The organism is Pseudomonas sp. GW823-FHT06B06, from assembly GCF_058795195.1.
The window spans coordinates 30,332-144,694 of sequence record NZ_JBXAHO010000013.1 but is presented as its reverse complement, the minus strand read 5'-3'; the positions used below and the strand labels follow the sequence as shown (position 1 = coordinate 144,694).

99 protein-coding genes and 1 pseudogene (1 of these 100 running past the window's edge) are annotated in these 114,363 nt (G+C 59.9%); 39 read left to right on the top strand and 61 right to left on the bottom strand.

The features are described from left to right. The 5 genes from livM to AC1Q8Q_RS14570 all read left to right on the top strand — a co-directional run. Positions 1-783 carry the 3' portion of a high-affinity branched-chain amino acid ABC transporter permease LivM gene (livM, locus tag AC1Q8Q_RS14590; RefSeq protein ID WP_083350062.1) on the top strand. It extends 501 nt beyond the left edge of the window, so only the last 783 of its 1,284 coding nucleotides appear in the window; the start codon falls outside the window, past its left edge; it ends in the stop codon at positions 781-783. Further along, positions 780-1,652, top strand: a complete 873-nt coding sequence (locus AC1Q8Q_RS14585; RefSeq protein ID WP_020797617.1) for an ABC transporter ATP-binding protein — start codon at positions 780-782, stop codon at positions 1,650-1,652. The genes livM and AC1Q8Q_RS14585 overlap by 4 nt, the downstream gene beginning before the upstream one ends. Next, a complete protein-coding gene (locus tag AC1Q8Q_RS14580) occupies positions 1,649-2,365 on the top strand; it encodes an ABC transporter ATP-binding protein (RefSeq protein ID WP_020797616.1) in 717 nt (238 codons plus the stop codon). The genes AC1Q8Q_RS14585 and AC1Q8Q_RS14580 overlap by 4 nt, the downstream gene beginning before the upstream one ends. Positions 2,366-3,201: 836 nt before the next feature. Beyond that, entirely contained in the window at positions 3,202-3,972 is a 771-nt protein-coding gene (locus tag AC1Q8Q_RS14575; RefSeq protein ID WP_033042202.1) for an SDR family oxidoreductase, read from the top strand. 171 nt (positions 3,973-4,143) lie between these two features. After that, entirely contained in the window at positions 4,144-5,049 is a 906-nt protein-coding gene (locus AC1Q8Q_RS14570) for a cation diffusion facilitator family transporter (protein ID WP_020797614.1), read from the top strand. A 74-nt stretch (positions 5,050-5,123) separates the two neighbouring features. On the opposite strand, the gene AC1Q8Q_RS14565 is transcribed toward AC1Q8Q_RS14570, so the two are convergent. The 7 genes from AC1Q8Q_RS14565 to AC1Q8Q_RS14535 form a co-directional block, all read right to left on the bottom strand. Further along, positions 5,124-6,257, bottom strand: a complete 1,134-nt coding sequence (locus AC1Q8Q_RS14565; RefSeq protein ID WP_168757139.1) for an AGE family epimerase/isomerase — start codon at positions 6,255-6,257, stop codon at positions 5,124-5,126. A gap of 173 nt (positions 6,258-6,430) precedes the next feature. Then, positions 6,431-7,003: a HupE/UreJ family protein gene (locus AC1Q8Q_RS14560; RefSeq protein WP_020797612.1), complete on the bottom strand. Its 573-nt coding sequence runs from the start codon at positions 7,001-7,003 to the stop codon at positions 6,431-6,433. 29 nt (positions 7,004-7,032) lie between these two features. After that, positions 7,033-7,647, bottom strand: coding sequence for an urease accessory protein UreG (ureG, locus tag AC1Q8Q_RS14555; RefSeq protein WP_008058937.1), 615 nt, complete (start codon positions 7,645-7,647; stop codon positions 7,033-7,035). A 24-nt stretch (positions 7,648-7,671) separates the two neighbouring features. Then, entirely contained in the window at positions 7,672-8,346 is a 675-nt protein-coding gene (locus AC1Q8Q_RS14550) for an urease accessory protein UreF (RefSeq protein ID WP_168757140.1), read from the bottom strand. Then, positions 8,343-8,843: an urease accessory protein UreE gene (gene ureE, locus AC1Q8Q_RS14545; RefSeq protein ID WP_020797610.1), complete on the bottom strand. Its 501-nt coding sequence runs from the start codon at positions 8,841-8,843 to the stop codon at positions 8,343-8,345. The genes AC1Q8Q_RS14550 and ureE overlap by 4 nt, the downstream gene beginning before the upstream one ends. Before the next feature lie 229 nt (positions 8,844-9,072). Then, entirely contained in the window at positions 9,073-9,705 is a 633-nt protein-coding gene (locus tag AC1Q8Q_RS14540) for a TetR family transcriptional regulator (protein WP_020797609.1), read from the bottom strand. A 172-nt stretch (positions 9,706-9,877) separates the two neighbouring features. Continuing rightward, positions 9,878-10,294: a hypothetical protein gene (locus AC1Q8Q_RS14535; RefSeq protein WP_492615182.1), complete on the bottom strand. Its 417-nt coding sequence runs from the start codon at positions 10,292-10,294 to the stop codon at positions 9,878-9,880. Between the two features lie 382 nt (positions 10,295-10,676). On the opposite strand from AC1Q8Q_RS14535, the gene AC1Q8Q_RS14530 reads away from it, so the two are divergent. Beyond that, positions 10,677-12,746, top strand: coding sequence for an AsmA family protein (locus AC1Q8Q_RS14530; RefSeq protein WP_168757142.1), 2,070 nt, complete (start codon positions 10,677-10,679; stop codon positions 12,744-12,746). A 27-nt stretch (positions 12,747-12,773) separates the two neighbouring features. Here the strand turns inward: AC1Q8Q_RS14530 and AC1Q8Q_RS14525 are convergent, their stop codons facing one another. The 3 genes from AC1Q8Q_RS14525 to AC1Q8Q_RS14515 form a co-directional block, all read right to left on the bottom strand. Then, entirely contained in the window at positions 12,774-13,487 is a 714-nt protein-coding gene (locus AC1Q8Q_RS14525) for a hypothetical protein (protein WP_083350066.1), read from the bottom strand. A 76-nt stretch (positions 13,488-13,563) separates the two neighbouring features. Beyond that, positions 13,564-14,334, bottom strand: coding sequence for a hypothetical protein (locus AC1Q8Q_RS14520; RefSeq protein WP_083350067.1), 771 nt, complete (start codon positions 14,332-14,334; stop codon positions 13,564-13,566). 235 nt (positions 14,335-14,569) lie between these two features. Further along, positions 14,570-15,481: a LysR substrate-binding domain-containing protein gene (locus AC1Q8Q_RS14515; RefSeq protein WP_083350068.1), complete on the bottom strand. Its 912-nt coding sequence runs from the start codon at positions 15,479-15,481 to the stop codon at positions 14,570-14,572. Between the two features lie 120 nt (positions 15,482-15,601). On the opposite strand from AC1Q8Q_RS14515, the gene AC1Q8Q_RS14510 reads away from it, so the two are divergent. The 3 genes from AC1Q8Q_RS14510 (at position 15,602) to AC1Q8Q_RS14500 (ending at position 17,544) form a co-directional block, all read left to right on the top strand. Continuing rightward, positions 15,602-16,240 (top strand): FMN-dependent NADH-azoreductase, encoded by a 639-nt coding sequence (locus AC1Q8Q_RS14510; RefSeq protein ID WP_168757143.1) that lies wholly within the window; start codon positions 15,602-15,604, stop codon positions 16,238-16,240. Continuing rightward, a complete protein-coding gene (locus AC1Q8Q_RS14505) occupies positions 16,241-16,546 on the top strand; it encodes a DMT family transporter (protein ID WP_168757144.1) in 306 nt (101 codons plus the stop codon). 107 nt (positions 16,547-16,653) lie between these two features. Next, positions 16,654-17,544 carry an esterase/lipase family protein gene (locus tag AC1Q8Q_RS14500; protein WP_168757145.1) on the top strand — a complete coding sequence of 297 codons (891 nt, stop codon included), beginning with the start codon at positions 16,654-16,656 and terminating at the stop codon, positions 17,542-17,544. A 12-nt stretch (positions 17,545-17,556) separates the two neighbouring features. On the opposite strand, the gene AC1Q8Q_RS14495 is transcribed toward AC1Q8Q_RS14500, so the two are convergent. Further along, complete coding sequence (locus AC1Q8Q_RS14495; RefSeq protein ID WP_168757146.1) at positions 17,557-18,444, bottom strand: DMT family transporter; 888 nt, start codon at positions 18,442-18,444, stop codon at positions 17,557-17,559. Between the two features lie 95 nt (positions 18,445-18,539). Here AC1Q8Q_RS14495 and AC1Q8Q_RS14490 point away from each other — a divergent pair, with 95 nt between their 5' ends. From AC1Q8Q_RS14490 to AC1Q8Q_RS14475, 4 genes are all read left to right on the top strand, one after another. Further along, positions 18,540-19,322: an AraC family transcriptional regulator gene (locus AC1Q8Q_RS14490; RefSeq protein ID WP_179057317.1), complete on the top strand. Its 783-nt coding sequence runs from the start codon at positions 18,540-18,542 to the stop codon at positions 19,320-19,322. 204 nt (positions 19,323-19,526) lie between these two features. After that, positions 19,527-23,954, top strand: a complete 4,428-nt coding sequence (locus tag AC1Q8Q_RS14485; RefSeq protein WP_492615181.1) for a dermonecrotic toxin domain-containing protein — start codon at positions 19,527-19,529, stop codon at positions 23,952-23,954. Positions 23,955-24,039: 85 nt separating this feature from the next. After that, on the top strand, positions 24,040-24,348 hold the full coding sequence (locus AC1Q8Q_RS14480) for a PsiF family protein (protein ID WP_020797597.1): 309 nt from the start codon (positions 24,040-24,042) through the stop codon (positions 24,346-24,348). Positions 24,349-24,536: 188 nt separating this feature from the next. After that, the gene (locus AC1Q8Q_RS14475; RefSeq protein WP_020797596.1) at positions 24,537-25,550 is read left to right on the top strand and encodes an AI-2E family transporter; all 1,014 of its coding nucleotides are present in this window, start codon (positions 24,537-24,539) and stop codon (positions 25,548-25,550) included. Positions 25,551-25,673: 123 nt separating this feature from the next. Here AC1Q8Q_RS14475 and AC1Q8Q_RS14470 read toward each other — a convergent pair whose 3' ends face one another. After that, the gene (locus tag AC1Q8Q_RS14470) at positions 25,674-26,948 is read right to left on the bottom strand and encodes an Hsp70 family protein (protein WP_020797595.1); all 1,275 of its coding nucleotides are present in this window, start codon (positions 26,946-26,948) and stop codon (positions 25,674-25,676) included. A gap of 296 nt (positions 26,949-27,244) precedes the next feature. Between AC1Q8Q_RS14470 and AC1Q8Q_RS14465 the strand changes: the two genes are divergently transcribed. Both AC1Q8Q_RS14465 and AC1Q8Q_RS14460 read left to right on the top strand, forming a co-directional pair. Next, entirely contained in the window at positions 27,245-28,189 is a 945-nt protein-coding gene (locus tag AC1Q8Q_RS14465) for a DnaJ C-terminal domain-containing protein (protein WP_033040324.1), read from the top strand. A 23-nt stretch (positions 28,190-28,212) separates the two neighbouring features. Then, positions 28,213-28,518 (top strand): chaperone modulator CbpM, encoded by a 306-nt coding sequence (locus tag AC1Q8Q_RS14460; RefSeq protein WP_020797593.1) that lies wholly within the window; start codon positions 28,213-28,215, stop codon positions 28,516-28,518. A 67-nt stretch (positions 28,519-28,585) separates the two neighbouring features. Here the strand turns inward: AC1Q8Q_RS14460 and AC1Q8Q_RS14455 are convergent, their stop codons facing one another. Beyond that, complete coding sequence (locus tag AC1Q8Q_RS14455) at positions 28,586-29,716, bottom strand: sensor histidine kinase (protein WP_020797592.1); 1,131 nt, start codon at positions 29,714-29,716, stop codon at positions 28,586-28,588. A gap of 241 nt (positions 29,717-29,957) precedes the next feature. On the opposite strand from AC1Q8Q_RS14455, the gene AC1Q8Q_RS14450 reads away from it, so the two are divergent. Next, a complete protein-coding gene (locus tag AC1Q8Q_RS14450) occupies positions 29,958-35,234 on the top strand; it encodes an NEL-type E3 ubiquitin ligase domain-containing protein (RefSeq protein WP_492615180.1) in 5,277 nt (1,758 codons plus the stop codon). Between the two features lie 47 nt (positions 35,235-35,281). Here the strand turns inward: AC1Q8Q_RS14450 and ureC are convergent, their stop codons facing one another. The 11 genes from ureC to urtA form a co-directional block, all read right to left on the bottom strand. Then, positions 35,282-36,982: an urease subunit alpha gene (gene ureC, locus AC1Q8Q_RS14445; protein ID WP_168757151.1), complete on the bottom strand. Its 1,701-nt coding sequence runs from the start codon at positions 36,980-36,982 to the stop codon at positions 35,282-35,284. A gap of 130 nt (positions 36,983-37,112) precedes the next feature. After that, the gene (locus AC1Q8Q_RS14440) at positions 37,113-37,421 is read right to left on the bottom strand and encodes an urease subunit beta (protein ID WP_033041282.1); all 309 of its coding nucleotides are present in this window, start codon (positions 37,419-37,421) and stop codon (positions 37,113-37,115) included. Then, the gene (locus AC1Q8Q_RS14435; RefSeq protein ID WP_168757152.1) at positions 37,421-37,954 is read right to left on the bottom strand and encodes a GNAT family N-acetyltransferase; all 534 of its coding nucleotides are present in this window, start codon (positions 37,952-37,954) and stop codon (positions 37,421-37,423) included. The genes AC1Q8Q_RS14440 and AC1Q8Q_RS14435 overlap by 1 nt, the downstream gene beginning before the upstream one ends. Before the next feature lie 6 nt (positions 37,955-37,960). Further along, the gene (locus tag AC1Q8Q_RS14430) at positions 37,961-38,494 is read right to left on the bottom strand and encodes a GNAT family N-acetyltransferase (RefSeq protein WP_168757153.1); all 534 of its coding nucleotides are present in this window, start codon (positions 38,492-38,494) and stop codon (positions 37,961-37,963) included. Between the two features lie 9 nt (positions 38,495-38,503). Beyond that, a complete protein-coding gene (ureA, locus tag AC1Q8Q_RS14425) occupies positions 38,504-38,806 on the bottom strand; it encodes an urease subunit gamma (protein ID WP_492615179.1) in 303 nt (100 codons plus the stop codon). Between the two features lie 49 nt (positions 38,807-38,855). Further along, positions 38,856-39,695, bottom strand: a complete 840-nt coding sequence (locus AC1Q8Q_RS14420; protein ID WP_168757154.1) for an urease accessory protein UreD — start codon at positions 39,693-39,695, stop codon at positions 38,856-38,858. Between the two features lie 30 nt (positions 39,696-39,725). Next, positions 39,726-40,424, bottom strand: a complete 699-nt coding sequence (urtE, locus tag AC1Q8Q_RS14415; protein WP_110753270.1) for an urea ABC transporter ATP-binding subunit UrtE — start codon at positions 40,422-40,424, stop codon at positions 39,726-39,728. A 156-nt stretch (positions 40,425-40,580) separates the two neighbouring features. Further along, positions 40,581-41,453 carry an urea ABC transporter ATP-binding protein UrtD gene (gene urtD, locus AC1Q8Q_RS14410; protein WP_168757155.1) on the bottom strand — a complete coding sequence of 291 codons (873 nt, stop codon included), beginning with the start codon at positions 41,451-41,453 and terminating at the stop codon, positions 40,581-40,583. Continuing rightward, the gene (urtC, locus tag AC1Q8Q_RS14405) at positions 41,450-42,529 is read right to left on the bottom strand and encodes an urea ABC transporter permease subunit UrtC (protein WP_168757156.1); all 1,080 of its coding nucleotides are present in this window, start codon (positions 42,527-42,529) and stop codon (positions 41,450-41,452) included. The genes urtD and urtC overlap by 4 nt, the downstream gene beginning before the upstream one ends. Then, complete coding sequence (urtB, locus tag AC1Q8Q_RS14400) at positions 42,529-44,031, bottom strand: urea ABC transporter permease subunit UrtB (RefSeq protein WP_168757157.1); 1,503 nt, start codon at positions 44,029-44,031, stop codon at positions 42,529-42,531. The genes urtC and urtB overlap by 1 nt, the downstream gene beginning before the upstream one ends. 162 nt (positions 44,032-44,193) lie before the next feature. After that, positions 44,194-45,459 (bottom strand): urea ABC transporter substrate-binding protein, encoded by a 1,266-nt coding sequence (urtA, locus tag AC1Q8Q_RS14395; RefSeq protein WP_020797581.1) that lies wholly within the window; start codon positions 45,457-45,459, stop codon positions 44,194-44,196. A 285-nt stretch (positions 45,460-45,744) separates the two neighbouring features. Between urtA and AC1Q8Q_RS14390 the strand changes: the two genes are divergently transcribed. Next, positions 45,745-49,047 (top strand): hypothetical protein, encoded by a 3,303-nt coding sequence (locus AC1Q8Q_RS14390; RefSeq protein ID WP_492615178.1) that lies wholly within the window; start codon positions 45,745-45,747, stop codon positions 49,045-49,047. A gap of 86 nt (positions 49,048-49,133) precedes the next feature. On the opposite strand, the gene AC1Q8Q_RS14385 is transcribed toward AC1Q8Q_RS14390, so the two are convergent. The 9 genes from AC1Q8Q_RS14385 to AC1Q8Q_RS14345 all read right to left on the bottom strand — a co-directional run bounded on the left by AC1Q8Q_RS14385 (position 49,134) and on the right by AC1Q8Q_RS14345 (position 58,409). Then, the gene (locus AC1Q8Q_RS14385) at positions 49,134-50,513 is read right to left on the bottom strand and encodes a PepSY-associated TM helix domain-containing protein (RefSeq protein WP_168757160.1); all 1,380 of its coding nucleotides are present in this window, start codon (positions 50,511-50,513) and stop codon (positions 49,134-49,136) included. Between the two features lie 100 nt (positions 50,514-50,613). Next, a complete protein-coding gene (locus tag AC1Q8Q_RS14380; protein WP_492615177.1) occupies positions 50,614-52,731 on the bottom strand; it encodes a TonB-dependent copper receptor in 2,118 nt (705 codons plus the stop codon). Between the two features lie 73 nt (positions 52,732-52,804). Further along, complete coding sequence (locus AC1Q8Q_RS14375) at positions 52,805-53,263, bottom strand: DUF2946 domain-containing protein (RefSeq protein WP_168757162.1); 459 nt, start codon at positions 53,261-53,263, stop codon at positions 52,805-52,807. Positions 53,264-53,284: 21 nt separating this feature from the next. Further along, positions 53,285-53,764, bottom strand: coding sequence for a copper chaperone PCu(A)C (locus AC1Q8Q_RS14370; protein WP_168757163.1), 480 nt, complete (start codon positions 53,762-53,764; stop codon positions 53,285-53,287). 47 nt (positions 53,765-53,811) lie between these two features. Next, complete coding sequence (locus AC1Q8Q_RS14365) at positions 53,812-54,210, bottom strand: DUF2946 domain-containing protein (protein ID WP_168757164.1); 399 nt, start codon at positions 54,208-54,210, stop codon at positions 53,812-53,814. A 349-nt stretch (positions 54,211-54,559) separates the two neighbouring features. Then, a complete protein-coding gene (locus tag AC1Q8Q_RS14360) occupies positions 54,560-55,288 on the bottom strand; it encodes a cobalt-precorrin-6A reductase (protein ID WP_168757165.1) in 729 nt (242 codons plus the stop codon). Further along, a complete protein-coding gene (locus AC1Q8Q_RS14355) occupies positions 55,285-56,382 on the bottom strand; it encodes a cobalt-precorrin-5B (C(1))-methyltransferase (protein WP_492615176.1) in 1,098 nt (365 codons plus the stop codon). Before AC1Q8Q_RS14355 ends, AC1Q8Q_RS14360 begins: the two co-directional genes overlap by 4 nt. Beyond that, positions 56,375-57,586: a precorrin-6y C5,15-methyltransferase (decarboxylating) subunit CbiE gene (gene cbiE / locus AC1Q8Q_RS14350; RefSeq protein WP_492615175.1), complete on the bottom strand. Its 1,212-nt coding sequence runs from the start codon at positions 57,584-57,586 to the stop codon at positions 56,375-56,377. The genes AC1Q8Q_RS14355 and cbiE overlap by 8 nt, the downstream gene beginning before the upstream one ends. Before the next feature lie 160 nt (positions 57,587-57,746). Further along, positions 57,747-58,409 (bottom strand): hypothetical protein, encoded by a 663-nt coding sequence (locus tag AC1Q8Q_RS14345; RefSeq protein ID WP_492615174.1) that lies wholly within the window; start codon positions 58,407-58,409, stop codon positions 57,747-57,749. A gap of 255 nt (positions 58,410-58,664) precedes the next feature. Between AC1Q8Q_RS14345 and cobG the strand changes: the two genes are divergently transcribed. From cobG to AC1Q8Q_RS14315, 6 genes are all read left to right on the top strand, one after another. Further along, positions 58,665-60,020 carry a precorrin-3B synthase gene (gene cobG / locus AC1Q8Q_RS14340; RefSeq protein ID WP_492615173.1) on the top strand — a complete coding sequence of 452 codons (1,356 nt, stop codon included), beginning with the start codon at positions 58,665-58,667 and terminating at the stop codon, positions 60,018-60,020. Beyond that, positions 60,013-60,639, top strand: a complete 627-nt coding sequence (locus AC1Q8Q_RS14335) for a precorrin-8X methylmutase (RefSeq protein ID WP_168757169.1) — start codon at positions 60,013-60,015, stop codon at positions 60,637-60,639. Before cobG ends, AC1Q8Q_RS14335 begins: the two co-directional genes overlap by 8 nt. Beyond that, positions 60,639-61,370: a precorrin-2 C(20)-methyltransferase gene (locus tag AC1Q8Q_RS14330; RefSeq protein ID WP_033043996.1), complete on the top strand. Its 732-nt coding sequence runs from the start codon at positions 60,639-60,641 to the stop codon at positions 61,368-61,370. Before AC1Q8Q_RS14335 ends, AC1Q8Q_RS14330 begins: the two co-directional genes overlap by 1 nt. Beyond that, positions 61,370-63,079, top strand: a complete 1,710-nt coding sequence (gene cobJ / locus AC1Q8Q_RS14325) for a precorrin-3B C(17)-methyltransferase (RefSeq protein ID WP_492615172.1) — start codon at positions 61,370-61,372, stop codon at positions 63,077-63,079. Before AC1Q8Q_RS14330 ends, cobJ begins: the two co-directional genes overlap by 1 nt. 184 nt (positions 63,080-63,263) lie before the next feature. Next, positions 63,264-64,091: a hypothetical protein gene (locus tag AC1Q8Q_RS14320; RefSeq protein WP_168757171.1), complete on the top strand. Its 828-nt coding sequence runs from the start codon at positions 63,264-63,266 to the stop codon at positions 64,089-64,091. 59 nt (positions 64,092-64,150) lie between these two features. Continuing rightward, the gene (locus AC1Q8Q_RS14315) at positions 64,151-64,828 is read left to right on the top strand and encodes a hypothetical protein (protein ID WP_168757172.1); all 678 of its coding nucleotides are present in this window, start codon (positions 64,151-64,153) and stop codon (positions 64,826-64,828) included. A gap of 26 nt (positions 64,829-64,854) precedes the next feature. On the opposite strand, the gene AC1Q8Q_RS14310 is transcribed toward AC1Q8Q_RS14315, so the two are convergent. The 14 genes and pseudogenes from AC1Q8Q_RS14310 to AC1Q8Q_RS14245 form a co-directional block, all read right to left on the bottom strand. Continuing rightward, the gene (locus AC1Q8Q_RS14310; RefSeq protein ID WP_008058841.1) at positions 64,855-65,451 is read right to left on the bottom strand and encodes a MarC family protein; all 597 of its coding nucleotides are present in this window, start codon (positions 65,449-65,451) and stop codon (positions 64,855-64,857) included. A gap of 63 nt (positions 65,452-65,514) precedes the next feature. Then, complete coding sequence (locus tag AC1Q8Q_RS14305) at positions 65,515-68,292, bottom strand: hybrid sensor histidine kinase/response regulator (protein WP_492615171.1); 2,778 nt, start codon at positions 68,290-68,292, stop codon at positions 65,515-65,517. 99 nt (positions 68,293-68,391) lie between these two features. Further along, positions 68,392-69,684: a phosphoribosylamine--glycine ligase gene (purD, locus tag AC1Q8Q_RS14300; protein ID WP_020797562.1), complete on the bottom strand. Its 1,293-nt coding sequence runs from the start codon at positions 69,682-69,684 to the stop codon at positions 68,392-68,394. A gap of 151 nt (positions 69,685-69,835) precedes the next feature. Further along, positions 69,836-71,443: a bifunctional phosphoribosylaminoimidazolecarboxamide formyltransferase/IMP cyclohydrolase gene (gene purH / locus AC1Q8Q_RS14295; RefSeq protein ID WP_020797561.1), complete on the bottom strand. Its 1,608-nt coding sequence runs from the start codon at positions 71,441-71,443 to the stop codon at positions 69,836-69,838. An 81-nt stretch (positions 71,444-71,524) separates the two neighbouring features. Then, on the bottom strand, positions 71,525-71,845 hold the full coding sequence (gene fis, locus AC1Q8Q_RS14290) for a DNA-binding transcriptional regulator Fis (protein ID WP_015093301.1): 321 nt from the start codon (positions 71,843-71,845) through the stop codon (positions 71,525-71,527). Then, on the bottom strand, positions 71,842-72,852 hold the full coding sequence (gene dusB / locus AC1Q8Q_RS14285) for a tRNA dihydrouridine synthase DusB (RefSeq protein ID WP_020797560.1): 1,011 nt from the start codon (positions 72,850-72,852) through the stop codon (positions 71,842-71,844). Before dusB ends, fis begins: the two co-directional genes overlap by 4 nt. 185 nt (positions 72,853-73,037) lie before the next feature. Further along, complete coding sequence (locus tag AC1Q8Q_RS14280) at positions 73,038-74,270, bottom strand: DUF3426 domain-containing protein (protein WP_020797559.1); 1,233 nt, start codon at positions 74,268-74,270, stop codon at positions 73,038-73,040. A 30-nt stretch (positions 74,271-74,300) separates the two neighbouring features. After that, the gene (prmA, locus tag AC1Q8Q_RS14275; RefSeq protein WP_020797558.1) at positions 74,301-75,179 is read right to left on the bottom strand and encodes a 50S ribosomal protein L11 methyltransferase; all 879 of its coding nucleotides are present in this window, start codon (positions 75,177-75,179) and stop codon (positions 74,301-74,303) included. 286 nt (positions 75,180-75,465) lie between these two features. Next, the gene (gene accC, locus AC1Q8Q_RS14270; RefSeq protein ID WP_020797557.1) at positions 75,466-76,824 is read right to left on the bottom strand and encodes an acetyl-CoA carboxylase biotin carboxylase subunit; all 1,359 of its coding nucleotides are present in this window, start codon (positions 76,822-76,824) and stop codon (positions 75,466-75,468) included. Positions 76,825-76,841: 17 nt separating this feature from the next. Then, the gene (gene accB / locus AC1Q8Q_RS14265; RefSeq protein WP_007971363.1) at positions 76,842-77,306 is read right to left on the bottom strand and encodes an acetyl-CoA carboxylase biotin carboxyl carrier protein; all 465 of its coding nucleotides are present in this window, start codon (positions 77,304-77,306) and stop codon (positions 76,842-76,844) included. Positions 77,307-77,354: 48 nt separating this feature from the next. Then, complete coding sequence (aroQ, locus tag AC1Q8Q_RS14260) at positions 77,355-77,807, bottom strand: type II 3-dehydroquinate dehydratase (protein ID WP_020797556.1); 453 nt, start codon at positions 77,805-77,807, stop codon at positions 77,355-77,357. A 132-nt stretch (positions 77,808-77,939) separates the two neighbouring features. Further along, positions 77,940-79,682 carry a protein-disulfide reductase DsbD gene (locus AC1Q8Q_RS14255; protein WP_020797555.1) on the bottom strand — a complete coding sequence of 581 codons (1,743 nt, stop codon included), beginning with the start codon at positions 79,680-79,682 and terminating at the stop codon, positions 77,940-77,942. A 98-nt stretch (positions 79,683-79,780) separates the two neighbouring features. After that, a pseudogene (locus tag AC1Q8Q_RS14250) lies at positions 79,781-80,287 on the bottom strand (methyl-accepting chemotaxis protein); the annotation flags it as partial. A 1,491-nt stretch (positions 80,288-81,778) separates the two neighbouring features. Beyond that, positions 81,779-83,449, bottom strand: a complete 1,671-nt coding sequence (locus AC1Q8Q_RS14245; RefSeq protein ID WP_492615170.1) for a diguanylate cyclase — start codon at positions 83,447-83,449, stop codon at positions 81,779-81,781. 411 nt (positions 83,450-83,860) lie between these two features. Between AC1Q8Q_RS14245 and AC1Q8Q_RS14240 the strand changes: the two genes are divergently transcribed. The 6 genes from AC1Q8Q_RS14240 to AC1Q8Q_RS14215 all read left to right on the top strand — a co-directional run bounded on the left by AC1Q8Q_RS14240 (position 83,861) and on the right by AC1Q8Q_RS14215 (position 90,643). Further along, positions 83,861-84,928, top strand: coding sequence for a DUF2333 family protein (locus AC1Q8Q_RS14240; protein WP_020797552.1), 1,068 nt, complete (start codon positions 83,861-83,863; stop codon positions 84,926-84,928). A gap of 3 nt (positions 84,929-84,931) precedes the next feature. Next, positions 84,932-85,501 carry an NUDIX hydrolase gene (locus AC1Q8Q_RS14235; protein WP_020797550.1) on the top strand — a complete coding sequence of 190 codons (570 nt, stop codon included), beginning with the start codon at positions 84,932-84,934 and terminating at the stop codon, positions 85,499-85,501. 283 nt (positions 85,502-85,784) lie between these two features. After that, a complete protein-coding gene (locus AC1Q8Q_RS14230) occupies positions 85,785-86,156 on the top strand; it encodes a translation initiation factor Sui1 (RefSeq protein WP_007914613.1) in 372 nt (123 codons plus the stop codon). A 219-nt stretch (positions 86,157-86,375) separates the two neighbouring features. Next, entirely contained in the window at positions 86,376-88,289 is a 1,914-nt protein-coding gene (speA, locus tag AC1Q8Q_RS14225; protein ID WP_020797549.1) for an arginine decarboxylase, read from the top strand. Positions 88,290-88,520: 231 nt separating this feature from the next. Next, the gene (locus tag AC1Q8Q_RS14220) at positions 88,521-89,849 is read left to right on the top strand and encodes a type VI secretion system Vgr family protein (protein ID WP_020797548.1); all 1,329 of its coding nucleotides are present in this window, start codon (positions 88,521-88,523) and stop codon (positions 89,847-89,849) included. Further along, a complete protein-coding gene (locus AC1Q8Q_RS14215; RefSeq protein WP_020797547.1) occupies positions 89,846-90,643 on the top strand; it encodes a DUF4123 domain-containing protein in 798 nt (265 codons plus the stop codon). Before AC1Q8Q_RS14220 ends, AC1Q8Q_RS14215 begins: the two co-directional genes overlap by 4 nt. A 24-nt stretch (positions 90,644-90,667) precedes the next feature. On the opposite strand, the gene AC1Q8Q_RS14210 is transcribed toward AC1Q8Q_RS14215, so the two are convergent. After that, positions 90,668-92,014, bottom strand: a complete 1,347-nt coding sequence (locus AC1Q8Q_RS14210) for an MATE family efflux transporter (RefSeq protein ID WP_020797546.1) — start codon at positions 92,012-92,014, stop codon at positions 90,668-90,670. A 159-nt stretch (positions 92,015-92,173) separates the two neighbouring features. Further along, complete coding sequence (locus tag AC1Q8Q_RS14205) at positions 92,174-92,467, bottom strand: hypothetical protein (RefSeq protein WP_020797545.1); 294 nt, start codon at positions 92,465-92,467, stop codon at positions 92,174-92,176. Positions 92,468-92,641: 174 nt separating this feature from the next. On the opposite strand from AC1Q8Q_RS14205, the gene AC1Q8Q_RS14200 reads away from it, so the two are divergent. The 5 genes from AC1Q8Q_RS14200 to AC1Q8Q_RS14180 all read left to right on the top strand — a co-directional run bounded on the left by AC1Q8Q_RS14200 (position 92,642) and on the right by AC1Q8Q_RS14180 (position 97,030). Further along, a complete protein-coding gene (locus tag AC1Q8Q_RS14200) occupies positions 92,642-92,944 on the top strand; it encodes a MazG-like family protein (RefSeq protein ID WP_020797544.1) in 303 nt (100 codons plus the stop codon). Further along, positions 92,944-93,693, top strand: coding sequence for a methyltransferase domain-containing protein (locus AC1Q8Q_RS14195; protein WP_020797543.1), 750 nt, complete (start codon positions 92,944-92,946; stop codon positions 93,691-93,693). The genes AC1Q8Q_RS14200 and AC1Q8Q_RS14195 overlap by 1 nt, the downstream gene beginning before the upstream one ends. Before the next feature lie 12 nt (positions 93,694-93,705). After that, positions 93,706-94,323: a DUF4136 domain-containing protein gene (locus AC1Q8Q_RS14190; RefSeq protein WP_033044797.1), complete on the top strand. Its 618-nt coding sequence runs from the start codon at positions 93,706-93,708 to the stop codon at positions 94,321-94,323. 55 nt (positions 94,324-94,378) lie between these two features. Beyond that, positions 94,379-94,939 (top strand): DUF4136 domain-containing protein, encoded by a 561-nt coding sequence (locus tag AC1Q8Q_RS14185; RefSeq protein WP_020797541.1) that lies wholly within the window; start codon positions 94,379-94,381, stop codon positions 94,937-94,939. A gap of 123 nt (positions 94,940-95,062) precedes the next feature. Continuing rightward, entirely contained in the window at positions 95,063-97,030 is a 1,968-nt protein-coding gene (locus AC1Q8Q_RS14180) for a pilus assembly protein TadG-related protein (RefSeq protein WP_168757176.1), read from the top strand. On the opposite strand, the gene AC1Q8Q_RS14175 is transcribed toward AC1Q8Q_RS14180, so the two are convergent. Both AC1Q8Q_RS14175 and AC1Q8Q_RS14170 read right to left on the bottom strand, forming a co-directional pair. Further along, positions 97,000-99,762, bottom strand: coding sequence for a PAS domain-containing sensor histidine kinase (locus AC1Q8Q_RS14175; RefSeq protein WP_492615169.1), 2,763 nt, complete (start codon positions 99,760-99,762; stop codon positions 97,000-97,002). The genes AC1Q8Q_RS14180 and AC1Q8Q_RS14175 overlap by 31 nt on opposite strands. Further along, positions 99,759-100,199: a TadE/TadG family type IV pilus assembly protein gene (locus tag AC1Q8Q_RS14170; RefSeq protein WP_020797537.1), complete on the bottom strand. Its 441-nt coding sequence runs from the start codon at positions 100,197-100,199 to the stop codon at positions 99,759-99,761. Before AC1Q8Q_RS14170 ends, AC1Q8Q_RS14175 begins: the two co-directional genes overlap by 4 nt. A gap of 74 nt (positions 100,200-100,273) precedes the next feature. Between AC1Q8Q_RS14170 and AC1Q8Q_RS14165 the strand changes: the two genes are divergently transcribed. Together AC1Q8Q_RS14165 and AC1Q8Q_RS14160 are read left to right on the top strand one after the other, a co-directional pair. Beyond that, positions 100,274-100,747, top strand: coding sequence for an A24 family peptidase (locus AC1Q8Q_RS14165; RefSeq protein WP_033044794.1), 474 nt, complete (start codon positions 100,274-100,276; stop codon positions 100,745-100,747). A gap of 91 nt (positions 100,748-100,838) precedes the next feature. Then, on the top strand, positions 100,839-101,612 hold the full coding sequence (locus AC1Q8Q_RS14160) for a response regulator transcription factor (protein WP_020797535.1): 774 nt from the start codon (positions 100,839-100,841) through the stop codon (positions 101,610-101,612). A 443-nt stretch (positions 101,613-102,055) separates the two neighbouring features. Here the strand turns inward: AC1Q8Q_RS14160 and AC1Q8Q_RS14155 are convergent, their stop codons facing one another. Genes AC1Q8Q_RS14155 through cpaB form a run of 8 tightly spaced genes read right to left on the bottom strand, consistent with a single transcriptional unit; the run spans position 102,056 to position 109,525 of the window. Continuing rightward, positions 102,056-102,331 (bottom strand): DUF3613 domain-containing protein, encoded by a 276-nt coding sequence (locus tag AC1Q8Q_RS14155; protein ID WP_492615168.1) that lies wholly within the window; start codon positions 102,329-102,331, stop codon positions 102,056-102,058. Positions 102,332-102,341: 10 nt separating this feature from the next. Continuing rightward, the gene (locus AC1Q8Q_RS14150; RefSeq protein WP_492615167.1) at positions 102,342-103,037 is read right to left on the bottom strand and encodes a hypothetical protein; all 696 of its coding nucleotides are present in this window, start codon (positions 103,035-103,037) and stop codon (positions 102,342-102,344) included. Between the two features lie 10 nt (positions 103,038-103,047). Further along, positions 103,048-103,938, bottom strand: a complete 891-nt coding sequence (locus AC1Q8Q_RS14145; RefSeq protein ID WP_033044767.1) for a type II secretion system F family protein — start codon at positions 103,936-103,938, stop codon at positions 103,048-103,050. Beyond that, positions 103,935-104,819, bottom strand: coding sequence for a type II secretion system F family protein (locus tag AC1Q8Q_RS14140; RefSeq protein WP_020799219.1), 885 nt, complete (start codon positions 104,817-104,819; stop codon positions 103,935-103,937). Before AC1Q8Q_RS14140 ends, AC1Q8Q_RS14145 begins: the two co-directional genes overlap by 4 nt. A 10-nt stretch (positions 104,820-104,829) precedes the next feature. Next, positions 104,830-106,110 carry a TadA family conjugal transfer-associated ATPase gene (locus AC1Q8Q_RS14135; RefSeq protein WP_020799218.1) on the bottom strand — a complete coding sequence of 427 codons (1,281 nt, stop codon included), beginning with the start codon at positions 106,108-106,110 and terminating at the stop codon, positions 104,830-104,832. Then, on the bottom strand, positions 106,107-107,294 hold the full coding sequence (locus tag AC1Q8Q_RS14130; protein WP_020799217.1) for a CpaE/TadZ family protein: 1,188 nt from the start codon (positions 107,292-107,294) through the stop codon (positions 106,107-106,109). Before AC1Q8Q_RS14130 ends, AC1Q8Q_RS14135 begins: the two co-directional genes overlap by 4 nt. Further along, positions 107,291-108,553, bottom strand: coding sequence for a type II and III secretion system protein family protein (locus tag AC1Q8Q_RS14125; RefSeq protein WP_168757181.1), 1,263 nt, complete (start codon positions 108,551-108,553; stop codon positions 107,291-107,293). Before AC1Q8Q_RS14125 ends, AC1Q8Q_RS14130 begins: the two co-directional genes overlap by 4 nt. A gap of 21 nt (positions 108,554-108,574) precedes the next feature. Continuing rightward, the gene (gene cpaB / locus AC1Q8Q_RS14120; protein WP_168757182.1) at positions 108,575-109,525 is read right to left on the bottom strand and encodes a Flp pilus assembly protein CpaB; all 951 of its coding nucleotides are present in this window, start codon (positions 109,523-109,525) and stop codon (positions 108,575-108,577) included. A 326-nt stretch (positions 109,526-109,851) separates the two neighbouring features. Between cpaB and AC1Q8Q_RS14115 the strand changes: the two genes are divergently transcribed. Both AC1Q8Q_RS14115 and AC1Q8Q_RS14110 read left to right on the top strand, forming a co-directional pair. Further along, positions 109,852-110,082, top strand: a complete 231-nt coding sequence (locus AC1Q8Q_RS14115) for a Flp family type IVb pilin (RefSeq protein WP_168757183.1) — start codon at positions 109,852-109,854, stop codon at positions 110,080-110,082. Positions 110,083-110,152: 70 nt separating this feature from the next. Beyond that, a complete protein-coding gene (locus AC1Q8Q_RS14110; protein ID WP_033044770.1) occupies positions 110,153-110,566 on the top strand; it encodes a response regulator in 414 nt (137 codons plus the stop codon). A gap of 132 nt (positions 110,567-110,698) precedes the next feature. On the opposite strand, the gene AC1Q8Q_RS14105 is transcribed toward AC1Q8Q_RS14110, so the two are convergent. Together AC1Q8Q_RS14105 and AC1Q8Q_RS14100 are read right to left on the bottom strand one after the other, a co-directional pair. Further along, the gene (locus AC1Q8Q_RS14105) at positions 110,699-111,553 is read right to left on the bottom strand and encodes a MaoC family dehydratase (protein WP_492615166.1); all 855 of its coding nucleotides are present in this window, start codon (positions 111,551-111,553) and stop codon (positions 110,699-110,701) included. Between the two features lie 2 nt (positions 111,554-111,555). Then, positions 111,556-112,908 (bottom strand): 3-oxoacyl-ACP reductase, encoded by a 1,353-nt coding sequence (locus AC1Q8Q_RS14100; RefSeq protein WP_020799210.1) that lies wholly within the window; start codon positions 112,906-112,908, stop codon positions 111,556-111,558. A 119-nt stretch (positions 112,909-113,027) separates the two neighbouring features. On the opposite strand from AC1Q8Q_RS14100, the gene AC1Q8Q_RS14095 reads away from it, so the two are divergent. Beyond that, entirely contained in the window at positions 113,028-114,305 is a 1,278-nt protein-coding gene (locus AC1Q8Q_RS14095; protein ID WP_492615165.1) for an acetyl-CoA C-acetyltransferase, read from the top strand. The last annotated feature ends 58 nt before the right edge of the window (positions 114,306-114,363 follow it).

Here is a 114,363-nt window from a genome sequence, read left to right as displayed (position 1 = left end):
CTGGGGCTGGGCTTCTGGACGGTGCTGCCGCTGGCGGCGATCACCGCCGGGCTGGCCGGTTGCATCCTCGGTTTCCCGGTGCTGCGCCTGCACGGCGACTATCTGGCGATCGTGACCCTGGGCTTCGGTGAAATCATTCGCCTGATCCTCAACAACTGGCTGTCCCTGACCGGTGGTCCGAACGGTATGCCGGCACCACTGCCGACCTTCTTCGGACTGGAATTCGGCAAGCGCGCGAAGGACGGGGGCGTGCCGTTCCATGAGTTCTTCGGCATCGCCTACAACCCGGACGTGAAGTACTACTTCATCTACGCGGTACTGTTCCTGGTGGTACTGGCTGTGTTGTACATCAAGCATCGCCTGACCCGCATGCCCGTTGGCCGTGCCTGGGAAGCGCTGCGCGAGGATGAAATCGCCTGCCGTTCCATGGGCCTGAACCACGTGCTGGTCAAGCTCTCGGCATTCACCATCGGCGCATCGACGGCCGGCCTGGCTGGCGTGTTCTTCGCCACCTACCAGGGCTTCGTCAACCCGACCTCGTTCACCTTCTTCGAATCGGCCCTGATCCTCGCCATCGTGGTGCTCGGCGGCATGGGCTCGACCATCGGCGTGGTGATTGCGGCCTTCGTATTGACCGTTGCTCCGGAACTGCTGCGTGGCTTCGCCGAATACCGCGTTTTGCTGTTCGGCATCCTGATGGTGTTGATGATGATATGGCGACCGCGCGGCCTGATTCGAATCAGCCGTACCGGTGTGACCCCGCGTAAAGGAGTAGCGCCATGAGCGAAGTCGTACTCTCCGTAGAGAAGCTGATGATGCACTTCGGCGGCATCAAGGCGTTGAATGATGTCAGCCTGAAGGTCAAGCGCAACTCGATCTTCGCCCTGATCGGCCCGAACGGCGCCGGCAAGACCACAGTGTTCAACTGCCTGACCGGGTTCTACAAGGCCTCCGGTGGCAAGATCGAACTGAACGTGCGGGGGCAGCGAACCAACGTCATCAAAATGCTCGGCGAACCGTTCAAGCCTACCGATTTCGTCTCGCCAAAAAGCTTTATCAGTCGCCTGCGCTACAAGATGTTCGGCGGCACCCACCTGGTGAACCGCGCCGGGCTGGCGCGGACGTTCCAGAACATTCGCCTGTTCAAGGAAATGTCGGTGCTGGAAAACCTGCTGGTGGCCCAGCACATGTGGGTCAACCGCAATCTGCTGGCGGGCATCCTCAACACCAAGGGCTACCGCAAGGCCGAAAGCGATGCGCTGGACCACGCCTTCTATTGGCTGGAAGTGGTGGACCTGGTGGACTGCGCCAACCGCCTGGCCGGTGAGCTGTCCTACGGCCAGCAACGTCGTCTGGAAATCGCCCGGGCCATGTGCACCCGTCCGCAGATCATCTGCCTCGACGAACCGGCCGCCGGCCTCAACCCTCAGGAAACCGAAGCGCTGAGCGCGATGATCCGGCTGCTGCGCGACGAGCATGATCTGACCGTAGTGCTGATCGAACACGACATGGGCATGGTAATGAGTATTTCCGACCACATTGTGGTGCTGGACCACGGCGTCGTGATCGCCGAGGGCGGTCCCGATGCGATTCGCAACGACCCGAAAGTGATTGCCGCCTACCTGGGTGCCGATGAAGAGGAGGTGGTATGAGCAAACCCATCCTCGAACTCAAGGACCTGGACGTGTTCTACGGGCCCATCCAGGCCCTGAAGAATGTCTCGCTGCACATAAACGAAGGGGAGACCGTCAGCCTGATTGGCTCCAACGGCGCCGGCAAGTCGACCCTGCTGATGTCGATCTTCGGTCAGCCACGCGCGGCGGACGGACAGATCCTTTACCAGGGCGTGGACATCACCCACAAGTCGTCGCACTACATCGCCTCCAACGGCATTGCCCAGTCGCCGGAAGGACGGCGGGTGTTCCCCGACATGACCGTCGAGGAAAACCTGTTGATGGGCACCATCCCCATCGGCGACAAGTACGCCAAGGAAGACATGCAACGCATGTTCAAGCTGTTCCCGCGCCTTGAGGAGCGACGCACCCAGCGGGCGATGACCATGTCGGGTGGCGAGCAGCAGATGCTGGCCATCGCACGAGCCCTGATGAGCCGGCCGAAATTGCTGTTGCTCGATGAGCCGAGCCTTGGGTTGGCGCCCATTGTGGTCAAGCAGATCTTCGCGACGCTGCGGGAGCTGGCCAAGACCGGCATGACCATTTTCCTGGTCGAGCAGAACGCCAACCACGCGCTGCGCCTGTCGGACCGAGCCTATGTGATGGTCAACGGCGAGATTCGCATGAGCGGTACAGGGAAGGAGTTGTTGGTCAACGAGGATGTGCGCAACGCTTATCTTGGCGGGCACTAAACCTTAGCGTCCAATGAAAACGCCCTGACAAAATCAGGGCGTTTTTTTCGCCCATGTAAAAGCTGGTAGGAGCTGTCGAGTGAAACGAGGCTGCGATCTTTTGATCTTGTTTTTTAAGAATCAAGATCAAAAGATCGCAGCCTGCGGCAGCTCCTACAAGAGCGGTGGTGTGAGGTAAAGTGAAATTGTGGAAAACAAAATTGTCGACCTCTGAAAGCGCGACATAAAGCCGCTGCAAATTGTTGTTTTATCATGGTTTTGACTTGTCCCCGTTTGCTGTGGAACTGGCTGTGAATAACGTGGGAGTAGCTGGCTGAGCGCCTTTGAATCCGTGGCTTGCAGCGCGATGGTTGTTTTTTGATCAGGCGCTTTTTCTTGTCTTCAAGGCAGTGTTGTCAACCTTTTTCTTAGCGTACAAAGAGCGCCTGAATGCAGTGAACAAGCCTGTGGATAAGTCTGTGGTTAAACTCTGGAAAGACTTGGCTGAGGGCCGTAGTTACTGGCTTGGCGCCATCGCTGGATTGACCGCGCGGTCGGGAAAATGACCCTGGGCTACACAGCAGGCCGATTGGGGTCAAGCAAAAAAGTTTCAAATCGGCCCGCAAAGCCTTGTGGATAGCGGCTTTCAGCTTTTCCACTTGCCCCCGGAATGTGTGGATGGGGCTGTGGATAAGGTGCGTGCATATGGCTGCAAGCCACGGCCGGCAAGGCGTTGCAAGTTTTGTTCGTTTTTTGTACAGAAAGCGCGCCGGTTGCCGCTGTGCGCAAGGCCGGGCATGCTGCCTGCTGATTTTCTATTCCAATGGCTGCCGATCAGCCGTAGCAAGGAGAACACCATGTCCAACACCCTGTTTATTACCGGCGCGACTTCCGGTTTCGGTGAAGCCTGTGCCCGTCGTTTTGCCGAGGCCGGCTGGAAACTGGTGCTGACAGGGCGTCGTGAAGAGCGCCTTAACGCCCTGTGCGCCGAACTGTCGAAGCAGACCGAGGTGCACGGGCTGGTGCTTGATGTGCGTGACCGCCAGGCCATGGAAGAAGCCATTGCGAACCTGCCGCCATCCTTCGCCAAGCTGCGTGGACTTATCAACAATGCTGGCCTGGCCTTGGGGGTCGATCCGGCGCCCAAATGCGACCTGGACGATTGGGACACCATGGTCGATACCAACGTCAAAGGCCTGATGTACAGCACCCGCCTGCTGCTGCCACGCCTGATCGCTCATGGTCGCGGCGCCGGTATCGTCAACCTCGGCTCCATTGCCGGCAACTACCCCTACCCGGGCAGCCATGTGTATGGCGCGAGCAAGGCGTTCGTCAAACAGTTCTCCCTGAACCTGCGCTGTGACCTCCAGGGCACCGGCGTGCGGGTCAGCAACATCGAACCGGGCCTGTGCGAAAGCGAGTTCTCTCTGGTGCGCTTTGCCGGTGACCAGGAGCGTTACAACGCCACCTATGCGGGTGCCGACCCGATCCAGCCGCAAGACATTGCCGAGACCATTTTCTGGGTCCTCAATGCCCCGGCGCACATCAACATCAACAGCGTCGAGCTGATGCCGGTGAGCCAGACCTGGGCCGGGTTTGCGATTGATCGCAGTGGTGGCAAGGCGTAAGACCGCGTTACGGCCCTTCGCGAGCAGGCTCGCTCCCACAGGGACTTTGGTGAACCTGTGGGAGCGAGCCTGCTCGCGAAGGGGCCGGAACTGACAACGCCGGACATCAGCTAGACTCCTCATCCAACAACCTCGCCGCGCCCTGCGGTTCAAGGTTTTCGAGGAGACCATGTGAGCAATCGAGGCGAGCAGGCGCTGCTCAAGCAATCGACCTTCCTGATGCTGGTGGTGACATTCGCCGGGATCATCACCGGGTTTGCCTCGGGTGCCCAATCCATCCTGTTCGATGGATTCTTTTCGCTGGTTGCAACCTTCATCAAGGTCCTGATGCTGATCACCGCCAGGCTGATCGCCAAGGAAAGCAATCAACGCTTCCAGTTCGGCTCCTGGCACCTGGAACCCATGGTGCTGGTGATCGAAGGCAGTTTCCTGTTGCTGGTGGCCATTTATGCCTTTCTCAACGGAGTGTTCGGCATCATCAGTGGTGGACGCGATGTCGAGCTTGGCTTGGTGATCTTCTACGCGGCGGTATTCACCGTCGTCGAGCTCATTTACTTTTTCTACGTTCGCCATCGAAATCGCACGCTCAAGTCATCGCTGATCCAGTTCGACAACATCAGTTGGCTGGTGGACGCGATGCTCTCGGCCGGCCTGTTGGTGAGCTTTCTTATTGCGCTGTTGCTAAAGACCCAGGGCTACGAAAAATGGGCGTTGTATGTCGACCCGATGATTCTGATTCTGCTGGCCCTGGGCATGCTCCCTCCGGCGTTCAAGATCATCGGCCCGGCGTTACGCGATGTGCTGGGAATCGCCCCGGATCAACTGGACGACAAGGTGCGCCAGGTGATGGAAGAGGCGAAGATCGAGCATGGTTTCGACGACTATATTTCCTACGTGCAGAAGCACGGTCGGGCGTGTTTTATCGAGATTCACATCGTGTTGCCGACAAATTATCCGCTGCGCAGCGTGGTGCAACTGGATGCGCTACGAGAGGAGATCTCCGCGAAGCTCGGCAAACCTGATGCGGCGAGGTGGCTGACCATCAGTTTTACCGGGGACCGCAAGTGGATTGCGTGAAACCTGGTGGATTCCTCGCAATGTAGGCGCGAGCGGTGCGGCGATCCGACTTGCCCGCGACAACGATCGTTCAGTCAACCAAGATACTCAGCCAACCCGCGATAACAGGTCGCCAAGTGATAAGGCGTAGTCGATGGCATGTCCCGCCGGCTCACTTCACCCTGTTCGTCGCGGCATTCATACCAGCCGCCCGCGTGCAGCGAGCGCTGCTGCAACGCCTGCAATTGACGCAGCACCGAAGCCTCACTGCCTGGTCGCAGGGTCAAGGCGCGCAGGTATTCGGCCTGGGCCCAGATCCGTTGAGTCGCGTCCCGTGAGCCGCCATCCGGACCCAGGTCCAGCATGGCCCGCACGGCACCGGTGTGTGGGTCGACGCCCAGTTGTTCGGTGAAGGCAAAAGCGCGCTCCAGCGAAGCATGTAGTGGAGAACCACGCAGCAGGTCGGACGACTCGAGCAGGAAATACCACTCGAACTGATGCCCGGGTTCGAACCAGTTATCCACAGCACCCAGCGGTTTTTCCATCAACACGCCGTGTTGCGGATCGATAAACCGCCGCTGCATCCCTGTGCATAAGTCCACGAGCGCCTGTTGCACAGCGAGGTCTTCACGCACCGACAGCGTGGCAAGGAAGGCTTCAGCCAGGTGCATCAACGGGTTTTGCAGCGGTCCGCTGTTCAACGATGACCAGTCACGATCGAGGCTCGCTTCGTAGAGGCCGTCACCGCTGGCGAAACGTTGCGCGATCACTTCCAGGGCTGCGTTGAGCACCGATTCCACCAGCGGCTCGCGGACTTTGTCCCAGTAGTGGGCGCAGGCGAACAGAATGAATGCGTGGGTGTAGAGATCTTTACGCTGATCCAGTGGCGCGCCCTGCGGGTCGATGCTGTAGAACCAGCCGCCATGCTCGGCATCGTGGAAGTGCCGCTGCAAGGAACGGAACAGCGCTGCCGCGCGCTCTTGAGCGCCTGGCACCTGGCCGATCAGGCTGGCAAACAGATACAGCTGCCGCGCGCAGGCCATGGCCCGGTAGCGTTGTGGAGGCAATGGGTGGTGCTCGGCGTCCAGCGCCTCATAGGGCAGCGCCAACTCGGCATTCCAGCCGGGACCTTGCCAAAGCGGCACGATCACGTCCTGGAAGTGCTGTTGCACCGAGGCAAACAGGGCGGTCAGTTCAGGCTGGGAGGCGGAGCGGGAAACAGGCGGCATTGGCTGGCGTCGTCACGGCAGGGTTGATTGCGCGACATGTTAGCAGGCCTTAGAGCTGTGTTGTCTCTCAGGCCGCTTTCGCGAGCAGGCTCGCTCCCACAATGAAACTGTGTACGCAGGGCAAATGAGGGAGCGAGCCTGCTCGCGAAGACGCCATCACGGGCAATAGAGATTTAGCTTGCCAACAACCACACGCCAGTCGCCGCCGAAGCCGCCCCCGCCAGTCTCACTAAAGGCGCAGCAGCTTGCGGCAACACCCGTACCAACGCATAACCTGCCGCATGCAACACCGCGGTCGCCGCGACAAATCCCGTGGCATATCCCCAAGGGCTCGTCATGTCCGGCAACTCCAGGCCATGCGCCACGCCATGGAACAGCGCAAACAACGCCGTTGCGGCCATTGCCAGGCTCAACGGTGGACGCACCGCCAAGGCCACCGCCAGGCCCAGCGCCAACACAGACGCGGCAATGCCACCTTCCAGCGCCGGCAGTTCCAGCCCTGCAAAACCCAGCAGACCGCCGATCAGCAGGGTGACAATGAAGGTGCACGGCAGCGCCCAACGCGCCGCACCTTTGTGCTGAGCCGCCCACAGGCCGACCGCGAGCATTGCCAGCAGATGATCGAGTCCACCGAGCGGGTGGCTGATGCCCGCGACCAAGCCATTGTCCCCGTGCCCTGGGTGGGCCAACGCAATGGTCGGTGTCAACAGCAGGGTCATTGCGCCCAGAATGCGTTTGAGTGTCATCGAGAAGCTTCCTTGTTGATAAGTCTTGATCAGGCTGCCGTCAGCAGGCCCTGGCGTTCGATGAAGGCGATGATCGCGTCCAGTCCCTGGCCGGTTTTCTGGTTGCTGAACACGAACGGCTTGCCGTTGCGCATACGCGTGGTATCGCTGTCCATCAGCGTCAGCGACGCTCCCACCAGGGGCGCCAGGTCAATTTTGTTGATCACCAGCAGATCGGATTTGCAGATCCCCGGCCCGCCTTTGCGCGGCAACTTGTCGCCAGCGGACACGTCAATCACGTAGATGGTCAGGTCGGACAGTTCCGGGCTGAAGGTGGCCGAGAGATTGTCGCCACCGGATTCCACCAGGATCAGGTCCAGGCCCGGAAAACGGCGGTTTAATTGATCCACGGCTTCAAGATTGATCGAGGCGTCTTCGCGGATCGCCGTGTGCGGGCAGCCGCCGGTCTCCACGCCGATGATGCGTTCCGGCGCCAGCGCTTCGTTGCGCACCAGGAAATCAGCGTCTTCGCGGGTATAGATGTCGTTGGTCACCACTGCCAGGTTGTAGCGTTCGCGCAGGGCCAGGCACAGGGCCAGGGTCAGGGCGGTTTTACCGGAACCGACGGGGCCGCCGATGCCGACGCGCAAGGGTTGTGTGTTCATGTGATTCTCCAGAATAAGGGGTCCTTAGGAACGGAACAGACGGCTGTACTGGCGCTCGTGGGCCATGCACGCCAGGGACAGGCCAAACGCGGCACTGCCAAAGTGTTCGGGGTTGATTCGGGTAGCATCCTGCTGGGCCTGTTGCAGCAGCGGCAGCAGTTCACTGGTCAAGCGCTGCGCAGCCTGTTGGCCCAGTGGCAAGGTTTTCATCAATACCGCCAGTTGGTTTTCCAGCCAGCTCCAGAGCCACGCGGCCAGTGCATCCTGCGGGCTGATCCGCCAGGCGCGAGCGGCCAGCGCCCAGCCCAGGGCCAGGTGTGGTTCTGGTCGTTGTTCAAGGAAGGCGCGGGCCGGTGCATCGAGTTCAGGCAGGCCGTTGAGTAACTGCTGCAAGGAGTAGCCCATTTGCCGGCTCTCCTGATGCTGTTCGCGGGTTTCCCGGCTGGCACGGTGTTCTTCGCAGCGCTGCAGCAGTTCGCTCCAATTCTCCTCGACCGCGGCCACGCAATGGGCGAGCAGTAGCGGCGCCTCGAAGCGGGCGAGATTGAGCAGCAACTGATCGCTGATCCAGCGCCGCGCGCTGTCGGGATTGTGCACTTGGCCGTTGTCCACCGCCATTTCCAGGCCTTGGGAATAGCTGTAGCCGCCAATCGGCAATTGCGGACTGGCCAGGCGCAGCAGGGCCCATGCAGGGTTCATGGGCGCACGCCGAACTGATGCAGTTTTGGCGGATAGTTGAAGTCTTCGTCGCCGTGGCGGGAATGGTGATGGCCGCCGCCGTAGGCGCCGTGTTCAGGTTGAAAGGCCGCTTCGATGGGTTCGGCTTGCGCGCCAAGTTGTTCGAGCATGGCCTTGAGCACGTAGTCGTCGAGCAAGCGCAACCAGCCGTCGCCCACTTGCAGGGCGACATGGCGATTACCCAGGTGATAGGCGGCACGCGTCAATTCGTAGGCATTGGTGCAGGTGACGTGCAGCAATTGTTCGGGACGGGCACAGACGCGTACCACGCGGCCGTCTTCGGCTTGCAGACATTCGCCGTCATACAAGGGTGGTTGACCGCGCTCCAAAAACAAACCGACGTCCTCACCTTCGGCACTGAAACAGCGCAAGCGGCTTTTGCTCCTGGCCTCGAAGGTCAGGTGCAATTCGGCGGCCCAGTCGGGTTGAGGGTCGATTCTGCGATGAATCACCAGCATCGGAAAGCTTCCAGCAATGGACAATGCTCAGGCTAGAGCAAGGGGCTTGCCAATCTGGGGGCGTGTAGGAAATACCTGTAGGCAGCGTAGGAAAAGTTTCGAGGTGCTCAGGATCTTGACTGAAATTGGTGCGCAGATTTTTCAAACTGCACCAATTTGTGGCGAACAGAGATGGCACAGTGGCGCGGCGCAGTGTAGGCGCTGCCCAAGCCTGCGATCTTCTTAAGCGTTACTCGGTACTTCCAAGCCCCTGCCAATGCTTGAGGCCGATAAAGATGAACCGCAGCTGCTGGGTGATCTTTGCTTGCGGCGTCAAGTGTTCAGGCAGCGCGTCGGCTGGCGGGTCGATGATGTCCGGCAAAGTGGCGAACACGCTCTTGACGATCAGATCGGCCATGACGCTCAAGCCGGCCATGTCCAGGTGTTGCAGTTTCGGCATCAAGGACAGGTCGGCAGCCAGGTCCGAACTGATGTTCTCGCGCAAGCGACCAATGGCCAGGCGTACCGGCAACGAACCGCCGTACTGTTCTCTGGCGAGAAACAGGAATTGCGAACGGTTGGCCGACACCACATCGAGAAATATCCGCACGGACGCGTCGATAATGCCGCCCATGACAAACTCGTTGTGCCGCACCAGGCGAATGGTTTCACGGAAGGTCTGGCCGACCTCGCTCACCAACACCAGGCCGAGTTCATCCATGTCGGCGAAATGCCGATAAAAGCCGGTGGGGACGATTCCGGCGGTTTTCGCGACTTCACGCAGGCTCAGGCTGCCAAATCCTCGGCCGCCCTCCATCAAATGGCGGGCAGCGTCCATCAAGGCGTTGCGGGTTTGTTGTTTCTGTTCGGCGCGGGGCAGCATCGCAATGACGTTTTCTGAATAGGACTGCGGCGCACTCTAGCAAATCGGCTTTGCCGGCGTCGAACGACATAGGCGGGATCAGGCGGGGCGGTGCGAATTCTACAAAAGGCAATGACCAGAAAATCAAAAGCCCAATCTGTTGATTGGGCTTTTTTCCAAGGCCACCATGGGCTTAGCTCATAGTGCTGTTGCGTTCGATGACACGGTCACCACCGCCTTCAGCAATGGTTTGACCTGGAGTGCGGTCGGAACCGTCAGCGGCAACCGTTTGACCTTGTGGAGTCTGGTCGTAGCCGTCTTCAGCGATCAGGCCTTTTTCTCTCAGGCGATCGTTACCACCTTCGGCGACGGTTTGCCCTGGGGTGCGGTCGGAGCCATCAGCGGCGATGGTTTGACCCGGAGTGCGGTCGGAGCCATCAGCAGCGACGGTTTGACCTGGGGTACGGTCGGAGCCATCAGCGGCAACGGTTTGGCTGAACACCGAGTGAGTGTCTTTCACTTGCGGAGTGGCCTGGTCAGCGGCCGGCAGCGCAAAAGCGGTGCTGGCGAGCATTGAAAGTGTAAGGCTAAGCAGAAGTTGGCGTTTCATGATGGGGTGCTCCGTAGGAGTGCGATAAATTGGGTACGAAGGCAATGCTACTCTTGATAAGTCGATATAAAAGTTCATAAACGCAATGTTAATAATCAACGGAATTGATTGTTCTCTACAGCCCTTCTAAACCGGGCCTTTGCGGCGCACCGAGGTGGGTATTTTCGACTCAACCGCGCCACGCAAAAGTGCGGCTCCGGTAACGCTGTCCGGGAGGAGGGGCGCCATGTTCAATCGCCAACGGCGGCAAAATCGGATTTTCAATTAAACCTGCGGGCCATTTGCCAGTCGTAGATTCCATGACGGGCCGGTTCTGGCCCTGCGTTTCCACTGAGCATCGCGATCGTGACGCTCAGTCCAGTCGTATCAGGAGCTCTGTGCAATGACGCGCACTCGTAAAATTCTCGCCTGGGTCGTGACCAGCCTTGTTGTCCTGCTGGCCGTGCTGGTGCTGGTCATCGTGTTCTTCGACTGGAACCGGATCAAACCGTCCCTGAACGCCAAAGTATCCGAAGAACTGCACCGTCCATTCGCGATCAACGGCAATCTGGCGGTGGTTTGGCAGCGCGAGCGCGACGAGGGCGGCTGGCGTGCCTGGGTGCCCTGGCCGCATGTGGTGGCCGAGGATCTGAGCCTGGGCAACCCGGACTGGTCGAAGGCGCCGCAGATGGCCAGCCTCAAGCGCGTCGAATTGCGCATTTCACCCCTGGCCTTGTTGGCGCAGCGTGTGGTGATCCCGCGCATCGACCTCACCGAACCCAATGCCGCGTTGCAGCGCCTGGCCGACGGTCGTGCCAACTGGACGTTCAAGTTCGATCCGAAAGACCCGAACGCCGAGCCCTCGTCCTGGGTAGTGGATATCGGGGCGATCGGCTTCGACAAAGGACATGTCACTCTTGACGACCAGAACCTGAAGACTCAACTGGACCTGCTGATCGACCCGCTGGGCAAGCCGATCCCCTTCAGCGAAATCGTTGGCGACAAAGCGGCGAAAACGGCCTCCGGGCAGGGCAGTGCGCCGCAGGATTACGCGTTTGCGCTAAAGGTCAAAGGCCAGTACCACGCTCAGAAACTCACGGGGCAGGGCAAAATCGGTGGGCTGCTGGCGCTGCAGGACGCGGCTCGGCCGTTTCCGCTTCAGGCGCAAGCGAAGATCGGCGATACCAGCATAGAGTTGGCGGGCACGTTGACCGATCCGATGAATCTGGGCGCCCTGGATTTACGCCTGAAACTGGCCGGCACCAGCCTGGGCAATCTTTATCCCCTGACCGGTGTGACCCTGCCGGATACGCCGCCGTATGCCACCGACGGCCATCTGATTGCCAAGCTGCATGAGCCGGGCGGTGCAGTATTTCGTTATGAAGCGTTCAACGGCACGATCGGCTCGAGCGACATCCATGGCAGCCTGGCTTATGTCGCCGGCCAGCCCCGTCCTAAACTCAGCGGCTCGCTGTTATCCAATCAATTGTTGTTCGCCGACCTGGCCCCTTTGATCGGCGCCGATTCCAATGCCAAGCAGAAAGCCCGCGGCGGCGAGAGCAAGCAACCGGCGGACAAGGTGCTGCCGGTCGAGGAGTTCAAGACCGATCGCTGGCGCGACATGGATGCGGATGTCGAATTCACTGGAAAGCGCATCGTCCATAGCGAAAAGTTACCGTTCAACGATCTCTACACGCACTTGGTGCTCACCGATGGCGTGCTCAGTCTTGAGCCGCTGCGATTTGGCGTGGCCGGTGGCAAGCTGGATGCACAGATTCGCCTGAATGGTCACACCGAACCGCTGGAAGGCCGGGCAAAACTGACCGCTCGAGGCTTCAAGCTCAAGCAGTTGTTCCCGACGTTCGAGCCGATGAAAACCAGCTTCGGTGAGCTCAACGGCGATGCGGATATTACCGGGCGCGGCAATTCAGTGGCCAAGTTGCTGGGCAGCGCTAACGGCAAGTTGAAAATGCTGATCAACGATGGCGCTATCAGTCGCGAGCTGATGGAACTGGCGGGTCTGAATGTTGGCAACTATGTGGTCGGCAAGATCTTTGGCGACAAGGAAGTGAAGATCAACTGCGCCGCCGCCGACTTCGACATAAAGGCTGGCCTGGCCACTACGCAGCTGTTCGTCTTCGATACCGAGAACGCAATTATCTACATTGATGGCACGGCAAACATGGCCACAGAGCAGTTGGACCTGACCATCACGCCGGAATCCAAGGGCTGGCGGCTGATCTCGTTGCGTTCGCCGCTGTATGTGCGGGGCAAATTCATCAAGCCCGACGCCGGGGTGAAAGCCGTACCCTTGATGTTGCGAGGGGCTGGAATGGTTGCACTGGGTGTGATCGCCGCACCGGCGGCGGGATTATTGGCCTTGGTGGCGCCGAGCGGCGGAGAACCGAATCAGTGCGCGCCGTTGCTCGAGCAGATGAAGTCGGGTAAGGCGCCTAAAACAGTAAAGAACTGAGCCAAGGCAACTTCAGGCTCGCCTGAATCATTGCAATTCTGGGAGGGCAGAGGGGGTGAGGTGAAGCAAGTCTGTTTGCGGTTTTTTGCCCAGTTTAGTAATAACGGTCTCTCTGATCAGGTCGTATTTAAGTTCGTTCAGTGAGCTGCGTAACAGGCGAATATTGTTTTTTCCATCCTTTATTGTCGTGAGCACAGGTTCATTCAGGATCCCCGGTGTGATCCCTCCCTTGGTCTTGAAGGAGATTTGCAGGGTCAGCAGGGCTTTATCGTTGCGCACGATCGTCAGCACCGTTGCTGTTGAGATCGATTGGTTTTCGGTCCTGGCGCCAGCAATGCCTTCAGCTCCATTGTAAGCATTAGCCTGAAGTCTAGTGATGATTGCCTTGATGGCTGATGAGTCTTCCGGTTGTTTTCTCAGATATGAAAAGACGCTGGATAGTGCTTGCTGTTCCTTCTCCGGGAGGGCGCTTCCCGTACTCTCAATGACGATATTTAGAAGGTGGCTATTATTGAATTCAAGTTGGCGGACCTCCCGGCTGTTTAGAGGGTATTCCATTCTGTTTAGGTTTCGAGTGTAAGTCTGCCACCACAGTTCATGGTCGTTGCTAGTGATTGTCGCTGTGAGATTGGCGTACAAGGTGGAGTGTAATACATCGTTTTTGAAGCAGTCGGTGTGTTTGCCGCAAAATAATATAAGGCTGCCGTTGCTCAGGTAGGCGTCATAGTTGTCTTTGTTCATGTTTTGTTCCGTTTGGGTGGCGTGCGAACAATTATTTAAATCGGCAATTTCTTGCCGATTTAAATGTCATTGATTATTAAAAGTCAGGCAGGTCAATAATGAATTTTTCTGCATCCTTGAGGTACTTTTTATACAGGGTCTCTCTGAGGCCCGAGAAAGTCTTATTGTTCAGGTAAGTGCGCACGGCACCTGATTTTATGGTGGTGGATTGCCTGGTGGTCTTCCAGAACAGGATGCCATGGGTGCTTTCCCGTGCATCCAGGGAAATGCAGTTAAGGATCATGTTCGCCTGCCCGATGTTGTCCATCCAAACCGGCGCAATGTCGAATTTTGCCTGTCCTCCGAGTTTTTTGTTTTTATCAAATATCTCAATTGCCTTGGGGCTTTTCTTTACCTCTTCTATCGCTTTTTTTGCGACGTTTGCCAAGATCCCTGCTGGATTAGGACCAATCAAGCCTGCAACAATCTCCAGGGCAACCTGGTCCATCGTGAGGCCGATTTTAGTGATGCGGACCTCCTGCATGTTTTTGTTTTGAATGACCCAGCCCAGCTTGCTCAGGCCATCCACATAACACTTGTACCACTCGAAAAGCTGTTCTTCTTTGGGGAATAGTTTGTCAGCAGCATTCTGCATGACTAATTTGCAGAGGTTGACGTCGTCGATCATCTGCTCTGACACGCCTGGTAAAAAAGCGTCGATTGTATCAGGCATGACACTGGCGGTTGGTTTGTTTATATCGTGAGGTTGGGCGTTGTACTGCTCAGGAACGTTGGCGAAGGATCGAGTTGTCATAACTGGCAGGGGTGCCAGTGAGTCGATGAATTGGAGTCGCTCTTCAATGTGCATAAGTATTCCTTTACTTTTGGTTATTTGGACAACCGATGGGTTGTGGTTCTTATAATAACTTTGTTCTCGGTGAAGTCTATCGAGTGATTGTAACTTCTGGTTGTTGGTCGATTTCGAAAGAGGGCGGCGTGGTGCGTTCTGAGAATTATCAGTAGGTGTGGGTTAATTGTTTGTATGGAGTTGTTTGCTAAGGAAGCTGCAGAATATCAAGTCGTTGGAATATTGCAGCGCCGTCTCACGTTACTTGCGAGAAGGCAAATCCGGATACTGTTGCCTCTTCCCGCAACCACGCAAAAAAAGCCCGAACCGGCGGATGTCGCTCTCGTCCTGGTACGCACAATGCGCTGTAGCCGGCGCCATCGACCTGGATTTCACCCCGATAGGCCACCAGCAATCCATTGGCGACGCTTTCTGACACCAGGATATTGCTCGCCAGCACCAGGCCCTGGCCGGCAATGGCCGCTTGCAGGGCGTAGTGCTCTTCATCGTATTCGCGCACGGTTGGCTGCCCCTCCAGCCAGGCTTCGCCAGACTGCGCACACCAGGCTTGCCAGCCATGGGCGTAGAGCTTGGAGTTGTGCCAGTGCACGCTGATCAGCGTTGGCGTTTGGCGGGCAGCCAATGCCACTTGCCCGGGCGAGCCGTAAACACCGAACGACTCGTCGAACAGGCAAAGGCCGTACAGGTTCGGATAGTCATCGAGGCTGTAGCGCACTACCAGGTCGACACTGGCGTCCTGATGCAAGTCGATGACCTCGCAATGGGTGTCCAGGCGCAGGCTGATGTTCGGGTGCCGGGCGTAGAAACGGCCCAGACGAGGCACCAGCCACAAGGCCGCAAAGGCGGCGGTGGTGGAGAGGGTCAGATTCGTGCCGCTTCGATGCGGGCGCAGGGTGTCGACGCTTTGCGCCACTTCCAGGAAAGCGCCGTGCAGGCTATGGAACAAGCGCTCGCCGCCTTCGGTCAGGCGTACCTGGCGCGGTAGGCGTTCGAACAACTGCACACCGAGCCAGGTTTCCAGCGAGCGGATCTGGTGGGATACCGCGGTCGGAGTCACCGACAATTCTTCGGCGGCAGCCTTGAAACTCAGCAGTCGAGAGGCAGACTCGAAAGCGCGCAGGGCGGTCAATGGCAACGAAGCAAACATGGAAACTCCATGGATGAAATGGATTCATCCCGACTGATTTTTGTTCAGTTGAAGCGGGGCGGCTGTGAGCGCCAAGCTGCAAGCCACGAGCAGTTTGAGTTTAGTCCCAAGGAGAGTCAGATGAGTACAGTTCTTGCGATTCATGCCAGCCCGCGAGGTGAGCGTTCGCACTCCCGACGTTTGGCGGAAGTCTTTCTGTCGGCCTGGCAGGCCCGTCACCCGCAATCGAAACTGACCCGCCGCGAAGTTGGGCGAGCGCTGATCCCACCGGTCAACGAGGCATTCGTGGCAGCCGCGTTTTATCCCCAGCCCGATGCCCGGCCGCTGTCGATGCAAGCGGACCTGGCGTTCAGCGACACGCTGGTCGACGAGTTGCTCGGGCACGACGTGCTGGTGATTTCCACGCCCATGCACAATTTCAGCGTGCCCAGCGGCCTGAAAGCCTGGATCGACCAGATCGTGCGGCTTGGGCTGACCTTCAATCACACACTGGATAACGGAATCGCGCAGTACGAACCACTGGTGCAGGGCAAAAAGGCCTTGATCGTGACCAGTCGCGGCGGATTTGGCTTCGGCCCGGGCGGCGAGCTGGAGGCGATGAACCATGCAGATACGCTTCTACGCACGGCGTTGGGTTTCATCGGCATCACCGATGTCACCGTGATCGCTGCCGAAGGCGAGGAGTCCGAGGCGCGCACCTTCGAAGTCTCTGCCGCCGAAGCAGAGCAGCGCTTGCTGGCCCTGGCCAGGGAGTTCTAAGTGGCCTGGTTGTTTTTGCTGATCGCCGCCGGGTTCGAAGTCACTTTCGCCATGGGCATGAAGTACGCCGAGGGCTTTACCCGGCTTTGGCCATCGCTGATGACCATCGTGGCGGCAGTGGGCGGGATTTATTTCCTGACCCTGGCCATGCGCGAATTGCCGGTGAGCATCGCCTACCCGATCTGGACCGCCATCGGTTCGCTGGGCACGGTGTTTCTCGGCTTTATCTTGCTCGGTGAAAGCCTGACCATGGTCAAGCTACTGTCGGTCGGGCTGATCGTGGCCGGTGTGGGGGGGCTGAAGTAGGGCGGATGACCTAGACTGGTCGTCGGTTTGTCATGTTCGCTGGAGAGGCTTGGCGGAAGTCTTGCAGTCGCCAGGCGTCACCTCACCGATCACAAGGATGTTCGCCCATGTCGCAAGATTCGGCCACGCGTTACCCGCTAGTGCTGGTCCCGGGAATGCTCGGGTTTATCCGTTTGGTGCTCTATCCGTATTGGTACGGGATCGCCGAGGCGTTACGTCGTGGTGGTGCGATGGTGTTTGCGGTGCAGGTCTCGCCCCTCAACTCCAGCGAAGTGCGCGGCGAGCAACTGTTGGCGCGCATTGAAGAGATTCTGCGTGAGACCGGAACTGAAAAGGTAAATCTGCTAGGTCACAGCCAAGGCTCGTTGACCGCGCGCTACGCGGCAGCCAAACGCCCGGATCTGGTCGCCTCGGTGACCTCGGTGGCGGGGCCTAATCATGGTTCGGAACTGGCCGACTATCTGCACAAACACTATCCCCATGACAGCGTCGGAGGGCGTCTGGTGATCTTTCTAGTACGGTGCGTCGCGACGCTGATGAGCCTGCTGGAGACCGGCTATCGCGGACCGAAGTTGCCGGTGGATATCCTTGCGTCCCATCATTCGCTCACAACTGCAGGCGTGGCACGGTTCAATCAACGTTTTCCACAGGGGCTGCCAGATACCTGGGGCGGGCACGGACCGGAAGAGGTGAACGGTGTGCGTTACTACTCCTGGTCCGGCACTTTGCAGCCGGGCAAGACCAATCGTGGGCTTAACCTGTTCGATGGCACCAACCGCAGTTGCCGGTTGTTTGCCAGAACCTTCGTACGCGAGGCCGGGCATTGCGACGGGATGGTCGGGCGTTACAGCTCGCACCTCGGTACCGTGATTGGCGACGAGTACCCGCTGGACCATTTCGACATCGTCAACCAGTCGTTGGGACTGGTGGGGAAGGGGGCGGAGCCGATCCGGTTGTTTGTCGAACATGCGGCTCGGCTCAAGGCTGCAGGCCTTTAGGCATTTTTTTTGTCAGGCAACACGGACCTTGCGGCCTAATACGGTGGTCCAGCGCTCGGAAAGAATCACCCCGCCCAACGTCAACATACCGCCCACCAAGTGGTACATCGCCAACTGTTCATGCAGCACCACTGCCGCAATCAGCGCGGTAATCAACGGCAACAAATTGAAGAACAGCGTGGTCCGGCTCGGGCCTAAACGCACCACGGCTTGCATCCACGCCAGCGGTGCGACCATCGAGGCCAGCAAGCAGGCGTAAAGCACCAGTGGAATATTGTGCAGGGTCGGGCCGATTTTCGGTGAGGCGAGAAACAGCGGAAACAACACCACCACCGCGACCAGTACCTGCAAATACAGCAACACCAATGGCGGCAAACGCAGCTGCCATTTTTTCAGCAGCGTGCTGTAGATCGCGTAGGCCAGGGTGGCGATCAGCATCATCGCATCCCCCAGGTTCACCCCATGTTCCAGCAGCACACCCAGGCTGCCGGACGAGACGACCACCAACACGCCGGCAAACGACAACACCGCACCCGCCAGTGCGCCGATGGTCAGGCGCTGGCCAAGGCTGATGATCGCCATGGCCAGCGACATCAGAGGCATCAATGACAGGATGATGCCCATGTTGGTCGCGGAGGTCAGGCTCGCGGCGAAGTACGCCAGGCTTTGGTACACAGCCATGCCGAGCACGCCGAGGACAAAGATCTTGCCCAGGTTCGGGCGAATCGACGGCCAGTGGGCAATAGCCGGTTTGAGCATGAAGGGTGTGAACAATAATCCGGCGAGGAGCCAGCGGTAAAAACCGATCTCGGCGGGATAGATCGCCCCGGCCGACATTTTGGTGATCACGGTATTGCCAGCCCAAATGAAAATGGCCAGCAGGGGGTAAGCGTATTGCATGGGAAAAACCAGAACGTTAATGAGGGGTAATTATCCATTGTCTGGATACAGGCCTATACTTCGATCCAGACAACCCGCCCTTCATGACGGACAGCATGACCCGTAAACCCATCGATCTACTGGAGTTCAGTGAGCTGCCTGCCCCGGTGTATTTCCGCTACGCCGACTTTGATGCTCATCGCTATGCCTCGGCTCACCGCCATCCGTGGGGCACGCTGGAGTATTCGGCCCATGGCGTGCTGCACATGGAAATCGGCGGCAGTCGCTTCATGTCACCGCCGCAATACGCGGTATGGGTGCCCCCGCAGACCGAGCACAGCTTCTACAGCCATCAGCCGATCAACTACCGTGCGGTCTGCCTGGCTGCATCGGTGTGTCGTGACCTGCCTGCGCAAGCCTGCACCCTGGCGATCAGCGATATTCTCAAAGCGATCCTCAAGGACTTTGCCGCCCGCGATGTGAAGATCCCTGAGCACGAAGCGGACCAACGTCTGGCCCAGGTCTTGGTGGATCAACTTCGACAGGCGCCGGTGCACGAGCGCTACTTACCCTACGCCAGCAGCCCTGGCTTGCTCGGAATTCTGGAAGCCTTGCAGGCGGGACCGGGGGACAACCGGCCGTTAGCGCATTGGGCCGCGACCATACATGTCAGCGAACGCACCCTGGCGCGGCAATTTATCCGGGAGTTGGGCATGAGTTTTGGCGAGTGGCGCCAGCGGTTGCGATTTCTGGCGTCGATCGAAGCGCTGGACAGCCACCGCAGCATTCAGGAAATCGCATTCGACATGGGTTACAGCACCGGTTCGGCATTTATCGCGATGTTTCAGCGCCAGGCGGGTTGTACTCCGGAACATTATCGCAGACACCGAGGGTTTTGATTGTCTGAGGTATGGTTCTACTTGCAGATTATGTTTGCAAGTTTTTCAGGTGTGTTTGCATGTTCAAGTATTTGTTAGCTTTTAATTGGCATTGACGTTGTTGTGGGGTGTTCTACACGTTTTGTCTGAAATGCGCTCACCGAAGCTTTTAGGCATCGCGGTATTCTCCAGCCTGAATTTACAGGGGCATTGGAGTGATCAGGCATGGAGCATTCAGTTCTGGTTCGCGGACCGGCAGAACCCATCAAACAAGAAAAAAGTATTCATCATGAATTTATAAAGAGGGCTCTGCCAAAATGGCTGGCCGGCGCCCCCTTGAAAAGAGTTGGTGCGCTGAAGATGGGGCTTTCCGGTATTCCTCAGTGGATCAAGGAGGCCCCTGCGGTATTACACACAAGTTTGAAAAAGTCGATGACGACAAGTTGGAACGCGCAAAATGATGTCGACAGAATGCTGGCTGAATTACAGGATGTTTACGACTTTGCCGAACCTTTGCTGATTCAGGCCTTGAAAAGGCAATATGGAATTGATGTCGATGTCAGAGGTACTTATCTGAAGTTGTTCGCTCCGGCAAGTGTGCCCCTGTGGGCCAATAGCATTGTGCGTGGGGCCGGCTCTCGAACAGTCTCAATGCTGGATGCGGCTTTACATAACTTTGCCCGGCATGAAGTGCTTCTTCCTGACTCGCAGTTTATTTCAAAGCCTGATGAACTGGGTCGTTTCGAAATACTCGACATCAGACACCGGATGTCTATTGAGCAGTTCAAGACCCTGTGTCGGGAACTGGATATTGGCGCGCAATACCAAAAACATCTTGAGAATTATTTGCGCCCCAGCGATGGGCTGGCGCAGGGAGTGTTGCAGCACAAAATCACCAAAAGCCAGAAGAGCGCACTGAGCGCCGCCACAGACCTGGCCTTGATGCGCAAAGATATTTCGGCCAACGGCTATCGGGTGGTGATGGGCATGCTTGAAGGGCTTCAAGGCATGAAGCTGCAAGGCCTCCCGGTTCGTTACTATCACCTGACAATACTGGACACCCGAATGTACGGCATCGTGCTGATCGCCGGTGACCTGGATGCCCCGGTTGCCGAGAGGCGACTCATTGCCTATGTGCCTCACGACCCTGTGCATCCCTTGAAAGAATATGCTTCGACCGAAGAGTTCGCGCTCGAACTGACCCGCCAGTTGCGCGACGCTGGCCCCACGTCTACGCCTGAAGGCCTTCCCTCCCGATGCAGTTACCAGCAGTTCTTCAGCCGCTTCGTCGCCCATCAGCAACGCGGGCATTTCTTTGCCGAGCTCAACAGTCGCCTGGTCGAGATCAAGCAGCATGAAAAAGAATGGGGCGTGGATCGGCCTGTCTGGCGTGAAACTCCCGTGGAAAACCCGCGCCTTCATTTTGGCATGCTGAAATTTCAGGAAGATACCGAAACCCGCTTTAATGGCAACCTGTGGGTGTATCTCTACCAGATGCAGCAAAACAAAATCCTCAACGACGCACGGGAGATGGTGATTTCCACTGCCGACGCCGATCGCAAGGAGCGGGGGGCCTGGTTCGATAACCTGACAAAGATGTTGGCTGACATCTTCAATGCCGCGTTGCTGGTGGTAACTCCATTTGTCCCATTTCTGGGCGAAGTCATGATGGCCTACATGGTTTATCAGCTGGCGAGCGAAGTGATCGAAGGCGTCGTCGATCTGGCGGAGGGGATCTATCTGGAAGGTGCCGAGCACCTGATCGGCTTCGTTGAAAGTTTGATTCAGCTGGGTACGTTCGGCGCCGGTATGCAGCTTGTTTCAGGGGTGGTGCTGCCCAAGCTCTCGCCGTTCATCGAGGGGGCTAAACCGGTCACTTTGGCCAACGGGGACAAGCGGCTGTGGGGGCAGAACCTTGGTCCCTATCAGCGCAATCTGGCGCTGGCTGCCGATTCAAAGCCCGATCTATACGGGCTGCATCGGCACGAAGGCAAGCCCATTCTCAATCTTGGTAAGCGCTACTTCGAACTCAAAAAAGACGCGAAAACCGGCAAGCATCGAGTCCAGCATCCAACTCGGCCGGACGCCTATCAACCCGTGGTCGAGAGCAATGGAGAATGTGCCTTCATCGTTGAGGGTGAGCAGCCTCGCTTGTGGGATGACGATACCTTGATGGACCGACTCGGCCAGTCAATGCAAGTGTTAGGGGACGCACACAATGACATTCGCACGGTCAGTCGCAGTGACGTCAATACAATCCGCCGAATGTATGTCGACAAGGAACGCGCTTTACCCTTGTTGAGCGATACCGTGACGCGTTTCCAGATCGACCGTGATATCCAGACATTTATCCAACAAATTGGCAGTGATCACCCGCAGGACTATCTGCGAGCCGACCTTGCCTTTCAGTTTGAGCTGCTGGACGGCGTGTGGCCCGGTCGGGCAATCGAACTGACGGGGACTGATGGCGAGGTACTAAGGGTTATAGGTCGTGCCGATGCTGCACCCCTGCGGATACGAAAAGATCGTTTGATCGAAGGCAATTTGCTCAAAACGCTGTTATCCCATCTTGATCAGGCTGATACAAAATTGCTGATGGGTCAGGCGTCAGGCGCATCGGAAACCACCATCGACGCGAATGCTCGACAGCTGAGGCTCGTACTGGCGAAACGGGCGAAAAACAGGCAAACATCCTTATTCGACACACGATACCGTCAGCTTGAAAATGCCCGAAGCGCCAAGAATGCCTCGGTTCGAAATATCCAGGACCGAGTGCCAGGTCTGCCGGGCACCGTTGCGCAAGAGTTGCTGGCGATTGCCACTCGCTCGGAGTTGCAGGACATCGCGCAAGGCAAGCTGTCCGATAGGCTAAAAAGCCTCGCGCAATGGGCACTTCGGGATGTGCGCAACGCCCGCGCCTATGAAGGGTTGTATCTGGATTCGGTCGACAACCCCGATACCCGCAGGCTGGTCTTGCACTCACTGAAAAACCTGCCCGGCTGGAATCCTGACGTGCGAATCGACGTTTGCCAGTTCGATTTTGGGGGAGCGTTGCTCGACAGCATCGGCAAGGAAGACGCCACGATTCGACGTACCCTCGTTGAACGCGAAGACCTGAGCTTTCAAGCTTATGACGCTGAAGGCAACACCTTGAATTCTGCTTCCGACTTTTATCTGTCGATTCTGCAAGCACTACCGAATGCCGAGCGCAACGCACTGAACATTGGCATCGGAAAAGGGTGGCAACTGAAAGAGGCGATTAGCAACCGGGCGTTGAAGCCGTATCGACTAGGCAAAGTACTTTCAGAACTCCCCGCTCTTGACCCCTTCACTTTCGATCCCCGGGTCATGCGCCTGCGTGGCGGCGCTCCGACTGGCGAAGGCGAGGCCGCCACATTGCAGGGGATCGCGGATCTCTATCCGGACCTCGTTGTGGGAGCATTTCACCCTTCCGTTTCGGCGTACGAAAGGTATGACTACTTGCGTGGTGTGAAGTTGATGAACGACACCTTTCCTGATGAGTACTTTCAATCACTTTGGCAGGCATTATTCGAGGCCAACGCAGCCCGGGACGCACAAGCCAATACCCGCGTCGTGCAGAGCATCGAAGCCTTGCCGGATCTTGAGAAGCTCATGACAGACGAGCAGTTCACGCCATTGATCGAGCAGATGTTCACCAGGGATGGCCTGATCCCGTTGCCAGAAACCAGGCGCAACCTGGCCATGAATGCGAGAAATCTGGAACGCACCGGACGGGCCAATGACTATCAGGCACTGTTGCGTTCGGTTCAGCAAGACGCTGTAACGCTAACCCCGGAACTGGCTGATTTGCGAAGCTATGGCGATCAGCTTTCGAAAAACCTGGTGGCGTCCGATGAGCCTATCCAGGTTTCACCGCGAACCATGGACGACTTGAAATTGGCGCAACAGGCAATCTGCCGCGTCAAGGAGCTCATTCCTCTCTCCGGCAATCAATTGCCGAGCATGTGGGAGAAGGGCGGTTCGGCGATTGCCAAGATCAAGGGACTCAGGGAGATGAACCTGGAGGAAGGCGGTTTTACCGCGAAGCTGACTATCGCTGAAGCGGCGCGTAAAGCCATTGAAATCAAGGGCGGCAACTGCTCGGAAAACTCCAAAGTGACCTTTTCGATACTCGCCAGCCAGCCCCGGACGTCGAGCATTCACATTGTCAAGGCCACCGAGCTTGACCATCAATATGTGGTAATAGGCGATGATTTGAGTAATCCCGAAGGACTGGTCGTCGCCGATTCCTGGCCGGAATTCCCTGCGGCGCATCTGGCCAGCAAAGGCAGCTTCGAGTTTGAAATGCCGCCGGTGCAAACACTGGCGCCAGGTCCGGCCGTCGCCGAATACGCGTTTATCAATGACGTCCCGCCAGGCCCGACGACATTACCCGCTGTTTCCGAGCCGAACACGTTCAGGCAGATAAAAATCAACAAGCTCTACCAGTCAGGAGCGTATGCCCAGTGGACGTCAGTGACGGAGTTGGGTCTAACTTACCGTGTGGAAGGCGGTACTCCGGTTACGTTCGAGCGATTGCCCGCGTCGGTTATTGAAAATCGGGTTGATGCGTATAGCCGCTACTTGAACGCATTTGAAGGTCTTCTGCCTGAGCAGGCGGACGCTGATTGAGCACTGGCGGATGAAGGTGTAACAGCTCTTGTCTACACTGCCCTTGAGGCCGCGCCGCTCGGCGCGGCAACAAGGAGCGAACGCCATGAAGATGTTGCGTGTCCCTTTTTTGATGATCGGTTTGCTGCTGTGTTCCCAAGGCTTCGCCGCCACTGACCAACAGAACAAGATGACCACCTGTAATGCCGACGCTACCGCCAAAAGCCTCAAGGGTGATGAGCGCAAAGCCTTCATGAGCAACTGCCTTAAGGCGACTCCCGCGGCCGATGATGCCGGCAAGGCCTTGACGCCTCAGCAGGAGAAAATGAAAACCTGCAATGCCGATGCCGCGACCAAGGCTCTCAAGGGCGATGAACGTAAGGCGTTCATGAGTGATTGCCTGAAGAAAAAATAGAAACGCCCTGTACGAGCCAGGCTCGCCGGCGAAACGTACAACGTGGTCCGGCAGGCAGGACGCCATCGCCGGCAAACCAGCCCTAAGGTTGCATCTACGCGGGCCATACGGGTATGCACAATCCCTAGTGCTGACACCGGATCGCTGGCAGACTGCCAATCCTTTTACGCCGTTCGTTTTGAGGCTGTATGCCAACGTTTTCTCAGCGTCAAGTTTTGCTGGTCATCAGCTGGGTCATCATTTTCGGCGGACTGCTGTTGGTGATTCCGCTACGGTTGCTGCCCAGCCTGCTGGCCGGGTTGCTGGTGTTCGAACTGGTCAACATGCTCACCCCGCAATTGCAGCGGCTGATCGAAGGGCGACGTGCGCGCTGGCTGGCGGTGGCATTGTTGGGGACTTTGATAGTCAGTGCGTTGGCGCTGATCTTTGCCGGTGCCATCAGCTTTCTGCTGCACGAAGCGGAAAACCCCGGTGCATCCCTCGACAAGTTCATGGGCGTGGTCGACCGCGCTCGCGGTCAGTTGCCACCTTTCATCGATGCTTACCTGCCGGCCAGTGCCGCCGAGTTTCGCGTGGCTATTGGCGAGTGGATCAGTAAACACCTCAGTGACTTGCAACTGGTAGGCAAGGACGCGGCGCACATGTTCGTGACGCTGCTGATCGGCATGGTGCTGGGCGCGATCATCGCCTTGCAGCGAATTCCGGACCTGACCAAACGCAAACCGCTGGCCGCGGCCCTGTTTGACCGCCTGCACTTGCTGGTCCAGGCGTTTCGCAACATCGTGTTCGCCCAAATCAAGATTTCCCTGCTCAACACGTTCTTTACCGGGATATTCCTGGCAGTGGTGCTGCCGATGTTCGGTATCAAGCTGCCCCTGACCAAGACCCTTATCGTGCTGACCTTCCTGCTCGGCCTGTTGCCAGTAATCGGCAACCTGATGTCGAACACCCTGATCACCATTGTCGGCCTGTCGCTGTCGATCTGGGTGGCGATGGCCGCACTGGGCTATCTGATTGTCATCCACAAGCTTGAGTATTTTCTCAACGCGCGGATCGTTGGCGGGCAGATCAGTGCCAAGTCGTGGGAGTTGCTCCTGGCAATGCTGGTGTTCGAAGCCGCGTTCGGCCTGCCGGGGGTGGTGGCAGGGCCGATTTATTACGCGTACCTGAAGAGTGAGTTGAAGCAGGTGGGGATGGTTTGAGCAGATCAAATTGTGGCGAGGGGATTCATCCCCGTTCGGCTGCGTAGCAGTCGCCGCTTTTCTGGTTTTTGGGGGCGCTATGCGCCCCAACGGGGATGAATCCCCTCGCCACAGGTTTTCGGATCAGTCCATCGACCCGTAACGCTTCGCCGCTTCAATCGCCAGACCACTGCCGATGCTGCCAAAGATATTCCCTTCCACATGCCGCGCATTCGGCAACATCGCCGAAACGCTGTTGCGCAGGGCTGGAATACCACTCGAACCCCCTGTGAAGAACACCGTGTCCACCTGATCGACCCGCACGTCGGCCTGGGTCAGCAACTGGGTGACGCTATTGCGCACGCGCTCCAGCAGGTTATCGATGGCCGATTCGAACAGTGCACGGCTCAGCTCCACGCTCAAGCCGGCTTCGATACGGTCCAGCGGCACGTGGCGGTGGTCGGCGTGGGTCAATTGGATCTTGGTTTCTTCAACCTCCATGGCCAGCCAGTGCCCGGCGCGCTGTTCGATCAGCTTGAACAGGCGGTCGATACCACCGGTGTCCTCGATGTCGTAGCGCATGCTGCCCAGGGCCAGTTGCGACTTCTGCGAATACACCGAGTTGATGGTGTGCCAGGTCGCCAGGTTCATGTGATGGCTGGTCGGCATGTAGGCGCCGCTCTTCATCCGGCTGCCATAGCCGAACAGCGGCATCAGGCCCTGCAAGCTCAACTGCTTGTCGAAGTCGGTCCCGCCGATGTGCACGCCGCCCGTGGCGAGAATGTCATCCTGGCGGTTATCCACACCCCGACGCTGCGGTGACAGGCGCACCAGCGAGAAGTCGGAGGTACCACCGCCGATGTCGACGATCAGTACCAGCTCTTCCTTTTCGATGGTCGACTCGTAGTCGAACGCGGCGGCAATCGGTTCAAACTGGAACGAGACTTCCTTAAAGCCGATCTTGCGCGCCACATCCACCAGGGTGTCTTCGGCCTCTTTGTCGGCCATCGGGTCATCATCGACAAAAAACACCGGACGGCCCAGCACCACTTCTTCGAATTCCCGACCGGCGGCGGCTTCGGCACGGCTCTTGAGCTGACCGATGAACAGGCCCAGCAGGTCCTTGAACGGCATCGCCGTGCCAAGGACACTGGTGTCGTGCTTGATCAGCTTGGAGCCCAGCAGGCTCTTGAGCGAGCGCATCAACCGGCCTTCGTAACCTTCCAGGTACTCGTGCAGCGCCAACCGGCCGTACACCGGGCGACGCTCTTCGATGTTGAAGAAGACCACTGAGGGCAAGGTGATCTTGTCATCCTCCAGCGCAATCAGCGTTTCCATGCCGGGGCGCAGCCAACCGACGGTGGAGTTGGACGTGCCAAAGTCGATGCCCACGGCACGGGCTGGAGATGCGTTGTTCATGTCTTTGCGGTTCCGGTTAAAAAACGGCCGCGCAGTGTATGTCAGTGCGCGACAGATTCGAAGGCCGACTATCTGCTAATTCCTGGAAACAATGTCTTGAAAGATGGCCCGTGACCCCCAAACTACCCTGCATCAAGCCGGTAGCCGCGTAGCGCTCGAAAGTCGCACCGCCTGCTGCCGATAAACTTCTTACGCGCTGCCCGGTCACAACCTTGAGATCGGTCAACGTCTATGCTGCAAACAGGCGCATGCTGTGGCAGGTGGCGCGATTTCGATAACGGATGGTGATTCCCGCGATGGACTTCAAAGACTATTACAAGATTCTCGGTGTGGAGCCGACGGCAGACGACAAGGCGATCAAGGCCGCCTATCGCAAGCTGGCGCGCAAATACCACCCTGACGTCAGCAAGGAAAAGGACGCCGAGGCCAAGTTCAAGGACGCCTCTGAAGCCTATGAAGCACTGAAAAGTGCTGACAAACGCGCCGAATACGACGAATTGCGCCGTTATGGCCAGCATGGCCAACCATTCCAGGGACCACCGGGCTGGCAGAGCCGTGGCGGCTTTGGCGGTGGCCAGGACACTGGCGATTTCTCGGACTTCTTCAGTTCGATCTTCGGTAATCGCGGCCCCGGTTTCGGCGGTGGCGAACATTCGCGTCGCAGCACCGGACGTCGAGGGCAAGACGTGGAAATGGAACTGGGAGTTTTTCTGGAAGAAACCCTGTCGACCGAGTCGAAGAAGGTCACCTTTCAGGTGCCGCAGTACAACGCGGCTGGCCAGCATGTGAGCAACACCAGCAAAAGCCTGAACGTGAAGATCCCGGCGGGCGTGGCCGATGGCGAGCGCATTCGCCTGAAGGGCCAGGGTGCTCCTGGTGTTGGCGGCGGCGCCAATGGCGACCTGTACCTGATCATTCGTTTTGCGCCACACCCGAAATTCGACGTCGAAGGCGAGAACCTGATCATCACGCTGCCGCTGGCACCGTGGGAACTGGCATTGGGCACCGAAGTCGCCGTGCCAACCCTGACCGGCAAGATCAACCTCAAGGTCCCTGCCGGCAGCCAGAACGGCCAACGCATGCGTGCCAAGGGCCATGGCCTGATGAACAAGGCGGGTGAACGCGGTTATCTGTTCATCCAGTTCAAGGCCGTAATGCCCAAGGCCGCAGACGATGAAGTCAAGGCGCTGTGGCAGGAACTGGCAAAAAAAGCCGCCTTCAACCCACGAGAAAATTTCTGAACCCAGCGACGGAGTAGCCCATCATGAGCAGCCCCCTGACCGTTCAACTGGACTTGGCAGAATTCTGTGAGGCGACCGACCTGTCGGACGTCTACGTGATCGAAATCGTCGAACACGGCATCCTCGAACCTCAGGGAGGGCAGCCCAAGGACTGGCGCTTCACCGATTACGAACTGACCCTGGCCAAGCGCGCCGCCAAGCTGCGGCGCGATCTGGAGCTGGAATGGGAAGGTGTCGCCCTTGCGCTGGACCTGCTGGAAGAGGTCCAACAGCTGCGGGCCGAGAACCGGATGCTCAAGCAGCGGTTGGGGCGGTTGTTGGTGGAATAGGAGATGCCGCAGGCTGCGATCTTTTGATCTTGATCCACGAAGATCAAAAGATCGCAGCCTGCGGCAGCTACAGGGAATTGCGTGGCAACACTACGGTAAACAGCGTGCCATCGGTTTCGTTAGAGCTCACATCGATCGTCCCTGCATGGGCATCCACCACTTCCTTGACGATAAACAACCCCAAGCCAAGGCTGGTCGATGGCTGGCCCAGTTCTTCATCTGCGCTGCGCACCAGTGGATCGAAGATCGTGCCGATAGCATTCGCGGAAATCGGCGTTCCGTAGTTATGGACCGTCAGGCGAACCGTGTCGGGTTCTCCGTGGAGAGTAACTGTCACATCGCGTTTGTCGAGGCCATGCTGCAAAGCGTTGCCGATCAGGTTTTGCAGTAACTGACCCAGCCGTCCGGCATCCCAGACGCCTCGCGTGTCACCTTCCACCCTGACCGTCGGATCGCACTCCGGGTTGCCGGCGCAGGCTTCGGCAATCGCCGCGTGTGCGGCATCGGCAAGGTCCATGGGTTTCGGTTCGATCGGCAGGCTCTTACCCAGGCGACAGCGCACCAGTTCCAACAAGTCGCTAACCATCACCGCCATGTGTCGAGCGCTGCGCTTGATGTTGTTCGCGCAGGCCAACGCATCGCCTTCCAGCGTTGTTTTACGCATCAGCAATTCAGTCGACATGCTCATCGCTTGCAGCGGTGCGCGCAGGTCGTGGCCGAGTATCGCCAGGAAAATATCTCTTGAGCGACTCATCTGCTCGGCATAGGCCGCGGTGGATTCTGCGAGCGCTTCATCGATGGCTTCATTGAAGCGGATCATGTCCTGGAAGTAGGCCAGGTCCGGCGACTCCAGGCTGTCGACCCAGAGACGAATCACGCAGGCACGCAAGTGGCGGAACTCGCTGGTCATCTGCACCAGATCGAAACCCACCGTATGGCGTAATTCACCATGACTGGCGCCCGCTTCGTCCAGGCTTGGGGTTTTCTCCGGGCCCTCGCCCTTGGCCTTGGCGAGTTGTTCGCTGGCGGTCTGAGGTTTGCTCATGTCCCGAGCGGCTGCCAGCAGGATCTCCTTGGCATGGTCGCGCAAGGCCGTTCGATCCATGTTTTCGGCGGCTGGGGTGATGGTTCTGGCGAACTCCTCCCATTCATCGACGATACGGTCCGCGTGTTGCCTGATGAATTCGGGGAGGTGCATGACCGGATTCCTGCCTGGATAATTTGACGATCTTAGCCTTTTTAGGGCCGGGGTAAAAACTACCGCTGGGAATTCGGATCACCTCCTGAGGGCCGGGGGTGGTACTTAATTATATTTTACGGTTCTCAAGTTCAATGTTGATTCCGGTTTTTCGGGTAGTTCCCAGCAGTTTTTTAAGCTTTTGTTATTAGGGAGGTTGGATAAGCTGAGCATTCTGTTCATCGCATAGGGAAATGCAAAAATGACTGTGGTACCGGTAGAAGCCATATCGAATTCTTTTACGAAAGTTGAGGGTTCAATCGATAGCAATCATTCGGTTTATTTCGCGGAAAATATTCCAGGCCTGATTAAAAGCGCTCCCGTTTCGAGGCTGGAATCGATAACTGAGTTAAAGCCTAATTTTCCGGATTGGTATATCCAGGCTCGACCCATTGATCGTCAATATTTACAAGAACTCATCAAGAAGCGCTGTCGTTTACAAGATACTGTCTCTGACAGGGTCGATAACGTGCAAACGGACATCAACGCTTTTGCGAAACCGCTACTTGTCCAGGCCATCAAGGATGAATTCAACTTCGAGCTGGACGTCGCCACGACCTCATTGCGGCTGTACGTTCCCGCCACATTGGGGTTTGGCATCGATACCCAGGCCAGTCGGATCCGGCATTCATCACTGCTGGAAGCCGCGCTGCATAACTTCGAGGAATCCGAAGCGGTGGCCGGTGCGTTTCGCGACGGATCAGGTGTTTTTGTCAAGGACGCTGAAGGAGAGCTGCAGCGTCATGAATTAACGGTCGAAAAATTTGCCGCGTTATGTCGCAAGCTCGATATCGGCAAACAGTATCAGCTACACATAAAGTCTCTTCTGGAACCCGCTGACGTTACTGCGCGCTCAAGACTTGAGCGGGGTTTCATGGCCCATGAGAGGGCTACCTTCAGTGAGACCATGCTCATTGCGTTGTTAAAAAGCGACCTGGATTCCTATGCCTACGGCAAGTTGGGAGAAGTGCGCGATGGCCAGGAAAACATCCTGTATAGAAACCGTCCTTTAAAGGCACACCGACTCTCACTGTTAGGCACGCGGTTGACAGGCATCGTGCTGTTTAGTGCGATGAGCGACCCCTTGGCAATAAAAGAAGCAATTGACCAACTGCTGCCCGAACAGCTGCAACACCTGGTGGAGTGGTCCCGCCACCTCGCGGTTTTGCCGGGGCAGGAATTTGATCTGTTCAAGATTCTTCAGGCCTTTTTTGCCAATGGCCCGACGGGTGTGGTCGAGGAAATGGTTCGCCGCAACGATATCCATGAACAAAGTCGGCTGGACGGGACCCTGATCGCCTACATCCCCGACGATCCGGATCACCCCCTCAAGCAATACGCATCGTTCACCGACTTCATGAAGGAGCTGACGAGCCAGTTGCGCTCTGCGCACTACCAACAATTCTTCAGCCGGTTCGTGCCTCACAAGGACAAGGGGCGCTTCTTTGCACGCGTCAAAGAGCGCTTTACCACGTTCAAGTGGACTCAGCGTGGGCCTCTGGACATGGGCCCGTGGTGGCGCGAGACCGCTGTCGAGAATCCTGATGCCGAACCGATCAGCAACGTGATCGAGGGCGATTTCTGGCAGCGATCCTGTCTCTGGCGCAGCGACAAGGCGATTGCCGATGCGCGACAGATCGCCGTGCCAACTGGCGATGAAGACGCTGCTGTGCGCTGGAAACGCCTGACCAGTTACCTGGACATTGGCTGGAACGTTTTCAACTTCGGCGCCATGTTGGTTCCGGGGTTAGGGGAAGCCGTGCTGGCGGTGATGGTTGGCCAAATGATGCTTGAGACCCTGGAGGGCATCGAAGACTGGACCAAAGGCGACAAGGAAGAGGCCTCGTCTCATTTGACCGGGGTACTGATCAATTTCGCCCAACTGGCGCTGATGGGGGCCGGTCACGTGCTACCAGGCGGCAAGCCGGTGGCGGTCAAGGCGTCTCCTTTTCTCGACCAGCTGAAACAGATCGAGCTGCCCGATGGCACAACCCGTCTGTGGAATCCTGATCTGGGACCCTATGACCACAAAGTGACGTTGTCCATGGATTCGAAAGCCAACGAACGAGGCCTCCATCGACATAATGACCAGGACATCCTGCCGTTGGGAGGCAAGCATTTTGAGGTAAAGGAAAATCCGCAGACCGGCCAGCCACGACTCAAGCATCCGGCCCGGACGACGGCCTATGAGCCAAGGATGGAGCATAACGGTGCGGGTGCCTGGCACACCGAGCTCGACCGTCCCATCGAGTGGGACAAGGCCCGCCTGATGCGGCGCCTGGGCCCTCGGGCCGATGCGTTCTCCGATGAAACACTGGAGCAGATCCGAATCGCCAGCGGCGTCAAGGAAGATGTGCTGCGTAAGCTGCAAGTGGATACACAGCCGCCACCAGCGTTACTGGCCGACACCTTCAGGCGCTTCAAGGCTTATGCCGATGTGGGCAAACTGGTGGATCAGATTCGGCTCAATCAGGTGGCGCAGGAGTGGGCGGATCACTTGCCTCCCTTGATGACGGAGTTGCGGCGATGGCCCGAGTCCAAGGCCATCGAGCTTTTCCGCGGGCCGCAGTTATGGGGCGACTCCATCGTGCACGGCAATCAGAGCGCCTTGGCTGCAAACCGGGTGAAGGTGACCTTTGCTGAACTGAAAGCCGGCAAGTTATCCGAGCGCGTGGTGGACAGCTTCGACGAACAGGAAATCCAGCAGATGCTCGGCCGCAGTATCGGCAGTGACAGACAGGTGCGAATCGACGCTTTGCAGGAGCGCCTGGCCATCCGTGCAGAGCAGCAGAAAAAGCGCCTCTTCAAGTCATTCTATAAAAATGCAGAAGTTGAAGCGGAGGCTAACGTGGCCTTGCTACAGGACGCGTTCCAGGAGCTGCCGACCAGCGTCGCCAGGGAGCTGCTGGCGGGCGCCACGCCAGAAGAGCTGTCGGTAATGGCCGAACGCAAGCGCGTACCTTTGCGTCTCAAGCAGCAGGCCCGGGCGGCGTTGCTGGAGGTGCGGCTGAACCGCGCTTATGAGGGGCTTTTTCTCGATGAGCTGCACAGCCCGGATACTGAGAGACTGCTTCTGCAATCGCTTGAATCGCTTCCAGGCTGGTCAGAAGACGTGCGCATCGAAGTGCGCAACGATGCCCTGGCAGGCACGCTGGAGGACAGCATCGGAGCGGCTGACGCCGCCATCCGCAAGGTGCTGGTCAAGAACGAGGACGGCTTGTATGAGGCGCGCGATGAAGACGACCATGAGCTCCATGGCCCCGATAATCTTTTTGCCGCTGTCCTGCATGCCTTGCCCGATGCAGAGCGCGATGCGCTGGGCTACCAGATCAATCAATGGCGAACGCTCAGGCAATCCGTTCAGCGATTCCCGCTGAGCCACGACAGGTTCAGGGCGATCCTGGCGGACAATCCTTTGCGCAAACCGAAGTTCGATCCCGCAACCATGAAGCTGCGGGGCGGCATGGAAGGTTTTTCCCAACAGTTTCGTCGGGTCACCGGGCAACTGACCGCGCAGGAGCGCATCCAGTCGCTTCGCCCCGGCTGGGGCGAAGGCGATATTCAAACATTTCTCGAACACAGCGACAGCGGGAGCACGCCCGAGGAACGGGTGGTGGCCCTCGAAGCCGAGTTCAACCAACTCAACCGCAGCTTTCGGCGCTGGCTGGATTCGCCACTCGACTCGTTCAGCCTGAGTGCGGAAGGCGTTGCACAATGGCAGTCACGTAATAGTGTGTACAGGGCCGTCAGAAACTGCTGGCAACGCAGCGGTCCCCGCGACCTCGATGTCCATGGAAACCCGCGAGGTTGGGTCCTTGACCTCAGCAACATCCCCATGGGGCGGCACTTGGAAACAATGCCCAAGCTTGAAGCCAATTTCGAGCATGTCACCGAGCTGAAGTTGCCTGATACCGAAATGACTGATGCCAATGCTGCGTTTCTCGAGCATTTCCCGAGGCTGCGAGCCCTGAACATGAACAACAATGCGCTGACCCGGCTGCCAACCGCGATCGGCCGGATGCGCACTCTGACCGAGCTGTACCTGGGCAACAATCAGATCGAATTGACTGTGGAGACCGCAGACGAGTTGAGCAACCTCATCCTGCTCGAATCCGTGGATCTGCGACGCAATCCTCTGGGCCAGGTGCCAAACATCGGCCGCATGCGCATGTTGCACACATTGATTCTGGCGAACACCGGGATCAATACCTGGCCCGCTGGCCTGTTTTCAATACTCCGTTTACGGCACTTCTATCTGAGCCTGCAGGACAATGTCATCACCCTTGTGCCTCAGGTGTTACCCGGTTCCATGGAAGCGGAGTTGCTGGCCAGAACGATACTTAACCGTGAGCCGCAGTGGATATCGCAAGCAAACCTGAATCAGCTCAGAGAATACATTCACTCCGTGGGTCTGGACCCTGATCGGCCTTACCCGCCCCGTGGCGTGCGCGACTCCCTTCAATGGGAGGAAGGCTTGAGGCGAGCGCAATGGGTTGAGTTACAACCCATATGGAATGAGGTGGAAGACGAGATCGGTTCACTGCCGTTTTTCGATAACCTAAGACTGCTCACCCAATCCAGCCACTTTATAAATGACCGCGCCTTCAGGGTGGATTTGACTGCCAAAGTCTGGCGAATGCTGGAGGCCATGGAACAGAACAGCGAACTGCGCAACGAGATTTTCAAATTGGCACGTGAACCGGTCAACTGTGTCGATGCCGGGGCATCGCTGTTCAATGCCATGGGCCTTGAAGTACTGATTCACGAAGCCTACGAATTGGCTAACCCGAGCCTGGTCGAAGCCGAACTGGTGTCGCTGGCCAAGGGTAAATCCCGTTTGGATGAGTTGAGTCGGATCGCCCATAAAAAAATTGCCCGGCGACTGGAGAATGGTGAGGAGTTAAGACGGATCAATGCGCAAGGGGATGTCACGGGGACTATCGATGAAGTCGAGACTCACCTGGCGTATATGACGGACCTCGCCAAGAAGCTGGATTTGCCGTGGCAATCGCGAGACTTACAGTTCAGGGCGGATTCGGGTGTTACCACGCAGATGATCGACGAGGCCTATAAACGTGTGCTGGCGTTGGAAGAGGGCGATCTGCTACGCGATTCGATCAGCGAGCAGCCTTTCTGGGAGTCTTACATTCAGGGCTCCCATCGCGGTGAGTTCAAGGCGATCAGGCGTCGGCTCGATGCGACGACAGAGTTTTACATGGCGCTGGACAGACGGGCGACCGAGTCACTTTCCGTGGAAGAAAAGGCGCAGTTGAAGGAAGAGATCAGGGTGCTCGCCGCGGAGCTTGGCAAACCCGAAAGCGAGTTCGCCCCCGGTCGCGTCATGACCGCCCAAGCGTATGAAACCGACATGAATCTGCTCAATGCCCGCAAACAGACGTTGCTCAAGACATTGACCCAGCAGGCCATGGACCGGGCAAAACTGCAGCGGGTGGAAATCCCCTTCACCGTGCAGCCCTGATTGTCAGCCCGGCACGAAGACTGACGATCTTCGTGCCGGCGTGCCGGTCAGAAGAGAAAATAACGCTGGGCCATCGGCAGCACATCCGCCGGTTCACACCAAAGCAAGACACCGTCAGCCTTGACCTGATACGTCTGCGGGTCGACCTCGATGTCGGGCAGATAGTCGTTGTGGATCAGGTCGGTTTTCTGCACCTCGCGGCAACCTTTGACCACAGCGATTTTTTTCTTCAAGCCCAAGGCTTCAGGAAGACCGGCTTCATGGGCCGCCTGGCTGATAAACGTCAGGCTGGTGGCATGCAGCGAACCTCCGTAGCTGGCGAACATCGGGCGGTAATGCACCGGTTGTGGCGTTGGTATTGACGCGTTGGCATCGCCCATCAGGCTGGCCGCGATGGCGCCACCCTTGAGGATCAACGTTGGTTTGACCCCGAAGAACGCGGGTCGCCAAAGTACCAGGTCGGCCCACTTGCCCACTTCGATCGAGCCCACTTCATGGCTGATGCCATGAGTGATTGCGGGGTTGATGGTGTACTTGGCGATGTAGCGTTTGGCGCGGAAGTTGTCGTTGCCTTCGCCGTCCTGGGGCAGCGGGCCGCGCTGCTTTTTCATCTTGTCGGCGGTTTGCCAGGTGCGCGTGATCACCTCGCCGACGCGGCCCATGGCCTGGCTGTCGGAGCTGATCATCGAGAATGCGCCGAGATCGTGAAGGATGTCCTCGGCAGCGATGGTTTCGCGGCGGATTCGGCTTTCGGCGAAGGCTACGTCTTCGGCAATGCTTGGGTCCAGATGGTGGCAGACCATCAACATGTCGAGGTGTTCGTCGATGGTGTTTCGGGTGAACGGTCGGGTCGGGTTGGTCGAACTCGGCAACACGTTGGCGGAGCCGCAGGCCTTGATGATGTCCGGGGCATGACCGCCACCCGCACCCTCGGTGTGGTAGGTGTGGATGGTGCGGCCCTTAAAGGCGGCCAGGGTGGTTTCGACGAAGCCCGATTCGTTGAGGGTGTCGGTGTGAATGGCCACTTGTACGTCGTACTGGTCGGCGACGGTGAGGCAGTTGTCGATGCTCGCCGGGGTGGTGCCCCAGTCTTCGTGGAGCTTGAGGCCAATGGCGCCGGCCTTGACCTGTTCGATCAACGGCTCGGGCAGGCTGGCGTTGCCCTTGCCGGTCAAGCCGATGTTCATCGGGAAGGCGTCGGCGGCCTGGAGCATGCGCGCCAGGTGCCATGGCCCGGAAGTGCAGGTCGTGGCATTGGTGCCGGTGGCCGGCCCGGTGCCGCCGCCGATCATGGTGGTGACACCGCTCATCAGCGCTTCTTCTATCTGCTGCGGGCAGATGAAGTGGATGTGGGTGTCGATGCCGCCAGCGGTAAGGATCATGCCTTCACCGGCAATGACTTCGGTGCTGGCACCGATGGCGATAGTCACGTTGGGTTGCACGTCCGGGTTGCCGGCCTTGCCGATGGCTGCAATGCGACCGTCCTTGAGGCCGACATCGGCCTTGACGATGCCCCAGTGGTCGATGATCAGCGCATTGGTGATCAGGGTGTCGACCACTTCGGCGGCCAATAATTGGCTCTGGCCCTGGCCGTCACGGATAACCTTGCCGCCGCCGAATTTCACTTCTTCGCCATAGCTGGTGAAGTCTTTTTCCACTTCGATCCACAGCTCGGTGTCGGCCAGGCGAATCTTGTCGCCGACAGTGGGGCCGTACATGTCGGCGTAGGCTTGACGGGAAATTTTCATCACAGTTCCTTGCACAAATTCATCGTTCCCACGCTCTGCGTGGGAATGCCGCCGTGGACGCTCTGCGTCCGCTTTTTGTGACGCGAAGCGTCACGGGATGCATGCCCACGTAGAGCGTGGGAACGATCGGTTAACCAAGGTCACCCATGATCCTGCCGGCAAAGCCGAACACCCGGCGGTGCCCGGCCAGGTCGACAAGCTCGACCTCGCGGCTCTGCCCCGGTTCGAAACGCACGGCGGTGCCGGCGGGGATGTTCAGGCGCATGCCGCGACTGGCGGCGCGGTCGAAGGTCAGGGCATCGTTGGTTTCGAAAAAATGGTAGTGCGAACCGACCTGGATCGGCCGGTCGCCGCTGTTGGCCACCTTCAAACTGATTGTGCGGCGGCCAACGTTGAGTTCGATATCGCCGGGCTGGATCTGATATTGACCGGGAATCATCAATGGGCTCCCTGGAGAATCTTGTAGTAGAGGGCGGTGGGTTTGTAGCAGCCGCTCGGGTCGCAGGCGTAGTCGGGGATTTCACCGGCGCGGGTGTAGCCCAATGCCTTGTAGAAGTCTTCAGCCGGGGAACCAGCCTCGGTATCGAGGTAGAGCATGCCGCGTTTGTGTTGCAGGGCAGCCTGTTCCACAGCCGTCATCAATTGCTGGCCCAGGCCTCGACGACGCGCATGCTCGCGCACCAGCAATTTCTGCACCTCGGCGCGGTTCAGGCCATTGGCCTTCTGGCATAGGGTCAACTGTACGCTGGCCTGCACTTGTTCGTCCTTGACCACTACCCACAACAACACGTTGCCCTTGTTCAGGTTCTCCTGAACTTCATCGAAATACGCGCGGGCCTGCGTAGCATCGAGGTTGGCCATGAAGCCGACGCTGGCGCCATATCCGACGGCGTCGAGCAGCAGGTCAATCAATCCCTGGCGATAGTGCGCAAAGCTTTCAACGTTGACGCGTCGCAGTTGAGCGGGGTTCATCGGGTATCACTCCTTGCTGGCGGCCGGAGGCTGCGCGCCAGGATTGAGGGTCAGTTGCATGAAGGTCAGGTCCAGCCAGCGACCGAACTTGGTGCCTACCTGAGGCATCTGCCCGGTGGTCACGAATCCGATGCGCTCATGCAGGCGAATCGAGGCGGCGTTGCCGCTTTCGATGGCCGCGACCATCACGTGTTTGCCGCAGGCCCTGGCGCGCTCGACCAGGGCATCCATCAGTTGCGGCCCAAGGCCGTTGCCGCGCTGGTCGTTACGCACGTAGACCGAATGCTCGACGGTATGTCGGAAACCATCGAACGGTCGCCAGTCACCAAACGAAGCGTAGCCCAACACGTTGTTCTCGCTGTCGACGATGACCAGGATCGGATACCCCTGGGATTGCCGGGCGCTGAACCAGGCCTGGCGGTTGCCGAGGTCGACCGCCTGTTCGTTCCAGATCGCCGTGGTGTTGAGCACCGCATCGTTGTAGATATCACGGATGGCCGGCAGGTCGGCATGCACGGCATCGCGAATGGTGTAGGTCATGGTGAAGCCTCAAGCGATCGGTTGATGGACGGTGACCAGTTTGGTGCCGTCGGGGAAGGTCGCTTCGACCTGGATCTCCGGGATCATTTCCGGGATGCCTTCCATCACTTGTTCGCGGCTGAGCAGGGTGGTGCCGTAGTGCATCAGCTCGGCCACGGTCTGGCCGTCGCGGGCGCCTTCGAGCAACGCGGCGGAGATGTAGGCCATGGCTTCCGGGTAGTTGAGTTTCACGCCGCGGACCAAACGCCGCTCGGCGACGAGGCCGGCGGTGAAGATCAGCAGCTTGTCTTTTTCACGTGGGGTCAGGTCCATCGTAGACATCCAGTTTCGGCAGTTAAAAAGGTTTTTGCAGGAGCGCTGTTCAGGTGCTCCATATTCTCGGTGGCACGGCTTCGCGGCCAAGCAACGCAGGCCTGAGCAACCGCCATAATTCAATCAACCAGCCGCGCGCCAACAGCGCCTCGCTGGCCAGGCAGCGGGCTACGAGCAACCCCGGCAACTGAGTCAAATCCCCGCGCACGTCATTGGGCAGCGAACGGCACTGCTCCAGCAATTGGCTATCAATCTCGCCAGTCACCAGTAACGTGGCGAAGACCGGTTGCCCGTCCAAGCCAATCGGCGAATCGAGCAACCCGTCACCGCCAACGATGCGCTGGCGTTCATGCCAGAGCAACTCGCCGTCGCGGCGGATATCCAGTTGTGCCTGGAAATGACCGAGATCGAAGCGCTCACCACTGGCCGGGCGACCCAGCGCCACCACGTCCCAGTAGAACAGCCGGGCATCGCCTTGCAGATCAATGGATGTGCTGAGCTCGGCGCGGGCATCGCTGAAGATGATCGTCTCTTGCGGCAGCCACTCCAGTGTCGCCCCTTGGGCCACTTTCAGGTCGAGTTTCTGATACGCCGGCGCTGCTGCGCGATACCACTTGGCGGCGCCGGGACTGGTGATCTGTGCCCACGCCGCGTGGCCGACGCTGGCACTGATGTCCAGCCGGTCTCCACCGGCAATCCCGCCCGGCGGATGCACAATGATGTGCTGGCACACCTCGGGGCCTTCTGCATACAGGTGCTTCTGCACGCGCAGCGGGCCTTTGTGCCGTCTATGGACCGGACGCGTGTTGTCGCCGAATCGGGCATAGCCCAGCTCCAGCTCGGCATGCCAGCTCGGGGTAAACAGGGCAGCAGGAAGAGGTAAATTCATATTTTCTGATTATCGTCGAGACGCCACAGATTAGATCGTAACCAGGCCGCGTACACCCTCGGCTTCCATGTTTTCTCCACGGCCCTGCTGCACGATCTCGCCACGGGACATCACCAGGTAGTGATCGGCCAATTCGGCCGCGAAATCGTAGAACTGCTCTACCAGCAGAATCGCCATGTCGCCGCGCGCCGCGAGTTTCTTGATCACAGCGCCAATCTCCTTGATCACCGACGGCTGGATGCCTTCAGTGGGTTCGTCGAGGATCAGCAGCCGCGGACGGCTGGCCAGGGCTCTCCCGATTGCAAGCTGCTGCTGTTGGCCACCGGACAAATCACCGCCGCGTCGTTGCTTCATTTGCAGTAACACCGGAAACAGTTCGTAGATGAACGCCGGGACCTCCTTCGCCTCGGAGCCTGGGAATCGCGACAAACCCATCAGCAGGTTTTCCTCCACGGTCAGGCGGCCGAAGATTTCCCGGCCCTGCGGTACGTAGGCGATGCCGGCATGCACCCGCTGGTGCGGCTTGAACGTGGTGATCGGCTTACCCTCCCAATTGACCGCGCCTTCCTTGGCCGGCAACAACCCCATCAGGCATTTGAGCAGGGTAGTCTTGCCCACGCCGTTACGGCCGAGCAGGCAGGTGACTTCACCGACCTTCACGTCAAACGTCAGGCCGCGCAGGATGTGGCTACCGCCGTAGTACTGGTGCAGCTTGTCGACTTGCAGCATGTTCGAATTCTCCCGGTGATCGTTCCCACGCTCTGCGTGGGAATGCATACCGTGACGCTTCGCGTCACCCTAGCGCAGGAATTGAGCCCTGCATTGTCAGTGGGACGCGGAGCGTCCCGGGCGGCATTCCCACGCGGAGCGTGGGAACGATCAGGTCTAGCGACCGAGGTAGACCTCAATTACCCGCTCATTGTCCTGCACCTGCTCCAGCGACCCTTCGGCCAGCACGCTGCCCTGGTGCAACACGGTGACGTGGTCGGCGATCGAGCCGACGAAGCCCATGTCGTGTTCCACCACCATCAGCGAATGCTTGCCGGCCAGGGTCTTGAAGAGTTCGGCGGTGAATTCGGTTTCGGCGTCGGTCATGCCGGCCACCGGCTCGTCGAGCAGCAGCAATTGCGGGTCTTGCATCAACAACATGCCGATTTCCAGGAACTGCTTCTGGCCGTGGGACAGCAAACCGGCGGGGCGATTGACCGACGCGGTCAGGCGAATGGTGTCGAGCACCTCGGCGATACGGTCTTTCTGCTCACCGCTCAAGCGCGCCCGCAGGCTGGCCCACACCGATTTATCGGTTTTCTGCGCCAGCTCCAGGTTCTCGAACACACTCAAGGCTTCGAACACGGTCGGTTTCTGGAACTTGCGGCCGATGCCGGCCTGGGCAATCTGCACTTCACTCATTTGCGTCAGGTCCAGGGTTTCGCCGAACCAGGCCTTGCCGTGGGTGGGGCGGGTCTTGCCGGTGATCACGTCCATGAGTGTGGTCTTGCCTGCGCCGTTGGGGCCGATGATGCAGCGCAACTCGCCCACGCCGATGTACAGATTCAAATCGTTCAATGCCTTGAAGCCATCGAAACTGACGCTGATGTCTTCCAGGGTCAGGATGGTGCCGTGGCGGGTGTTCAGGCCTTTGCCGGCACGCTGGCCGATGCCGATGGCATCACGGCTGCTGCCAGCGTCCCTATTCGGTTCCAGAGGCGGAAAAAATGCCGGTTCGAGCATGAATTCAGCGCTTGCAGTGACTCTCATTGTTCACCTCTTTTCTTCAGCAAACCGATCACGCCCTTGGGCAGGTACAGGGTGACGATGATGAACAGCGCGCCAAGGAAAAACAGCCAGTATTCCGGGAAGGCCACGGTGAACCAGCTCTTCATGCCATTGACCACGCCCGCGCCCAGCAAGGGGCCGATCAAGGTGCCGCGACCGCCGAGGGCTACCCAGACCGCCGCTTCGATCGAGTTGGTCGGCGACATTTCACTCGGGTTGATGATGCCCACCTGCGGCACGTACAACGCACCGGCGAGGCCGCACAACACCGCGCTCAACACCCACACGAACAACTTGAACCCGCGCGGGTCGTAGCCGCAGAACATCAAGCGATTTTCCGCGTCGCGCAGTGCGGTCAGCACTCGGCCAAACTTGCTCTGCGCCAGGCGCCAACCGATGTACAGACTCGCCACCAGCAACAGCACCGTGGCGAAAAACAGCACCGCACGGGTGCCAGGTTCCGTGATGCCAAAGCCAAGAATGGTGCGGAAGTTGGTGAAGCCGTTGTTGCCGCCAAAACCGGTTTCGTTGCGGAAAAACAGGAGCATGCCGGCGAAGGTCAGGGCCTGGGTCATGATCGAGAAATACACGCCCTTGATTCGCGAGCGAAAGGCGAAGAAACCGAACACCAACGCCAGCAATCCCGGGGCCAACACCACCAGGCACATGGCCCAGAGGAAGCTTTCGGTGCCGGTCCAGTACCAGGGCAATTCGGACCACGACAGGAACGTCATGAAGGCCGGCAAGCCATCGCCCGAGGCCTGGCGCATCAGGTACATGCCCATGGCGTAACCGCCAAGGGCGAAGAACAGGCCATGGCCGAGGGACAACAGGCCGGCATAACCCCAGACCAGATCGAGGGCGAGGGCGACGATGGCGTAGCAAAGAATCTTGCCAACCAACGTCAGTGTGTAGGCCGAGACATGGAAGACGCTGTCCGGCGACAACAACGACAGCAATGGCAACGCCAACAGTAAAACAAGGATTACCGCACCGACGGCAATCGTGACTCTGGGACCGGCCTTTTGGCTGGCAGTGAGCATCAGGGGCTGGTTCATCAGTCGATCACCCGTCCTTTCAGTGCGAAGAGGCCTTGCGGACGTTTCTGGATGAACAGAATGATCAGCGCGAGGATGAGGATCTTGCCGAGCACGGCACCGATTTGCGGTTCAAGAATCTTGTTGGCGATCCCCAGGCCGAACGCGGCCAACACGCTGCCTGCCAGTTGCCCGACACCGCCGAGCACCACCACCAGGAACGAGTCGATGATGTAGCTTTGGCCGAGGTCCGGGCCGACGTTGCCGATCTGGCTCAGCGCCACGCCGCCGAGTCCGGCAATGCCCGAGCCGAGGCCGAAGGCGAGCATGTCCACGCGCCCGGTGGGCACGCCGCAGCAGGCCGCCATGTTGCGATTCTGGGTGACCGCACGCACGTTCAAACCCAGGCGCGTCTTGTTCAGCAGCAGCCAGGTGAGTGCCACCACAAACAACGCGAACGCGATGATCACGATTCGGTTGTACGGCAGCACAAGATTGGGCAGCACTTGAATCCCGCCGGATAACCACGCCGGGTTGGCCACCTCGACGTTTTGCGCGCCGAACACCAGGCGCACCAACTGGATCAGCATCAGGCTGATGCCCCAGGTGGCGAGCAGGGTTTCCAGCGGGCGGCCGTAGAGGTGGCGAATGACCGTGCGCTCCAGCGCCATACCGATGGCGGCGGTGACGAAGAACGCCACCGGCAGCGCGATCAGCGGATAGAACTCGATGGCCTGCGGTGCGTAACGTTGGAACATCAACTGCACGACGTAGGTCGAGTAGGCGCCAAGCATCAGCATTTCGCCGTGGGCCATATTGATCACACCCAGCAGGCCGAAGGTGATCGCCAGGCCGAGCGCGGCGAGCAACAGGATCGAGCCCAGGGACATACCGCTGAACGCCTGGCCCAGCAGTTCGCCAATCAGCAGTTTGCGCTTGACTTGGGCGAGGCTGGTTTCAGCAGCAGTGCGCACGTTGGCATCGGTTTCGACGCCGGGCTCAAGCAATCCTTCGAGGCGGGTGCGGGCCAATGGGTCGCCGGTTTCGCCAAGCAGTCTTACGGCCGCGAGGCGCACCGTCGGGTCGGTGTCCACCAGTTGCAGGTTGGCCAGCGCCAGGCTAAGTGCGGCGTGAACGCCTTCATCTTTTTCGCCAGCGAGTTGCTGGTCGAGGAATTTCAGCTGCGCGGGTTTGGCGCTTTTCTGCAATTGCTGTGCGGCAGCCAGACGAGTTTTGGCATCGGCGGCGAGCAATTGATGGCTGGCCAGGGCGGTGTCGATCAGACCCCGCAGGCGGTTATTCAGACGCAGTGTTTTCGGTTCACCATCGATGGTCAACACCCCTTGTTGCAGGGCGTGGATCAGCTCGATACGCGCCGGATCGGGCTGCGCGGCCCAGGCTTCCAGCAGTTTTGCCTGTTGCACGGGATTGGCGGCAACGAAGTCTTCGGCATCGCCGGCGAAAGTGGCCATGGGCAGTAAAAGTGCGATGGCGAGGATGAAGCGGTAAAGGGCAGTGGGCATATCGTTAGCCTTACTCGGTCAATGTGGGAGCGAGCCTGCTCGCGAAAGCGGTCTGACATTCACCATCAATGTCGACTGTCAGGGCCTCTTCGCGAGCAGGCTCGCTCCCACAGGGAACTGTGTCGGGCCTGAGCTGTACGGTCAGGCCCGGCATCCATTGGCTCAGTTGCTCTTCACCGCATACTCCGGCTTCTTGTCGTTGCCCGGGATGAACGGGCTCCACGGCTGGGCACGGATCGGCCCTTCGGTCTGCCATACCACGTTGAACTGACCGTCGGCCTGGATCTCGCCGATCATCACCGGCTTGTGCAGGTGGTGGTTGGTCTTGTCCATGGTCAGGGTGTAGCCGGACGGCGCGGCAAAGGTCTGGCCGGCCAGCGCTTCGCGAACCTTGTCGACGTCGGTGGACTTGGCTTTTTCGGCGGCCTGCGCCCACATGTGGATGCCGACGTAGGTGGCTTCCATCGGGTCGTTGGTCACGGCTTTATCGGCGCCTGGCAGGTTGTGTTTCTTCGCATAGGCTTTCCAGTCGGCGACGAATTTCTTGTTCGCCGGGTTCTCCACCGACTCAAAGTAATTCCATGCTGCGAGGTTGCCCACCAGTGGCTTGGTGTCGATGCCGCGCAGTTCTTCTTCGCCCACCGAGAACGCCACGACCGGCACGTCCGTGGCTTTCAGTCCCTGGTTCGCCAGTTCCTTGTAGAACGGCACGTTGGAATCGCCATTGACTGTCGAGATGACCGCCGTCTTGCCGCCAGCCGAGAATTTCTTGATGTTAGCGACGATGGTCTGGTAGTCGCTGTGACCGAACGGCGTGTAGACCTCTTCGATGTCCTTGTCGGCCACGCCTTTGGAGTGCAGGAACGAACGCAGGATCTTATTGGTGGTCCGCGGGTAGACGTAGTCGGTACCGAGCAGGAAGTAGCGCTTGGCACTGCCACCTTCCTCGCTCATCAGGTATTCCACGGCCGGGATCGCCTGCTGGTTTGGCGCGGCACCGGTGTAGAACACGTTCGGCGACATCTCTTCACCTTCGTATTGCACCGGATAGAACAGCAGGCCATTGAGCTCTTCGAACACCGGCAACACCGATTTGCGCGACACCGAGGTCCAGCAACCGAATACCACGGCGACCTTGTCCTGGGTCAGCAGCTGTCGGCCCTTTTCCGCGAACAGAGGCCAGTTCGACGCCGGGTCCACCACCACCGCTTCAAGCATCTTGCCGTTCACGCCGCCCTTGGCGTTGATCTCGTCGATGGTCATCAGTGCCATGTCCTTGAGCGATGTTTCCGAGATCGCCATGGTGCCGGACAACGAATGCAGGATACCGACCTTGATGGTCTCGGCGGCCTGGACAGTCCAGGTCATGCCCATCGCGGCAATGCTTGCCGTGAGTGTGAAAGCCTTGATCAAACTGCGACGCTTCATTGTGCGATCTCCATGAACGTTGGATATTTTTCTTGGTTGGCAGATGCGGACTACTGAAGGGTCTTTAGCAAGGGCTGTGCCTAACGCCCGAAGTGCTTTACCTGAAGGGGAAAACCGTTCGGCGAATGCGCCGCCTGCACCGTGAGCGAGCACAACAGTGCAGGTGGGGCATGGCGATGCGCCCAACTGGTGCCGAACGTTGCTGGTAGTAACTATGTACCGCCCGGGCACTGTTTTCCGGTGCAAGAGTGGGGCTCTATCAGTGAATCAAAGGAGCACCACTTCATGGATGAACAATCACAACAGCACTACTCGGGAGGTGCGGGATCTGCGCTGCATGTACTGGCCAGGGAGTTCCTGTCGGCGGACGATGCCGCCCGTTATGCCCATGAGCGAGTCGGTCACCGCCGCGACAGCGGGTATCTCGGCTATATCCTTCAGCGAAGCGATCTACGATTTGTCATAACCGAACCGGCCGAGCATCAGGTCAGTATCGTTTCCCATCACCAGGTGATCCCCGACAATCACGTCTTGCACAGTCGTTTCTATTCTCACCCTGCGCTTTCGACGCTCGACGCAGGCAAGGTTGCGCAGCTGAAATGGTCTGTCGAAGATGCAGCGACGAGCTTGCTGATATTCAGCGTCCATGAGTTGCACAACATCCTGAGCGCCAGTTATCCGGCTTATCTTTCGGGAGCCGAAGACAGTTTGATCAGTTTCACGCCCGATAGCCCGCACGAGTTGAAGCTGCTGCAGATGCTCGGAACGGACGAAAAACCGGAGGCTTTTGCCAAGGCTCTCGCCTCGGGGGCGGTCAAACCGGAACAACTGGTTTTGGAGTTGGCAGCTGTCGGCAATCTGCAGGTCCTCATCAGCAACGGTCGCTGGCGACCACGGGGCAAAATTACCGGGGAACGCGTCCCGGGCCCCTGGGAGCGAACCGTGCCGGAGCGGGTGTCTTTTGGGGCGGTGTTCCCGTCAGCCGATGAGGCGGCACTTGATCGCTATTCCAGGGACACGGGGCACCACGACGAGGAACAGACCTGGTTCGGGTTCATCCTCAAGCAACAGGGCAAGGAGGAATACGTCGCCTCCGAACTGGTCCCGATTGGTGGTGTGCGAGACAAGCTTTATTCGTTGCGCAGTTTGTTCAGCGAATCCAGAACCCTGGGGACTATCTACCCCGAGTCATTTATACCGCATTCCTATTTTTACTCGCGTCAGCGCGTCAAGCATGCGCGAGACGAATCCAGGCGTTGGTTGGCCCAGCACTTCATCGTGCCACGAGATCTTTATATTGTTGTTTACAACTCAAAAAGACGTCCGGTGATGGAGGGTTTTGTGCCCATTCCTCTCTATATTTCTACCCAGGACGGGGCACTGCTGAAGTATGTCCAACGCAAGGGCTCCAAGCTGTTCGAAAACGACGCCCCGAACCTGGGCCTGGAAGACATTCAAACCCACCTGGCCAATGGCAAGCTCACGTCGACCGGTTTTGTCAGGGTAGCCGCTAACAGCGGTACCTTGCAGGTGATGCGCACCAGTCAGTGCTGGGACAGGAAAGGTCTGATCGACGCCCTCTGGGCGCCAGCTCTGTTCGTGGAACGTCGAGCCTTGAGTCCGGTTTTCTTTTCGGCCGATGACGCTGCGCTGCATGCTCGCTCGCAAGTTCCGCAAGGCAAGACAGGGGCGTTTGGCGGCCTGATCCTCAAGCGCGCCGACGGTTTTTTCGTAGCCACCGATCCGATCGACATTCCTCAGGAAGACTTTGATATCAAGTGGGTGTTTCCCGATGAAGCGGTCACTGCCGGCCAGTTTCCGGCAGGCTGCAGTATTGTTGCGCGGTATCGCTCACGGGTGCTGCGGGCGCTGCCTGTGGTATTGGCGAGCGCTGATAGAGAGCTTTATCTCAACATGCTGTCTGTCGATGTGGTTTACACGGCATTTACTCGTAAGGAACAAACACTCGACGAGTACTTGTTTGCACCTGACGGATCGACCATCCGTTTTCGAGTCGGAGCGTGGGAGCGAATCCGCGCCGACCTGGGCGCGATATTGAGTGCCTCGGGTAAACCGGCTAGCGACCTGGATGGAGCCTGGATCAAGGAGCAGATCCATCTGGGCCGGTTGTCACCGACGGACTGGGTAAAAAAACTGGCCAAGTCCGGTTATCTGCAAGTGGTCGTGGGGAGTCGCTTGTGGGGCTATGCGCGTGCGGTCATAGAATTTGCGCCATTTGCAACGGCTATCCGCCCGAGCAATCGCAGGAATGCGGTGTCGGAACCCGCTTACAGCCCGTTGCATATTCGCGAGCAGGATGCCGCGCGCTGTGCCCATGAGCGGGCCGGCAGTCGTGCCGCACTGAGTTTTGGATTCTTGCTCAGGAATGCCCGCGACGGTTCTTTCATGGCAACCTTGCCCATTGAGGCACGAAACGCAACGTTCGACTACCAACGTGTCTTTCCGGGTGCGTTACCTTACCGCTTCGTCACCAGCGGCTTGTACATGTGTGGTGCGCAAGCGCCTCGGAATCTGTCGGACGATGATTATCGGCACTTCTTTTCACCAATCGATGTGAGTCAGGCACGTGTTGTTGCGAACTCAGCCCAGGGCTACCGGTCGATTTACTTCTCCTGCGCCGACGGTGCCTTGTTACAGTTCAAGATGAGCGCCTTCGATTCGGCTATGACACTGGATAAGTTTGGGCAGGTCGAATTCAAGGACAATCCGTTCGCGTCATCTGCACAGGCGCAGGAGGACTGGCGCGACATCGAGCAGGGCAAGTTCAGCCTGACCGGTTACATTCGGCGCATGGCGGTGGCCGGACGACTGGAGGTCCTGGTGACAAGCCCCTACTGGTCTTGCCCGGGAGTGGTGGGTGCCGACTGGGTTCCACGGATGCCTGCTGTTTCCGACGCTGAACGGTGGGCACTCAATCCCGTCCTGCCTTTGGGACCCGTGTTTCACCATCCCGACGATGCGGCTCGTCATGCACAGCATCGGGCGGCGGGTGTCGGTGGGCAGCCCGCGGCGCTGACCAGCGCCGTGCTCGGCAAAACCGCAACCCGTTCGTACGTCGGCGTGGAGCCCGTTGTGGACACACCTTCCTCCTATGGTGCGCTGCACCGTATCTTCCGCACCGCGAACGACCCGTCGACTTCGCCCAGGAATAAAGCACCACAGTTTCCTGAGGGTTACACGCTGATGGCGGGCCACGAGATGTCCTTGTCGCCCGCCATCCCCACCGCCCCGCTGGAGGTGGAGTATGCGTCCGCCGCGTCGGTCTATGCACACACCCATGCCTTGAAAGCCAAAGGGTTTGATATTGACGCGTTCTACTACTCGACGCGTCATGGTGCGCTACTCAAATACGACCCCACCCACTCCTCGGAAGAAGGCCGGTTTTTACTCACCGGACATTTTACGTCATCCGAAGATTTTGTTCTGAAGTTGGCGGTTGTTGGTGGGCTGAGGGTGCTCAAGACGGCAGCTGACTGGAACCAGGCGGGCAGACTGGGACAGGACTGGAGAGTCGCTCGCCAACAGGTGCCCGACGTTTCCGATAAGCCGACTCGGGATGAGCTGTAATCTCGAGTCTACAGTCGTGGTGCGGCTGGCAAGGAAATTCGCAATTGCCAGTGAGATGCGCGGGGCCCCCGCGCATCTCGCCTGACTCAGGATGACGGTGAGGCGGTTTCAGTTTGCCGGGTCAGGCGCGACAACAGCAGCCGATCGAGCAGCCATACCACCACCAGCGAGATCCCCACCAACGGGAACGCCACCGCCAGGGCGAACATGATCACCATCGCGGTTTTCCATTTCGGCAGGTCGTGGCGCAGCGGTGGGACACCGAACTTGCCTTGCGGACGGCGTTTCCACCAGATCACGACGCCGCTGACCGCGCTGAGCAAGATCATCAGGCAGATCAGCAGGACAATGATCTGGTTGAGCGTGCCGAACATCTTGCCTTCGTGCAGCATCACGCCGATTTCCGTGGCGCGGGCGACGACGCCGTAGTGCTCGTAACGTACGTCGGCGAGGACGTCGCCAGTGTACTGATCGATGTGAAGGGTGGCGTCATTGCGTGGGTCATCGGCGAACACAGCGATGGTGAATACGCCAGTGGCCGTGGTCGGGAAGGTGATGCTGTAGCCGGGCTCGACCTTGCGTTGCACGGCGATGTTCTGCACATCCTGCAGGCTGATGGTCGGCGCGGCGGGACCGGTTGGCGCTGCGCCGTGGGCCATGTGTTCGGCATGATCGCCGGACATCGGCATCGGCGTATTTTCCATGGCCCACGGCACAGTCTGGCGGGTGGCGCTGTTGAGGCTGCGCGCTTCGACGTCGGACTTTGGCACGTTGTCCCACATCGCTGCCGGAAAGACATTCCAGACGGCGGCGTATTGCTGGCCCCAGAAGCCGGTCCAGGTCATGCCGCTGAGCAGCATCACCAGCAACAACGAGGCGCCCCAGAAGCCGGTGACGGCATGCAGGTCACGCCACAACACCCGGCCTCGACTGTTCAGGCGAGGCCAGAGAATGCCTGCGGCCTGACCACGGGGCCACCACAGGAACACCCCGGAAACCACCAGCACCACCCCCCAACCAGCGGCCAGTTCCACCAGTCGGTCACCCACGGTGCCGATCATCAGTTCGCCGTGAATCGCTCGCGCGACCGCCTGCAGGTTCTTCTTGGCATCTTGCTCGCCGAGAATGTCACCGTGATACGGGTCGACGAACACATTCAGCTCGTTACCGCCGTTGAGCACGACAAACTGGGCACTGCGCTGGGGGTTTATCGGCGGCAGGTATTGTTTGATCGTGCCTTGTGGATAGGCGGCCTTGACCCGGTTGAGCAGGTCATCGGCCGGCACCGTGTGGTGTCCGGCAGGGACGTTGAGCAGGCTGCTGTACATCAGTGAGTCGAGTTGCGGTTTGAACAGGTAAATGGTGCCGGTCAGGGCCAGCATCACCATGAATGGCGCAACGAACAATCCGGCATAGAAGTGCCAGCGCCAGGCCAGGTTGTAGAAATTCACTTTGGGCTGTTTCATCGGTTGTGCTCCGCTTGGCGAATCAATTGTCTGTAAAAGATCGCAGCCTCGTTTCACTCGACAGCTCCCGCAGGAGCCTGCGATCTTTTGACTTTTGTTGTTAGAAACTCATATCAATCCTGGTCCAGAGCGTGCGCCCGGGTTCCTTGATGGCTTGCGGATCATTGGCCGGGTAACCGAAACCGGCGTTGCCGGCCAGGTTCAAATGTTCGGCGTAGGCCTTGCCGAACAGGTTGTCGACGCCGCTGCTGACCTTCCAGTGCTGGTTGATCCGATAGGCACCGTTGAGCGAGAACACGGCAAAACCCGGGGTCTTGTCGAAGTCCTTGCCGACCACGTTGCCTTTGTTCTGGTCGATACGGTTTTGCGCGGCAACCACTCTCCACAGTGCGCCGGTGCTCCAGTTGTCTTCGCTGTAGGTCAAGCCGAAGCGGGCGTCCAGCGGCGGCATTTGTGGCAAGGCGCTGCCATCGCTGCTGTTCTTGCCCCAGGCGTAGGCCAGGGTGGCGTCGGCTTTCCAGTGCTCGTTGAGTGGGTAGGCGGCACCCAGTTCGCCACCCATGATTCGCGCATCGATGTTCTGTGCTTGAGAGGTCATGCCCATCATGGCTGGCGTGTAGTTGAACAGGATGTAGTCGCGCACCTGGCCGATGTAGGCCGAGGCCCAGGCTTCGAGATCTTCAGCTTTGTATTGCAGGCCGAAGTCGAGCTGGGTGGTTTTCTCGGGCTTGATCGAATCGAAGGCATTCACCGATCCGGCGGGGCCGGAATTGGGCGAAAACAGTTCCCAGTAGTCCGGGAAGCGCTGGGTGTGGCCCAGGCCCGCATACAGTGTGGTCGGGCTGTCGGCCAGGTCGTGTTCGTAGCGCATGAAGCCACTGGGCAGCGTATCGGCACGCGTGTCGTCGGCGGTTGGGTTGGGGCGGGTCATCATCCCCGAGCCGATGGTTTGCCGGTAATCCTTGGCCGAAGCGCGGTCCAGGCGTGCGCCGGTAATGAGTCGGTCACGCTCGGCGGCGTACCAGGTCAGTTCGCTGAACACTCCGTAATTGTGGAAGTCGGCGTCCTTGGTGTACGGCTGGTCCTTGTAGGTGTCGATGCCCATGGCGCTGCGTTGGCGGTGCTCGTTGGTCTGCGCATCAATGCCACTGACCAACTGCACATCGGCCCAACGCCAGGTAGCCTTGACTCGCGCGCCAAGAGTGCGCCGGTCGACGTTGGACGCCATGGGGCCGGCCATCATCCCGGTGCCGGACGGCGTTCGCAGCGTGTAGTTGTCCATCACATGGTCGGCGTAGTTGTAGTAGACCTGCGCCTCGAGCTGTTCCAGCACGTCGCTGATGTTGGACTTTTCGAAGCGCAGGCCAAGGCTCTCGCGCTTGAACTGCGAACCGTCCATGCCGCGTCCTGCATAACGTGCCTCGCCGTCACCCTTGCCGGCGGTCCACTCCAGCAGGGTATCGGCGTCTGGGGTCCAGCCGAGCGCAACGTCGCCGTTCCACTTGTCATAACGCGATGCCACCGTGTCGTTGTTGCCATCCTTGTAGTCGTCGGCCTGGGCGGTGTTACCGATCACCCGCACATAACCCAGTGGCCCGCCGGCGGCTGCGTCCACCAGCTTGTCAAAACGGCCATTGGAGCCGGCCAGCACACTGGCGTTCACCCGCGTGCCGAGCTCACCGAAGCTTTCCGGTTCGCGGTCGAAGAGGATGGTGCCGGCCGAAGCCCCCGGTCCCCAAAGCACGGTCTGCGGACCTTTGATGACGGTCAGTGTGTCGTAGGTTTGCGGGGAAATGTACGAGGTCGGAGCGTCCATTCGGCCGGGGCACGCGCCGAGCATCATGCCGCCGTTGGTGAAGATGTTCAGGCGTGAGCCAAACATGCCGCGCAACACCGGGTCGCCGTTGGTACCGCCATTGCGCACCTGGGCGAAGCCCGGAATGGTTTTCAGATAGTCCGACCCGTCGCTGGCCGGCACGGGTTGGCGCGGCTCCCTGGGGTTGGTGACGATGGTCAGTGGCGAGTTCGGGGCAATCGCGGTGATAACCGTCGGGGTCAATTCTTCACTATGACCTGCGTGTTCATCGGCCAGCGCGGAAGGCGCGAGCAAGGCACCGCACAGGAGGGCGGTGGCGTGCCTGAAGCGAATGCTGGATTCGTTCGGGGCAAGGGTGGCTTGGGCAGCGCTCAAGCAGGGGACAGCAGCAAACCTGGACATGACAATTTCCATCGAACAGTCGTAAACGACACGGTCGCTCCTGGAGGACCGTGTGAAACCAGAGGTGGGTTGTTTACGCGACGAAGGGCGGGGCGCGGGTGCGGGCGCCGGGGAAGAAGGTTCGCCGGGCATGGCCCAGGCGAGGAAATGGCGTGGTGTACGTGTTGGCGAGCGGGGTATCGAACGCTGTGAATGCAGCGCCACCGGTGAGCGCCGGGCAATTGAACAGCAGGCTGCAATAGCCGCATTTTTCCCAGATTGCGTGATGCCCGGACGCTGGCGGGCAATGCTCGGCCGTCGGTTGAGCGGCGTGAGCGGCGTGATCCATCGCCGACATGTCCATGCTCATGTCCATCGACATGTTCATGCTCATGTCCAGGGGCATGGAGGTACGCTGATCCATCGGCATCGACTGAGAAATCAGTGGACCGATAAAGATCATCAACATGGCGAACAGGCTGATCCAGCTGCCGCGCGTCAGGCTCAAGGGCTGACGACGGTGGGCGGATGACCTGGTGCCTGGCGGGCGCATGGGCGGCCTCAGCTCAGCGGATTATTGAGCGTGAGCGTGCTTTTGCGTGGCCTCGGGCGCCTGCTTCTGCACCGCCACTTCGACCGTCACGTCACCGGACTTCTCGAAGTGCAGGATCAGCGGGAAGCGCTTGCCATCGCTCAGCAGGCCTCGGTCTTTCAGCCCCAGCAACATGACGTGGTAGGCCATCGGTGCAAAGGTGACATCGCCACCCGCAGGGATTTCCACGCTCGGTACCGACTGCATTTTCATCAGGTCGTTTTGCATCACATGCTCATGTAATTGCGCTTCACCCGAGATCGGCGAGTCGACACTGAGCAGGCGGTCGGCGGTCTTGCCTGCGTTGTGGATCACGAAATAGGCCGCGACGGTGGGCGCATTGGGCGGCAATTCCTGCGACCAGGGATGAGCGATCTGCAGATCGCCGAGCGTGTATTCGTGGGCATTGGCAAAGCAGGCAGGCAGCAGCAACGCGGCCAGAACGATAAGTCTGTTCAACATGGCAGTTCTCCAGGCGATTCAAAACGCAGATCAATTGCGAGATGTCATCACACCAGAGGCGAGGCACGGGGGTTGAGGCTGGGCCATTGCTGGCGGGGTGTCGGGGTATTGAATGCGGCGGGAGGCAGGCTTCGATTCGCTTCGAACTGCGTGTAATACAACCGTGGCTCATGTCCGGGCAACGCCACCAATGGCGCGGAGCCGCTGCAGCACCAGCAATGTTGCATGTTGGAATGATCGTCGCTTTGCGGGGCTTTTTGCTCGATATCGCCCAAGGAGATCGCCACCACCCGGGTGCCGCTGGACGAGCAGAAACTGCCCCACAACACTTGTTCGGCTGGCGCCTTCGCCATCTGCGCCATCGCTCCGGACATCGGCATGGCGAGCATGTTGAACAGCACTGCGAAGCAGGCTATCCAGGCAATTGCGAGCCGTTGTCGGGACATGGGACAAATCCGGTGGGTGGGCGATCAGGCGTGGGTATTTAGCCTGATCAGGGCCGATAAGTAAAAACACCGCGTGCGGTGTGGTGTCGCAGCACGAGGTTCTCATATCCATCATGATAGCTGCGAATAGCGAAATGCCAGTGTCACTTAAACTTGTCAGTCGTCTTTTAAATGGGTGTAAGTAAATGCTGGTGGATTTTTAGACTTTAACTTTTGCATCGCTATCAATGACGCCATCGCGGGCAAGCCCGCTCCCACAGTTATCGGCATCGGACACATGATCAATGCCAGACAGAAAACCTGTGGGAGCGGGCTTGCCCGCGAAGACGTACTAAGGCGTTCACAATTCTCAGATAAAAACCTGTTCTGTCATTGCTCGCAACACCTCGGCCACCGACTCAAATTCGCGCTCTACCACCGGCAACACCGGCCGCTTCAACACCAGCACCGGCACCCCCCGCTCGCGCGCCACCTCCAGCTTCGGCTCAGTGGCGCTGCTGCCGCTGTTCTTGCTGATCAGCACGTCGATCTGCCGACGTTCGAACAAGGCGCGTTCCTCGTCGATCAGGAACGGTCCGCGTGCACCGATCACTTCGCAACGTTCGTTGCCGGGGTAAACGTCCAGCGCGCGCAAGGTCCAGAATTGCTCCGGCGGGATTTCGTCCAGGTGTTGCAAGGGCTCGCGACCCAGGGTGAACAGCGGTCGACGGAAGGGTTTCAGCGCGTCGATCAACTCGGCCCAATCACTGACTTCGCGCCAGTCATCGCCGGCCTGCGGTTGCCACGCCGGACGTCGCAGCGCCCAGCAGGCGATGCCGCTCAACCGAGCCGCCGTCGCGGCGTTTTGACTGATCCGGGCGGCGTAGGGATGGGTCGCGTCGAGCAGCAGATCAATCCCTTCATCGCGTATGAATTGCGCCAGCCCTTCGGCACCCCCATAGCCGCCAACTCGAACCTGGCAGGTCAGGTCCGTCGGCACTCGACCGACACCCGCCAGGCTATAGATGTGTTGCGGGCCGAAGGTTCTGGCAATCGCCAGCGCCTCGGTCACGCCACCCAGCAACAGAATTCGCTTCATTGAAAAGCTCCTGCATGGCCAACAATTCCGCCCTGGCGATCGATGGCAAACACTTCGACCTGAACCTGCGCCGGCACCACGCTGCGGGCAAAGTCCAGGGCGTGTTGGCACACGGCATCGCCGAGGGCGATGCCGGCGGCGCTGGCCATCGCCAGGGCCTGTTGACTGGTATTGGCTTCACGGATGCCTTGCTGCAGCGCCGTATCGGCGCCGACCGCGGCGGCCCATTCGGCCAGTTGCGGCAGATCGATGCTCGAGTGCCGACTGTGCAGGTCCATGTGCCCGGCCGCCAGTTTGCTGATCTTGCCGAAGCCGCCGCACAGGCTGAGTTTTTCGACCGGAACCTTGCGCAGGTGCTTGAGCACGGCACCGACGAAATCGCCCATTTCGATCAGGGCGATTTCCGGCAGGTTGTAGACCCGGCGCATGGTGTCTTCGCTGGCGTTGCCGGTGCACGCGGCGATGTGCAGGTAGCCGTTGGTCTTGGCCACGTCGATGCCCTGGTGGATCGAGGCGATATAGGCCGCGCAGGAAAACGGCCGGACAATACCGCTGGTGCCGAGGATCGACAGGCCGCCGAGAATGCCCAGGCGCGGGTTCATGGTTTTCAGCGCCAGGGCCTCACCGTTCTCGACATTCACCGTGACCTCGAAACCGCCGCGGTAGCCGAATTCGTTGGCAAGCAGCGTCAGGTGATCGCTGATCATCTTGCGTGGTACGGGATTGATCGCCGGCTCGCCAACGCCCAGCACCAGCCCCGGGCGGGTGACCGTACCAACACCACGCCCGGCATTAAAACCGATACCCGGTTCGCTGCGCAGGCACACCTGAGAGTAGAGCAACGCACCGTGGGTTACGTCGGGGTCGTCTCCGGCATCCTTGATCGTCCCTGCCTCGGCGCCACCGTCGATCAGGCGGCAGAACTCCAGGCGCATCTGCACCTGCTTACCCTTTGGCAGCACGATGTGCACGGCATCCGACGAAGTGCCACCGAGCAGCAGGCGAGCCGCCGCCAGGCTGGTCGCGGTGGCGCAGCTGCCTGTGGTCAGGCCGCTGCGCAGTGGTGCGGGTTGTTCGGCGGTTTCGTCACGCATCGAAGGGTTTGACCACGTCCAGCAAGGTAATCGGCAACGCCTGGCGCCAGGTGTCGAAGTCTCCCAGGGGCTGCGCCTGGGCGATATGAATACGCGTCAGCTCGCCCCCGTGCTGTTCGCGCCAGGCCATCAGGGTCATTTCACTTTGCAGCGTGACCGCATTGGCAATCAGGCGGCCGCCAGGCTTGAGCGCTGCCCAGCAAGCGTCGAGCACGCCTTCGCGGGTGACGCCGCCGCCGATGAAAACCGCGTCCGGACGCTCGAGTCCCACCAGCGCCTGCGGTGCACTGCCGCGAATCAATTGCAGGCCGGGCACACCGAGTGCGTCGCGGTTGTGCTCGATCAACAGCTGCCGACCTTCGTCGGCCTCGATGGCCAGTGCCCGGCAACTGGGATGAGCGCGCATCCATTCAATGCCAATGGAGCCGCTGCCGGCACCGACATCCCATAACAGCTCACCGGGAACCGGTGCCAGTCGAGCGAGTGTGATGGCGCGCACATCGCGTTTGGTCAGTTGGCCGTCGTGCCTGAAGGCGGAGTCCGGCAGGCCGGCCAGTCGCGACAGACGCGGTGCGTTTGCTTGTGCGATACATTCTATGGCGATCAGGTTCAGGTCGGCGACAACCGGGTCGGCCCAGTCGTTGGCCGCACCGTCGATGCGTCGCTCGGCCTCACCACCCAAATGTTCCAGCACGCTCAGGCGGCTCGGCCCGAACCCGCGTTCGCGCAACAGTGCCGCGATCGCGGCGGGACTTTGGCCGTCATTGCTCAGCACCAGCAGACGAACGCCACTGGACAGCTGCGCATTAAGCGCTGCGATGGGGCGAGCGACCACCGACAGCGTCACCACATCCTGCAACGGCCAGCCCATCCGCGCGGCGGCAAGTGAGCAAGAAGATGGCGCGGGCAAGACCAGCATTTCACTGCTGGGTACTTGCCGAGCGAGGCTGGCGCCAACACCAAAGAACATGGGGTCACCGCTGGCCAGCACGCATACGGGCTCACCGTACCGCTCCAGCACCGGCGCCAGCGAAAACGGGCTGGGCCACAATTGCCGTTCAGCACGAATACACACCGGCAGCAAATCCAGTTGCCGCTGACCGCCAATGATCCGCGAAGCGCCCAGCAGGGCGTGCCGAGCGTTCTTGCCCAGGCCCTTGAAGCCGTCTTCACCGATGCCTACCACTGTCAGCCAAGGGGGCATGCCATTCCTCTTCTATCGACCAAAGCCCAATCATCTCCGCGGCCAGGTCCATCTCGACCGGCGCGGTGGGGCATCATAACGCGGTGTCGATTGCATTCGCCCGTCGTCGTCGATGAAATCGCGTTCAAGGGCGATGACTGCCCTGCAAAACGATGGGGATTTAATCTGGTTTCTTAGGGCTGTTTTTTAGCAGGTCGAATCTCTTCATTCTGATCTCGCGACGCTTTTTATCAATAAGCGTCCTTTTTGTTTCAAGTATTCTTTTATCCAGTTTGAGATAAGCTCGTTGCTGGATAATTGTGGCGGAGCGCTTTTCCGATTCGACGTACAGGAAGTTACTTTCATTGGTAGACGCTACCAATTCAAGATTGAAAACCGCAATTTCCAGAAAGCCCTTGGCGTCATAGCGAGCGGGAATGACCTGAAAGTGTCGACCCAGGAGACTTTCCTGGTCCAGAGAGAGCAGCGCGGGCTTGTCGGGTTTCAGGGCGTCGAGCGTGTCGATCATCGCGTTACCTTGTCGGCTGTCGGGCATCTTCCCGGCGCTCTCGACCAGGAAATCCGCAACGTTTCTCAAGACATCGTGACGGGTGCGGGTAAAGATTGCATCCTGGAAGACAGACCACCCCAGGAAACTCAGCGTCGTCATATATTCATTCAGCCACTTTGTCGAATCGACAAAGCGACTGCAGGCCGTGTCGGCGGATTGGGTGGCGATCTGTGTGCAGTGGGTCAGGTCGTCATGATCCGCAAGTGATATGTCCTCAATGCTTGAAAGCAGAGTGGGGCCGGTCAATACGCCGGAGAAGTTCCTACTGTTCATATTCAGTCCTTGAATAAAATTTTAGTGGAGGAAGTGGTCTTCCTGGTGGAGAAAGTACAACAGGCTGCCTGCGGCTAAAATAACGTTGGCTTGAAGAACTGCTACTGGCTGTTAAATACATTGTGCAGTTGTCTTTGAAGCGCAAATGCCGGTGGGCGTTTCAGACTTCGGGCGAGCGATCGTTGACCTTTGGGCGAGCACGCTTCGTCGTCAATCCACTTGAGCTTTTTCATCCCGCCGGACAAAGCAGGCATAATGCGCCCCTTCGTCCCGTTGCCGGTCATCCCCGTGAATTCACCTCAGACATCCAGTCCCTTGCGCCCATCGGCCTGTCCCGGTTTGTTGCGTGTCGTGCAGGCGCTGGATGGCGGTATTTGTCGGATCAAACTTGCCGGCGGGGCTATTCGCGCAGATCAGGCCGTGGCGGTGGCTGATGCCGCCGAACGCTATGCCGGTGGCGTGATAGAGGCGACCAACCGCGCCAATCTGCAAATTCGCGGAATTGGCCAGCAGTCCACCGCGTTGATCGAGAGTCTGCTGGCCGTCGGGTTGGGGCCGGTCAACGTCGCTGGCGATGATGTGCGCAATCTGATGCTCAGCCCAAGCGCCGGCATTGACCGGCACATGCTGATCGACAGCAGGCCCTTGGCCCGAGAAATTCTCGACAGCTTGCAAACCCATGCGCGCTTCCATGAGTTATCGGCCAAGTTCGCCGTGCAACTGGATGGCGGTGAAGCCTTGGCAATGCTTGAGCATCCCCATGACCTATGGCTGAGTGCGGCTGATCGAAATGGCGAGCCTGTGCTGGCCTTCGGTCTGGCAGGGTGTCCCACCGATGCGCCGTTGGCAGCGGTATCGCTGCGTGACGGACATGCGTTGGTGATGGCGGTGTTGGAGTTGTTTCTCGAACTTGCACGGCCGGATCAGACGCGGATGCGACATCTGCTGACTGAGCATTCGCTGGATTCACTGTTGCAACGGTTGGCCGAGCGCGTGCCCTTGTTTGCCATGGAGCCATGGCAGCGCTCGACTGCAACCGCGCGATTGCACATCGGCAGTCATCCGCAGCGTCAGGAAGGCCTTGTCTATGTCGGCGCGGTGCCTGCGCTGGGGCGACTGGACCCGACGATGCTCAAGGGGGCGGCTCATCTGGCCGAGGCGTTTGGTGATGCCAGCCTGCGCCTGACCCCTTGGCAAAGCCTGTTGCTGCCAAATATTCGCCATGAAGATTCACCAGCCCTGCGTCAACAATTGCAGGCATTGGGTTATCTGGTCGACGCCAATCAGACCCTGGCCCATCTGGTGGCCTGCACCGGATCGGCCGGTTGCGGCAAAGGCTTGGCGGATACCAAGGAAGACGCGCGGCAACTGGCCGATCGGCTGCATGCTCAATCCGCACAGGTGCAGGTTCACTTGTCTGGCTGTTCGCGCTCCTGCGCGTGCGCGCACACGGCGCCCGTCACATTGTTGGCGACGCGCCCTGGTCACTACGACCTCTATTTTCGCGATGCCGCGCAGCCGGGTTTCGGCGCGCTGCACGCTCGCAATCTTACTATTGAAGCGGTCGCGGCCTTGCTCGATGCCCGCTCACGGAGCCCCCTTGATGCTTGATTACATCCGCGACGGTCAGGAGATCTATCGCAATTCCTTCGCGATCATCCGGGCCGAGGCCAGCCTCGAACGCATTCCGGCCGATCTGGAAAAACTCGCAGTCCGTGTGATACATGCTTGCGGCATGGTCGATGCTATCGATGGCCTGCAGTTTTCCACGGGCGCGGGCAAGGCCGGGCGCGATGCGCTGGCCGCCGGCGCGCCGATTCTGTGTGATGCGCGGATGGTGTCCGAGGGCATAACCCGTGCGCGTTTGCCAGCGAACAACCCGGTCATCTGCACCCTGCGAGATGAAAGCGTTCCACAGCTGGCGCGTGAACTGGGCAACACCCGTTCCGCCGCGGCACTGGAACTGTGGCGTCCTCATCTGGAAGGCAGTGTCGTGGTGATCGGTAACGCGCCGACAGCGCTGTTTTACCTGCTTGAAATGCTCGACGCCGGTGCGCCCAAACCGGCGTTGATCCTTGGTTTCCCCGTGGGCTTCGTTGGCGCCGCCGAATCCAAGGCAGCACTGGCCGCCGACAGTCGTGGCGTGCCGTTCGTTATCATGCAAGGTCGGCTGGGCGGTAGCGCCATGGCCGCCGCCGCCGTCAATGCCCTCGCCACGGAGATCGAATGATGCAGCAACCTGGACGTTTGATCGGCCTTGGCGTGGGGCCGGGTGACCCGGAACTGATTACGGTCAAGGCGCTGCGCCTGCTGCGCGAATCGCCGGTAGTGGCGTACTTCGTCGCCAAGGGTAAGAAGGGCAACGCTTTCGGCATCATCGAAGCGCATTTGCAGGACGCCCAAACCTTGTTGCCACTGGTGTACCCGGTGACCACCGAAGCGTTGCCGGCACCACTGTCCTACGAGCAAGTGATCAGCGATTTCTACGATGCGGCCGGTGAAGAGCTGGCCGCGCATCTCGATGCGGGTCGTGACGTGGCAGTGATCTGCGAGGGCGATCCGTTTTTCTACGGCTCCTACATGTACCTGCACGATCGGCTGGCGCAACGGTATGAGGCCGAAGTGGTGCCGGGTGTCTGCTCCATGCTCGGCGGTGCTTCGGTACTGGGCGCGCCGTTGGTGTATCGCAACCAGAGCCTGTCGGTGCTGTCCGGCGTGCTGCCTCACGAGGATCTCAAGCGTCGCCTGGCTGACGCCGATGCGGCAGTGATCATGAAACTGGGCCGTAACTTCCCGAAAGTCCGTCAGGTGCTGGAAGAACTCGGATTGGCCGAGCGAGCGCTGTATGTGGAGCGTGCGACCATGGCCAACCAGAAGATCGTGCCGCTGGATCAGGTCGAGCCTATGTCGTCGCCGTACTTCTCGCTGATCATCGTTCCCGGTGAAAGGTGGCAAGGCTGATGACTCGTCCAGCTCCGGCCATTGTCATTCTCGGCAATGGCAGCCTCGCCACCGCGCGCAGCATTCAACAACTGTACCCCGGCGCCTTGATCCACGGCCTGGACGAACGTGTCGTCGGTGCCGATCGCACTTACCGCGAGTTCGGTGCGACATTGCGTGAGCTTTATCAACAAGACACGCCGATCATCGCCCTGTGCGCAGCCGGTATCGTCATTCGCACCCTGGCGCCGTTGCTGCTGGAGAAGGGGGCCGAGCCACCCGTGCTCGCCGTCGCCGAAGACGGGAGCGCCGTGGTGCCGCTGCTCGGTGGTTTGGCTGGCGTGAACGTGTTGGCGCGGGAGGTTGCTGCGGCACTGGACGTTTCAGCGGCGATCACCACCAGTGGCGAATTGCGTTTTGGTACCTGCCTGCTGAATCCACCCAGCGGTTATGCCTTGGGTGATCTTGAGCTGGGCAAACGCTTCGTTTCCGATTTGCTCGCCGGTGAGTCGGTGCGAATCGAAGGGGCGGCGCCTTGGTTAGTGCAGGCGCAGTTACCGGAAAACCCGCAAGCGCGGCTGGCCGTTCACGTCGGTCATGCCGAGCGTACGCCGGCTGCCAATGAGCTGCTGATTTATCCACGCAACGTGTTGGTCGCGGTCGGTGCTGGCGTGGTTGATGTTCCCGGTGCAGTTCGCGAGGCTTTGCATCAGGCAAAAATCGCCGTGCAGTCGTTGGCCTGCCTGCTGGCTGCCGATAGTGAAATGTCGAGTCCAACACTGCGTGAAGCGGCGCTTGAGCTGGGTGTGCCGCTACGTTTTGTCGATGATGTTGGCGCGGCCAGTAACCTGATGCGTAACGCCATCGAACAGCCTGTTTCCGTGTTTGGCGATGAGGCCGTTGCCATCGCAGTTGCCAAGCAGCCTTTGGACCCCTCGTCGATTGGCCGTCCTCGCGGTCGCCTGGCGGTGATCGGTCTCGGCCCCGGCGCCGCCGATCTGATGGTGCCTGCGGTCAAGGCGGAACTGGCCCGCGCCAATGACGTTCTCGGTTATGAAACCTATGTGCGCATGGCGGGACCGTTCCGTGCGGATCAGGTCCTGCACTGCACCGACAACCGTGAAGAAATGCAGCGTGCCCGCCACGCCTTTGAGCTTGCGGCGCAGGGTCGCTGCGTAGTGGTCGTTTCTTCCGGGGACCCCGGTGTCTTTGCCATGGCCGCAGCGGTACTCGAGGCTCTGCATGAGTCCCGCGATCCAGCGTGGCACAACGTTGATCTGGAAATCCTGCCGGGCGTTTCGGCATCGCTGGCAACGGCTGCCCAGGCAGGCGCCCCGTTGGGGCATGATTTCTGCGTACTGTCGCTTTCGGACAACCTCAAGCCTTGGGACATCATCGAGAAGCGCCTGGACCTTGCGGCGCAAGCCGACCTGGCGATGGCTTTCTATAACCCGATCTCACGTTCCCGGCCTTGGCAGTTGGGGCGTGCACTGGAAATCGTCGCGCTGCATCGTGCTGCTGACACACCCGTCGTGTTGGGACGCGATGTAGGGCGCCCGGGGCAGACGTTGCGGGTCACGACACTCGGTCAATTGACGCCGGATCAAGTCGACATGCGAACCATGGTGTTGATTGGCTCATCCACGACTCGCGTATTTGCTCGGCCTCAGGGATCGTTGTGGGTGTACACGCCACGTAGCTACGGTGACAAGTTGGTCGATATCAACTAGACAAGTCGCGGTCATATAGGTCGGATTATTCGGGTCGTTTCGCTCGAATAATCCGTCTGTTCGCGGGGTGGTGCCGGCTTTACATATATGGTCATTTAATTGGGTTTGTTGCTCGGTGAGGGGGTGGGTTAGATTCGTTAATACGCCCAGGAGGGCTGTAGACGAACTTAAAGGAATGTTGAATATGGAAAGTTTTGAAGATTCAAGCGCTCTCAAGGGTTGCACGGATTTGGGAAAGGCGCGTATTGCCAGGGCCAAGGCACTGTTGGTTAACGCTCCCCGTGCAAGAGGTCTGGTGGGTTCCGCTGATTTGGCGGCGTCGAGTCCTACCAAGGAACTGGATGCTTTGGTTTTAGGTAATTCACTCATCGGTTACGGCGATGGTATTTCGCTCGAGAACATGATGATTATCGAAAACCTCATCAGTTTTTCGAAGCTGGAAGCTGATCACGAAACTAAAAATGATCCGAACCCTGCGGCCTGGCATCGAGCATTTATCAATTGCATGTTGGATATGGGATGTTCTGTTCCAATTCATGCGAGTCTGGAATACAAAAAGCAGTCTGGCTCGGGGACGATGAAAAATATCGTCACGTCCATTGTCCAGGCAGGGATTGCTGCGGCAGTAGCCGCCATTCCCGGTGCAACGGTGTTGAGTGCCGTGGCAGACTCTACCTTGACGGCTTTGGAAAAGGAACCTGATACAGTCAAGCTATTCAATTACGATGTAGTGACAGCAAAAGGTGTGAAGCTGGCCATATTGCCGTGTGAGCAAGCAAAGAATGGTCTCATTATTGTTTCTTTTTCGTCGATCAATCATGAAAGCAATACGTTCGGTGGTGAGGTCCTTTTCTTTGATCTCAAAGTCACTAATGTTGATATTTACCAGGGTTCGAATTATCTCACCTTTAATCCTTTTGCCTATGCTGAAGTAAAAGATGATATTGAGTCTGTCCTTGGGTTGCGGCGCAAAGAGATGCGAAGCAAACGATTTGCGCGGCACAGGAAGTAAAAGATAGCCAGCCTTGGCCGGAGGCGTTTGCCTCTGGTTTGCACGATGGATATAGACATATGGACTATTCGATTTACATCAATGGATGTTGCATGCTGGCTTTATCAAAAGAATTGTCGTTCGCCACGAAACAAGATGTGATTGATGCTTTGCTTTTTACTCAGCTTGCTGCCGATGAAGAGTTTCCTGACGAGCCGAACGGCCTGGATTGGTTCGAGGCTTACAAAAGTATCTTGTATGAGTGTGGCTGGGTCTACGATCGGCAAAATGTGACGACCGGTACGTTTACATCCATTGCCGAAAAGACGTTCTCGTTGAGAGAGGCGTTTGCGACGGTCTTTGAAAACAATCTGGATAGTGAGCAGGCGACTGTTTTTCTGGCAGTGTTGGATAAGGTCGCCGCGTTGCCGGACAACATGAACCTGGAGCAGATCTTCCGCCAACAGGCAGCGCTGAATGTGAAGGGGATGAAGCGCATCAGGGCGTGCATTGGTGTGGTCAATGAACGTGGGTCCTTGAATAGCGCTTCGGTTTTTTTTGATACCCGCGGATCAGTCGGCAGGCTATTCACGGGGCGTGACTTTGCTTTCAGTGATCTGCATGGCGCGGTGAACGCCTATTTTTACACCGCTCGTTTCAATGCAGGCGTCTTTGGCGAGTACAGGGCAGATACCGTGCAGTGGTTAGGTGCACGGCGGCAGTCTGAACATCTCGAGATCGCCAGCCTGACGATTTAGCAGGTCCTGGCAGGTGCCTTGTGCAATCAGGGCACCAAATACCCCTTCACCCCGGTAAAGATAATCTGCGCCGCCAACGCACACACGAACAAGCCCATCAGCCGGCTGACGATCTGCAAGCCCTGGTCGCCTAGAATGCGTTCGATACGGTTGGACAGGTACAGCACCACGCCGACGGTGAAGCTGGCCAGGGCAATACTGACGATAGCCGTGAGCTTATCGTCCCAGTGCGGCTGACTAACGCCCATCACCAGCAGGGCACCAATGGTGCCGGGGCCGACGGTCAGCGGAATGGTCAAGGGGACGATGGTCACGTCCTGCTGCACATTATCGGTCTGCACCGCCGACTTGCCTTGCGCCATCCCCAACGCCGAGATGAACAGCACGCTGCCGGCGCCGATCCGGAAGGCATCCACGGTGATGCCGAATACGCTGAAAATCACGCGTCCGAACAGATACAGCAGGACGCTGGAGACCAGCGTGGCGATGGCCACCTTCCACGCCAGTCGGCGTTGTTCCTTGCGCGAATAACCGCGGGTCAGGCTGATGAAGCAGGACAACACGAAGAACGGGCTATAGAGCACCAACATCTTCAGGTAAACGCTGAACAACACGTGGAGCATGGGGCAGGCTCACTGGTGGGGGAAGTCGAGGGGAGTCTAACAGGCGCCGTGGAGTCTGTCGGCTCAGGACGTGGGCGTCGTCGCGCGGTTCTGCTGATCGCGCTGGGCAACCCAGTGTTCGACCAATTCGCGCAACTGCGAGAGCTCAACCGGTTTGGCCATGTGCCCATCCATGCCAGCCTGGCGTGCACGCTCCTTATGCTCAGCGAGGATGTGCGCGGTCAACGCTACCACCGGGGTGCGGGTTCTTTGATTGCCGACTTCCCAGGCGCGCAGTTGCTGGGTCGCCGAAAAACCGTCGAGGATCGGCATTTCGCAATCCATCAGTACCAGGTCGTAGCGATGCGCCTTCATGGCCACCAAGGCTTCTTCGCCGTTGCTGGCGGTGTCCGGTTGCAGATTGAGCTTGCCCAGCATGCCGCGGATGACCTTGGTCGAAATGCTGTTGTCTTCAGCGACCAGAATGCGGAAATCGCTGGGGACCTTGATCGGCAGAGGCGGACCGGATGGCAGGTGTTGCGGCACCGCCAGCCCTTTGTTGCGCTGGGTCAGTTCATCGGCCAGGGTCGTCTTGAGCGTATAGCCGGCCACCGGTTTGGCAAGGATGCGTTTGATCCCCGAATTGCGCGCGATGATCTTGCTCGGCGCATTGCTGATGCCGGTCAGCATGATCAGCAGGATGTCATGGTTCAGGCTCGGGTCTTCCTTGATCTTGGCGGCCAGTTGCATGCCGGTCATGCCAGGCATGTTCTGATCCAGCAGGACCACATCGAAGTAGTCACGCAGGTGCGCCTTGGTGCGCAACAGCGCCAATGCCTCCTTGCCCGACGGTGCCGCGCTCACGTTCAGGCCCCAGGCGCTGCATTGCTGCACCAGCACTTTGCGGCAGGTGTCGTTGTCATCCACCACCAACACCCGTGCACCCTGCAGGGGGCCATCGAGGTCGCAGGTTGGATGCTCCAGTCGGTCCGGGTCCAGGGGCAAGGTCAGCCACAAGGTACTGCCCTGGCTGTTACCACTCTTGATGCCGAATTCACCTTGCATCAAGCGGATCAACTGACGGGCGATCACCAACCCCAGATTACCGCCCAGGTGGTTGGTAGAGAGGAAATGCTTGCTGTGCAGTTCAGCCTGCATCAGCGCGTCGCGCTCTTCGACGTCCATCGGTTCGCCGCTGTCCTGCACGGCGATGCGCAAGCGTGGATGGCTGCTGCGTTCGTCGAGGGCGACGACGATCAGGATCTCGCCTTCGTCGGTTTTCTTCAGCGCGTTTTCCAGCAGGCTCAGCAATGTCTGGCGCAGGCGCGTCGGATCACCGCTGATGACGCGCGGTACTTGTGGCTGAATGAAGCTGATCAGTTCGACGTTCTGCTGCTCGGCCTTGGCGCGGAAGATGCTCAGGCAGTCTTCGATCAGTGCGTTGAGGTCGAACTGCACATCGTCCAGTTCGATCTGACCGGACTCGAGTTTGGAAATGTCGAGAATTTCGTTGATCAACGTCAGCAGTTCGTTGCCTGCGCTATGGATGGTCTGCACATAGTCGCGCTGCTTGACCGACAGTGGCGTGCCCAGCAGCAACTCGGTCATGCCCAGCACACCATTCATCGGGGTGCGGATCTCGTGGCTGATTTTCGCCAGGAACTCGGCCTTGGCATTGATCTCGGCGTTGCTGGCCGCCAGGTCACGACTGATGCTGAAACGCGCTTCGGTGATGCTGCGCTGGCGTTCGCTCAGGGCGATGCTCATCAACAGGCCACTGATGCAGATGAACACCAGCAGGGTGGTGATCAGGTCATGGGGTTCGATCAGGGTCAGCCCCAGCAAGGCGGGCAGGATGATCAGGGTGCCCAGGTTGAACACCACCATGGCCGCCACGAACAGTCGCGCCGGGCGATAGCCTTTTTGCCAGTGATAGGTGCTGACAAACAGCATGGTCAGGCCCGCCAGGGCGACCAGGGCGTAGGTGATGATGTTCAGTGGCAGCGTGTTGACGAACAGCAGCAGCAGGCTGCAGATCATGATGAACAGGATGTCGCCCACGATCAGCTTGTTCAGCGGATGCGGTCCGAGGGGCTTGAAGAAGCGATAAGCGAATATCAGGCCGCTGGGGGCCGTCAGCAGCAAGGCGAGGTAGGCGCCGGGCGTCTGCACGGCCTGCCAGTCCGGGATCCAGGGTCCCGCCAGGTTCAGCAACAGCACCAGGCTGAGCCCCAACAAGGCTTCGCACACGGCCAACCAGACACTGCTGGTCGAACGTGTATACGCATAGCGGATGAGGTTGTGCAGGATAAGCATGCCGATGCAGCCCAGTAGCAATCCGTAGATCAGTGTCTGGTTCTGGTTGGCTGCGGTGATGACCGCCGATTGCAAGGTGATGTAGGGGCGTAACTGGTGTTCGGAAACCAGTCGCAGGTAGACGTCCAGGGGCTTGTCGCTTTGCGGCAGCGGCAGCATGAAGTCGCTGCTGGGCAAGGGACGGTCCGCCAGGGGTTGTTCGTTGCCTGTATGTGACTGGTCAATCAGCTTGTCGCCGTCCAGCACATACATGTTGAAGTGCAACAGATCGGGCGCGAACACCCGCAGCAATTGTTCATGCTTGCCCGGTGCGAGCCGGAAACGCAGCCACAGCGCACCGTCGGGCTCGGCCGCCGTAAGGTGGTCGAGTTCGATGGGGCTGAATTGGTTGGTGTAGCGGGCGGAGCGGATGTCGCTCAGCTGCAGGTCACCCTGTTCGTCGAGCAATACCGCCCAACCACTGCCTTGCGCGGCCTGGGCCGGGAGCATGCAGAGCAAGGTCAGCAACGTGACGGTTAGACTTATGGCAATCCTGAGCCAGCGCACGGCGAAATCCCTTCGTAGGTTAATGCCAGAATATAACTATGCGCGGCGCCGGAATAGCCAGGCAAGGGGGGTAAGCCCCTGCCTGTCGCAATTGTTGCCTTATTCCTGTTCGCCGCGCTCGCGGGCAATGGCGCGGTAGCCAATGTCCTTGCGATAAAAACAGCCTTCCCAATCGATTTTGGCCGCCAGTTTGTAAGCCTGTTGTTGCGCCTCATCGACGCTGGCGCCCATGGCCGTGGCGCAAAGCACCCGGCCACCAGCGGTCACGACTTGACCGTCCTTGAGCGCGGTACCGGCGTGAAAGACTTTGCCGTCCAGTGCCGCCGCCGCATCCAGGCCATTGATGGCCACACCCTTGGCGTAGTCACCAGGATAGCCGCCAGCGGCCAGGACGATGCCGACGCTCGGACGTGGATCCCATTGCGCTTCGACCTTGTCCAGCGCCTGCGCCAAGGCTGCTTCGACCAGCAATACCAGGCTCGACTGCAAGCGCAGCATGACGGGTTGGGTCTCCGGGTCACCGAAACGGCAGTTGAATTCGATGACCTTCGGGTTGCCGGCCTTGTCGATCATCAAGCCCGCATACAGGAAACCGGTGTAGACATTGCCTTCCTCGGCCATGCCGCGCACGGTCGGCCAGATCACCAGGTCCATGACGCGCTTGTGTACTTCGCTGGTGACAACCGGGGCAGGGGAGTAGGCACCCATGCCGCCCGTGTTCGGACCAGTGTCGCCGTCGCCGACGCGCTTGTGGTCCTGGCTGGTGGCCATCGGCAGGACGTTCTTGCCGTCGACCATGACGATGAAGCTGGCTTCCTCGCCGTCGAGGAACTCTTCGATCACCACGCGCGAACCGGCGTCGCCGAAGGCATTACCTGCCAGCATGTCACGCACGGCGTCTTCTGCTTCGGCCAGGGTCATGGCGACGATCACGCCTTTGCCGGCAGCCAGGCCATCGGCCTTGATCACGATCGGCGCACCTTTTTCACGCAGATAAGCCAGGGCTGGCTCGATCTCGGTGAAGTTCTGGTAGTCGGCGGTCGGGATCTTGTGACGAGCCAGGAAGTCCTTTGTGAAGGCTTTCGAACCTTCAAGCTGAGCAGCGCCTGCGGTCGGACCGAAGCAGTCCAGGCCGCGGCTGCGGAACAGATCCACAACACCTGCGACCAGCGGTACTTCCGGGCCAACGATGGTCAGGGAAACGTTTTTCTCGGCAAAGTCCGCCAGTTGCTCAAGGGCCAGTACGTCAATGGCGACGTTCTCGCATTTGGCTTCGATGGCAGTGCCGGCGTTACCCGGTGCCACGAACACCTTCTGCACTCGAGGATCCTGAGCGACTTTCCAGGCTAGGGCGTGTTCACGGCCACCGCTGCCAATGATCAAAACATTCATTTCAAAAACCTCGGATGACGCTAATTCTGTAGGGACTGATCGTTCCCACGCTCTGCGTGGGAACGCCTCTACGGACGCTCTGCGTCCGAGGGACGCGGAGCGTCCCGGGCTGCGTGCCCACGCAGAGCGTGGGTACGATCAAGCAAAGAAATCAGTGACGGAAGTGGCGCATGCCGGTGAACACCATGGCGATGCCGGCTTCATCCGCCGCAGCAATCACTTCAGCATCACGCATCGAGCCACCTGGCTGGATCACCGCCGTGATACCGACCTTGGCCGCATTGTCCAGGCCGTCGCGGAACGGGAAAAATGCATCGGAAGCCATTACCGAGCCAGCTACCTGCAAGCCAGCATGTTCAGCCTTGATCGCAGCAATGCGCGCAGAGTTCACACGGCTCATCTGGCCAGCGCCGACACCGATGGTCTGACGGTTCTTGGCGTAGACGATGGCGTTGGACTTGACGTACTTGGCAACTTTCCAGGCAAAGATCAGGTCATGGATTTCCTGTTCGGTCGGCGCACGTTTGGTCACGACTTTCAGGTCATCGGCGCTGATCATGCCGATGTCGCGGCTCTGCACCAGCAGGCCACCGTTGACGCGCTTGTAGTCCCAGGCAGCAGCGCGATCGGCCGACCACTCGCCACAGGCCAGCAGGCGCACGTTGGCCTTGGCGGCGACGATGGCGCGGGCTTCTTCGCTGACGCTCGGGGCAATGATCACTTCGACGAACTGACGCTCGACGATGGCCTTGGCGGTCTCGGCGTCCAGTTCGCGGTTGAAGGCAATGATGCCGCCGAATGCCGATTCGGTGTCAGTAGCGTAGGCCAGGTCGTAAGCCTTGCGGATGCCGCCTTCGGCGTCCGGGCTGACGGCCACGCCGCACGGGTTGGCGTGCTTGACGATCACGCAGGCTGGCTTGACGAAGCTCTTCACGCATTCCAGCGCGGCATCGGTATCGGCCACGTTGTTGTAGGACAGCTCTTTGCCTTGCAGCTGGGTCGCGGTGGCGATGCCGACTTCGGCAGGCTTGGCTTCAACGTAGAACGCCGCGCTCTGGTGCGGGTTCTCGCCGTAGCGCATTTCCTGGGCCTTGATGAACTGGCTGTTGAAGGTGCGCGGGAATTCGCTGCGACCTTCCGTGCTGAGGGTCTCAGCAGCCTGGTTCACGGTGCCCATGTAGTTGGCGATCATGCCGTCGTAGGCGGCGGTATGTTCGAAGGCCTTGAGCATCAGGTCGAAACGCTGGGCGTAGGTCAGGCCGCCGGCCTTGAGGTTTTCCAGGACGCTGGCGTAATCGCTGGCGTTGACCACGATGGCCACGTCCTTGTGGTTCTTGGCTGCCGAACGAACCATGGTCGGGCCGCCGATGTCGATGTTCTCGATGGCAGTCGGCAGGTCGCAACCTGGTTTGGAGATCGTTGCTTCGAATGGGTACAGGTTGACCGCTACCAGGTCGATCGGCTTGATGCCGTGCTCGTTCATGATGGCGTCGTCGATACCGCGACGACCGAGGATCCCGCCGTGGATTTTCGGGTGCAGGGTTTTCACCCGGCCGTCCATCATTTCGGCGAAGCCGGTGTAATCCGCGACTTCCACTGCGGCAACGCCGTTGTCCTGCAGCAGCTTGAACGTCCCGCCGGTGGAAAGGATCTCGACACCCAGGGCTTCAAGCTCCTTGGCAAATTCGAGGATCCCGGTCTTGTCGGAAACACTGATCAAGGCGCGGCGGATCGGCAGGCGGGTAGTCTGGTCGGTCATCTCAATTTCCATCAAAAGCAAAGGAGTCAGCAAAAAAGGCGACCGGTCTTACGCGGGCGCCTTTCTGGTTTGATTGAATGCTTACAGCAAATCGTACTGCTTGAGTTTCTTGCGCAGCGTGCCCCGGTTCAGTCCGAGCATTTCGCTGGCCTTGGTCTGGTTGCCCTTGACGTAGTTCATCACGCACTCGAGCAGGGGAGCCTCGACTTCGGAGAGCACCAGGTTGTACACATCCGTGACGGCAGCGCCCTCAAGGTGGGCGAAATAATTGTGCAGCGCCTTCTCGACACTCCCGCGAAGGGTCTGGCCTTCTTCGCTTGGCGTATTGAGGTGCTGTTTCAAATTCACGTTGTCGCTCACGGGCGTTGTTCCACTCACTAAAGTCTCGGTCATCATCGTCATGCGGCCACCCACTCTCCGTCCCCTGTCAGGCTCTTGTAACGCCCGGCAAAGAACTCCCGAACGTTGGCGCATTGTGCTTCCGTACCATCCAAACGATTGAAGTGGGCGCGAAACTCCCTGGCGCCCGGCAAGGTTGCGAGATACCAGCCCACATGCTTTCGAGCAATGCGTACGCCCATCACGTCTCCATAGAAGGCGTGCAGCGCAGCCAGATGCTCTAGCAGGATGCGTTCCACCTCGATCAGATCCAGCGCCGGGAGCTTCTCGCCGGTACGCAGGAAATGGTCGATCTCGCGAAAAATCCATGGCCGCCCCTGGGCAGCCCGGCCTACCAACAGGCCATCGGCACCCGTCGCGTCGAGCACGTACCGGGCCTTTTCTGGCGAATCGATATCGCCATTGGCGAAGACCGGCATCGACACGGCCTGCTTGATCGCGGCAATGGTGTCGTACTCGGCTTCACCGGTGTACAGGTCGGCACGGGTGCGTCCATGCACCGCCAGGGCCGTAATGCCTGCCTGTTCAGCGATCTTCGCCACCGTCAGGCCGTTCTTGTTGTCCCGGTCCCAACCGGTCCGGATCTTCAGGGTAACCGGCACATCGACCGCGGCCACCACGGCCTGCAGGATCTCGGTTACCAATGCTTCATCTTTCAACAGTGCCGAGCCTGCTGCCTTGTTGCAGACTTTCTTGGCCGGACAACCCATGTTGATATCAATAATCTGTGCGCCCAGCTCGACGTTGGCCCGGGCGGCATCCGCCAGCATCTGTGCGTCACCACCGGCGATCTGCACCGAGCGTGGCTCGGGATCACCTGCATGGATCATGCGCATGCGCGACTTGCGGGTGTTCCACAGACTCATGTCGCTGGTGACCATCTCCGAGACGACCAGCCCCGCGCCCAATCGCTTGCACAGCTGGCGAAAGGGTTGGTCGGTGACACCCGCCATCGGGGCGAGAATCAAGCCGTTGTGTAATGTATATGGACCGATGCGTACCGCCGACATAGGACTTCCCTGGTGTGGGGCCGGATCATGAGAGTTCGAAAAAGGGTTGGCATGATACCCGCTCTCGATGACTGGATAAAGGCTGAATTGAACAAAATCTGAACAGTTATTCTGTTATTGCCAGCGGTTTGGTCCGGGCGGGCAAAGACAGGAAGTCGTCGTCAATTGTCGGTCAGTGAAGCGTTTCACTCGGGCGAGTGGAAACTCAGGCTGTAATTTACCGCCTTGGCACCAGGATCGAGGATGTCGAGGGCGATGTGGATTGGCGTTTGCGGAGGCATTTCCACCTTGCCTTCAAGATCGCCATTGAGGTATTCGCCGGGTTTGAAGCGGCGGCTGGCAATCAGGTGGCCGTTGAGATCGGCAAAGCGTAGCTCCAGCAGCGGGAAAGGCTGCGAGAATGGTGCGCGGTTATAGATGATCGCATCGACCACCAGGGCGCCGCTGAACTCAGGATGGCTGCGGACCACCAGGTTGCTGCTCTTGATTTTCGCGATGTCGACCTTGGAGGGCACCGTGCAGCCGATTTGCGGGCACAGTTGCTGGAACCAGGGGCGGTACTGGTCCTGGCGCGCCAGTTCGTCGAAATGGTAGGCGACGTATTGGCCTGCGAGTGCGCCGGCCCCCAGCAGGATCAACAACAGCCAAAACAGTCGACGACCCCATGGTGAGCGACGTTTCTGCCAATCCAGTTGCAGCGGATCGTCGGTCAGGTCCTGCAGTACTTCGGCACGAACCCCTGGTTCGCTGCGTTCGCGACGCTTGCGCGGCGGCTCGATCGAAGGCAGGTCGTCATCGATCTCTGCGGTCGCCGTCATGCGTTCGTGATGTACCGGGGCGACGAGCGGATCGTTCAGGCGCAGCTGCGGGGGCTGCGGTTCGTCGTCCAGATCCACCGGTTCCAGTGATAGCGACGGTTCAGTACGCGACGGTTCGTTCGGTGGCTGCGGTGTATCAAGCACGTCAAGCGCGTCAAGCGTGTCGGCCGCTTGGGCGCGATCGGCAGCCGATTCGCTGAACAGGCTGTCGGGCCATGGGGCTTCGTCGTGCTCGGCGCTATCGCGGCGAGCGCTGAGCGTGTCTTCGCGGTGTCGGCCGAACTCGGTGGTCGGCTGGATTTCCCGCTGTTCAAGCCGGGCGAGTTCTTCGTCCAGGTCGAGACTGTCCAGATCCAGCTCGGCAGCGCTCCATTGTTTCTGGCTGATGGCGCGCTGCGGCGGCGGTTCGACGGTTTCCAATGGGGCTGGCGTCGGCGCGGGTGCTTCCTTGCCGGCCTGCTCCAGCAGTTGCTTGGCGGCGTTGAACACCTGCAAGCATGAGCCACAACGAACAACCCCGCGCGCCACGCTCAACTGGGCATGGTTGACGCGGAAGCTGGTTTGGCAATGCGGGCACTGGGTGACGAAGCTGTCGGTCATGCGGCGATCCGGTAGATGCAGGCGTCCATTCTAGCGCCGACGGCCAGTGATGCGCACCCAGCCATCGCGATTGGCGATCGGGTCCAGATCGAAATCCTTGGCATAGGCTGCGGCCACTTCATCGCCTTGCTCGGCAAGAATGCCCGAAAGCGCCAGGCGACCGCCCTGCCGGACCAGGCCCGACAACTGCGGCGCCAGCGAAACCAGCGGTCCGGCCAGAATATTGGCCACCAGCACATCGGCCTGAACCTGCGGCAGATCTTCAGGCAGGTACAGCGGGAACAGCTCGTCTGCGATGCCGTTGCGCCCGGCGTTGTCACGAGAGGCTTCCAGCGCCTGCACGTCGATATCGGTGCCCACGGCCTGCTTGGCGCCCAGCAGCAGCGCGGCAATCGCCAGAATCCCCGAACCGCAGCCGAAGTCCAGCACGTTGCAGTCTTTGAGGTCCTGACCGTCGAGCCATTCCAGGCACAAGGCGGTGGTCGGGTGAGTGCCGGTGCCGAAGGCCAGGCCCGGATCCAGCAACAGGTTCACGGCGTCTGGCTCGGGAGCTGCGTGCCAGCTCGGCACGATCCACAGGCGCTGACCGAAACGCATGGGCTGGAAGTTATCCATCCAGCTGCGCTCCCAGTCCTGATCTTCGATGACTTCGCTGTGATGCTCGGGCAGCGGGCTGCCAGTCAGCAACTCAAGGTGGGCCAGGACCGGGCCTGGCTCGGTGCCGCCTTCGAACAGCGCCAGCAGGTGAGTGTGGGACCACAGCGGCGTGGTGTTGAGTTCGGGCTCGAAGATCGGCTGGTCTTCGGCGTCCATGAAAGTCACCGACACGGCGCCCACTTCAAGGAACGCGTCTTCGTAGGTTTCGGCTTGTTCTGGGCTGATGGCGAGACGGACTTGCAGCCAAGGCATGGCGGGCACCTTTGAAAAATATTGATTGCAGCCTAGCGGTCTGCGAGAAGCGCGCAAGTTTACGCGAGCGCGGAGGTTTTGTGGGAGTGGCTTGGTCCCAAGCATCAATGCATGCCCTGTGGGAGCGAGCCTGCTCGCGAAGACGGCATGCCAGTCAGCATTGATGTTGAATGTGCTGGCCTCTTCGCGAGCAGGCTCGCTCCAACAGGGAATGTGTTGTGGTTCGGATGAAATGTCCAGAAACAACAAAGCCGCCCGAAGGCGGCTTTGTTGATCGGGTCGAAGCTTAGTGCTTCTCGCCAGCCAGCTTGTGCTCGAGGTAGTGAATGTTCACGCCCCCTTCGCAGAAACCAGCATCGCGGGTCAGGTCGCGGTGCAGCGGGATGTTGGTCTTGATCCCGTCGACCACGATCTCGTCCAGCGCATTGCGCATGCGCGCCATGGCTTCGTCACGGGTTGCGCCGTAGGTGATCAGCTTGCCGATCAACGAATCGTAGTTCGGCGGAACGGCATAACCACTGTACAGGTGCGAATCGACGCGAACGCCATTGCCGCCTGGTGCGTGGAAATGCTTGACCGTGCCAGGGCTTGGCATGAAGGTCTTCGGGTCTTCGGCGTTGATCCGGCATTCCAGCGCGTGACCGCGGATGACCACGTCATCCTGGGTGAACGACAGCTTGTTGCCGGCGGCGATGCTGAGCATCTCCTTGACGATGTCGATGCCAGTGACCATTTCCGAAACCGGGTGCTCTACCTGGACACGAGTGTTCATCTCGATGAAGTAGAAGCGGCCGTTCTCGTACAGGAACTCGAAAGTGCCTGCACCACGGTAACCGATGTCGATGCACGCCTTGACGCAGCGGGCGAGAACTTCCTGGCGAGCCTGTTCGTCGATGCCCGGTGCCGGCGCCTCTTCAAGCACCTTCTGGTGACGGCGTTGCAGCGAGCAGTCGCGGTCGCCCAGATGGATAGCCTGGCCCTGGCCGTCGGACAGAACCTGAACTTCCACGTGACGGGGGTTGGTCAGGAACTTTTCCAGGTAGACCATCGGGTTGCCGAACGCTGCGCCCGCTTCGGAGCGGGTCAGTTTCGCCGAGGAAATCAGGTCTTCTTCCTTGTGTACCACGCGCATGCCGCGACCACCGCCGCCGCCAGCGGCCTTGATGATCACCGGATAACCGACTTCGCGACCAATGCGCAGGGCGGTTTCTTCGTCTTCCGGCAGCGGGCCGTCGGAGCCCGGAACGGTTGGAACGCCGGCGGCGATCATCGCGTGCTTGGCCGAAACCTTGTCGCCCATCAGGCGGATGGTTTCAGCTTTCGGGCCGATGAAGGCGAAGCCGGAGTTCTCGACCTGCTCAGCAAAATCAGCGTTTTCTGCAAGGAAACCGTAGCCCGGGTGAATGGCGGTGGCGCCAGTCACTTCGGCCGCGGCGATGATGGCCGGGATGTGCAGGTAAGAGTGGGCCGCCGATGCAGGACCGATGCAGACGGATTCGTCTGCCAGGCCCAGGTGCATCAGTTCCTTGTCCGCCTTGGAATAAACGGCGACGGTCTTGATGCCCATCTCTTTGCAGGCGCGCAGAATCCGCAGTGCAATCTCACCGCGGTTGGCGATCAGAACTTTTTCCAACTTCGCAGTCATCAAAGGCGCTCCGCGGTTCAAACGATGGTGAACAGCGGTTGGTCGTACTCAACCGGCTGGCCGTCTTCGACGAGGATGGATTCGATCACACCGCTGGTTTCAGCTTCGATGTGGTTCATCATCTTCATGGCTTCAACGATGCACAGGGTGTCGCCTTTCTTCACGGTCTGGCCGACTTCCACGAAGGACGGCGAGGTTGGCGAAGACTTGCGGTAGAACGTACCGACCATCGGCGAACGGGCAACAGTGCCGTTCAGTGCTGGCGCGGCGGCAGCCGCAGGTGCGGCAGCAGCAGCCGGAGCGGCGGCAGCGACAGGCGCGGCAGCCGGAGCAGGCATAGGAGCCGGCGCGTAGTACTGCTGGGCCGGGGTCTTGCTATGACGGCTGATGCGTACGGACTCTTCGCCTTCCTTGATCTCGAGCTCGTCGATGCCGGACTCTTCCAGCAATTCGATCAGTTTCTTAACTTTACGGATATCCATGAATCATCAACTCCCAAGGGTCGGTCAGGGGCGCTTAACGCTTGTTGTTCAAGCTGTTGCCGGTCTTTCAAGCTGCTCTAGGGCGGCCTCCAGGGCCAGTCGGTAACCGCTGGCGCCAAGGCCGCAGATCACTCCCACCGCTACGTCGGAGAAGTAAGAGTGATGGCGGAAAGGTTCGCGTTTGTGCACGTTAGACAAATGCACTTCGATGAATGGGATGCTCACCGCCAGCAGCGCGTCACGTAATGCGACACTTGTATGCGTAAAAGCTGCTGGATTGATCAGAATGAAGTCCACGCCTTCGCTGCGGGCGGCATGGATGCGGTCGATCAATTCGTACTCGGCATTGCTTTGCAGGTGCAGCAAATGATGGCCGGCTTCGCGGGCGCGGCGCTCCAGGTCCTGGTTGATCTGCGCCAGCGTGGTAGCGCCATAGGTGCCCGGTTCGCGGGTGCCGAGCAGGTTCAGGTTGGGTCCGTGCAATACAAGTAGCGTCGCCATCGGCTGTTCCTTGGTTATCCGTGTGCATTTGTCAGAACCCGGCGACTATGCCGCAAAGCCTTTGTGACTGTCCAGTTCTCTGCAATAGGCAGCACGATGACCGATGTTTGCGCGAGATATATGACTGCCTGATTAAATCCGGTCATTCGCCTTGGCGACACGATCGGCGAAATCCCTGGCAGTGATCTCGCCGATAACCCGCACATCGACACGTTCGACACCGTCCTTGCCGAAAAACATCAAGGCTGGAGGGCCGAACAGTTGGTAGCGGTCGAGGAGGGCGCGTTGTTCGGCGTTGCTGGCCGTGATGTCAAAGCGGATCAGCCGATAACCCTTCAGGCGTTCGATGACGATCGCATCGTCAAGCACCTGGTGTTCGATGACTTTGCAGCTGATGCACCAGTCGGCGTACCAGTCGAGCAGTACCGGCGTGCCGGACGCCCGGGCTTCGGCGAGCACCCGGTCGAGGTCTGTCGCGGTGGTGACGGTTTGCCAGGCGCTATTTTTTTGCGTAGACACCTCGCCAACCACCACGGATGACTGGCCGATTGGGTTGAACGGATCGGTCTGGCCGCTAAAACCGCCGTACCAACAGGCCAGCGCATAAAACAGCAGGAACATTCCGAGCAATTGGCCCAGGCGTTTTCGCGGCGGTTTGTAGACGAACTCCAGTGCCCCGAGGAACAACCCGACGCCAGCGGCCAGCAGGCCGATCAGCAGCAAGGTGATTTGCCCCGGCAGCACTCGGCTGAGCAGGGCAATCGCCAGGCCCAGCAACAACACGCCAATCGCGTTTTTCACGTAGATCAGCCACGGTCCGCTTTTCGGCAACCAGGTGGCACCACCGGTGGCCACCAGCAAAAGCGGTGCGCCCATGCCCAGGCCGAGCATGAACAGTTTCAGGCCGCCGCCCAGCGCATCGCCGCTGGCGCTGATATACAGCAGCGCACCGGCCAACGGCGCGGAGACACAGGGCGAAACCAACAGGCTGGAAACCACGCCCAATACCGCGGCGCCCCACAGCGAACCGCCTTCGGTGCGGCCGGCAATACGGTCCAGTCGACTGCTGATGGCGTGCGGCAACTTGAGTTCGAAAACGCCAAACATCGCCAGGGCAAACAGCGCAAAAAACATTGCGAACGGCACCAGCACCCAGGCCGATTGCAAGCGTGCCTGCAGATTCAGTTGGGCGCCGAACAAGCCCATGAGCGCGCCCAACAATGCAAAACAGGCGGCCATCGGCAGCACATAGGCCAACGACAGGTTGAAACCACGCCAGCCGCCGACTTGGCCACGCAACACCACGCCGGAAAGGATTGGCAGCATTGGCAGCACGCACGGGGTAAAAGTCAGTCCCAGGCCCGCCAGGAAAAATAGTGCCAGCTCGCGCCAGTTCCAGGCGTGGGTTGTCGTCGGGCCGTTGCCGTCGATGCCCAGGCGCTCGGTTTCCGGTGGATAGCACAGGCCTTTGTCGGCGCAGCCCTGGTAGGTCACGATCAACGTGAAGGCGCGTTGATCGGTGCGCGGCAGTTCTACATCGAGTACGCCACGGTAAACCTCGACATCGCCGAAGTACTCATCGTGCTTTTGTTCGCCCTTGGGCAATTGCGCCGGGCCGAGGGTGACATCGGCCGGGTCGGCGCGGAACTGGAAACGATGCCGGTAAAGGTAATAACCCTCGGTGGCGACGAAGCGCAGTTTGATCGATTGCGGCGTGCTTTCTACCAGGCTCAACTGAAAGGCTTCGCGCACCGGCAAGAAATCGGCACTGTTATTGATCGAGCCCAGGGTCGAACTGGGGCGACTCTCCAGCAAACCGCCGGCGGTGGCAGGCAGGGCGAGTACTAAAAGCAGCAGGTAAAGCAAACGGCGCATGACGATCTCGCGTATCGGAATTGGGGGGATGATAGCCGAGTGCGCGAGACAAGGTGATCGTTCCCACGCAGAGCATGGGAACGATCAGGAGGGGGCAGTCAGACGCGGAAGGCCTGAACGGCAGTGTGCAAGCGCCCACCCAACACCATCAAATTCTCCCCCTGCTCACGCCCCTGGCCGATACGCAGCAAATTGTCCCCACCCAACTGGTGAATACGCTCGCTGTGATCGCGGATTTCACTGACGGCACCGCTCTGCTGGGCAGTGACATCGGCGATGCGTACCGCGGTATCGGAAATGGTCTGGATTGCCCCGACGATTCTATCCAGCGCACCGTCCGCCGCCTGCGCCTGGTTGGCGGTGGCTTCGGCATGCTCGACCTGCGCGCGCATGCCTTCGACCGATTGGCGCGCCGCGGTTTGCAGGCCGGCGATCAGGCTCTGGATTTCGGCCGTGGCCCCAGCGGTGCGTTGTGCCAGCGAGCGCACTTCTTCGGCCACTACAGCAAAGCCACGGCCCATCTCACCGGCCCGGGCCGCTTCGATGGCGGCGTTCAACGCCAGCAGATTCGTCTGGTCGGCAATCGAGCGGATCACCGTCAGCACGCCACCGATGGTCGCGGACTCTTCAGCCAGGTGCTCGATCATCTGCGCATTGCCTTGCACTTCTCCTACCAGGGCATGCAGGCCGGTAAGACTCAGGCCAATGACTTTCTGGCCATGTTCGACCGCCTGGCCAGCATGGCGACTGGCCTCGGCGGCCTGGCTGGCGTCGCCGGCGACTTGCTGGATGGTCGCCTCCAGTTCGCCAAGGGAGTCTCGAATCATTGCCGTGTCGCCGGCCTGGTGTTCGGCGCCGCTGTGCAGGTCATTGCTCAGTTCCGCCAGGGTTCGACTGCTGCCGGCGACCTGTTCGGCGTTGCGACGAATGGTCCCCACCAGGTCCACCAGGTAGGCGCGCAAGCGGTTGAGCGAGGCTTCGATGTCATGCAGTTCGCGATTGGTGTTACCCAGTTGGATGTCCCGGCTGAAGTCGCCTTCCGCCCAGGTCGACAAGGCTGGTGCGAGGTTGGTCAGGGTCCGGGCCAGGCGTCGTTGCAGGGTGTCGATCAGCAGGGCGATCAACAGGATCAAGCCGATCATTACCCCTTGTATCAATCGCACCTCACTCTGGATCTCCCCGTGTTGGGCGCGTACCACCGGCTCCAGCCCGGCGATGGCTTGTTGCACGGCGGCGATTTTCAGGTGCGTCGCGGCACTGAGTTCGGCGCGTTTGTGGATTTGCTCGCGGGTGCGCGAAAGTTCCGCAGGGTAGCGGCCGAGCAGGCTGTTGAGCTCACGCTTGATCCCCACGCCGGCGTCTTCGGCGGCGGCTTTCTCGGTGTTCTCCAAGCCCATCATCGCGGCGAAATCATCGGTGTTCGATTCACTGCTGGCCGCCACGCCCAATAACGGCAGGGCATCCAGCTGTTCGGCCTGTGCGCGGATGTTGGTGATTTCGCGCTCGACATCGGCGGCCAGTTCGCTGCGGCCGCTGCTGACCAATTTGTCCCGGGCCAGTGACAGTTTGCCCAAGTGCTGGGAGGCGCTGAGCAGCGGAGTCAGGTAGCTCGCGTTGCCACTGGCGTACTGGCTGAGTTGATCAAGGCTGGCCCCCAACTCGCGTTCGGCTTGCAGGAGCAGGGCCTGTGGGTCAGCGGCGAGCTTGCCGGCGGCCAGCAGATCGGTTTTGCTGAATTCATCCAGGTTCGTCAGGCTCGGCTGCAAGGTTTCAGCCAGGGCCGGTGGAAACTCGCCGAGTTCCTTGTGCAGTTTGTCGATGGCCTGGCTGGCGCTGCTCAAGCGCAGCGCATCGCCACTGGCGAGGTAATCCTCGATGTTGCGCGCCACGTCACTCTGGAATTGCTGGGACAAGCCCAGGTAGCGCTCCATTAATAGATAGGGGCGTTCGAGGGCTTTTTGCGACCACCAGAGTGTGGCGCCAAGCGCTACGCAGACGGCAACTAAAAGAAGGGTATTGAGATTGGTTAGCAGTTTCAGGCGCATCAAGGACTACCAACGGCAGAATGGTAAGTGCCTGAAGTTATTGCGTTTCTGTTACAGGGTTATGACTGTCTCGGTCTGTTCCGATGAAAAGGTGGCACTTTGCTTTGATGTCCGGGAGGCCTGCACCCGGTTGCGCCCCGCGCCTTTGGCACGGTACAGCGCCTCGTCCGCCTGGCTGGCCATCAACAGGCTGTCGGAGTGTTCGCCGAGGTCCACCACGCCGGCGCTGAACGTGCACCAAAGGTCCTGTGGTTGCGCGGGATAATGAATCTCGGCAAAACGCTTGCGGATGTCATCGAGCACTTTGACGGCAGCTTCAAGGTCGGTATCGGGCATGACAATGGCGAACTCTTCGCCACCGTAACGGCCAATGAAGTCGGTCTTGCGCAAGCGCTGTTTGAGGAACAGCGCGAGGCTCTTGATCACCCGATCGCCCATGGGATGGCCGTGGCTGTCGTTGACGCGTTTGAAGTGGTCGATGTCGAGCATCGCAAAGCTCAGCGGCTTGCCCTCGCGGCGAGCGCGAAAGCAGCAGTCTTCGAGCAATTGCAGGATGTGCGTGTGGTTGTACAGGCCGGTGAGGCTGTCGCGCACCATCCGCGCCTTGAGGTTGCGTGCCCGTGCCGCCCGGTTACGCACGGTGGTGATCAGGTGCCGGGGCTTGATGGGTTTGGTCAGGAAGTCGTCGCCGCCCTCGCTCATGGCATCGAGTTGCTTGTCCAGGTCGTCCTCGGCCGACAGGTAAATGATCGGTACGCTGACATAGCGGTCGTTATGGCGGATCACCTTGGCCAGTTCCGTACCGGTGCAGGCCGGCATGTACATGTCGAGGATGATCAGGTCCGGTTGAAAGTCCGCCAGTTCGGCCATGGCCTGGATCGGCTCGATCAGTGTCCGGGTGATGATCCCTGCGCTGTTGAGCAGGCGCTCGGTGTGCAAGGCTTGGGCGCGCGAGTCGTCGATGATCAGCACTTTATAGGGCTCGTACTGGGCGACGCAGGTCAGTACTTCAATTTTTTCCAGCAGGCTCGACGCTTCAAGGGTGCCGGTGAGGAACTCCTGGCCGCCGGCGCGCACAGCGGCGAGGCGGGTCGGGGTGTCGGTTTCATGCAGGCTGAAAAACAGCAGCGGCAAACGCTGGTCGAGACCTTCCTGGGCTTCGGCCGCCAATTTCAGGCCGACGCCAGGGCCGCTGAAGTCAACGTCCATGACGATGGCGGCTGGTAGGCGCTCGACCATTGATGAGCGGAATGCCGGCACGCTCTCCAGGGACTGGGCACTGAGCCCGAAAAACTCCAGCTGCTTGGCCAGTCGCTCGGCACGGTCATGATCCTGCAGCATCACATAGACGGGTTTGCGCAAGGGCGGCAGGAACGTTTGGTCCAGCTGATCACCATGGCGCAGGCCGGTGCGCGACAGGCGTTGCATCAGTCGATTGAGGTCGCTGATCAGGCTGCTGCTGAGGCGACCGCGATTGGCGTCGACAGCCTCCAGCGACAAGCCGATGTGACGCGCCAGTTGCGAATGCTCCGGTTGTTCGAAGCGTTCAGCGAAGCGTAACAGTCGCAGGTTGGCCTCGCTCAGTTCCGCCAGCTCCTGGATCGACCATTCATTGCGTTGCAGGCGTTGCCATATCTCAAGAATCTGACGTGCTTGATGAATTACCCGCTGGGCAAAGTGATGCTTGAGGCGCTCGCGGCTGGGGTCTTCTGGCTCGGTCATATCCTGACTACTGGTTAGGGGGTACGCTGAGGACGACTGGTGGCTCTATGCTAGCATCTCTTTTCCATTACATGAGTGTTGTACGTTAATAATCTGTGACACCCACCCATTCAGTTTCCGACCAATCAGTCGTCAATTGCCTGCCGGTTCTTGCGAAGGTCCCTGCAATGCGGGGGCTGGCGAGCCTCGAGTCCGATCCTGAGGTCCTTGGGGGCCAGCACGCAGGGCTGCAATGATCGATAGTTCGTTGCTGGAAACCGGACAAATTTCCAGTCTTGGCGAGCTAGGGGATTCCCTTAGTCGTAGTGAGATAAATTTCGCTGTAAAGCCAACGGCGGGTGCCGGGAAAAGGCACGTTGTTGTATGGTTGTGGTCGAATCGATGAACTCAAGTAATTGAAAGGATATCGCCATGCTGGACTGGAAGAACCGCGCCGGTAGCGCGCCTGAACGTGCCGCTGAACCGAAGTCGGCCACCCGCAGTTATTTGGGCGGCCTGGTGTTCAGCCGGGCGCTGGCCACGTTGATTGGCATCTACCTGCTGGTGACGATTGCTCTGGGTTGGTACTGGAGCGCGGAACCTGCCCTGTTTCCGGTGCAGCAGAATGCGCAGTTGGCCGCTGAAAGAGACGGCAAGCAGATGGTGGTCGGCTACACCACGGTGGAAACCCTCAAGAGTGTCGCCGGGACCCTGCTGAACAAACCAGGCGGCTATATTTCCAACGACCGCCTGCCGCCAGGCCTGTGGATGGACAACATGCCAAGCTGGGAATACGGCGTGCTGGTGCAGGTGCGCGATCTGAGCCGGGCGCTGCGCAAAGACTTTGCCCGTTCGCAATCGCAGTCCACCGAAGACGCCGACCTGGCCAAGGCCGAGCCGCGCTTCAACTTCGACAATAAAAGCTGGGTGCTGCCATCCAGTGAGTCTGAGTTCCAGGAAGGCATCAACTCCCTGACTCGCTATCAGACTCGCCTGTCCGATCCGAACCAGAAGAGCGCACTGTTCTATGCCCGTGCCGATAACCTGAACAACTGGCTGGGTGATGTCGGTACCCGCCTGGGTTCGCTGTCGCAACGCCTGTCGGCCAGTGTTGGCCGGGTGAAGCTCAACACTGCGCTGAAGACCGAAGTGGTGGCCCCTGGGCAGGTGCCGCAGGTTGATGAAGAGATCGTCGAAACCCCGTGGCTGCAGATCGACAACGTGTTCTACGAAGCCCGCGGCCAGGCCTGGGCTTTGTCGCATTTGCTGCGTGCCATTGAAGTGGACTTCGCCGATGTGCTGGCCAAGAAGAACGCCACGGTCAGCGTGCGCCAGATCATTCGTGAACTGGAAGCGTCGCAGGAAGCGGTCTGGAGCCCGATGATCCTCAATGGCAGCGGTTTCGGCGTGCTGGCCAACCACTCGCTGGTGATGGCCAACTACATCTCGCGGGCTAACGCGGCGGTCATCGATTTGCGTCAATTGCTGAATCAGGGCTGAGCCATGGCCGATAGCTCCATCGATAACCTGCGCGAGGCCGCCCATCGAGCGGCCTCGGATGCCGAAGAGATCGCCTGGGTCGACGAGCAGGACAATCTGCTCGGCGCCCTGGTCCGGTCCGACTTGCGCGAACGCGGGCTTATCGGGCGCGGTACCTACATCATGTTGTTCAACTCCGCCGGAGAGCTTTGCGTGCACCGGCGCACCCTGAGCAAGGCGATCTATCCCGGTTATTGGGACGTGGCGGCGGGCGGCATGGTGCTCGCCAGTGAAACCTATGCCGAGTCGGCCGCCCGGGAACTGGAAGAGGAGCTGGGGGTGAGCGGGGTGGAGTTGACCGTTCATGACCATTTTTTCTTCGAGGACACTGGCAATCGCCTCTGGTGTTCGGCATTTTCGGCAGTGTGGGACGGCCCGCTGATCCTGCAGCCGGAAGAGGTGCTGGAAGCGTGCTTCATGCCCATCGAGCAGGTGCTACGGGATATCGAGCAAAAGCCTTACTGCCCGGACTCTTTGGCGGCGTTGAAACGCTATCTCCGTGCCCGTGGCGAAGACGTCGCAAAAGAGGCATAAATTGGCGCCGATTGGCTCTTAGCAATCGGCGTTTTTGCCGTTACACTGCGCGACCTTTTCAAACTGAACCGGTATTGCTGTTTGTAGGAGCTGCCGCAGGCTGCGATCTTTTGACGTTGCTTTTAATTCAACATCAAAAGATCGCAGCCTCGTTGCACTCGTCAGCTCCTACAAGGAAGCTTACCGTTTCAGTAGCGCTGCCCCTGCCTGAGTGGGGCTTCGCGGTCGATGGCACCTGCCCAGGTTGCCGCGACCAGTCTTTGTCCTCCCAAGAGGATTGCCGGTGGCCAAAAAAGCCGCATCCTTCGCCGCCCTTGGTGGCTTGGTATTTTCCACCGACGCAGGTCGTCATTGCCCGGAATGCAGTAAACCGGTAGACGCCTGCATCTGCAAACAGACCGTTATCCCGGCCGGCGACGGCATTGCTCGCGTGCGCCGCGAAAGCAAGGGCCGTGGCGGCAAGACGGTGACCACCATCACCGGCGTGCCCTTGGCCGAAGACGCACTCAAGGAACTGGCGACCACGTTGAAAAAACGCTGTGGTACCGGTGGAGCGTTGAAAGACGGGATCATTGAAATCCAGGGCGATCATGTCGAGCTACTCTTGGCAGAGCTGATCAAGCACGGATTCAAGGCAAAGAAGTCCGGCGGCTAGCAGCTTCTGTGAAAACCACCCGCGGCTTGATCCAGACCTGCCTGACTGCAGGCCTGGCGTCGTCACCATGGTTTTCACAGAGCCTGTTCATGACCGGTTTCTAAACTCACTGCGGTCGGCGAGGTCTATCCCTTCGTTGACGAACCGTCATTTTCATTCTTTAGACTGCGCCGGCCTGACACCAGGCGACGCACTATGACTTCTTTATAGGGGACTTCAATGTCCGTAAGACGCACACGCAAAGACGATGGCAGCCAATGGACAGTTGCGGACAGCCGCAGTGTTTACGGGATTCGCCATTGGGGGGCCGGGTATTTCGCGATCAATGACGCCGGTCGCGTCGAAGTTCGTCCCAACGGTCCGAGCAGTTCACCAATCGATCTGTTCGAGCAAGTCGACCAGTTGCGCAAGAGCGGCTTGTCCTTGCCATTGCTGGTTCGGTTCCCGGACATCCTGCAAGACCGCGTGCGTCAGCTCACCGGTGCGTTCGACGCCAACATCGAGCGCCTGGAATACCAGAGCAAGTACACCGCGCTGTACCCTATCAAGGTCAACCAGCAGGAAGCGGTGATCGAGAACATCATCGCCACCCAGAACGTCTCCATCGGCCTGGAAGCCGGCTCCAAGCCTGAGCTGTTGGCAGTGCTGGCGCTGGCGCCGAAGGGTGGCACCATCGTTTGCAACGGCTACAAGGACCGCGAGTTCATCCGTCTGGCGCTGATGGGCCAGAAGCTCGGCCACAACGTGTTCATCGTGATCGAGAAAGAATCCGAAGTCGGCCTGGTGATCGAAGAAGCCGCCTCGCTCAAGGTCAAGCCACAGGTTGGCCTGCGCGTGCGCCTGTCGTCCCTGGCCTCGTCCAAGTGGGCAGACACCGGTGGCGAGAAATCCAAGTTCGGCCTGTCGGCGGCGCAATTGCTGTCGGTGGTCGAGCGTTTCCGCGCCGCGGGCCTGGACCAGGGCATCCGCCTGCTGCATTTCCACATGGGCTCGCAGATCGCCAACCTGGCCGACTACCAACATGGTTTCAAGGAAGCGATTCGTTACTACGGCGAATTGCGTAACCTCGGCCTGCCGGTGGATCACATCGACGTCGGTGGTGGCCTGGGCGTGGACTACGACGGTACGCACTCGCGTAACGCCAGCTCGATCAACTACGACATGGACGATTACGCCGGTGTCGTGGTCGGCATGCTCAAGGAATTCTGCGATGCGCAGAGCCTGCCGCACCCGAACATTTTCTCCGAAAGCGGCCGTTCCCTGACTGCCCACCATGCCATGCTGGTGATCCAGGTGACGGACGTCGAGAAGCACAACGACGACGTGCCACAGATCGAGAACAAGGAAGCACTGCCGGAAACCGTGCAGTGGCTGGTGGACCTGCTGGGCCCGACCGACATCGAGATGGTCACCGAAACCTACTGGCGCGCCACGCACTACATGAGCGATGTCGCCGCCCAGTACGCCGACGGCAAGCTGACCCTGGCCGAAAAAGCCCTGGCCGAGCAGTGCTACTTCGCCGTGTGCCGTCGCCTGCACAACTCGTTGAAGGCGCGTCAGCGTTCCCACCGTCAGGTGCTCGACGAGCTCAACGACAAGCTGGCCGACAAGTACATCTGCAACTTCTCGGTGTTCCAGAGCCTGCCGGACACCTGGGCCATCGACCAGGTACTGCCGATCATCCCGCTGCATCGCCTGGACGAAGAGCCACTGCGTCGCGCCGTACTGCAGGACCTGACCTGCGACTCCGACGGCAAGATCAACCAGTACGTCGACGAGCAGAGCATCGAAACCAGCTTGCCGGTGCATGCCCTGAACGAAGGCGAGGACTACCTGCTGGGTGTGTTCCTGGTCGGCGCCTACCAGGAAATCCTCGGCGACATGCACAACCTGTTCGGTGACACCGACTCGGTGAACATCTACCAGAACGCTGACGGCAGCGTGTACCACGCCGGTATCGAGACCCACGACACCATCGAAGACATGCTGCGCTACGTGCACTTGTCGCCAGAAGAACTGATGACCCACTACCGCGACAAGTGCGCCAGTGCTCGCATCAGTGCCAGCGAGCGCACCCAGTTCCTCGATGCCTTGCGTCTGGGCCTGACCCGTTCCTCTTACCTGTCTTCCTGAGGTAAGTACTGCGCTCATCGGGTTGTCTGAAAATTTACCTTTTGCTGAGGAAATTTCAGATAACCCGGTGGGGCATTTCTCTTTTTTCCTGCGAAAAAGATCGCGTATCGGCCGTCCAAGGGATTTCGTCCTCTTTTCGCGTAGGTCTTTTCCTAAGTTGTACTTCGCCTCTCTACTCGGCCATCTCTCTCGGCGAGAATCCCCGGCTGTCCCTCCTGTAGAGAAATGCCCATGGTCGATCCAGCCAACGAATCGTCATTTCGTCTGGACGTAGCAGGTCTGTCCAATGCCTTCGAGGTTCTGTCCTTTGCCGGTAGAGAATCCATCAGCGAGCCTTTCGTGTTCGACGTGGACCTGCTGATCGAAGACCCGACGCTCGATCTCGCCGGCTTGCTGTACCGTTCGGCCTCCTTGCTATTCGGGCCGGAGGGAAACGTCATCCATGGGCAGCTGCACGAACTGGTCCAGCGTGAACATGGTTTGGGGGTCAGGCTCTGTCAGGTTCGGCTGGGGCCGAAACTCGCCTGTCTGGCCCGGCGCTACAGCCAGCGCATTTTCAGCGGTCGCTCAGTGCCGCAGATACTTGATCAGGTGCTCAGGGAGCACGGCATTGTCGATCAGGATCGACGCCTCGAATTGGCTGGCGATTACCCACCCCGTGATTTCTGCACGCAGTACCGGGAATCGGACCTGCAGTTTCTTCAGCGCCTTTGCGCCCATGAGCGGTTGCACTATCACTTCGAACACCGGGCGGATGGACATTGCGTGGTGATCGGCGAGGGGCCAGGGAATTTTCAGGTCGCTGAGGCGGCGGTCTTCCGTGCGATGGGCGGGCAACCGGCAGTTCGTCGTTTCGAGGTCATGCGCTGTACCGATGGCGCGGCGCAGCGCGTGGAGTGTGGTTCTGACCTGACGACGCTGCGCAGCGGCCAGCTCATGCCGCTGTCCGGGCACCCGGTTCCCGAATGGAATCAACCATGGTTGGTGACCCATATCGAGCATCAAGGCGAACAGGCGGCGAGCCAGACCTATAGCAATACGCTGCGGGCGGAGCAGTGGGTGTTGCCCCTTGAAACGCCACAGGTGGCGCTGAAGCCCAGGATGCACAGCCTGCAACGGGCATGGGTGGTCGATGTCGATGAGCCGCAACCTGATCCATCCAGGCCTGTGGCGGTGCAGTTTGACTGGGTTTACCAGGGGGAGGGCGCGGCATCCAGCCACTGCTGGCTGCCATTGGCTGCGCCACTGAACGTTGCGGCCAGCCCACGGTTGGCTGAAGGCACGGAGGTGGTGGTGAGCTTCACCGAAGGTGATCCGGATCGACCGTTGATCACCGGGTTTCTGCACGGCCCCGCCAGTGTCGAAGTAAACGAGGTGCAGGATCCTGCCACATCTGTTCTCGAAGATTGCCCGCTCGACGGAGTGCAACAGTGGTTGTGTTCGGGCGAGCCCCTGATGTTGCTGTGCCTGTTGCCCGGTGGTGGCAGTTTCAATCATTGCGCCCAGGCGCTCTGCATCTGTCGCACGGCGCCGCGCCTTGGCCAGAGCGGTGCGGCATGAGCGCGGTACAGGCAACCGTTGCGAACCCGCAATGGTTGTTACTGGACATGCCGGGCGCACCGCAGGTGGGCGTGACCCTGCAGGAAACGTTTGCTCAGGCCGGTAGGTTCTGGTTGTTCGAAGACACCGAGTGGCAGGCACTGCAGGAGCAGGGGCCGGTACTCATCGATCTGCAGAGCTGCCCGGCCCTGGCCGATCTGTACCGCGTCGATGGGCAGCGCTGGCCTGGGTTGCTGATGTTCAGCGAGGCGACGGCGTCGACATTGCTGGCGCATCTGCGGCGCATGCTCAGCGTCTCGTTCAACCTGCATCACCGCGCCTTGTTGAGTTACTTCAACCCGAACACCGCCAGTTATTTTTTTGATGCCTGCGATGCCGAGGAACTCAGTCGCTGGTTAGGGCCTATCAGTCAATTGCGCTGGTTCGGCGGAACCTGGGCAGACCGCGCGCTCGGCTGTCAGGGCTGGCAGCAGTTGCTCAACCCGGGGCTTGATGTGCGCCCTCTGGAGGTCGATGAGGATCTGAGCCCACGGCAGCGGGAAAAACTGCAGACGTGCCTGCTGGAACACCATGCCTGGCGCTGGAATCGGTCCACGGGCGCTGATTTCACGCGTCTGTGGGACCATCTGGAAGAGGGGCTGGCATTGGGCTTCAGCGAGCGCCCGGTGCTCGACGACTGGATATGGCTGCGCCTGCAATACCCCGACGCCTGGCTGGTGCAACCATTATCGGGCGGTACCCAACAGGAGCGCCTCGATAGTGTCCGCAAGCTATGGCAGGACGGCTCAACCTGAGCCGATGCTGTAGATGCCACTGGCTCAGTGAGCGCGGGCGAACCAGCCATCGTTCTGGCGCAGGCGCCAGGCAATCAAGCCGAGCGTCAGGCTGCGCAGCAACATGAACAGCAGAAAGGTTATCCACAAGCCATGGTTGCCATAACCCTGCAGCGCCCAGGCGAACGGCAGCAGCAGTACCACTGTCAGCAGCATGCCGTTGCGCATTTCCCTGGCACGGGTGGCGCCGATGAATAACCCATCGAGCAGGTAGCTCCAGACGGCGATCAGCGGTAGCACTGCAAGATAGGGCAGGTACAGGAAAGCAGTGTCGCGCACGCTGGTTATGTCGGTTTGCATCTGGATGAACAGGTGTCCGGCAAACAGGAACAAGCCGGCAAAGCCCAGGCTCGCCAACAAGGACCAACCGCAGGCCACCACCAGGGAGCGGCGCAGGGCATTGCGGTCGCGCGCGCCGATGGCGTGTCCGCACAGGGCTTCCACGGCATGTGCCAGTCCGTCGAGTGCGTGGGCGGTCAGCAGCAAGCCGTTGAGCAGCAGGGCGTTGGCGGCAACGGTCGCATCGCCCAGCCGGGCGCCTTGCACGGTGATCAGGAAAAACACCGACTGTAGCGCCAGGCTGCGGATGAAAATGTCTCGGTTGACCGCCAACAGCGGTCGCCAACTCTGCCAGAGTGCCAGGGTGGCCCAGACGATATGGCCGGGATAAGCGCGCAGGGCCTGGCGCGTCATCATCAGGCCGATCAGCGCGCCGGTCCATTCGGCGATCACCGAAGCCCGGGCCGCGCCCACCACCCCCCATTCCAGGCCAAGGACAAACCACAGGTTAAGGGCAATGTTGACCAGATTGGTGCTCAACAGGATCGCCAGCGGCGCGCGGGCGTTCTGCGTGCCGAGAAACCAGCCGACCAGCGCATAGCTGGCCAGTGCCGCCGGCAGGCCGAACAAGCGAGTGTGGAAAAACTCGCGGGTCATCTGGTCCAGTTCCGCCGACGGTTGCATGAAGTGCAACGCAACCCCGCTCAACGGCACGCCCAAGGCACCCAGCACCACCGCCAGCCCCATGGCCAGCAGCAGGCCCTGCAACAGAATCTGCCGCAGCGCCGCGCCATCCCCGCGCCCTGCGGCCTGGGCGGCAAACCCGGTGGAGCCCATGCGCAGAAAACCCATCGCCCAGGCGAGGAAGGTATAGAGGCTGGCCCCGACCGCCACGGCCCCGAGTTGATGGGCGTGAGGCAGATGGCCAATGACGGTGCTGTCGACCAGCGCCACCAGCGGTACGGAAATGTTCGAGAGAATCATCGGCGCAGCCAGCGCCCAGACCCGACGATGGGTTGGGCGGTCGCGCCAGTCGGCGATCAGGTTGGACATGCAGGCTCCTTGGGGAGCAGGCATTGTAGCGACACATTTGGAATCTGCCGCGATCCATTGCAGGGGCGAGCCTGCTCGCGAAGGCGGTCTTTGAACTACATCAATGTCGAATGTCGCGCCATCTTCGCGAGCAGGCTCGCTCCCACAGGGGGGGTGGGGTCAGTGCATGATCCAGCTGAGCAACCACAACCCCAGCATCAACCAGATGATCCCCATGATAAACGCGGCGTTCATGAACGCGCGAATGGCCGACCATAACAACACCAACCCGACGATCAGGGTGATGATGCTGATGATCGACGTGTCCATGCCCAGTGCCTCGGACAAGCCCTCGACAAAATGGCTGCTCGCGCGACTCACCAGTTGGAACAGACCGCTGAGGCCATCAACGATGAAGCGGATGATTGAGCCGAGGACCTGGCCAAGCCATTCGAAAAAACCTTCTACCTGCATGAAATGAACGTCCTGTCTGTAGGAGCTGCGGAGCGACGGTTCGACTTGCCGCGAATTTTCACAGGCGCCACGAATCACGCCATCGAATGATTATGGTGCAAAGACCGACAATGCTGCCAGGCACTTGCCTTCCCCCGTCATCCCCCCGAAGCTATACGTCTTCAGGAGAGCCCGATGAACCTTGTTGAACTGACCGAACGCCTGCACGCTATCCGTGATCGCAATGACTGGCGGCAATTTCACAGCCCGAAAAACCTGGCCATGGCCGCGAGTGTCGAAATGTCCGAGCTGGTGGAGATTTTCCAGTGGCTGAGCGAAGACCAGTCACGGCAGCTGCCGGCTGACAAGCTGGCCCATGCCGGGCAGGAAATCGGCGATATCGTGCTCTACCTGTTGTTGCTGTGCAGCGAACTGGGGCTGGACATGAATGACGTTGTACGCAGCAAGCTGGCGGACAGCGAGCGGAGGTTCGGCTGATGAGCGACCGTCATTTCGATCAACTGGCGACGCGTTTCGCCGAAAAAATCTACGGCGGCGCCAAAGGCGCGATTCGCCTGGCGGTGCTGCAGGCCGATCTGGCCGAAGCCCTGCCGGATCGGCCACTGCGGGTCCTGGATATTGGCGCGGGCCTGGGCCACATGTCGTTGTGGCTGGCCCAGCGTGGTCATCAGGTGACCCTGGCCGAGCCCGCCGAACCGATGCTCGAGGGCGCCCGCCAGCGCTTTGCCGATGCGGAACAGAATGCGACCTTTATCCAGGCGCCCTGGCAGGAACTGCCCGGTCAGCTCACCGAACGCTACGACCTGGTGTTGTGTCATGCCGTGCTTGAATGGCTGGCCGAACCGCACGCCATCCTGCCGGTACTGCACCAGTTGACCAAGGCCGATGGTTGGCTATCCCTGGCCTTCTACAACCGCGACGCACTGATTTATCGCAACTTGCTCAAGGGCCATTTCCGCAAGATGCGCAAGAATGACATGGCCGGCGAGAAGCAGAGCCTGACTCCGCAACAGCCCCTGGACCCACGAGAGTTGGCAGCGCAACTTGAGGGGCTGTGGCAGGTCGAAAGCCAGAGTGGCGTTCGGGTTTTTCACGATTACATGCCGGTGGAGTTCCAGGCCCGCGCTGAGCTGTCGGACCTGCTCGAAATGGAGCTGGCCCATCGGCGCCATCCAGCCTTTGCCGGGCTGGGGCGTTACTTGCACTGGATCTGTCGGCCGGTCTGATCGGAGTTCGAAATGAAAAGTCGTGCAGGGTTGCTGTTGATCTGCCTGGGCCTGGCGGCCTGCCAGGGCAGCAATCCGTACGTGGCAAGTTCCAGGCCTTTGCCGCCAGCGCCACCTCAGGCGGCCAGTACCTTTGATCGCAGCGCCTACCCGGCGCCACCGCGAGACTACGGGCGTTATCGCAGCTGGGCCTGGCTCAACGGGCAAATGCCGCCGGGCACCGCGTGGGCGGACTCGGCGCAGGTCGCCGATGCCGTCAGCAGTGCGCTGGATCAACGCGGCCTGCGGCCCCTGCGTGACAACCGGCCGGCGGATCTGTTCGTCAGCGCAGACCTGCGTTTGGAAACACGCTTGCGTCAGGTCCAGGACGATTACGGCTACTACGGCGGTTACGGCGGCTATAACCGCTATGGTTATGGCCCGGGTTACGGCATGTACGGCAGCATTCCGATTGTGCGCACTTATGAGGAACAGGTCGTGGTGGTTCACGTTGACCTGTACGACGCGCAAAACGGTGAACCGGTTTGGAGTTCGAGCGCTGAAACCAGCAACCGGGGCAGCGAGGGCGAGCGTGTCGATGCCATACGGGAGGCTGTAGAAAAGGCAATGTCGGCGTATCCTCCTAGTTAGCTTCCTGTAGTCCAGAAGCATTTCGCAGGTTCATGTCTTCTACCGGAGAATCGCCATGTTCCGCCGTCTCGCTTTACTGGCAGTGGCCGTGCTGCTCAGTGCCTGCGCCGCCAACCAGGTCAATCATGACTTCGATGCCAGCCGCGATTTTGCCGCGTATCACAGCTGGAGCTGGAAAGAACCGGCGCTGCAATACCGTCCCGATGACCCCAGAATCAAGAGCGACCTGACCGAACAGCGTGTGCGCGATTCGGTGGCCGATCAGCTCGAGCAACGTGGCCTGCGTCAGGCGGGCGCCGGCGCCAGGGGGGATGTGAATGTGCAGGCTTACCTGATAGTCGAGGATCGCCAGCAACAGGTGACGACCAACTACGGCGGCGGTTGGGGTTACCCTTGGTACGGCTACTATGGCGCACCGATGTACAACGAAACCCGCCTGGTGTCCTACAAGGTCGCGACGATCCAGATCGACCTGCTCGACGGCAAGGACGGCAAGCTGGTCTGGCGCGGCAGTGACGAACAGATGCTCAGCCGCACGCCGAATCCGACAGACCGCAGTAATGCGATACACGAAACGGTCACGAGGATTCTGGCCAACTACCCACCCCGCCGGTGAAAACACCCAATTAACACCCCCTACAGGTGGTGGCGAGTTGCCAGCAGTCACGCCATCCCTTGTCTACACTGCCTTACACCCACGGAGGTTACGTTCGGCCGTGCGCCGGCAAAGGAGTGCGCGATGTCGCCCCGCATGCAGTTTCGCGGCCCTGCCCGACAAACAGGGGCCATTGGCTTGATGGCGGCCGTTACCTTGGCGCTGGCCTTGGCGTTCATGTTGCTGGTGATCGACAGCGGCCGGCTCTACCTGGAAAAGCGCAACCTGCAGCGCATCGCCGACATGGCCGCACTTGAAGCCGCCACGCGGGGTGGTGATTGTTCCACGGGTGCGACCGCGACCAGCTATGCCACCGCCAGTGCCCAGCGCAACGGCTTCACTCTGCCCAGCGACGGGCGTGCACTGGTGGTTAGCTGCGGTGCGCTGACCCTGGATGCCAACAGCCTGCGGATATTTTCCGTCGACCCTGGCAAAAGTGAAGCGATCCAGGTCATCGCCAGCCACGTCGTGCCGCAAAGTTTTGCGGGCGGCATTGGTGCTCTGTTTGGCGGTGCCCCTGCTGGCTCGACCCTGAACCTGAAGGCCACAGCGGTCGCCGCGCTCCCGCCGCCGCTGGCAGCACTGACCATCCGCAGCACTGTGCTGACATTCGATACCAGCAAGGCAGCCATTACCAGTTTGCTGTTCGGTGGCTTGCTGGGAGGCAACGTGACGATCAATGCCGCAGGCTGGAATGGCTTGGTCAACAGCAACATCAGCCTGCTCAGCTACCTCAATCGCCTGAAAGTCGACCTCGGCCTGACCGCCGTAGGCTACGACCAGGTGCTGTCCAACAGCATCACCGTCAGCCAGTTGATCCAGGCCGCCATCAATGTCCTGGACCCCAATGGCACTCTGGCAGCGAGTGCCACGATCGTCAGCCTGAAGGCGCTGAAACTGGCTGCCGGTGCGACCAGCGTGGTGCTGGGCGACTTGCTGCACGTCGAAAGTGGCAGTGACATCTCGGCCCTGGCAGTGAACCTCAAGGCTTTCGACCTGATTGAAGGCGTCGTGCAGTTGGCCAACAAGCAGAACGGCCTGGTGGCGACCCTGCCGATCAACCTCGCGGGCCTGGCGCAGATCACTGCGCGGGTGCAGGTGATGCAGCCACCGCAATTGTCGGCCGTGGGCAATCCGAAAAAGGCGGCCCAGGCACCTTTGGGGCCTGACCGCATTTATGTTCGAACCGCCCAGGTCAAGACGTTGTTGTCCATTGACCTGCCGGTACTGGACGCCATCACGCCATTGGTCAATGCCGTACTTGACCTTGCTACGTCGCTGACCGACTTTCTGAAAGACTTGCTGGGCCTGCAACTGCACAAGTTGCTGACGTGCGGCTTGGGTGCACCGTGTGACACGACGGAAGTCAAGCTTCTGCCTCCGCCGATACGGCTCGATGTTGCTCTGGAAGCGGGCGGTGCCTGGAGTTATGTCACGGCTTACAGCTGCATAAGCTCGACGAATAAAAGCCTGACCACCAGCACCACGACCAAGCTGATCGGGCTGAAAATCGGACAGATCACCCCGGAGGATGTGTTTGGTTCCGCCACGGTCCCGCCGACCAATATCGTCAACCCGCTACAAGTCATTTATGTCGGTGTGCAAACCTGCAACCGACTGCTGTTTTTACCGGCGGTCTGCTACAACCATCGGCCGAGCGGTGGCATCGGCATCCAGGTCAATACCGCGGTAGCGCAAAACGCCAACATCCCCCACGTGTATTCCGCACCAGCTGCCGCCAACCTGCCGGAAATCAACCAGCCACCGTTTTTCTACGCCTACACCACCAACAACATCGTCAACAGCCTGAGCACCACCGTCAGCGACCTCGGCGTGAACATGTATGGGCTGTCGGGCAGCATCATCGGTGGCCTGGGCAGCCTCTTGAACGACGTCACCACCGCGCTGGTCAATGCGATCAACACCGTGCTCAGCCCGTTGCTGGATACCCTGATCAACACGCTGCTGGCGAGCCTGGGCATCGACTTGAACAAGGTCGAAGTCGGCGCCAACCTCAGCTGTCACGCCGGCCGAGCATCGCTGGTGATCTGAGCATCGGGCACGATCGGCAGCTCGATGCAAAACCGCGCGCCCTCGGCCGAGTTTCTGACGCTGAGTGTTCCCCCCATGTTCTGCACGATGCCGTAGCTCACAGACAACCCCAGCCCAGTGCCGACGCCCACCGGCTTGGTGGTGAAGAAGGGTTCGAAGATGCGTTCCAGCAAGCGCGGATCGATGCCGCCGCCGTTGTCTTCCACCCACAGCCGCACCGCGTGTTCATCGCGTTCGGTATACACCGCTATCCACGGTTTGAATTGACCGTCGGCCTCACGCTTGCCGAGCAGTGCATCCCGGGCGTTGACCATCAAGTTGATCAACACTTGTTCCAGCTGATCGACATACCCGCGTACCTGGACCGCAAAAGCGCACTCGCTGACCCGCAGTTCCACCCCTTTGCCGCGCATCCCCTCGGCCAATAGCGACAAGGTGCCGTCGATAGCCTGGGCCGGGTTGAACGGTTGCTGTTCGATGTCCGAGCGGCGGCCGAACACGCGCATGTGGTCCACCACCCGCGCTGCGCGCTGGACCTGAGCGTCGATGCGGTTGAGCTTGTCGGTCAGGTAATCGATCTGTAGGTCGCCATTGCCCAGGCGCTTGAGCACATTGATGATCGCCATGCGCATCACGTTCAGCGGCTGGTTGATTTCATGGGCCAGGCCGGTGGCCATCTCGCCCAATGTGGCCATTTTCGCGCTTTGGGTCAGCTGTTGCTGGGCGCGCCGGACTTCGGTGTTGTCGCGACCCACGGCCTGCACTTCCAGCAAGCGGCCTTGCTCGTCGAACACTCCGCGATCCGACCAGACCCACCAGGCGTGTTCCCGGCCGGGTAATTGCAGATTGATTTCCGCCGTGCTCACCGGGAATTCCGGGCTCAATTGGCTCAGGCGCTGGAGGAAGGACTCGCGCTGCTGCGCCGACATCCAGCTGCCCAGGTTAACCCCCGGCAAACCCTCGGGCGAACATTCCAGGTAGGTCGCCAGCGGCCGGTTGCCGAAGGTCAGGGTCAGGTCCGGACGGTAACGGCAGATCATGGCCGGTGAGTCCTCCACCAATATCCGGTAACGCTCCTCGCTCTGCTTGACGTGTTCGGCCGCCAGCGTCGCATCGGTGACGTCCAGCCACAGGCCGACGGCTTCCACCGGCAAACCCAGGTCATCGCGCAGCAACCTGGCTTCGTCGAGCAGCCAGTGGTAATTGCCGCGACTGTCGCGCAGCCGATAACGTGCACGTACCGAGCCTTCGCGCAACAGCAGGCGGGTGCGTTCGAAATAACGCTCGCGATCCTCGGGGTGAACGCGATCGACCAACGCCGCTCCGGCACAGTCAGCGAGCGTCCAGCCCAGCAAGGGTTGCAGGCTGTCGCTGAAAAAGGTCGGTTGCAGCGCACCTTCGACATAGCGCTGCACATAAATCACCGCAGGTGAACTGGCGATCAGATTGTCCAGCCGGGCATGCGCGGCAGCGGCGAGTTGCTCCTGGTTCTTGATGTCGCTGATGTCGAGCATGAATCCTACCAGGCGCCGTTGGTTGCCGACGCCCAAGGCCTGGCCTTGCAAGCGATACCAGGTCGGTGGAGTGTCGCCGTCGGCACGGTGCAGGCGCACGCACAACAGCAGGGGTGCGCCGTCGAGTCGCAAGTCCTGCAGGCGGCTGTGCAATTGTTCGCGATCGGCGGGGTGCACTTGGGCGAGCCAGTCCTGCAGCGGCAGACGTTCCTGGTCAAGATGCAGGGCGCGGGCCAGGGAGGGGGCCAATTGCACCTCGGTGTCGTTGAACATTTCCCACCAGCCGGTGCCGAGCAACGCCTGCAACGACTCCAGGCGCTCCAGCTGCAGGTGATGGCGATGTTCGCGCAAGCGCGCAAGCAAGGGGCCGGCGAGGGCGGCGGCAAACTGCAGCCAGTCGCGCTCGCTGACGTCCGGGGCCTGTTGATGGGCCGTGTAACAGCCACAGAGCAACCAGGCCACCACGCCTTGAGCGTCGTGATAGGGCACGGCGAAACCCTCGGTGTTGCCAAAGGTGCCTTGCAGGCGCGGGTGCTCGGCCAGGTTCAGGTGATGCGGCGTGGAGCCGTCCAGACTGTCGAGACCGGTGCCCAGGCGCTGGCCGTTGTGCCACAGGCTGGGCGTGTCAAAGCCGGCATAGTGCTGGTGAATCTGCCAGCCCTCCTGCTCATCGAGCAGCGCCAGGGCGATACAGGGGATGTGAAAGCGTTGGGCCAGCGATTGCAGTTGGTCCACCAGCACGTCGGGCAAGCGCATCAGGCTGCACAGGCGCAACTGTTCACCGATTTGCGCCGCGAGCAACTGGCACTGCTCGCGCAGGCGCGCTTGTCGGCGTTCAAGCAGCAAGTCGCCGATGTCCAGCAACTGCAGCAACCAAGTGTCGGCCATTGGCTGGACCCAGCCACGCAGGTGCAGGGGCGAGCCGCTGAGGCTGTAGAAGTCCAGGTCCAGAAGCTGACCCCGCCAATCGGCGGGAGGGCCCTCGATGGCGAGGCTGCAATGGGGCAAGAGAAAATCCAGCAGATGTGCAAGCTGTGCCGCCGGGGCTTGCTGGGCCAGCAGATGCCGCAGTGGGCCGCTCAGGTGCAACACCCGACCCTGGGCGTCGAGCTGTATCTGCAGGCCGACACTGAGTACGCTTGGGGGCTCCACGATTTCCTGGTGTGCCGGCGGGTGGCGATTGAGCAGGCGCCCGAAGAGTTTATCCCCGGCACTCAAAATTGCAGGCTCGAACTGGCGGTGAGCGTCGCCGGCAAATTCGGTATGGGGCCAATCCCCGGCAGGTTCAGAAACGGAATCACCGCGTTTAACTTTTGCGAGGGATAGTGGATGGCTACCTTCAACACGCCGCCCGTATAAGTCGTGGTCGTGTCGGTGGCGACATCGAAATTCAGCCCGGCGGGAATCCAGGCCAACTGCCGGGTCAGTTCCAGCTTGACGACGTTTTTCAGCGCAGCCTCATAGCCGGGCGTGTTCGGGTCCAGGGCCACGCTACGGCGCACGGCTTCGGCGGTCGACTGGTTGAACGACTGCATCAGCAACAGCGGCAGGCTATACGTGACAATCGCGTAGAACACGGCAAAAAAGATCACGAACACCAAGGCAAATTCAATCGCTACGGCACCTTTTTGCTTACGTGGGAGGTTGCTTTTCATGAGTGCGACTACCCTGACATCACGAGGTAATGTCAGCATAGAATCATTCCGCCATAACGGACGTTTTTTACCGGATGCAGAGCTTTGTCCTACTGATCTGGCTGACGCTATGCGCAGCGCAAGATGCCCGGCAACGGCACATCGCCAACCGCCTGACCCTGGGCGTGGGGGCGCTGGCGCTGGCGTATCTGCTATGGAGCGGAACCACCTGGATCGGCGCCCCAGCCACGCAGGGTGGCTGGGCTGCGTTGCTGGCCATGGCCTTCACCTTGCCCGGCTATGCGATGCGTCGCCTCGGTGGTGGGGACGTCAAGCTCATGACCGCCCTGGGGCTGGCGACCGATGGTCGGCACGTGCTGGGCGTGTTTATCGGTGCCGGCCTGGCCAGTGTGTGTTGGATACTGCTGGCGCCAAGAGTCTGGCTTCATATCAGTCAAGGGCTTAGAAGTCGCCTGTGTTATCTGGAGCCCGGTCTGTCAAGGAAACAGCCCTTTGCCCCTTTCTTGTTGGTGGGGCTGGTGCTGACATTCGCCTGGCTCGGCATGTGATCCGTTTTGTACAGCGGCGAAAGAGCGACTACTTTCATACAGGGGTTTCAGTAATAGGACGGTCAGTCCTTGGCCTTGCAGGGAGTTGCACGTGAACAAGCGTACTTCGGCAATAAAAGTCCTCGTGGTCGACGATCAGTCCTTGATCGTCACAGAACTTTGCGAATTTCTTGAGAGCAACGGCTACCGCTGCGTTCCCTGCGAATCCGGCCATCAGGCGATCGAACGTTTCCAACAAGACATGGACATTGGCCTGGTCCTCTGCGATTTGCACATGCCTGGCCTGGACGGCATTCAAATGGTCCAGGAACTGCAACGCCTGAGTGGTAAACACCGGGCCTTCGAAGCCATCATGCTCACCGGGCAGGCGGACAAGCAGGATGTGATCAAGGCATTGCGCGCCGGCGTTGCCGATTACTACCAGAAGCCGATTGACCTGGGTGAATTGCTCGAAGGCGTACAGCGCCAGGAAGTGGCACTGCAGGAGCGGCATAAGACGCTGCAGTTGGGGCATCTGAACCAGAAGCTGCAATACCTGTCCGAGTCGCTTGATGATCTGTACCAGGACCTGGACCGGGTTCGGCGTACACCGAATGCCTCGGGAGGGGATGCCAGCGATACCGAGCGAACCGAGATCCCGGCCATCTTCAATCAGCTGTCGCCACGCCAACTGGAGGTGGCGCGGTTGGTGGGCAAGGGGAAAACCAATTATCAGATTGCCTGCGAGTTGGGCATTACCGAGAACACGGTGAAGTTGTACGTGTCGCAGGTGCTGCGGTTGACGCATATGCATAACCGCACGCAATTGGCGTTGGCGATGACGCCGAATCATTCAGGGCTGCGGCATCGGGCGTCGACGAGCTGATCTGCGCTTTAGGCTGGTGTACATATCCAGCCCGCCAGCCGACCTGCATCTGGCGGACGTACTGGGTCCACCTGTGGGAGCGAGCCTGCTCGCGCAGACGGCCGGACAACCGACAGATCTCGTGCAGAATCCCTCAAATCCCTCGGAAACATCCGACACGCTTTTCAGGTTGTCCGTCGGACGCCTGATCACTAGCCTTTGCCTGTCACTGCAAAATCAGTGACCAGGTTTGGTCGCCCGGTTTTCCATTCCCTGGTCGACGCAACCTGCGTACGGTTCGCCACCCACTGGCTTGGTCGCAGTGATGGCGCCTACCCCCGCCCTGTAGGAGCGAGCATGCTCGCGATGAACCTGAGAACACCGAGGGGTGTCAGGTGCCCAGCGTCATCGTTCACGACCATCGCGAGCATGCTCGCTCCTACAGAGGGGGATGTGGTTTAGCGCTATTCTTGCGATCCGCTGTCCACCGATCCACCTACATCCTGATCAAAGAACTCCGGAATCTCATGCTGAAAGCTTTTCAGCCAGCGCTGCATTGCCAGTTCGCGCTCGGTGGCACTGGCGGTTTGCGGCTTGGTGGAGGCGGCGGTTTTGTTGCTTTGCAGTTGCAGCCAGCCTTCGGTTTCCTGTTGTTGTGCCGAAGCGGGGCCTGCGTCGATGGCGTGGGCGGCCAGTGGCAGGGTCAGCAAGCCGAGGCAAAAAAAGGTGGTCGATTTCATCAGGGGCTCCCTACTGAACGGCGGCGACTTGCGCGGCGATGGTCGAGCCAGGCTTGGTGGGCTGCTTGAGCTTCTCGGCGCGGGCTTGGGCCTGGGTGACTTGTGCCGGTTTCAGGCCAAGGCGGCTGACCAGCTCGGCGGCGCGGTTCCAGTCGTCCTGGTAGATCAACAGGGTCACCAGGTTCACGGCGGCCAGTTGGTCGCTTTGCTTGAGCTCGATGGCGGTGAGGAATTCGAATTTTGCGTCTTCAATGCGCAATTGATTGAGGTACACCACACCCAGGTCGTTGCGGATTTTTTCGTCGGTGGGCGCCAGCCGGGCGGCCCGTTGCAGGTGCGCCTGGGCCAGGCCATGGTCGCCTCGGGCGGCGGCGAGTTGGCCCAGGCCGTGTTCGGCTTCGGCGGCCAGGCAGCCGCCGAGCAGGCTGCGGTACAGCGGTTCGGCTTCACTGCGGTCCAGCAGACGATACACCTTGGCCTTGCGCAGGCGCACGTCGGCAACATTGTCCGGCAGGCTCTGCAGGTTGGCGAGGCTGGCGTGCAACTTGCCGTCGTTGGCCATGTCGTCGGCCAGGTTCAGCGACAGCTGTTGTTCGGCGTTCAATTTTCCGCAACTGACGGGGGTCAGGGCACTCCAGGGTGTCTGTCCGTTGCTCGCGCAACCCCCCAGCATCAGCAGACAAAAACCTGCAAACATTGCTTTCATCACGATTCCCCTAAGAAGCAAAAGCCCGGGCGAGGGCGGTGAAGCCCGGGCCCGCCAGTACGATCAACAACGCCGGGAAGAGGAACAGCATCATCACGACGGACATTTTTGCGGACATCTTGGAGATGTATTCCTGAAGGCGCGCCAGGCGCTTGTCATCGAGCAACAACTTGAGCGCCAGCAGGGATTTCATCGCACCGCCGCCCTGGTGGATCAGCTGTTGCAGGATCACGCAGGTGTCAGTGAACTCGTCGACCGCCAGCAAGCGGGTGACCTTGTGCAGTTCATCGCCCAGCTCCAGGCCCGAATCGACACGGGCCAGCACCAGGCGCAACTCCTGGGTCAATGTGGGCATCAGTTGTTTGCCTTCATTGCTCAAGACTCGCAGCGATTGCTCCACGGCCATGCCTGATTCGAACAGGATGCGCAGCAGCGGAATGAAGGTGGAGATTTCCATCGCCAGTTTTTTCTGCCGATGGTGCGCAGCAGCGGCCAGCAGACGCTTGGGCAGCAGATAACCGATACCCAGGGCGAACGCCGGGACTAGCCATGGGTGAATGACCTGGGGGAAGAACAGACCCTGCACCAATGCACTCAACGCCAGCGCCAGTACCGGGACGCCAACCTGCAAGGCGGCAAATAACGCCCGTTGCCGCGCGGTACGCCAGCCCAGGCAATTGAGCAGGGTCTGGGTTTCGTTGTCGAGCTTGACCGACTGCTGGCCGACCCGGCTGGTGCCCAGCGCCTGCAGCCATTGGCTCAAGCGGCTTTCGCCCGGCGCCTTGCCGTCCAGGCGCTGCACCACCTGGCGAGCACGATGACGCAGTTGCACCATGACGCAGATAAACAATCCCGATGCCAGCAGGAACAATAGCGAGCTCAGCAGCATGGACGCGTTCATAGGCTGCGCAACATCCGCCACAGTGCCAGGCAGCCGAACACCTGCAGGGCGAGCGCTCCCATCAGCATCGATTGCCCTGAACTGTCGTCCCACATGGTCATCAGGTACTTTGGATTGGACACCAGGAGATAGCCGGCGACTGTGACCGGCAGTAGCGCCAGGACAACCGCCGTGACTCGGGTTTCACCGGTCATGGCGCTCAGTTGGCGAGCAGCCTGTTCCCGTTCGCGGATGATCTTGATCAGGTTTTCCAGCAGTTCACTGGCGTTGCCACCGTAGCGGTGGTTGACCTTCAAGCCGAGGGCAAACAGGCGAAGTTCGTCTTTGTCGTAGAGTTCTGCGAAGTCCGAGGTGGCGTCCGGCAGACTGATGCCCATGTGCACCTGGCGCTTCACGCGGCCCAAGGCATCTTTCAGCGGATCTTCGGCGGCGTCGATGGCGCCCAATACCGCGTCGGCCAAGGTGCGCCCGGACTTCAGGCTGCGCACGCTGTGATCGAGCAATGCGGGCAATTGTTCGATCATGCGCTTGAGCCGACGCTGGTAACGCCAGTTGACATACAGGCGCAGGAGCAGGGGAGGCAACAGCAACAGGGCGAGCAACCCCGGCCAGCCGCCGCCGAAAAACCCGAGCAGGATACTCAAGCCCCACAGCGTCAGCCACACACCCAGGCGTTCGGTGGGCCGCCCGAGGCCAGCGCGCAAAAAGGCGCGATCCAGTCCCGTCCAGGATGTTTTGCGCACCACCCGCTCCGGTTGCCCCTGGCTCAGGCGTTCTAGCACGCGCCGGGTGCCGGGCTCGCGTAAGCCGCGAGTGAACAAGTGGGCCGAGAGCCCCAGCAACGCCAGGCAAACAAAGATAAGCAGCAGCGGTTTGAGCATGCCGTGGCCTTCAATACACCGAGGAAGAGAGCGCCGATTCGCGGCGCAGTTTGTCACCCGCGGGGTTGACCGCCTCGCGCATGAAACCGAAACCGCTGCGGCGGTCGAGGCGAAACAGGGTATTGGTGACGTACACGTCTTCACGAATGCCGATCACCTCGACCACTTCGCTGACGCAGCGGCGGCCATCGGGCATGCGCGTCAACTGGATCACCACGTCCAGCGCCGCGCAGATCATCTGGCGCAAGGTCCGTTCGGCAATGCTGCGACCGGTCAGGCCGACCAGGGTTTCCAGGCGCAACAACGCATCTTGCGCGTTGTTGGCGTGCACGGTGCTCATGGAGCCGTCGTGGCCGGTGTTCATCGCGGTCAGTACGTCGACCACTTCGACACCGCGGATTTCGCCGAGGATGATCCGGTCCGGGCGCATCCGCAGGGCGTTGCGAATCAGGTCGCTGGCTTTCACCTCGCCATGGCCTTCGGCATTCGGCGGTCGGGTTTCCAGACGCACCACGTGGGGGTGGCCCAGTTGCAATTCGGCGACGTCTTCGATGGTCACCAACCGTTGGTGGGGGTCGATCAACTGGCTGAGAATATTCAGCAGCGTGGTCTTGCCGGTGCCGGTGCCGCCGCTGATCAGGATGTTGCAACGCTTGCCCACGGCCTCCTGGAGGAATTCGTAGATCGCCTGGTCGATGGTTTGCATGGCCATCAGGTCGGTGCTGTTGAGCATGTCCTGGCGGAATTTTCGAATCGACAGGCACGGGCCGTCGAGCGCAATCGGTGGAATGATCGCATTGACCCGGCTGCCGTCGGGCAGGCGCGCGTCGACCATCGGCGAAGACTCGTCGAGCCGCCGGCCCAGGGGCGCGAGGATGCGCTGGATGACGCGCTCGACATGGTGCGCATCGATAAAACGCAAGTCGCTTTGATGCAGGACGCCATCGCGCTCGATGAACACGCGGTGCGGGCCGTTGACCAGGATTTCGGTGACGGCCGAATCGCGCAGCAACACTTCCAGCGGGCCGAAGCCTGTGAGTTCGTCGACGATTTCTTCGGCCAGGCGCTCCATCTCGTAGCGCGAAATCGCCAGGTGCAAGCGCGCGATGTATTCGGCCACTTTGTCGATGACGAACTGCGCCAGCACCTGGCGCGAGCCCTCCAGCAGGTTTTTCCCGGACTCCTCGATGGCATCGATGATGTAGCGGTGCAGCACCAGTTTAAGGCCGTCGTGGTCGGTATTGCCGGCCACCCCGCGGTGCGTTGCGCCGAACAGTTTTTCGCCGCTCATGGCGTACCTCTCAAACGGCTGAACCAGGACTTGGGCTTGGCCAGGCTTTCGGAGCGTTTGGCCAAGCGTTCGCCGAGGTTGCGCAGGCTTTGGGTGAGCACTTCCCGGGGGGCCAGTTCGAACAGGGTGACGCCCTGGTTCTTGGCGTTCAAACGGACTTCGGGGCTGTAGGCGAGGGTGGCGATGATTTCCATGCCGAAGCTTTTGCTCAAGGCCTCGGAGTCTGGCGCGACGCTACGCAGGTAGCGATCCACCAGCAGCGTGGCGTGATCGAGTTTCATGCCTTTTTCGCGCCACAGATTCAGTACCGCCAGGTTGCGGCGGCAGTCGAGCACGTTCTGGTCGGTGTACCACAGCAGCTTGTCGCAATGGCTGACGAAGGTGCGCAAGGCTTCGCTGTCGGGCTGGCCGGTGAGGTTCACGACGATGTGCTGGAAGTGCTGGCGCAGCGCGCTGAGCAGCATGTACAGCTCGGCGGCGCTGGTGTGTTCCAGCGGTTCATCCTGGGTGGCATAGGCAAGGATCCGCAGCCCGGCTTCGCAACGGGTGAAGGCGCTGTCGATCAGGGTGGCGTCGAGACGGCGCAAGTTGCGCAGGGCATCGCCGAAATGAAACGAACTCTCCAGGCCCAGCAAGGCCAGGCTGTCCCCCCGGGGCAGGCCGAGGTCGAGCAGCAGCGTTTGCTGACCGCTTTTTTGCACCACCTGTGCCATGTGGTTGGCCAACAGTGCGCCGTCGGCATTGCTCTGCACGCCGTACAGGACGGTGAGGCCGCCCAGGTGAGTATTGGGCACCACCGGTGGCAGGCGTTTACTCTGGCGCCGCACCAGCCCGGCGACTTCACTGGAGCGCGAGCCATAGGCCACGAAGTCCCGGGCCCCGGCGCGCATGGCATTGAGTACGAGCTGGTTGTCCATGCCGTCGCCCAGCGCGACGATAGCCAGCCTTGGCTTGGCTTCCAGAGCGCCTTCAATCAGTGCGCACTGGGCCACCACATGCTCACGGTCCAGGCCCACGAACACCAGGCTGGCCAGTGTCACGTCCACCAGCGCCAGCAGTTCGTCGAGGCTGCCGCCACCGGCGCTGACCACTTGGCCCAAGGGGGCGAGCGCGCCTTGCAACCATTCAAGGTCGGTGCTGTTACGCGTGATCGCGAGGAAGGTCTGGCTCAGGTTCTGGCTCATTGCGATAGCCCGCTGCGTTTATCGAAGTCGCCGTTTTCGAGGAAGTACAGGCGGTACCAGTTGGGGTCGTAATTGCGGAGTTTTTCCCCCGGCAGCGACGGCAGTTGCGCATTCGCCGCCAACGGCTGCACCAGGTGCGGCGTGACGATCATCAGCAGTTCCCGTTCTTCGCGATTGATCGAGGAGCTGCGAAAGAACGCGCCGAGGATCGGGATATCGCCCAGTCCCGGAAACTTGTCCACCTGCGAGGTGTTTTGTGTACTGATCAGGCCACTGATGACGAAGCTTTCGCCATCGGCCAGGGAGATGCTGGTGTCGGTACGGCGAATGGTGAACGCCGGCACTGTGGTGCCGCCGATGGTCACGGCGTTGTTGTAATCCAGTTCGCTGACTTCCGGAGCGACCTTGAGGGCGATCTGGTCGTTACTGACCACCGTTGGCGTGAGCGTCAGGCGGATGCCGAATTCCTTGTATTCGATGGAGTAGCTGTTGCTGTTGGCGCTGGGAATCGGGATAGGGATTTCACCGCCCGCCAGGAAGCTTGCGCTTTGTCCGCTGATCGCCACCAGGCTCGGTCGCGCCAGGGTGTAGGCAAAACCACTGCTTTCCATGGCATTGATGATGGCCAGGAAGTTGCCGCCGCCGGCGACGATGTTGAACATGTCGTTGGCCAGCGGAATGCTCGGCACGGCAATCCGCGGGTCAAGGTTGCGCAGCGGGAACACCCGCGGTGTCACTGCAGTATTGGGGACGGTACCGGGAGAGCCGAACAGGAAATTCGAATTTTTGCCGTAGATCGAAGTACTGGCTTCCTTCAGCTTGGTACGACTGACTTCGACGAAGCGGATGTCGGTCTGCACTTGCGATGGCAGCAGCGGGTCATCGGAGGGTGACTGTCTGGCGCTGGTCATGGCTGCCGTCGCCCGGCCCTGGACGAACACCATGCTTTGGCGCGGCGCGCTGGCACAGGCGGTCCAGACCATCAGGCTGGTGGCACCGGCGCCCATGCCGGTGAGCAGGAATGCCTGGTTGCCATTGACTCGCACGTCGGCGATTTTCGGGTCACCCACTGCGATCCGGGTGATTGCCACGGGCGATTGCACTTCCTGTTGCAGGCCTTCGCCCACTTCCAGCACCGCTGGCAAGGGGCCCAGCGCTGCACAATTACCGTTGGCAGCCATGACTGTCGTCACCGGCATGCCGCTCAGCAAGGTGGCCCAGATCAAGCCGTTCAAAAACGGCGTACTACGTCTGCGCATTAAAGCGTTTCCTTGCTCGATTCAGGGGGACTTTGGCGTGGTTTCGTTGCCGCGGATGACTTCCACACCCGACCGGCGCGGCGCGACTGCGTTACTGGCAACCAGCTGTTTGGGCGGCGCTGTCATGGCCAGCTGGTTGAACTGGATCAAGTCGCGATTGGCGTTGGCGAGGTTGGCTGCGGAATCGCGCTCACCGGCCCAGTAACGCGCCAGGCGTTTTTCCTCGGCGCTGCGCACCGCCAGGCGCAGCACCCCGGCCTGGGTGGCGAGCATCAAGCGGCTCACCAGTGGTTCGGGAACGGCGAGCAGCACGGTACGGGCACTGGCGCGCTGTTGCTCCTGCCGGAGTTTTTCATCGTTGCCCTGGGCCGGGCTGGAGGGCTGGCCGTCGTTGGTCAGGCCCATTTGCTCGCCCACCGCCAGTACACGCAAGGCCGGGACCGCGAGCTGGGCCGAGGGCTGGAGATTAAGGGTGTCCATGCGCAAGAACAGCAGCACGTCGACATAGTCCCCCGGGGTCAATTGACCGCCAGCGTTGATCACTTCATCCACGGCAACGGCGAGCGCGCGCTCATCGGGCCGAATCATCCGCGCCAGCTTGCCGCCGCCTTCGAAACTCTCGTCGTTGAGCCAGCTGCCGGCGCTCAGGGCGCGCCAGGGCGTACGGCCGATGGCTTGATCGAGGCGGGTCAGGCTGCCGGCCGGGACGGTTCGCAGTTTTTCAACGACCACGTCGGCGGCAGTGATTTGCACAAACGGCGCGATGTCATGCAGCAACACCACGATCGGTTGGCGCGTGTCCTCTTCTGGTTGGACAACAGGTGCAGGGTTGCTGAGGGACGTGGGGGCGATGGCGGCTTGCGCAACGGGAGTGGCGGTCGGTTCACGCGTCAAGGTGAAGCCCCAGTAACCGGCAATGACCGCACCCGCCAGGGACAGTCCCGCTAGGCCAAGAATGACACGACTGTTCATGACGGCGCTTCCCTTCTTTCCTGCTGCACAAAGAACTCGTTCCGCAACGAGACAACTTCGCAATCAGGTAGCTATGAACATGGAACTATTTCGCTATTGGAAGGTAGCGCAGCTAGAGCAAAACGCCATTACCCGGGGAAAATTTTCTAACGAAAAATCGACGACCAGCTCAATTCAAAGGTTTTTTGACGTCAACAAAGCGATTAATACTTTCGTGTTAATGCGTTTTTACAGTTGTTTGGTGGAGGAATGCCGACAATGCTGATGCTGGCACAGGGGAATCATGTTGCGTCGGTGCAACACTCGGTGTCGTCGAGGAGAACGTCATGTCTTTCGCCAAGCTGGTTCAGAAGGTCAAATCCGAAATCGCTTTTTACAAAGGGCTGGCCAAGGATACCGAGGGAGCGTCGGGTATCGAGTACGCCATCGTCGCTGCCATGGTCGCGGTGGTGATTGCCGGGCTCAGTGGCGGTATGGGTACGACGATCACCACAATCTTTGGAAAAATCACCTCTGCAATGGTGGGTGCCCCCACCGGTGGTGGCGGCGGAAGTTAAGGTGACCGTCACTTGCTAATGCACAAGGTGGGTTCTAATGTCAGCGCTTAGTCTATTCCAGGTGTTGCCTATGAACGTTTCCGCACTGCCGCGCCAACAGCTTCTCTTGGTCGATGACGAAGAGGATGCGTTGCTTGAGCTGGCGGAATTGCTGGAGGGTGAAGGTTTCAATTGTTTCACCGCGACCTCGGTCAAGCTGGCGCTGCAGCACCTGACGCGCAATCCGGATATAGCGCTGGTCATCACCGACCTGCGCATGCCGGAGGAGAGCGGGATGTCGTTGATCAAGCGCTTGCGCGAGCACACGGCGCGCCAGCATTTGCCGGTGATCGTGATGTCCGGGCATGCCGACATGGAGGATGTCAGTGACATGCTGCGGTTGCAGGTGCTGGACCTGTTTCGCAAGCCGATCTATCACGTGCGGTTGCTGGAGACGCTCAATAACCTGTTCCCGCAGCCGCTGGGAGAGTTTGGCAGGCACTAAGTAGCTTGGTAAACGCATTGCCCTGTAGGAGCTGCCGCAGGCTGCGATCTTTTGATCTTCCCGGGGGCAAAACAAGATCAAAAGATTGCAGCCTGCGGCAGCTCCTACAGGAGCGAGGTACATTCGCCAGGGTCAGGCAATCGGTCGCCAGTGACCAACCATGTGCTCCAGATCACCAGCCCCGACCAGTTGCAGATCCCCACTGGAACCTGCGGCGCTGGCCAGTAATGTCACCTCGCTGGGCAGGCGCACCGGCTTTTTGAATTGCACCACGATCTCGACGTTCGCGGCCGGCAGATGCTCGGCGAGGGCGGCCAGGGTGCGGGCCTTGTTCCATAAACCATGGGCAATCGCCGATGGAAAACCGAACATTTTGGCGCTGGCAGCACTCAAGTGAATCGGGTTGTAGTCGCCCGATACCTTGGCGTATTGCCGGCCGATGTCCGCGGGCGCTGTCCATTGGGCAACTTGCGTCAGTGCCAGCGTCGAGGCCAGTACCTCCTCGACGGGCTCGCCTTCAAGCTTCACGCCCCGGCACAGCATCTGGCTTTGCGCCTCCCAGAGCGGTCCCAATTGATCATCCAGCGTCGTCACCAGATCGAAGGTCGCGCCCTTCGCATGGGGTTGCAGGTTCTCCACGCACACGCCGGCCCGCACCCGATGGACTCCGCCCATGGGCCGCAACACGCGGATGCGATTGCTCAGGTGAATCAGCCCCAGCAGCGGGAACGGAAAGTCCCGGGCGGTGAGCAATTGCATCTGCAAGGCGAATGCAAGGATGTGCGGGTAGGTGGGTGGCAGCAGGCTGTTGTCGGCGAAGCCGCAGACCTTGCGATAGGCCGCCAGGCGCTTTGGGTCGACATCGAGCCAGCAGCGCAAACCCGAATGGGGCAGGGTGGTGCCGGTGATTTTGCGCCGCGTCGCCGCCTGCACATACAGCCCCGGCAGGCTGGGTTCGCGGTTGAGTGTGTGCCAGTCGATGATCATGCCTAGGCCCCCAGAACGCTTTGCCCGCAGACACGCAATGCCTGGCCGGTGAATGCGCCCGTGCCGGGTTGCGCGAGCCAGGCCACTGCTTCGGCGACGTCTTGCGGCAGGCCACCCTGGCCCAGTGAGCTCATGCGTCGCCCGGCTTCGCGCAGGCCGAATGGAATGTGCGCGGTCATTTGCGTTTCGATGAAACCCGGGGCTACGGCGTTGATGCTGATGCCCCGCCCATGCAACAGCGGCGCCCAGGCCTGTGCCAGGCCAATCAGCCCGGCCTTGCTCGCCGCGTAGTTGGTTTGTCCGCGATTGCCCGCGATGCCGCTGATCGACGCCAGCAGGATCACCCGGCCATTGTCGCGCAGGGTGCCGCTATCGAGCAGGGCCTTGGTCAGCACTTGCGGGGCGTTGAGGTTGACGGCGAGCACTGCGTCCCAGAACTCCGGCGTCATGTTGGCCAGGGTTTTGTCCCGGGTGATGCCGGCGTTGTGCACCACGATGTCGATGCCGTCGGGCAACTGTTCCACCAACTCCGTCGCCGCATTCTCGGCGCAGATGTCCAGCGTGATACCACGCCCGCCGAGGCGTGCGGCGAGGGCGTCGAGATCGGTCCTGGCCGGGGGCACGTCGAGCAGGATGACTTCGGCACCGTCACGGGCCAGGGTTTCGGCGATGGCGGCGCCGATGCCACGCGCAGCGCCGGTGACCAGCGCCTTGCGCCCGGCCAGCGGCCGCGTCCAGTCCGTCACCTGGGTGTCGCAGGCCTGCAGGCCAATCACTTGCCCGGACACGAAGGCGCTTTTCGGTGAGAGGAAAAACCGTAGCGGTCCTTCCAGTTGATCCTCGGCACCCTCGCCAACGTGGATCAGCTGCAAAGTGCCACCGCTGCGCAGTTCCTTGGCCAGCGAGCGACTGAAACCTTCGAGGGCGCGCTGGGTGCTGGCGGCGAATGGGTCGCTCAAGGTCCGCGGGTCACGCCCCAGGATCACCAGGTGTGCACTGTGGTCGAGATTTTTCATCAGTGGCTGGAAGAATTCGCGCAGTTGCTTGAGCTGGTCGGTTTGCACAAGATCACTGGCATCGAATACCACCCCCTTTAGTTTCGGGCCGTGTCCGGGAATCCACGCGGCCGCCATCGAGGGATCGGTGCCGTAGGTGTAGATCGCGTCCGTCAGGCGGTTGGCGAAGGCGCTGACCTTTTCCGCCAATGGGCCGCCGCCAATCAGCAAAGCGCCTTCGACAGGGCGCAATCGGCCCGCTTGCCAGCGTTCCAGGCGTACCGGTGAAGGCAGGCCCATGGCACCGACCAGTCGATGGCCGATGGACGAATTGGCGAAGTCGATATAGCGGTCGGACATGGAACGCGCTCCAGCAGATGAGGTTCAAAGTGTGGACCATGAATGGCAATCAGTCGTTCGATTCACTGGAAAAGGCCTACGCTTGCGGGTAATGGCCTTCACAGAATAGGAAGCTTTTCATGACTCAGCTGCGTCGCGTCGCGATTATCGGCGGTAACCGGATACCCTTCGCTCGATCCAACGGGCCGTACGCCACCGCCAGTAACCAGGCCATGCTCACGGCCACGCTCGAAGGCCTGATCGAACGCTACAACCTGCATGGCCTGCGCCTTGGCGAAGTGGTCACCGGGGCCGTCCTCAAGTTGCCGCGGGACATGGCCCTGACGCGCGAGTGCGTGCTCGGTTCGCGACTGTCGCCCGCTACTCCGGCCTACGACATCCAGCAAGCTTGTGGCACCGGACTTGAAGCGGCGCTGCTGGTGGCTAACAAAATTGCCTTGGGACAAATCGACAGCGCCATTGCCGGTGGCGTCGATACCACCTCGGACGCGCCGATCAGTGTCAGCGACGGGTTGCGCAAGATTCTGCTGCAAGCCTATCGGGCCAACACGACCATTGAAAAACTCAAGCCCTTCCTGCAGTTGCGCCCCTGGCACCTGATCCCGGAGTTCCCGCGCAATGGCGAGCCGCGCACCGGAATGTCCATGGGCGAGCATTGCGAGTTGATGGCGCAGACCTGGAACATTCCTCGCGAAGAGCAGGATCAGCTGACGCTGCTGAGCCATCAGAATCTTGACGCGTCCTATGCCGAAGGTTGGCAAAATGATTTGATGACGCCGTTTCTTGGCCTCACTCGCGACAACAATTTGCGCCCTGACCTGACCCTCGAAAAACTCGCCTCACTCAAGCCCGTTTTCGAAAAAAGCGCAAAAGGCACCCTGACTCCCGGTAACTCCACGCCGCTGACCGATGGCGCCTCGCTAGTGCTGCTAGGCAGTGAGGAATGGGCGCAAGCACGTGGCTTGCCGATCCTGGCCTACCTGCGCGATGGCGAGACAGCGGCAGTGGATTTCGTCAATGGCGCCGAGGGCTTGTTGATGGCGCCGGTGTATGCCGTGCCAAGGTTGCTGGCGCGCAATGGCCTGACCTTGCAGGACTTCGATTACTACGAAATCCATGAAGCGTTCGCCGCGCAAGTGCTCTGCACCTTGAAGGCCTGGGAAGACCCCGAGTACTGCAAGACCCGCCTGGGCCTCGACGCGCCGCTGGGGTCCATCGACCGCAGCAAGCTCAATGTCAAAGGCAGTTCACTGGCGGCCGGGCACCCGTTTGCGGCCACGGGCGGTCGCATCCTCGCCAACCTGGCCAAGTTGCTTGATGCGGCGGGGAAGGGGCGTGGGCTTATCTCGATCTGCGCCGCAGGCGGCCAGGGGGTAACCGCCATCATCGAACGTTAACGATACCTGTAGGAGCCGGCTTGCTGGCGATGGCGATCCCACGGACGCCATCGCCAGC

Coding starts and splice junctions, on each gene's coding strand:
- speA (WP_020797549.1), top strand. CDS start 86,376: ATGTCCGTAAGACGCACACGCAAAGACGATGGCAGCCAATGGACAGTT.
- AC1Q8Q_RS14240 (WP_020797552.1), top strand. CDS start 83,861: ATGCTGGACTGGAAGAACCGCGCCGGTAGCGCGCCTGAACGTGCCGCT.
- AC1Q8Q_RS14560 (WP_020797612.1), bottom strand. CDS start 7,003: ATGACACTCAAACGCATTCTGGGCGCAATGACCCTGCTGTTGACACCG.
- purH (WP_020797561.1), bottom strand. CDS start 71,443: ATGACCGACCAGACTACCCGCCTGCCGATCCGCCGCGCCTTGATCAGT.
- AC1Q8Q_RS14520 (WP_083350067.1), bottom strand. CDS start 14,334: ATGCACATTGAAGAGCGACTCCAATTCATCGACTCACTGGCACCCCTG.
- AC1Q8Q_RS14165 (WP_033044794.1), top strand. CDS start 100,274: ATGCAGAGCTTTGTCCTACTGATCTGGCTGACGCTATGCGCAGCGCAA.
- AC1Q8Q_RS14185 (WP_020797541.1), top strand. CDS start 94,379: ATGTTCCGCCGTCTCGCTTTACTGGCAGTGGCCGTGCTGCTCAGTGCC.
- AC1Q8Q_RS14480 (WP_020797597.1), top strand. CDS start 24,040: ATGAAGATGTTGCGTGTCCCTTTTTTGATGATCGGTTTGCTGCTGTGT.
- AC1Q8Q_RS14365 (WP_168757164.1), bottom strand. CDS start 54,210: ATGTCCCGACAACGGCTCGCAATTGCCTGGATAGCCTGCTTCGCAGTG.
- urtC (WP_168757156.1), bottom strand. CDS start 42,529: ATGAACCAGCCCCTGATGCTCACTGCCAGCCAAAAGGCCGGTCCCAGA.
- urtA (WP_020797581.1), bottom strand. CDS start 45,459: ATGAAGCGTCGCAGTTTGATCAAGGCTTTCACACTCACGGCAAGCATT.
- AC1Q8Q_RS14495 (WP_168757146.1), bottom strand. CDS start 18,444: ATGCAATACGCTTACCCCCTGCTGGCCATTTTCATTTGGGCTGGCAAT.
- ureC (WP_168757151.1), bottom strand. CDS start 36,982: ATGAAAATTTCCCGTCAAGCCTACGCCGACATGTACGGCCCCACTGTC.
- cbiE (WP_492615175.1), bottom strand. CDS start 57,586: ATGCCCCCTTGGCTGACAGTGGTAGGCATCGGTGAAGACGGCTTCAAG.
- AC1Q8Q_RS14255 (WP_020797555.1), bottom strand. CDS start 79,682: ATGCGCCGTTTGCTTTACCTGCTGCTTTTAGTACTCGCCCTGCCTGCC.
- AC1Q8Q_RS14310 (WP_008058841.1), bottom strand. CDS start 65,451: ATGCTCCACGTGTTGTTCAGCGTTTACCTGAAGATGTTGGTGCTCTAT.
- AC1Q8Q_RS14440 (WP_033041282.1), bottom strand. CDS start 37,421: ATGATTCCCGGTCAATATCAGATCCAGCCCGGCGATATCGAACTCAAC.
- AC1Q8Q_RS14465 (WP_033040324.1), top strand. CDS start 27,245: ATGGACTTCAAAGACTATTACAAGATTCTCGGTGTGGAGCCGACGGCA.
- AC1Q8Q_RS14530 (WP_168757142.1), top strand. CDS start 10,677: ATGACGCGCACTCGTAAAATTCTCGCCTGGGTCGTGACCAGCCTTGTT.
- AC1Q8Q_RS14145 (WP_033044767.1), bottom strand. CDS start 103,938: ATGAACGCGTCCATGCTGCTGAGCTCGCTATTGTTCCTGCTGGCATCG.
- AC1Q8Q_RS14320 (WP_168757171.1), top strand. CDS start 63,264: ATGGAAAGTTTTGAAGATTCAAGCGCTCTCAAGGGTTGCACGGATTTG.
- AC1Q8Q_RS14355 (WP_492615176.1), bottom strand. CDS start 56,382: ATGCGTGACGAAACCGCCGAACAACCCGCACCACTGCGCAGCGGCCTG.
- AC1Q8Q_RS14450 (WP_492615180.1), top strand. CDS start 29,958: ATGACTGTGGTACCGGTAGAAGCCATATCGAATTCTTTTACGAAAGTT.
- AC1Q8Q_RS14245 (WP_492615170.1), bottom strand. CDS start 83,449: ATGACCGAGCCAGAAGACCCCAGCCGCGAGCGCCTCAAGCATCACTTT.
- AC1Q8Q_RS14155 (WP_492615168.1), bottom strand. CDS start 102,331: ATGAAATCGACCACCTTTTTTTGCCTCGGCTTGCTGACCCTGCCACTG.
- AC1Q8Q_RS14385 (WP_168757160.1), bottom strand. CDS start 50,513: ATGAAACAGCCCAAAGTGAATTTCTACAACCTGGCCTGGCGCTGGCAC.
- AC1Q8Q_RS14490 (WP_179057317.1), top strand. CDS start 18,540: ATGACCCGTAAACCCATCGATCTACTGGAGTTCAGTGAGCTGCCTGCC.
- AC1Q8Q_RS14115 (WP_168757183.1), top strand. CDS start 109,852: ATGTCTTTCGCCAAGCTGGTTCAGAAGGTCAAATCCGAAATCGCTTTT.
- AC1Q8Q_RS14455 (WP_020797592.1), bottom strand. CDS start 29,716: ATGCACCTCCCCGAATTCATCAGGCAACACGCGGACCGTATCGTCGAT.
- AC1Q8Q_RS14220 (WP_020797548.1), top strand. CDS start 88,521: ATGGTCGATCCAGCCAACGAATCGTCATTTCGTCTGGACGTAGCAGGT.
- AC1Q8Q_RS14420 (WP_168757154.1), bottom strand. CDS start 39,695: ATGAATTTACCTCTTCCTGCTGCCCTGTTTACCCCGAGCTGGCATGCC.
- AC1Q8Q_RS14345 (WP_492615174.1), bottom strand. CDS start 58,409: ATGAACAGTAGGAACTTCTCCGGCGTATTGACCGGCCCCACTCTGCTT.
- AC1Q8Q_RS14515 (WP_083350068.1), bottom strand. CDS start 15,481: ATGTTTGCTTCGTTGCCATTGACCGCCCTGCGCGCTTTCGAGTCTGCC.
- AC1Q8Q_RS14380 (WP_492615177.1), bottom strand. CDS start 52,731: ATGTCCAGGTTTGCTGCTGTCCCCTGCTTGAGCGCTGCCCAAGCCACC.
- AC1Q8Q_RS14460 (WP_020797593.1), top strand. CDS start 28,213: ATGAGCAGCCCCCTGACCGTTCAACTGGACTTGGCAGAATTCTGTGAG.
- AC1Q8Q_RS14510 (WP_168757143.1), top strand. CDS start 15,602: ATGAGTACAGTTCTTGCGATTCATGCCAGCCCGCGAGGTGAGCGTTCG.
- accB (WP_007971363.1), bottom strand. CDS start 77,306: ATGGATATCCGTAAAGTTAAGAAACTGATCGAATTGCTGGAAGAGTCC.
- AC1Q8Q_RS14540 (WP_020797609.1), bottom strand. CDS start 9,705: ATGCTGCCCCGCGCCGAACAGAAACAACAAACCCGCAACGCCTTGATG.
- AC1Q8Q_RS14105 (WP_492615166.1), bottom strand. CDS start 111,553: ATGATCATCGACTGGCACACACTCAACCGCGAACCCAGCCTGCCGGGG.
- ureG (WP_008058937.1), bottom strand. CDS start 7,647: ATGAACACACAACCCTTGCGCGTCGGCATCGGCGGCCCCGTCGGTTCC.
- AC1Q8Q_RS14280 (WP_020797559.1), bottom strand. CDS start 74,270: ATGACCGACAGCTTCGTCACCCAGTGCCCGCATTGCCAAACCAGCTTC.
- AC1Q8Q_RS14360 (WP_168757165.1), bottom strand. CDS start 55,288: ATGAAGCGAATTCTGTTGCTGGGTGGCGTGACCGAGGCGCTGGCGATT.
- dusB (WP_020797560.1), bottom strand. CDS start 72,852: ATGTCGGCGGTACGCATCGGTCCATATACATTACACAACGGCTTGATT.
- cobJ (WP_492615172.1), top strand. CDS start 61,370: ATGACTCGTCCAGCTCCGGCCATTGTCATTCTCGGCAATGGCAGCCTC.
- AC1Q8Q_RS14140 (WP_020799219.1), bottom strand. CDS start 104,819: ATGCTCAAACCGCTGCTGCTTATCTTTGTTTGCCTGGCGTTGCTGGGG.
- urtB (WP_168757157.1), bottom strand. CDS start 44,031: ATGCCCACTGCCCTTTACCGCTTCATCCTCGCCATCGCACTTTTACTG.
- AC1Q8Q_RS14210 (WP_020797546.1), bottom strand. CDS start 92,014: ATGTCCAACCTGATCGCCGACTGGCGCGACCGCCCAACCCATCGTCGG.
- AC1Q8Q_RS14550 (WP_168757140.1), bottom strand. CDS start 8,346: ATGAACCCTGCATGGGCCCTGCTGCGCCTGGCCAGTCCGCAATTGCCG.
- aroQ (WP_020797556.1), bottom strand. CDS start 77,807: ATGGCGACGCTACTTGTATTGCACGGACCCAACCTGAACCTGCTCGGC.
- AC1Q8Q_RS14315 (WP_168757172.1), top strand. CDS start 64,151: ATGGACTATTCGATTTACATCAATGGATGTTGCATGCTGGCTTTATCA.
- AC1Q8Q_RS14235 (WP_020797550.1), top strand. CDS start 84,932: ATGGCCGATAGCTCCATCGATAACCTGCGCGAGGCCGCCCATCGAGCG.
- fis (WP_015093301.1), bottom strand. CDS start 71,845: ATGACGATGATGACCGAGACTTTAGTGAGTGGAACAACGCCCGTGAGC.
- AC1Q8Q_RS14470 (WP_020797595.1), bottom strand. CDS start 26,948: ATGAACAACGCATCTCCAGCCCGTGCCGTGGGCATCGACTTTGGCACG.
- AC1Q8Q_RS14125 (WP_168757181.1), bottom strand. CDS start 108,553: ATGCGCAGACGTAGTACGCCGTTTTTGAACGGCTTGATCTGGGCCACC.
- AC1Q8Q_RS14205 (WP_020797545.1), bottom strand. CDS start 92,467: ATGCAGGTAGAAGGTTTTTTCGAATGGCTTGGCCAGGTCCTCGGCTCA.
- urtD (WP_168757155.1), bottom strand. CDS start 41,453: ATGAGAGTCACTGCAAGCGCTGAATTCATGCTCGAACCGGCATTTTTT.
- AC1Q8Q_RS14435 (WP_168757152.1), bottom strand. CDS start 37,954: ATGAACCCCGCTCAACTGCGACGCGTCAACGTTGAAAGCTTTGCGCAC.
- AC1Q8Q_RS14095 (WP_492615165.1), top strand. CDS start 113,028: ATGACTCAGCTGCGTCGCGTCGCGATTATCGGCGGTAACCGGATACCC.
- prmA (WP_020797558.1), bottom strand. CDS start 75,179: ATGCCTTGGCTGCAAGTCCGTCTCGCCATCAGCCCAGAACAAGCCGAA.
- AC1Q8Q_RS14585 (WP_020797617.1), top strand. CDS start 780: ATGAGCGAAGTCGTACTCTCCGTAGAGAAGCTGATGATGCACTTCGGC.
- AC1Q8Q_RS14485 (WP_492615181.1), top strand. CDS start 19,527: ATGGAGCATTCAGTTCTGGTTCGCGGACCGGCAGAACCCATCAAACAA.
- AC1Q8Q_RS14170 (WP_020797537.1), bottom strand. CDS start 100,199: ATGAAAAGCAACCTCCCACGTAAGCAAAAAGGTGCCGTAGCGATTGAA.
- AC1Q8Q_RS14390 (WP_492615178.1), top strand. CDS start 45,745: ATGGATGAACAATCACAACAGCACTACTCGGGAGGTGCGGGATCTGCG.
- ureE (WP_020797610.1), bottom strand. CDS start 8,843: ATGCTGGTGATTCATCGCAGAATCGACCCTCAACCCGACTGGGCCGCC.
- AC1Q8Q_RS14135 (WP_020799218.1), bottom strand. CDS start 106,110: ATGAGCGGCGAAAAACTGTTCGGCGCAACGCACCGCGGGGTGGCCGGC.
- AC1Q8Q_RS14130 (WP_020799217.1), bottom strand. CDS start 107,294: ATGAGCCAGAACCTGAGCCAGACCTTCCTCGCGATCACGCGTAACAGC.
- AC1Q8Q_RS14430 (WP_168757153.1), bottom strand. CDS start 38,494: ATGACCTACACCATTCGCGATGCCGTGCATGCCGACCTGCCGGCCATC.
- AC1Q8Q_RS14330 (WP_033043996.1), top strand. CDS start 60,639: ATGCAGCAACCTGGACGTTTGATCGGCCTTGGCGTGGGGCCGGGTGAC.
- AC1Q8Q_RS14335 (WP_168757169.1), top strand. CDS start 60,013: ATGCTTGATTACATCCGCGACGGTCAGGAGATCTATCGCAATTCCTTC.
- ureA (WP_492615179.1), bottom strand. CDS start 38,806: ATGGACCTGACCCCACGTGAAAAAGACAAGCTGCTGATCTTCACCGCC.
- AC1Q8Q_RS14215 (WP_020797547.1), top strand. CDS start 89,846: ATGAGCGCGGTACAGGCAACCGTTGCGAACCCGCAATGGTTGTTACTG.
- purD (WP_020797562.1), bottom strand. CDS start 69,684: ATGAATGTTTTGATCATTGGCAGCGGTGGCCGTGAACACGCCCTAGCC.
- AC1Q8Q_RS14180 (WP_168757176.1), top strand. CDS start 95,063: ATGTCGCCCCGCATGCAGTTTCGCGGCCCTGCCCGACAAACAGGGGCC.
- AC1Q8Q_RS14525 (WP_083350066.1), bottom strand. CDS start 13,487: ATGAACAAAGACAACTATGACGCCTACCTGAGCAACGGCAGCCTTATA.
- cobG (WP_492615173.1), top strand. CDS start 58,665: ATGCGCCCCTTCGTCCCGTTGCCGGTCATCCCCGTGAATTCACCTCAG.
- AC1Q8Q_RS14195 (WP_020797543.1), top strand. CDS start 92,944: ATGAGCGACCGTCATTTCGATCAACTGGCGACGCGTTTCGCCGAAAAA.
- AC1Q8Q_RS14575 (WP_033042202.1), top strand. CDS start 3,202: ATGTCCAACACCCTGTTTATTACCGGCGCGACTTCCGGTTTCGGTGAA.
- AC1Q8Q_RS14110 (WP_033044770.1), top strand. CDS start 110,153: ATGAACGTTTCCGCACTGCCGCGCCAACAGCTTCTCTTGGTCGATGAC.
- accC (WP_020797557.1), bottom strand. CDS start 76,824: ATGACTGCGAAGTTGGAAAAAGTTCTGATCGCCAACCGCGGTGAGATT.
- AC1Q8Q_RS14535 (WP_492615182.1), bottom strand. CDS start 10,294: ATGAAACGCCAACTTCTGCTTAGCCTTACACTTTCAATGCTCGCCAGC.
- AC1Q8Q_RS14475 (WP_020797596.1), top strand. CDS start 24,537: ATGCCAACGTTTTCTCAGCGTCAAGTTTTGCTGGTCATCAGCTGGGTC.
- AC1Q8Q_RS14375 (WP_168757162.1), bottom strand. CDS start 53,263: ATGCGCCCGCCAGGCACCAGGTCATCCGCCCACCGTCGTCAGCCCTTG.
- AC1Q8Q_RS14150 (WP_492615167.1), bottom strand. CDS start 103,037: ATGAAAGCAATGTTTGCAGGTTTTTGTCTGCTGATGCTGGGGGGTTGC.
- AC1Q8Q_RS14565 (WP_168757139.1), bottom strand. CDS start 6,257: ATGCCGCCTGTTTCCCGCTCCGCCTCCCAGCCTGAACTGACCGCCCTG.
- AC1Q8Q_RS14500 (WP_168757145.1), top strand. CDS start 16,654: ATGTCGCAAGATTCGGCCACGCGTTACCCGCTAGTGCTGGTCCCGGGA.
- AC1Q8Q_RS14200 (WP_020797544.1), top strand. CDS start 92,642: ATGAACCTTGTTGAACTGACCGAACGCCTGCACGCTATCCGTGATCGC.
- cpaB (WP_168757182.1), bottom strand. CDS start 109,525: ATGAACAGTCGTGTCATTCTTGGCCTAGCGGGACTGTCCCTGGCGGGT.
- AC1Q8Q_RS14190 (WP_033044797.1), top strand. CDS start 93,706: ATGAAAAGTCGTGCAGGGTTGCTGTTGATCTGCCTGGGCCTGGCGGCC.
- AC1Q8Q_RS14580 (WP_020797616.1), top strand. CDS start 1,649: ATGAGCAAACCCATCCTCGAACTCAAGGACCTGGACGTGTTCTACGGG.
- AC1Q8Q_RS14370 (WP_168757163.1), bottom strand. CDS start 53,764: ATGTTGAACAGACTTATCGTTCTGGCCGCGTTGCTGCTGCCTGCCTGC.
- AC1Q8Q_RS14100 (WP_020799210.1), bottom strand. CDS start 112,908: ATGTCCGACCGCTATATCGACTTCGCCAATTCGTCCATCGGCCATCGA.
- urtE (WP_110753270.1), bottom strand. CDS start 40,424: ATGCTGCAAGTCGACAAGCTGCACCAGTACTACGGCGGTAGCCACATC.